We start from the raw sequence: 115343 nt of genomic DNA on the forward strand, positions 1-115343 counted from the left end.
TCTAAAAGCATCTTGCTACAGGAAGTAGCCAATGAAGATGCTTCCTTCATCAGTACTGATTGGGATGCCATTTACAACTTCCTGCGTTTACCTACTCGTAAAGCCACCATTCAGCGGAACACCAATGAAACGCAAATTAGTGTTGAAATCAACCTGGACGGCGAAGGTAAGTCAGACATGCAAACGGGGGTTGGCTTCTTTGACCACATGCTGGATCAATTGGCTCGTCATTCAGGGGTAGACATGCGCATTCACGTGAAAGGTGACCTGCACATTGACGAGCACCATACCATTGAAGATACTGCATTGGCTTTAGGTGAAGCCTTCGCGCAAGCCATTGGCGAAAAACGCGGCATTAACCGTTACGGCTTCCTTTTGCCCATGGATGATGCCTTGGTACACGCTGCCATTGACTTCTCAGGTCGCCCTTGGTTGGTGTGGGATGCTAAGTTTAACCGTGAGAAAGTAGGAGACATGCCCACTGAAATGTTCATGCACTTCTTTAAATCCTTCTCAGACACTTCTAAGTCTAATCTAAACATCAAGGCTGAAGGCGAGAACGAACACCACAAAATTGAGGCTATCTATAAAGCCGTTGCCAAAGCTATTAAGATGGCGTTAGTGCGTGACGTGAACAAGATGGAAATCCCTAGCACTAAAGGCGTTCTATAATGAAAATCGTCATAGTAGATTATAAAGCGGGTAACGTGCAGAGCGTGCTTTTCGCCTTGGAGCGATTGGGCGCACAAGCAACCGTTACCTCAAATGCCGAAGAGATTCAGTCAGCTGATAAGGTGATTTTCCCGGGTGTTGGCGAGGCTTCCTCGGCTATGCGGGCGCTGAAAGTTAATAACTTAGATCTGCTGTTGCCAACGCTTACGCAGCCCTTTTTAGGCGTTTGCCTGGGTATGCAGTTGTTGTGCCAGCACTCTGAAGAAGGTGATACCGAGATGCTCGGAATCATTCCGGTGCCGGTGAAAAAATTTGAAGCAGCTGTGAAAGTGCCGCACATGGGTTGGAATAATCTGCATCACCTCAAAAGTGATTTATTCACTGGTATTAAGGAAGATGAGTACGCTTACTTCGTGCATAGCTTCTATGCGCCGGTAACAGAGCACACCATTGCGCAGAGCTCTTACCCAGAGCCATTCAGTGCCGCCCTGCAGTACAAAAACTTCTACGCGGTTCAGTTTCATACCGAGAAAAGCGGCCCTGCGGGAGCGCACATTCTCCAGAACTTCTTAAATCTCTAAGCCATGGACATTATTCCGGCTATTGACCTTATTGGCGGCCAGTGCGTTCGCCTCACCGAAGGTGATTTTTCCCAGCAGACTACGTACCACACAGACCCGGTAGAAGTAGCGAAACAGTTTGAAGGCCTCGGTTTACGTCGGTTGCACCTGGTAGACTTAGATGGTGCCCGTGCCAAACAACCCGTGAACCTTCCGGTGTTGGAGCGTATCGCCAGCCAAACCAAACTGCACATTGATTACGGCGGAGGCCTGCAAAGCTCAGAAGCTGTTCGTCAGGCTTTTGATGCAGGTGCAAAGCAAATCACCGCCGGCAGCATTGCCGTACGGGAGCCGCAAACCGTTGAAGCCTGGCTGCAGGAGTACGGTGCCGACCGCATCATTGTAGGCGCTGACTTCAAAGACAACCGCATCGCCATCAATGCTTGGGCAGAACAAAGTGAATTAACGCTGGAATCGTTTTTAGCCTCTTTTGCTGAAAAAGGCGGAAAAACGTTCATCTGTACCGATGTGAGCAAAGACGGCAAACTGCAAGGTTCTTCTATTGAGGTTTACCAGCGTTTACTGGAGCAGTTTCCCACCTTGCAGTTCATCGCCAGCGGCGGCGTAACTACCATTGAAGAAGTACGCCAGCTCCGCGAAGCAGGCTTACACGGCGCTATCATCGGCAAAGCCATCTATGAAGGCACCATTTCTCTGGAGGAACTGGCGAAAGAGGTTATCTAGAAGACTGATTGCTGTCTCGAGCGTCCCGCTCGTGTCCACTCGCATTTCTGATTAGTGCTTTGCTAAGGTGCAAAAGAGAATCAGGTTTGCGTTCGTACACGAGCGGGACGCTCGAGACAGCGGAAAAAATGATTTAATTAAGAAGATGTTCAGACTTGACTCTGAAGTTCAGCATCTAACATCTAAATACTAGCATCTAAAAATGCTCACAAAACGAATAATCCCTTGCCTGGATATTAAGAATGGCCGCACCGTGAAGGGTGTGCGGTTTGAAGATATCAGAGATGCCGGTGACCCGGTGGAACTAGCGGCTTTGTACGCGAAACAGGGTGCCGATGAACTGGTGTTTCTGGACATCACCGCCACCAATGAAAAGCGGAAGACCCTGGTGGAACTGGTGCGCGAAGTGGCCCGCTACATTGATATTCCGTTCACCGTGGGTGGGGGCATCAGCGCTGTGGAAGACGTGGAAGTGCTACTACAGAACGGTGCCGACAAAGTTTCGGTAAACTCCTCGGCTATTCACCGTCCGGAACTGATTACTGAGCTGGCGAGCCGTTTCGGGAGCCAGTGCGTGACGGTAGCCATTGACACCAAAAGCACTCCGGAAGGCTGGAAAGTCTTCAGCAAAGCAGGGACGGTAGATACCGGACTTTGGGCGCTGGAATGGGCCAAAGAAGTGGTAGAGCGTGGCGCCGGTGAAATCCTGCTCACCTCCATGAGCAACGACGGTACTAAGAATGGTTTCGCGCTTGATATCACGGGTGAGATTTCTAACAATGTCATTGTTCCGGTCATCGCCTCAGGCGGCGCAGGAAATGAGCAGCACTTCTTAGATGTATTCGAAGCCGGGGCCGATGCCGCGTTGGCTGCCAGTATCTTTCACTTCCAGGAAGTACCGTTACCCGGCTTGAAGAAGTTCTTGGCGGAGAATAAGATTGATATAAGATGCTAGAGCCAAACCTCACAGGTATTCAAAACCTGTGAGGTTTTCCTTTACTGACACAAGCTGTTTTTGACTCCTTTCTTTAAACCCATGTCAAAACAGAAAAATTTCAAAAGCAGACATAGGTTAAAAACATGACCATAGATTTTAACAAAGGAGAGGGGCTGGTGCCCGCCATCATCCAGAATTCCACTACCGGTAAAGTATTGATGCTGGGCTACATGAATGAAGAGGCTTTTCAGCAAACTCAGGCAACAGGATTGGTGACCTTCTTCTCCCGTTCCAAGAACCGCCTCTGGACCAAAGGTGAAACGTCGGGTAATACCTTGAAGGTGGTAAAGATAGAACTGGACTGTGACCAGGACACACTTTTGATTTTAGTGGACCCAACCGGACCAGCCTGTCACCGCAACACCGAAACCTGCTTTGATGTGGAAGGTGACAACAATTCATATCACCTGAGAAGCTTCCAAAACTTCACACCAACGGAGCAAGCATTACAGTTCATCGCAAATCTGGAGCAAACCATCAAGGACCGTAGAAAGAACCCTATTGAAGGTTCTTACACCAATCACCTGTTCAACAAAGGCCTGAACAAAATGGCCCAGAAAGTAGGGGAAGAAGCCGTGGAGGTGGTCATTGATGCAGTAGCCGGGAACACAGAACCTATGAAAGGCGAAGCAGCTGATTTAATCTTCCACTTACTGGTGCTTTTGGAAGCAAGTGGGCTTTCATTGGCGGAAGTGGTGCAGGTGCTGGAAAGCCGCCATAAGCCTAGGGAGTAGGGTTATTTTTAATTAAAATGAAATGACTTTCAACGCTACCATTCTCATCGTCCCGGGATTAGGTGATTCAGGTGAGCAGCACTGGCAATCGCTATGGGAAAAGCAGTTTGCCTTCTCCAGAGTGCAGCAGCAGGATTGGGAAACACCGGATTGTGCTGATTGGGTAGAGACCTTGGAGGCCGCCGTTAACCAGCATGATCCTGAAAACCTCATTCTGGTGGCGCATAGCTTGGCCTGTATCACCATTGCGTTTTGGGCCGATAAATACCAAAAGAGGATCAAAGGAGCCCTTTTGGTTGCACCTAGTGACACAGAAGCTGCTTCGTTTCCGGAGGGAACCACTGGGTTCACGCCCCTTCCGTTGCAAAAACTGCCATTTCCCTCTGTGGTGGTGGCCAGCGACAACGATCCTTATATGAAACTAGGTCGGGCGGAATACCTGGCCAAGCAGTGGGGCAGTAGCTTCCTGAGCATTGGAGCCGCAGGCCACATCAACGTAGCCGCGGGTTTTGGGGAGTGGCCACAAGGCTTGGCGCTTCTTCAGCAACTTGACTCAAGTGTAGAATTCAAAAACTTAATTCTTTAGGATAATAGCTATTACTCAAATTACCAGATAGATCATGACACCGTTTGATGTTCTTCTTCAGCAAATCGCCTTCATCCACGAGATTGACAAGCTGAAATATATTACCCGCAAAACCCGTCTTTTCAACAGCAACCGCCACGAGAATGATGCGGAGCACAGCTGGCACCTAGCCATGATGGCAATGGTGTTGGCCGAGCATTCCAACGAACCGGTGGATGTGCTCAAAGTGGTGAAGATGCTGCTCATTCATGATCTGGTAGAGATTGACGCCGGCGATACTTTCCTGTTTGACACCGTCTTAAACCACTCCAACACCGAAGCGGAACGGAAAGCGGCCCTGCGCATCTTTGGTTTATTGCCCCAAAAACAAGCCGAGGAGTTTCTGCACATCTGGGATGAATTTGAGGCGGGTGAAACGGCCGAGGCAAAGTTTGCCCGCACCATGGACCGCTTAGAACCGCTTCTGCAGAATGTTTCCAACGAAGGCGGTACCTGGATGGAGTACAACGTACCTTTTAATAGAGTGTTGGAGAAAACAGTTGGAATCCAAAACGGCTCCCAAACCATCTGGGAATTTGCCAAAGCTCTTTTGGACAGCTCCGTCGAAAAGGGCATCCTCAAGAAAGGGGAGGCCGACGTTTAAAGCCTCAAATCTAAAGATCGGGAGTAAAGCTGGGGATTGATGATTATCTTGTCAGGATATGAAGGTCATGTTGTCTTTTCTAAGCCTTTGCCTTTTTGTGGGGCAAACCTCCTGCCGCTCCTTACCCCAGGATTTGGTCCTTGCAAAGTTTTCAGTGAATGGCAAATCCCAAAACAGGTTCATTGTCAATAGGGTACCCCACTACGGTGATGGAAATCCGGACGGTTGTAATATAGAACGCCAGATTTCCTTTTCTTTGAAAAGTTTAATGGAAGAGACTATGGAAGGAGAAATAAAGGATTCCAAAACTTTAGAAGCCTTATCAAAAGCCTCGGTTCAAATTAGGTTTGTTGACCAGGCTCAATCCTTAATGATAAACGCGGATTCTCTAGGGAAGGTCCAGATCCAGCGTTCCTCTTCCATTAGCCATATCGAGGTAAATTATATAGGATACAGGACCCTTTCTGTAGACCTAAAAGGAAAGAAAGGCTTACTCTAGCTGATCTTTGAGACTGTTATTGTAGCACTGGTTGCTCCAGAAAAGCCTGAATGGCTTTCGTGACTTCCTCAGGGGCTTCCTCCTGAAGAAAATGCCCGGTTTCTAATTCCATTACTGTAAGTCCCGGCAGTGTTTCTTGCCAGTTTTCCAGAAAGGAGGCTGGAATCAATTTGTCTTTGGTGCCCCACAGCACTAGGACCGGTTTCCCTTCCAGAACATGCCGTTTGTTATACAATCTGGTAAAGTAGGGTGTCTCGCCGGCTAAGGCTTTGGCAAAGTACCAGGTGCTTACACGGTCTTTCCTTTCCCTGAAGGGACTCAGGTACTGGTGATGCACCTCCCGGGTAAGTTTCTCTTTTTGGTAAAAGGCTTGCTGCAGCAAGAATTTAACGGAGAAGTTCAGGTTCACGTACAGGAACTTCCCGACTCGACTGCTGAACAATTTGCTTGCCTGCATCATGGGTTTAACCTCCGTAAGTGGCCACATCCAGGAGTTGAGCACCACCACCTTCGCCACTTTCTCGGGCTGCTGTACGGCCCAGCCCAGCCCAATGGGCCCACCGAAATCATGCACCACCAGCGTTACGTTCTCCAATCGTAGATGGTCTACCAGCCTTGCAAGGTTGTCTCGGTGATCCTCTAATGAATAAGAGAAGTTCTGCGGTTTCTCAGAAAGCCCGAAGCCCAAGTGATCTACCGCAATGCACCTATAATTTCTTGAGAGCGCCGTTATCTGGTTGCGCCAAAGGAAGGACCAAGTAGGCGTGCCGTGCACAAATAGAATAGGAGCGCCTTGGCCTTCATCCACATACTGGAGCTGTCCTCCGGGTACTGCCAAATAGTGCTGTTTAAAAGGATAGGCATTTCTGTCAAGCCAAGATTGATCTTGCATACCGGTAAAGATTAAGTGGCTAAATGATGCTTCAGTTGGACAAGGTACCTCTCCATTACCTCCTGTAAGGGATATTCCGGCAGGATGAGGTAATGCTGGGCGATTCCGTCAATGGTGGCAAACATGAGGACCGCATCGGCGGAAGGGTTAGTGGATCCGGCTTGGGCCAGGTTCTTGGAGAGCAATTGTAGCACCAACTGGTTTTCAGCTTGTACTTCCTGCTCCAAGGCCTTCAAAACTTCAGACTGCATCTTGAGGCTATGGTAGAGGCGCCAGAAGTTTTTGTTCTGCTCCAGCAGCCGGAAGGTAGTCTGGATATGGTGTTCCAGGTACTGAAAAGGGGTAAGCCCCTCAGGTTTCTCAAAAGATTGCAGAATGTCCTGCCTGCCCCTTACCAAAATCTCTTTGAGCAGGTCCTCTTTGCTTTGGTAATAGTTATAGAGTAACCCCAGGGAAATGCCTGCCTTCGTCGCGATCTGCCGGATGGAAGTGCGGTCAAATCCTTGCTCAGCAAACAGCTCCAGCGCGGTGTCTATGATTTTCTGGGTGCTGGTTTCCCGCTGGGCTACCCTTTTAGGCATAGCGGCTACATATTTATTGATTGAACGTCTGTTCAATTTAACTAATTGGAAAATGCTTTCAAAACAAAAACTCCTGTTTAAGGCTCCTTTTCAGAAAAGAAGCCTTAAACAGGAGTTCAGAAAAAAGAAGGTCAAAAACTAAAGCTTGTTCAGGCGGCCGTAGAACTTAGATTGGTAAGAACCGCCAATGGGAATGTATTTGTCCTGCATGAAAACAGAATCGTCTTCAATGAGCTCAATCTTCTTCAGGTTGATGATGAAGGACCGGTGGATGCGCAGGAACATATCCTGGGGCAGTTTTTGGTCAATTGCGCTCATGGTGGTATAGACAATGTGCTTTTTATTGTCTGTGTTGATGACCACATAATCACCACGGGCCTCTATAAAGGACACATTGTTCAGGTTCAGCTTCACGATCTTGTTGTCTACCTTCACAAAAAGCTCCTCTGAGTGTCCGTTGGTAGCCGGGGCAGCGTTGGTTCTGGAGGTGTCCAGCTTTTTAGAGGCATTAAGCACCGCCTGGGTAAAACGGGTAAAATCCACCGGTTTCAGAAGATAATCGGCTACCTGCAACTCAAAGGCCTGTAGGGCGAAGTCCTTGTGTGAGGTGATGAGGATGGTCTGCGGCTTATGGGGCAAGGTCTTGAGCAATTCCATGCCGGTCATCTCGGGCATCTCAACATCCAGGAAAAGCAGGTCAATGCCATCGTTCTTCAGTAACCAAGCCAAACCCTCTACGCTGGAACTAAAGGTTTGCACCAGTTCCAGGCTTGGCGTGGCTTTAATATGACGCTCCAGAATCATCCGGCTTAGTTCATCATCATCAATAATAATTGAGCGGAGGGGAGTATCCTTTTTCAAATGTTTGTCCGTTGATTTGTAATGGGTGAATCTTTCTTAACCCAAAGATATTAATCTAATTATAATTTCCGAGGGAACAAACCCTAAATTGTATGGGTGGCAATACGGAGCGTCATCTAAAAAAAGTGATGAATCAGAACCAGGGCCGCATCTAGCATCCGCACGGCAGGAAAGTTTGGACCATCAAAGCAAAGGTTAGGTAACTCAGCCGTAAAAACACGTATAAGGGGCACAAATAGACCTAAAGAAAAGTGCTTCCAGTTACCCTACTTAATTCCTTACGGATTCTCACTCAACCGGATGATTCCACCTGCGGACCTACCAGCCTGCACGCGGTCTACCAGTACTTCCAGGATTCGCTTCCTTTGGAGCAGGTGATCTCAGAGGTGTCTTTCCTGGAGGAAGGTGGTACCCTGGCGGTTTTGCTGGGTTGCCATGCGTTGCGCAGGGGCTACAAGGCCCGCATTTACACCTACAACCTGCATGTGTTTGACCCTACCTGGTTCAAGATGGGCAAAGAGCAATTAATTGCCAATCTGCGGGAGCAACTCATCTATAAATCAGATGCCAAGCTGCACGTCGCCACCCACGCCTACATTGAGTTCCTGGAGCTGGGCGGCGAGATCCTGCACAAAGACCTTACCCTTAGTTTATTAGACCATTACTTCTCCCGGGGAATTCCGCTATTGACCGGACTCAGCGCCACGTACCTCTACAACTGCGCCCGGGAAAGAACCAATGAACGCGGCGAGGCCATCTATGACGATGTACGGGGCGAACCGCTGGGGCATTTTGTGGTCTTGGCTGGCTTTGACAACGAACAGGAAAAAGAACACGTGATTGTGGCCGACCCTTACCAGGAGAACCCGCTTTTTGGCAATAATTACTATAACGTACCCATTTCGCGCCTCATTAACGCCATTATGTTGGGCATAGTCACCTATGATGCCAACCTGCTGGCCATTGAACCGCAACCTAAAACGAAACTTACTCCAGAACAGACCAACCTTCATGCGCAAACTAGTAGTGGTCAATAATCCCAAAGACTGGGACCTTGACATAGAGGATGTAGAGGTGGTAGATGCGCAGCGTTATCTCACCGATCCGGCTTACACAGAAATAAAAAGCGCCCGCATCTTCAACCTTTGCCGGTCTTACAAATACCAGAGCAGCGGTTATTATGTCTCACTTTTAGCCGAAGCCCGGGGTCACAGGGCCATCCCCAACGTGACCACCATTCAGGATCTGAAATCGCAGACCATTGTAAGGGCCATCACCGATGAGATCAATGAGACCATCCAGAAAAGTTTGTCCAAGCTCAAGTCCAAGAATTTTACGCTTAGTATTTACTTCGGGCAGAACGTGGCCAAGCAGTATGAAAAATTGAGCAAGCAACTGCACGACCTCTTTCAGGCACCGCTCCTCAGGGCGCAATTTGTGTTCAACAAAGAATGGACGCTGGAGAGCATAAATCCAATTCCGGTAAACGAAGTGCCCGAGCACCATTTGCGGGACCTGTACAATTTCGCGAAAGCCTACTTTGCCCGTAACCGGTTCTCCAATATCCGGACGAACAAGAAGATCTATGACCTGGCCATTCTGGTGAACCACGCGGACAGTGACCCGCCGTCAAACGACAAAGCGATCCAGAATTTCATTGATGCCGCCGAAAGCCTGGGCTTCTACACCGAGCTGATCACCAAAGAAGACTACCGCCGGCTGTCAGAGTTTGATGCCCTGTTCATCAGGGAAACCACCTCCGTAAACCACCATACCTACCGTTTTGCCAGAAGAGCCCACGCCGATGGATTGGTAGTGATTGATGATCCGGTGTCTATCCTGCGGTGCACGAACAAGGTGTACCTGGCCGAGCTGCTTTCCAAAGCCAAGGTGAACATCCCCAAAAGCATGATCATCCACCGCGATAATTGCTGCAAGGTGGTGGAAGAATTAGGGCTTCCATGCGTACTCAAAAAACCAGATTCTTCTTTCTCCCAAGGCGTGGTGAAAGTGAAAACCGAGGAAGAATTGGCTGATCAGCTGAAGGAGATGCTGTCTGAGTCTGACCTGATCATAGGGCAGGAGTTCACGCCCACGGAGTTTGACTGGCGCATTGGCGTGCTGGACAAACAGCCGCTCTATGCCTGCAAGTATTTTATGGCCAAAGACCACTGGCAGATTTATAATTGGGAGGGAAAAAAGAAGGACGTGACCGGCAACTTTGAGACCGTACCCTTTGAAGATGTGCCGTTCTTTGTGCTCCATACCGCATTGAAGGCCGCCAACCTTATTGGCGACGGTTTGTACGGCGTAGACGTAAAGGAAATTGACGGCAAGGCCTACGTGATTGAAGTCAATGACAACCCCAACATTGACCAAGGCGTGGAAGACCGCATTTTAAAAAAAGATCTGTACCTGACCATCCTTAAATCCATTAAACGGCGGATAGACAGCCAAAAAAATCTGAATGGCAATGAGCAGCGCCTCTCCTAAACTAGGTTTGTTCCAGGGCTACGGCGTAGAAATGGAATACATGATTGTAGACCGAGATACGCTCCAGGTGAAGCCCATCTCAGACGAAGTCCTCAAGGCTGAGGTCGGTGAACTAACCTCTGATGTGGAGCGCGGGTCCATGGCGTGGTCTAATGAATTGGTGCTGCACGTACTGGAATTGAAAACCAACGGACCGGCGCCTGAACTGCCTTCTTTAGCCGGTAAATTCCACGGAGAGGTGCAGCGGGTGAATGCATTGCTGGCACCTTTCAACGCCATGCTGTTACCCACAGGCGCACACCCGTTCATGGACCCGTACCAGGAGACCAAGCTATGGCCGCACGAGGCGAGTGAAATCTACGAGGCCTATAACCGGATCTTCAACTGCCAGGGCCACGGCTGGTCTAACCTGCAGAGCACACACCTGAACCTTCCTTTCAAAGATGATGAGGAGTTCGGGCGATTGCATGCAGCCATCAGGTTGATTTTACCGCTTATTCCGGCTATTAGCGCTGCCTCTCCTGTGTTGGACGGGCAGGTAAGTGGTTTACTGGACACGCGTCTGGAGGTGTACCGGAAAAACCAGGCGAAGATTCCGCTCATTGCCGGCGAGGTAGTGCCGGAGGCGGTTTTTTCGGAGGCCGAGTATGAAGCCCGGATTTTCCAGCCCATGTTCCAGGCCATTGCACCGTATGACCCGGAAGGGGATCTGCAGGACGAATTCCTGAACTCCAGGGGAGCCATTGCCCGGTTCAGCCGGGGGGCCATTGAGATCAGGATCATCGATAACCAGGAATGTCCGCTGGCGGATATTGCTGTTGTGACGTTGGTCTCTGAAGTACTTAAGAAACTGACTTCAGAGGAGTGGAGCAGCTACCAAGATCAGCAAAAAGCTGAGACGTCTTTCCTTTCCTCGGTTTTCCTATCTTCTTTAAAAAAAGGCTCCAAAACGGAAGTCCAGCATTCTGATTATCTCCGGCTCCTGGGTATGGCCGGAGAGCATGCCACCCTCCAGGAAATATGGGAACATCTATGGCAAGAAGTGCAGGGTGAAGCCGTCTTTACCGCGGAGTTAAGCCAAAGTATAAGGCTAATCCTTCAGGAAGGATGCCTTTCCCAGCGAATTTTGAAGATTCTGGGCTCTTCGCCTTCCATTGATTCCATCAAAGACGTATATAGAGAATTGGCTAACTGTTTAGCTCTTAATCAACTATATGCACCTTGAAAAACGAACGGTTGAAGGTTATCGTCACCTGTGAACACGGCGGCAATGTAATACCGCGTGAATTTGCAGCGTCCTTTGAAGGGGCAAAGCCGGTGCTGGCTACGCACCGGGGGTATGATATTGGCGCGCTGGAGATGTTCCAGAAGTTCTCCAAAATTGCCGATTTCTCCTTGCACAGTACCACCAGTAGGTTGGTGGTGGAGTTGAACCGGTCTTTGCACCATCCTAAGTTGTTCTCTGAGTTCATGCTGCCTTTGTCTACTGCTGAGGCAGAAAAAGTAGTGGCCGACTATTACCAGCCCTACCGGCAGCGGGTAGAAGACCAAATAGCCACTTGGGTGCGCGAGGGGTTCTCGGTGGTGCATGTATCTGTGCACAGCTTTACGCCAGAACTAAACGGAAAGGACAGGAAAGCAGATGTGGGACTGCTCTATGACCCCAAGCGCGAGAAAGAACAGTTGTTTGCCGCCCGTTGGCGCCAGCAGATGCAGATGGTGAATCCGGAGGTCAAGATCAGGTATAATTATCCCTACAAGGGCACCGCCGATGGCTTTATCACCTATCTGCGCAAAGACTATACAGATGACCAATATGCCGGCCTGGAGTTAGAAGTAAACCAGCGTTTTCCTGTGGCCCATAAGGACGAATGGAAGGTGCTACAGAACCAATTAGTGCAGACTTTCAGCATAGCCCTATAAACCCTTTCCAGATTTTACAGTATAGAAGCTAGGTCAGAAATAAAAATCTTGGCTAGCATGTACAATACTGTTCTACCTAAACTATGAAAAAAGTATGGATTTTTTAATTAACCTTCTCGTGAGCGCCGGGGTTCTGATGCTGTTGGCGTACCTAATGCCACAAGTGACCATCAAGAGTTTCTGGACCGCGCTTTGGGTAGCCTTTTTAGTGGGTATTCTTAACGCCACACTTGGTTTGCTGCTCAGGTTCCCGCTGAACCTGGTGACGTTGTTCTTCCTGCAGTTTGTGGTGAAACTGATTGTCACTGCCATCATCATCAAACTAGTGGACAAATTGGTGAGGAACTTTGAAGTGCGCGGCTTTTGGCCAGCCCTGGTGATTGCCATTGCCATGGCCGTAGCCAGTACCTTACTGGAGCGCAACGATGAAGAATACGATAGCGCTGAATACCAGCAAACTGCCTTGGGTCAAACCTACATGCCAACTATGATAAGCTAAGGTTTTCATTACCGCTTAAGAAAAGCGCCAGCCTCTTAAAAAGAAGCTGGCGCTTTTCTTTTATGTTATGATAAAGAATTAGGGCAGGTAGTGAGTTAGAGTTTTCTATTTATCAACTGTTTTATAAAAATCAGCCCAGAAACAAACCCTCAATTCTATTATATCTTCAATGATGAATGCGTATCAATAACCTTGAGTTAGGTTCACTTGGTTTAGTACTTTGTCTCCGGCTAAAAAGAGGTGAAGGTTAGAGATAAACCTGTCAATTTTGCCTTCCACCTCCCGCACCTGGCCGCCGCCGGTGTGCTGAGTCAACAAAACGTTTTCCATTTGCCACAGCGGGGAGTCCTGAGGTAAAGGTTCTTCCTCGGTGACGTCCAGCACGGCCCCAGCCAAATGCTCGGATTCTAATGCTTCAATTAAGGCTTGTTCATCTGTGGTGTTGCCGCGGCCCACGTTGGCGTAAAGGCTGCCTATTTTCATGGACTGGATGAATTCTTTGGAGACGTATTTGTCCAGGTTGCCCGGAAGGGTATTGATGATGATGTCTGTGTGAGGCAAGTGCTGGAAAAGCTCTTCCAAAGAATGGATTTGGGCAACGGGGTTCTGGCGGGCCGTCATCTTCACCTTCGTACCGAAACCTTCCAGGATTCTTTTCACCGCCTGACCTATGGTTCCGGCCCCCAGCACGATGGCTGTTTTCTGCCCCAATAAGTCTAGTTTCAGCCGCATCTTCTTACCCTGCCAGTTCTGTTCCTCTTGCAGCTGCACCAGATCTATGATTCCCCGGTAAAAGGACAGAATACCGGCTACCATGGTCTCTGCGCAAGCTTCGGCAAAAAAGTCGCCCATGTTGCACACCACGGCGTTGGTTTGCACCTGTTTGTACTGGTCAAATCCCGCTGATTCTAATTGCCAGAATTGAAGGCCAGGAGGGACTTGGGCAAGCCAGGAGGAGGGAGGGTTCCCGAAAAGTAGATCCGCCGAGCGGAAAGCCTTTTCACCCTCTGGGCTAGAGTAACCATTATAGAAGAAAGGAGTGATGTTAGTCGGAAGAAGATGCTCTAAATAGTTCTGCTGCTGCAAATCAAGTTCAGCGAAGATAAACAGGTTCATGCAAGAAGAGGGTAAGGCAGTAAGCCGGTTGGGAGGCCTTTTACAAAAAGTATATGGGTAAGACGCAGATAACAGGCTCTATGTTATAAGGAAGTACCAGAAAGGGGAGGTCCTCTGCCGTTTCAGCATTGGCTTTAGAAAAACAGGGCAAAAACGAGGTTATTCCTCATCCTCAAAATACAGTTTGTAGTACTTACGGCCGTCTTCGTCCACGCCTTTCTCAATCATGTCTTTGTTCCCGTGAATGTACACGTGGAAGTTCTTGTCCAGTTTGAGCACGCTCTTGAAAACCCGGGCTTGTTTCTTCACCGCCTGGGGCGAGATGTCAAAGCTGTCTTCCAGTTCAATGTCATAGTTTTGGCGGTACTCAGTGTCATAATTGTTGAAGGACTCAATGAGGTCCGGTTGGCCAAATACCTCTGTCACAAATTCTTCCTTGTCAAAGGTCTCGTGTTTGTTGAAGTACTCCACAGAACGATTCAGGAGCACGATTTGGTCGGTTTTCTCCACCTCAAATTCCTCGGTCATACGCTCAGAGATGAACTCCTTGGTGAGGTTGAGCAGGTGGTTCGTTTGGTGGAACTCGTTATTGATTTGGGTGAGGCCCAGAAAATTCTCGCTCCAGTATTTGGCTTCCTCGCCGCGGTTCTGGTTGTCCATGATGGCTACCAAGAAACCTTCCTCGGGTTTGGTGTTGAAGATGATGCAGCCTTTGTCAAACTTGTTGGAGTCAATGCCCTCCAGGTAAGCCATGGTAAAATCCCGGTTTTTTCTGCTCACGTCAAAATAGCCGCTTTTGACCTCGGTTTTGAAGATGCCTACGGCTTCCACCACGCGTTCTTCAATCTCGCAGTTGATGAAATGGGCCACGTACAACTCGCCGGGCTTTATTTTTGGATGCGTGGTGCTTTCAAATAAATGACGCGCAATGTTGCGGGTGTTCTCATGGAAAGCCTCTTTGTCCGCGAAGATGTTCTCGGCGTAGCTGTACACCTCATTGAACTGCAGTGAGGACGGGTGTGAGAATTTGAACCGCTCGTGCGCTTGCATAAACTTGCCCAGAAAGAACTTCTCCAACTTTTGGGTGAGGCCATCGCCAAAATCGAACTCATTCTCAGACAAGGTTACTTTTTGTTCCAGTCCTTTATTGCCCACGTGGTGGATGGAAAGGCGGGTAAGCGAGGCGGTATCGAATTTCATGAAAGAGGTTGCGCTTGGGAGTTGTGATTCAAACGAAGCCACAAAAGTAAGGATTCTCCGGCATCCGGTAAGGCTAACAGTAAAATACTCCGGTTTTTTCCAGTGGCTGTTTCGAGGGCTATTTAAGAAAACAGGCTCTAAACGGAAGCTAGGTTTCTTCTGGTAAAAAGAAGCGTATTTAGACTTCCTGAGGCTATATGGCCATCTGTAATAGGGTGCTTCTTGTGGTTCAACCGGAAACGCCTATCTTGCCAGCCTTCAAAATTGAAACCTCTTACCATTGAAATCTGCCCTAGTTACCTCAGGATACCTATTCCTAGTCTTATTGTCGTTGGTGCTGATCTATTTCCTGGTGGCGGTGGTGCTGTCCCGGATGAGCGTAGAACCAGAGCCCGAAAACAGAAAGGAGATTTCCATTTACATTCTGACCAATGGGGTACATACCGACTTAGTGGTGCCGGTGAAGAACGATGTCTATGATTGGCACGATTATGTTAAGTACGAACATACCGTAGGTAAAGACACCACTGCAAATTTCATCGCCTTCGGGTGGGGAGACAAAGGCTTTTACCTGGAAACGCCCACTTGGGCTGACCTGAAGGCGAGTGTGGCCTTTAAAGCCATGACCGGGTTAGGTGCCTCGGCGATTCATGCCACTTTTTATAAAACCATGCCCCAAAACGAGGCTTGCCGCTGTATAGACATTAGCCGGGAGCAATACGGCAGGTTGGTGACATACATCCAGAGCCAGTTTGACCTGGATGAGCATGGAAAAACAATCCATATAAAAACGAAAGCCAACTACGGCCAAGATGATGCTTTCTACGAAGCAAAGGGGAGCTATAATTTATTCTACACCTGTAACACTTGGGCGAACGAAGGACTGAAAGCCTGTGGTCAGAAAGCCGCCGTTTGGACACCGTTCTACAAAGGAATATTTTATCACTACTAAGGATATGTTTTCAAATAAAGATTGATGTATTAATTGATTGATGATCGTATTGTTTGACAAAAGATGCTGCTTTAGGAGTTCTTGACACTTTCTACCCTCTACTTAACATATAATAAGCTATAAGGCTTAGTAATAAGCCTTATATAAAATTGGCTTATAATTTATATTATGTTAAGTAATATTTGTAATAGTTCCTTTTCAGCTCGAGAATACAAATTATTCCCGTAGAACTCTCCCTTCATTAAGTGTCTCCAAATTAACCTGTTACCTAATTGGCTGAACTCATTTTAAAATAAAAAGAGAACCATTCTAAATTCTTTTTATTAGGAACTTACAGCCATAAAAAAAGCACGTAGGCTACGTGCTTTTTAGGTCTTTAAAACAATAAAATTTATTTCCGTTTTTTCTCCATAGCCAATATCTGCGGCTTTGGATTGGTAAGTTCGCTGAATAATACGTAACCTACTTTGTCTCCAACGGTTACCACTGCCCAACTGCTGTTTAATTTTCTATGGTATTCTATTTTATCAGTGGTTTGAAGGTTCATCAATACCTCTGAGGATGTTCCGGCTTGGCGATACATTTTAACATCATTGGCAGTAGCTTGGGCTGGAATTGTATTTGTGGTTGCACCAGTTTTAGATTTGGTACTCTGCGCTAGGCTAAGGGTTGATACTGATAAAAAAGCCGCTACTAAGATTAATTTTTTCATGACTTAAAAACTCTAAAAGAATCATTCTGCTTTTTCTTTACGGTAAAACGTCTTTGCTGTAATCTTCAATAATGAATGTATTTGCGTTACTAGAACTCTATTGTTCCTGGGTAAATGAACCTGTTTGTGTGAAGATAGTGGCTCGTTGTTTAGCCTCCATCAAACAATTCAAATTACATAACGCAGATCATCAGTAATATAAAAAAAATAAACAAAGCAACTCCTAGAGGTCGGGCTAGGCACCGGATGCCAGATGCTTTTATTAGATGATGGGAAATGAACTGCGGTAAATTAGTACCGCTAGAAAGTAGGTCTACGAATGTTTCTCAAACCAGCAATCCTGGAAAGAAAAAGAGGAACTTAGGATTTTGGCAACGGTCCTAATTATACACTTAGTTCTATATAGTATTCTAAAACAATCTTCTGGTTTAATAATCAGTTTCGGTCTGAACACGTTCTTAATTCTATCCGAATTTAAATGGCCATCATAGCATTTTTCTGCCTTTTTATTTACCTTAGTAAAGATATATGGGTAAGCAGTGGTTATCAATAGCCATTTGTAGCCATTTTCATTTGATAACTAACAATTGTATGGAACCAGACTATCCCAAGTGCATATGAAGAGTTTCTGAATAAGCCTCAGGAAATTGGAAATGGTAGACTTTCTGTACCTGAAACTTTATGGCAGAATTTTGGCATCAGTAGCATAGCTCTTCATGCCCAGTCTCCTATTTGCTATATTGTAGATTACTTTCAAAATAAATACCTTTATTTAGATCCTTCCTGTGAAGCGCTCCTGGGTTATCAGGTTAAAACATTCCTGGAAAAAGGTCCCTCCTACTTTGCCCGCCTATGTCATGAAAGTGATGTAAAAACCTATCATGAACAAATCCAGCCCAAGATTATGGGGTTTTTAAAGGGACATTCCTTAGCCGCTTTTCAGGAGTATGCCTTTACGTTCAATTACAGGGTAATTACCAAAGACAAAAAGGTTATTTCTGTTCTTCAGCGCTCCACTTTTTTCCAAGACTCATCACCTAACTCAGTATTAGCCTCCATAGGATTTTTGATGGACATTAGTAATTTAAAAGAAGATACTAAAATCATCTTTACAATAGAAAAGATTGACAAATCATACGAATCCCACTCCCTACCTCCTATCTACAAAAGCACCTTTTATCCAGACAAAACCTATGATGTCCTAAGTCGGCGCGAGGCCGAGGTCTTACAGTGCATTCATGAAGGTTTAAGCAGTAAGCAAATAGCGGATAAACTATTTGTCAGTTTAAATACGGTTAACAATCACCGAAAGAACATGTTGTTAAAAACGAAAACAAGTAATACTGCCGAACTATTAAATTATTCCATAAAGCACGGGGTTATTTAACCGAGTTTCCAGAATCTCCTAAAGATATTAGTATAAGTCAATTTAGGATAATTAAAGCAGCACCCTCCTTTTAGATATTTCACTTCTAAAAACGTAAAGAATCAAATTTATAGGTACACTTAAAGAGCTTTTGTGAAGCAGTTACATCGGTTTATTTTGCTCTAAATAAGGCCGACTTACAAAAGTAATACAAGGTAGAATAAGGATGGAATTTCTGTTTTAATGATTTAATAAAGATATTTCTTAAGCAGCTAAGACAATGAAAATACTTTTATTATATATCATATTATGCATGACGTTTTTGCACTCTTTTGCCCAAAGTACACCTAAAACAGATAGCTTGCAATTGCTTGGTGCGCCCATTATCAAAGTCACCCTTTTGGGTACGGGCACCCCGCTCCCACTTTTGGAGCGGTTTGGTCCAAGTATCCTGGTGCAGGCAGGAGGCGCTTCGTTTGTATTCGATACCGGCAGAGGCTGCTTACAGCGGATGAAGCAGTTGAACTTCCCTTATGATTCCCTTACAGCTGTGTTTTTCACCCATCTCCATTCAGACCACTTGGTGGGGCTTCCAGATCTTTGGCTCACGGGCTGGCTTACAACCAGGTGCGAAGCTCCTTTACGGGTGTTTGGTCCAAAAGGCACGAAAAACATGACTGATCATCTGCAGGCAGCTTATGTCTTTGACATTAAAATGAGAGTGCAAGATGACCATGCACCCAAGACAGGAGGCAAACTGGAGACGAAGGAGATTCAGGAAGGAGTTGTGTTTGAGCAAAATGGGGTGAAAGTCACTGGCTTTTTAGTGGACCACTACCCTATTGTCCCTGCCTTCGGGTATAAAATTGAGTATAGGGGCCATTCGGTGGTGGTTTCCGGCGACACGCGCTATTCAGATAACCTGATCAAATATGCCAAAGGAACAGACCTCCTGATTCATGAAGTGGCGGTTGCCCCTGATACTATGAGTAGCAAAGACAGCAAGTACCATATTCTCGCGCATCATATTACCCCCGAGCAGGCCAGTAAAGTCTTTAATGCGGTAAAACCTAAGCTGGCGGTGTATTCCCACATTGTGCGGCTTTATGACCGAACCAATGAGGAATTGCTTCAACGCACCAAAAATGCATATACAGGTCCCCTGGTATTAGGCGAAGACCTGATGAGTTTTTCGGTGAATGAAACCGTAGCAGTAAAAGCCTGGGTTAAGAAATAGAAGTTTGACCAAACAAAACCATTAGAGGGTGCTTCGCTTTTTCTAAAAGCCTTGCTGCTATTCCTATTTAGAAATGGTAGTTCACAACCTTCCCTGTTGTTTTGCTGTAGGCAAGAAGAAAATCAAATTGTTTAACCATGGCTACACAGAAATCCTTTGATGAACTCCTCAATACGAAACAGAAGAAGCTCGCATTTTTCCAGAACCTGGTCTTAGTGGCTGTCGCCGATAACTATTTAGACCAACAAGAAAGCGATTTCCTGGTAAGCATAGGGAAAAGGCTGGACTTGACAGAAGAAGATACCACCCCTATTGCCGATAACCTGCCCCTGCTTTCCTTTATCATCCCTGAGGAAGGGTTGCAGAAAACCATGGAGTTGCAAAGCCTGGTCATGATGGTACTGCAGGATGGAGTGATAGACAAGGCAGAATACAACTTGTGTCTGGAATATGCCCGCCGGATTGGGTACAGTAAAGACACCCTAGACGAGTTCATCCAAACCCTGCAGAACTCTTAAACTACTTAGTTCTTTTGTTTTTGCCCTGATTTAGAAAATCTAAGGTAAAACAGTCTGACCATCAATAGCAAAACGCCTCTTAAACTATTTAAGAGGCGTTTTGCTTATTTAACATAAAAATTTAATGGCAGAACAACTCTCCCACTTCTTTGTTGATTTACTGACCAGCAGTTGGCAATGATTCAAAGAGTTTCTCCACTCCTTCTGCTATTCTCTCCTGCACTTTACTGTTGTTAGACGGCACCACAGATTCTGCCTGGTTACTCCAAACCAATGAATTCTGGTCCCGATCTACCAGGTGCACAGAGATGGTCCCTTGTTTGTAACGGCCTACCTCTACTTCTTTGCTGCGCCAGGTATACCTTCTCTGCCCCATGTAGTAAGGAGCATCCGTCCGGAAATCTGTTTGCCGCGTCTGCTTTTTCTCCTGCACTACCACGCCTAGATTCACCAGAAGATCTGGATTTGCATTGGACATGGTAAGACCTCTCTTTTGCAGTTGGTTAGATACTTCCCTTTGCAGAGAGGCAATGTGTTCTGCTGGAATCTCCACCCTGGAAGAATCTGCATTCACCTCCATAAACCCAAAGGTTTTGTAATTGGTCAACCTGAAATCAGGAGAGGCTTCTGTACTGGTGACTCTTACCGGGCTACAGCTTACTGTCAGCAGTAAAAGGTATAAGGCTAAAGAATGGATTATTATTTTGTTCATGTCTCTAATCTAGTGGTACAAATAAGATGTACTTGATTAGAAAACTTAGGTTGTACCTCAGCAGAAGCAAACTTTTACCGCGTAGCTTTGGCACTCAGCATCTCAGCTTCCAGACCTTTCACCATTAATCGGGCCGCCGATGGGTTCGTGGCCAAGGGTACGTTGTGGAGGTCGCAGAGGCGCATGAGCATCTGAACGTCTGGTTCATGCGGGTGTTTCCCAAGCGGATCCCGGAAGAACAGGACAGCCAGGATCTTGCCTTCGGCTACCAGGCTGGCAATCTGTGCATCGCCTCCTTTGGGGCCAGATAAAAGCTTTTTCACCTTAAGACCGGTTTGCTCTACGTACTGCCCCGTGGTGCCGGTGGCTACCAATTGCGTGTTCTGGAACAATGTGGCGTGGTCTTTTACAAAAGCGACCATCTCGGCTTTTTTGCCATCGTGGGCAATGATGGCGATTCGTTTTTCTGTGGGCATATCTAAATAGTTTAACCTAAACTAGTGGATTTTACTTCACCAAGGTTACCTCAATTTCTATTTCTTTCCTGTTTTTACAAAACGGGCATAAAAAAAGGGGCTACCAGAGCCCCTTTCTTTTAGATGTATTTCTTACAAAGTCTGCAGCAAAGCATCCATGCGCTTAGCGTCAGCTGGTTTGTCTAAGGCAGTGTACACCTTCAACAGCGACTGCACAGTAGTACGGTCTTTTGGCTGGGCTTTCAAAGCATTCTCAAAGTAAGGCATAGATTGCGCGAAAAACTTCTTGGCTTCGGCCTGAACGGCTTTACCGCTTTTCTGGTACTCGGCCAGGCTCATTTTGTTGGCTTTGTTGTTCAGGTTCGCTCCTTTGTTGAAGTAGTAAACCCCCAGGTTATACTGGGCATCAAAGTTGGCTGGGTCAATTTCAGCGGCTTTTTTGTAAGAAGCCAAGGCCTCATCGGCTTTGTTCATTTTCTCCAAGATGTTACCCCGCACCGTGTACAGGTTGGCATTGTTTGGATCTGCAGCGATGGCAGCATTCAGTTTGTCCATGCTTTCTTTCTCACGACCGGTTTTCAGGTACAGGTCAAGTTCCTGCAGCATAAAGTTCTTGTCGTTCGGGTATTTCGCACGGGCTTTCTCCAACACAGCCAACGTCTCCTTCTCGTTTTTCTCCACGTTGTTGGCGATGTACAGCAACTGACCGAACACGGCTGGAGAAGCAAGGTTTTTGTCTACCAATTGGGTGTACAGTTGTTTCGCGGAAGCGTAGTCTTCTGCACCGGCAGCGGCATAAGCGGCATAGATGTAGGCAGTGGTATCTTCTGGTCTATAAGTGATAGCCTGCATATAAGCTTTCTGGGCTTCAGCGAACTTCTTGTTGTTGTAGTTTTCTACCCCGGCGTTCAAGGCGAAAGCATACATATTGTTTACCAATACCTCTTTGCGCTTATTAGCCTCCTCAGTGAATTCCTTCTTTTTGGTTTCAAGGGCAGGAACTTTAGAGAAAGCCTCATACGCTTGCTTAGAAGCCTCCGCCGGATCCATCAGTTTGCCATAGATAGGGTGGTTGGCCATGTCTGAGTAGATCACACCTTTGTAATACCAGGCTTTGGCGTTATTAGCGGTTTTCTCGTGCACAACGGCTTTGTCAATCTCTTCCTTCGCCTTATCTAAGGTACCTTTCTGTTGGTACATGATGGCACTTGTCACGGCAGAAGTCTGCGCAATTGCCACTTGCATGGACACCAACGCGGCTGCTGTTAAAAGAAACTTTTTCATTGCTTTCGTTAGATTAGATTTATAGGTTGTTTGTGTTTTCGCTCTAAAAACTAGAAGTTTTGAAATTTAGTTCTCACTAAGGGTATCTGGGTCCAGAAGATCATTGGAGGTATCTGGGTCAATGATGTCATCTTCCAGCAACTCCTCGTCTTCCTCTTCCGCCGGATCAATCATATCCTCAGGGTTCAAGGCCTCATCAATCGGTAATTCGGCAACCGGCAAGTCAGCTTCGCTCACCACGACTTCTGCTTTGTCTTCTACCTCAATTTTTGCTACAGATGAAATCTCGTCTCCTTCGTTCAGCCTGATCAGTCGCACCCCTTGCGATACCCGTCCAATGATTCTCAAATCTGCCACGCGTAACCTGATGGTAATGCCTGACCGGTTGATAATCATGATGTCATCTGAGTCAATCACGCCCATTATGGCCACTAGGTGACCCGTTTTATCGGTTACGTTCAGGGTTTTCACGCCTTTACCGCCCCGGTTGGTGATACGGTACTCCTCCAGAGAAGATCGCTTACCGAAACCTTTCTCAGAAACTACCAGCAGGTTGGTGTCTGGGTTATGTACACAAACCATACCAACAACTTTGTCGTCTTCTCCGGCCAGCGTTATACCTCTAACCCCAGCGGCGGTACGGCCCATGGTACGTACTTTCTCCTCGTTGAACCTCACGGCCCTACCAGAACGAAGCGCAATGATCACGTCATTAGATCCGTTGGTGAGCTGCACGTCCAGCAAGCGGTCACCTTCGTTAATGGTGATGGCCTGAATACCGGCTTGTCTTGGTCTTGAGTACGCCTCCAGCGGGGTTTTCTTGATTGTTCCCTGCTCGGTACAGAACACCAGGTAGTTGTTCAGAACATAATCTGGGTTCTTGAGGCCACTCACGTTGATGACCGCCCGGACCTTGTCTTCTTTCTCAATATTGATAAGGTTCTGGATGGCACGTCCTTTGGTGGTTTTTCCGCCTTCCGGCACCTCGTACACTTTCAACCAGAATACCTTGCCTGATTCTGTAAAGATAAGGAGGTAGTTGTGGGTACTGGCGATGAACAAGTGCTCAGTGAAGTCATCCTGTTTAGACGTGGCGGCACCTCTTGAACCAACCCCGCCCCTGCTTTGGCTGCGGTACTCGGTCAACGGTGTTCTCTTCACGTATCCTTCGTGGGAAATGGTGATCACCATGTTCTCATCCGGGATCATGTCTTCCAGGGAGATATCGCTGGATACCATCTCAATGGCCGTACGGCGCTCATCACCGTAACGGTCCCGGATATCTGTCAATTCCTGTTTGATGATGCTCATTCTCAAGCCTTCATCAGCCAAGACCTGGGTCAGGTAATCAATCAGTTCTTTGATTTCCTGGTACTCCTTCATGATCTTGTCACGCTCCAGGCCGGTAAGGCGCTGCAGACGCATCTCCAGAATGGCTCTGGCCTGGATGTCAGATAACTGAAATCTCTCGATCAAACCGGTTCTGGCAATCTCAGGGTCGCGGGAAGCTCTGATAAGGTTGATGACCTCGTCCAAGTTATCCAAGGCAATGAGTAAACCTTCCAGGATGTGGGCACGCTTGCGGGCTTCTTCCAGTTCAAACTCAGTTCTCCGGATCACCACTTCATGACGATGGTCTACGAAGTGTTTGATCAGGTCCTTCAGGTTCAGGGTCATCGGGCGACCACCTACCAGGGCCACGTTGTTCACCCCGAAAGAAGATTGCAGCTGGGTATACTTGAACAGGTTGTTCAGCACCACATTGGGCACCGCGTCTCTTTTCAAGTCATACACAATGCGGAGACCTTCGCGGTCAGACTCATCGCGTAAGTCAGAGATGCCTTCAATTTTCTTCTCGTTGATGAGGGCAGCGGTTTTCTCAATCATTGCCGCCTTGTTCACCATGTAAGGGATCTCCGTCACGATGATCTGGTCCTTGCCTGTTTTGGAGGTCTCAATCACAGCTTTAGCCCGCACGATTACGCGGCCACGGCCGGTCTCAAAGGCATTCTTCACCCCGTCATACCCGAAGATGATCCCTCCGGTTGGGAAGTCTGGCGCGGTGATGTACTTCATGAGGTCAGCCACGCTGATCTCAGGGTCTTCAATAAAGGCAATGGTGCCATCCACTACCTCGGTGAGGTTGTGAGGCGCCATGTTGGTGGCCATCCCTACCGCAATACCCGAGGTGCCGTTTACCAGCAAGTTTGGAAATTTCGCCGGGAAAACGCTGGGCTCCTTAAGGGAATCGTCAAAGTTAGGAACGAAGTCAACGGTGTTTTTCTCCAGGTCGGCCAGCAGTTCATCAGCGATGCGCTTCAGGCGGGCCTCGGTGTAACGCATGGCTGCCGGTGAGTCACCGTCAATGGACCCGAAGTTACCCTGGCCGTCTACCAAAGGATAGCGCAAAGACCACGGCTGCGCCATCCGCACCATGGTGTCATACACCGAGGAGTCACCGTGCGGATGGTATTTACCTAATACCTCCCCCACAATCCTGGCCGACTTCTTATATGCTTTGTTATAGGAAACTCCCAATTCAGACATCCCATACAACACGCGGCGGTGAACTGGTTTCAAGCCATCTCGCACATCCGGAAGGGCCCGGGATATGATAACGGACATTGAATAATCAATGTACGCCCCGCGCATTTCGTCTTCAATGTTTATGGGAATTATCCGCTCGTTTTCTGCCATTTTACTTCAATAGAGCTTAAAATTTGTACTATTTGTAAGCCTGCAATTTACGAAAAAAGATAGTGATTTGCTAATTTTTGCCCTTCTTCCGGCCACTCTTTCCGTCCAGTTCTTTCTGCATTTCTTTGGAGGGCTTTTGTAGCTTCTCGCCTATTCTTGGATTTTGTTTTTTATACCAGGGCATGCCTCTGTATTCTCCCTCGCCGTGCCGGTGCACCATGCGCGTTTGGCAGGATGTAATAGGACATGCAGGTCTGCAGGAAGAAGCCAAAGCGCTGCTGAAAATAAGCAGGAGGAATAAAGCACTTTTTCTCATAAGTGGGATCATAGGAAAAAATAGAAAGAAGTTCTGCCACAAAATAAGCTAATTCTACAGCGCGGCTCCCAAGTTTTTGGTTATTCCTAGAAAAATCATACATTGGTATATAGATAAAAACAGCTCTATCCCTTGACCCTCATGAAAATTAACGCCAAAAGTATCTTTCTATTCACCTTAGGATTAACGTATTCCGCTTTGGGGTTTTCCCAAACGAATGCCCCCCAAGGCCTTGATGCCCAAATGAACCTGAATAGGCTGGCCTCGGGAGCCACCTCCAACGTGCGGGTATTTGACAACCGGTATGAAGGCGTAAAAGGCAGCCCCTATTTTCTGGAGTCTTGGGCGCCGGGAGAGATTGAAATAAAAGCGAACAATACCGGTAAAACGGAGGTGATCAAAGACCTTAAATTGAAATACGATGTCTTCTCTAATTTATTAGTAGCGGTCATTCCTCAGTCCAAAGACACTTTGCAAATAGGTACGCAGCCGGTGATTTCTTTCCGTTTGGATGTTCCTACCGGAGACAACAAACTGGAATTCAGAAGAATCAAAGAAGCCCGCGAATTGGACCCTGCTTTGTCTGATGCCTTCTTCGCGGTGCTGTATGACAGCCAAAACGGGAAAGCGACGGTGTTGAAAAGAATTGCCAAAAAGAAAATAGAGGCTAACTTCAAGGGTCCTTACAGTGCCGGGCAAAACTATGATGAGATCGTGGATGAGACCAGCTATTACGTAGTGGCCAACGGCAAAATGAAGAAGGTAAAGCTGAACAGAAAGTCCCTTTTAGAGGCGTTTCCGGAAAAAGCGGATCAAATTAAATCTTTCATTTCAAGCCAGAAATTGGCCATGTCTTCAGAGGCAGATTTAATCAAAGCGGTTACTTATTACCAGTCTTTGTAAGCACCAATTGCTATATAAAACAGAAAGGGCGGCCAAGTTGGTCGCCCTTTCTGTTTTTAAGGAGTTTTCTTTACATCGGGCTCAAAACGCCGACTGACTACGCCGCCTTTTCGGCTGTCTACTTCCACCAAAAGGTTGGGCTTATTGGCATTGACAATCCAGCGGACTTTGATATAGCCCATGCCAGGGATGTTCGGGATCTCTAGGCGGGCCGGGTTCAGTTTCTGCTCTTTGCCCAGGTTCAAGTCTGCGTTCTCCAGGACCATGCCGGCTACCACAGTGGAGTCCCGCAAGGAGATATAATCCGGCCGCTCTATGTGGTATTTCAGGTCCTGGCTGGAGTGCGTGGGAATGATGCGGGTGTTGGCTACCGTGGCGGTAACCTCCGTCAGGCCGTGGGGCAGTTTGCGGGTCTGTACCTCCTGGATCACCAACTGAGGCAATTGAAACGCTTGATAGACGGTGAAAGCCATGTTGCGGTGCGCGTCTTCCTCCAACAAAAAGCCCGGGTGTGCCCGTGGGTAGTTCTTCTTGAAGCCGCCAATTTCCACTTGCCCGTAGGTGGGATGGTCAAACGGCGTCCACTCCACAAAGGCTTCGTTGAACAAAAGCATCTGGTTGAAGTCGTATTGTTCTGCCTCGCGTTCTACTGAGCTGGTGCCCTTGCGGTCAAACTGCAGGTACGGTGACATCAACTCGTTGGAGAACGTGAAAATGCCGCGCGCGCCATGGAACCAGTCCAACTCTCCCCCAAAGGCGGAGTACAGGTCTTTGTACACCACCATGTAGGTGTACCCGGGAATAATCTGCTCGGCGTATTTCCCCAGCAGGTCATAGACCTGGTTGTCATCGCGGTTATAGGTGTTCAAGTCTTCCTCAGCCCCGGGGCCACGCAAAATCATGCCGCCGTTATTGTGGTAACTCTGGGCCCCTGCAATGTTGGGGTGGCGCAACACAAAATCCTTTACCGCCCGGTTCTCAGGAATGGAAAAAGGGTATTTGTAGGCGCCCCGCTGGATGTAATCTGGTTGCCAGTTCCAGGCCCAGTCGCGGTTAGGGTCATAGTAGCCAGGCGGGTCCTCGTTCACTTTTCCGTCACCGTCATTGTCCAGGCCTTCGTAGCCCAGCAATTCATACTGGCCAGGTTGGTCTGGCTTGGTCGGTATCAACCGTAACGGGTTCTGCGGATCCTGAATGTACCGGCCGTTAGGTGATTTGCGGCGCATGAAGGTGATGTGCCCGTCCTTGTTCAAATCATCGGGTCGGTCTTCGTCCACCAGGCCATCACCGTCATCGTCCAGGGGAATCATGCCAGACCTTGGCGAGTGGGGCGAGTTGGCCTGGTGCATGTAGTGGTTCCGCGCATCCGGGTTGATGGTAGGCAGGATGTAGAACGTCTTCTGCTGCAGCAGTTCTTTAATGAACTTATTGTCCTGGAAGTTCTCTACCAGGTACCAGGCAGTGTACAGCGCGAACTCAGAGCCCTGGATTTCATTGGAGTGGATGTTCCCGTCAATGTACATGGCCGGTTTCCGGTCGGGGTCTCCGGTGCTGAAGTCGGAAATGGTGAGGGCCCAAAGGCGGCGGCCTTCGTAGGAATCGCCAATGGTTTCCATTTTCACTAAGTCCGGATGGGCCTTGGCCAATTTGGCGCAGATCTCGGTGAGGCCGTCATAGTCATAGTAACGGTTCCAGCTAACGGGCACTTTGGGGTCCTGGGGTGTACCCGCTGCCCTGAAAACCTGCTCTGCCGTTTGGGCCTTCGTTTCAGAAATCTGCCCTGAAAACAAGCAGGCTGACAGAAGCGCGATGGTTAATATTCTTTTCTTCATGGCAGGAAACTAGCGGAGGAAGACTTCTTTGGTTTGTTTGCCGGCGGTGGGGCTGCTGGCGATGATGGAGACGTAGCCTTTGCCGTTCACCAACCAGGAGACCTGAAACTTCTCGCCGCCGGCCAGCGCGTTGCTCAGCTGGATTTGATTGCCGGAGACTACTTCCTGTTTATCGCTCAGCTTCAGGGTCACCTTCACTTTCTGCACCCACCTGGTCCGGTCTCCTATCTCTGAATGCGTGGGCAAGGAGCCTTGGTTGTATACGTCAGCGGTGATACGAGTGAGCCCGCCTGCCACTTTCTCTGAACTGATGTTCACGATCTGCAGCGAGGGCATCCATTTGGCGTAGGCCGAGAAAAACTGGAAGTGTTTGGTAGCCAAAGGACCTAAGGTGCGCACTGGGGGCGTCTGTTTCACGTAAGGCGCTAATCCGCCAATCTCCACCTCCTGGTCAGGAAAGTCTGGGTGCTTGATGGGTTTCCAGTTCACAAAAACACCTGCCATGTCGTTGGCCTCGGCCCAGCGCAGGAAATTGACGTCATCATGCTCGGAAGGCGTCAGCGGTTTCTTGCCGCCCGTGGTATCCTGGGAGGCTTCCAGGGCAGGAGTCCACCAGCCGGGTGTGCTGTAGCTGAATCTTCCGTAATGAAAATAAGCCCACTGCAGCACATCGCCGGGTGAAGGCGCCACTTTAGGGCCGTTCTTGAGCCGGGTGGTTCTGTTGTAGAGCTTGGAAATCTGGCTGTTCACGGCGGCGTCTTTCTCCAGCAGACCGCTCACGATCCGTTTGGAGGCAGCCGCCTTGTCAAACCGCAAGGGTTCGGTGAGGGTGTTGGCCGGCCCGAAGACAAACACCGCGTACACGTTTCTGGCCTCGTACATGAAATCTGCGAAGGCTTTGGTTTCCCGCTCAGACATGGGGTGCTCGCCGGCGCCTTGCTGAAAATAAGGGTAGTCAAATGTAAAATTCCGGTTGAACATCACGCCGCCCTCGGGGTCCTCGTTCCACTTGCCGTCTTTGTCGTTGTCTATGCCCTCGGTGTACAGCAGGTAGCCGCCTTTCTCACCTTTAGAGACATCGGCTTTCACCATCACCCGCGGGTCTTCGTCTGCGGGGCGATACGGGCCGGTGGGGTTCTTGACGCGCATCATGGTAATAAGGCCGTCTTTGTTCAGGTCTTCGTAAGCGTCCTCAAACATGCGTCCGTCCCGGTCATCGTCAATGGGTTGGGCGTTGCCCGACCGTTCCCAGCGCAGCTTCTCGTGGTATTGCTCAGAGGCATCTGGATTGAGGTTGGGGAAGATGTAGAAGGTTTTGCTCAGCAGCAGATCACGGATGGAATCCTGCAGTACGGCGCCTTGTAGCATCTGCTCGGCCATCTGCACCGCCAACTCGGTGGTGGCCAATTGGGTGCCTTCCACGCCAGCCGCCACTACAATGGCGGGTTTGTTCGCGGCATTGTCCCGGCCCATGGTCAGAAGCCAGATCTCTTTTCCGGTGGCGGTTTTGCCCACGGTGGTAAGCGAGACCAGTTTACTGTAGCGGGTACTCAGTTTCTGCAGCCGGGCGGTGAGCTGTTCATAGCTCTGGTAATCGCGTTGCGCCACGGCCAGCGTACTGATGCCGGAGAACGCGATGCCCAAAAAGGCTGCCTTAAGATGCTTGTTCATGAAAGATACTTGATGCTTAATCTAATCGGCTTTAGCTGTGAGTTGAAAAGCGGCGGGCGGAGTTTCTTCTCCGTGCCATTCCTGGAGAAACTGTTCTACAAATTGCTCCATGTACGCGTGCCGCTGCTGGGCCAGCTGGCGCCCGGCGGCCGTGGAGAAACGATCTTTCAACAGGAAAAGCTTCTCGTAAAAATGGTTGAGCGTGGCTCCCTGGTTTTTCTTGTATTCCTCAAAAGAGGCGTGTAAACGCGGCTCCTCCCCCGGATGGTACATTTCTCGGCCTTTGTGCCCGCCGTAGGCGAAAGCCCGCCCAATCCCGATGGCCCCAATGGCATCCAGGCGGTCAGCGTCCTGCACCACTTTGCCCTCCAGGGTGGAAGGCGTGGTGTCTACGCCAGCGCCTTTGAACGTCACTTCCCGGATGATCTGGCAAACTTTCTCCATCAGTTCTTCCGGGGCGTCGTGCTCCTGCAGCCATTTCTTTGCGGCCCGCGGACCGGCTTCCTCGTCTCCTGCGTTGAATTTCCAATCGGCGATGTCATGCAGCAGCGCGCCCAACTGTACCACGGTAAGGTCGGCGTTCTCCAGTCTGGCGATGGATAAGGCATTCTGCCATACCCGTTTAATGTGCCACCAGTCATGGCCGGAGCCCTCGCCGGCGAATAGTTTCTCTACGTGTTGGGCGGTGATTGCCACCAGTTCTTCAGCCTTCATCGGGGAAAATTAGTCAAAAAAAAGCAGAGCATCGTTCCAGCCGGACTTTGTCACCTTACAATCCTGTTTTAGGTCTGTTTACGAATAAATAAGGTCAAAAAGCAGGCAGGTTTTGAACGATATAACTAAACCTTTAAGCTATTTTCTTGCTGACTGACCTCCATTAAAACATACCTGTTTAGAGCCTGTTTAGAGTAATATGGGCTAAAACCTGAAGGACATTTCAACTTATATAAAAGGCTGAAACTGGATTATTGCCCCTTTATGGCAGTTCACTGGGCTTAAATCTTCCATAAAAGCTTGGGCCAAAAGGGAATTGCTCCAAATTACTCCTGAGTTTACCATCACCTAGAGGAAAAATGTTGCTTTACAGGCGATTAAATGAATAATTCTGCCTGAATTCTATATATAAATTGTGGTAAACACGTATAGAAGCCGAGACAATAAACAAGAACGCCTTTGAAAACAAACATACTATTGCTGGCGCTGTTCGCCCTGCCACTGGCCTCCCTAGCCCAGGTTTCCTCGGAAGCTACTACTGACTCCCTTTCGCGGGACTCAGTGGCCCAAACCGCTGTTACCCAGGATACTGTGGCTCCTGCCTATCGTAAACTAAATGTATACCCTGTCGCCTATTACACTCCCGAGACTCAGTTTGGCTTTGGGGTGAAACTGGTTCACGTCCGGAAATCGAAAGGAGGATTGCCTAACGACCGGCCTGACCTTTACTCGCCCACCTTCGTGTATACCACCAGAAAGCAAATTTTAACGGCGCTCTCCGCGGATGTTTGGCGGCAGCACAATGGCCAGCACCTGTACGGACAGGCTGAATACAACAACTACCCTTACTTCTTTTTCGGAATCGGGAACCAGAGCCCTGAGGAAGCGGAGGAACCTTATACCAGCCGCACCATTAACTTCTTCGGACAGTTTGACCAGAAGATCTTTGCTAAAGTATTCCTGGGCGCCCGGTACGAGTTCAAGCACGAGACCTTACCTGACATCCAGGAAGGCGGCCAACTGGCACAGAAAAACATCATCGGAAGCGAAGGCGTGGTGTCTTCAGGAATTGGCCCGGTGCTCATGATTGACAGCCGCGACAACAACTACACTCCTAAAACCGGACATTACCACCAATTTTCGGCGTTGTTCTTTGGCAAGTATCTGGGCGGTGAAAACAACTTTACCCGCTACAAACTTGACCTGAGAAAGTATATGTCAGGCTTGGGACCAGGCGTGTTGGCCGTACAGGGAATCTTCACGTTTACGGTAGGCGATGCACCTTTCCAGCACTTGGCCACCCTAGGCGGCGTGAACGTGATGCGGGGATTTTTGGAAGGCCGGTTCCGGGATGAAGATGCCATTGTGGGCCAGGTAGATTACCGCTTCCCAATCAAGGGGCGCATTGGTGCAGCCGTATTCGGCGGAGCCGGGCAGGTCTCCAAAAGAATTCCAGATTTTGCCGCAGATCAGTTTCACTTTGCAGGTGGCGGCGGTCTCCGGTACAGGCTCAACGATGAAGGAATGGTAGTCCGTGGTGATGTGGCGTTCTCAAAAGAAGGCATGTACATCTACTTTTCTTTCGCAGAGGCGTTTTAAGGCAGTTAAGCGATAAGAAGCCCAAAAAATAGAAGCCGCTGCAAGGATATCTGCAGCGGCTTCTTGTTTTTAGGCGCGATCCTCCTCAATAAAACCGATGATCGTCTATATTGCTATGCGCTCTATTTAATTTGTTTTGTCTCCAGTGTACCAACCTTCGGTAAGATTTGGATCACAAAACGGCGGTCGCGCACGTCGCCGGTGCGGCCGGCACCTTCAAAGCCGCTGCCGGAGGCAATGAGCTCGATCCGTTCTTTGGGGAATTTGATGCCGGCGTTGCGCCAGAACTGCAGCAGCGCCAGCGCCCGTTTATAGCTCAGTTCCAAAGCGTATTCGCGTTGGGTGATGTTGCGGGCGTCACCTCGGGGGAAACTGGCGGCCCGGCCGTCAATCACAATCAGGTATTTTACATCGGCACCTTTCACGGAGTTCACCACCCTGCTCAATTCCTGCCCTGCCCGGCGCAAAGGAACCAGGGATCGCTGTGGAATGGTGGCGCTGCTTTGCTCAAACAGCACATCCACCAGCAACTCGTGGCGCTTGTATCTTTCGTTGTACTGGAAGTAGCGGCTGTCCAACCGGGAGAGCGCGGCTTTGATTTCGTCTAATTTGCGCTTCTCCTGCACTTCTACCTGCAGACGGGCGATGTTGCGGAGGTTCTCAGATGATTTGTCTGTGAACATCTTAAAACTCAGCACGAACAGCACCAGCATAATGAGGAAAAGCGCCGTCATGAGGTCTACATAACTGGGCCAGAAGAAGTCTTGGTTTTCTTTGTTCATGGTCTGTTACCCCTTTCTGCCGTTGCTCTGCCCCGTCCCGAAGATTTTACCCAAGGCGGCTTTGAACGCCCCGGGTTCCATGCTTTTCTCCACGTTCGCGTTCAAGACGGCTAGCTGTTGCAGAAGCTGCTGCTGGATCTCAGTATCGGTGTCTATTTTGCGGAGCAGGCGCTCGTTGGTTTGTTTGATCTCCTGGGCCAGGTCCTGCTGTTGCTTGTTGAGGTGGTCCTGCTGCGGATTCAGGTTCTCAAAAGGGCGCATGTAATCCAGGATGCGCTGGTACAGGTTGTCCTCGTTCAGCCTCCTGAAGTGCTCCTGCCATTTCTCATAGGCATTCTGGGCATCGCGCTCCTGGTGCTGCAAACGGGCTTGCATTAGGTCGGTGAGTTTTAGGGCCGCTTTGTCAAAATACTGCTCGGTGCGGTTGGCTATGGAATCCAGTTCCTCCTCATGACGGTTGAAGAAACTAATCTGCCGCTGGATGGATTCATCGTGTTGCTTCAAATACCCCGGCACCTGGTCAAAACCTTCCTGCAGTTTGGTCAGGCGGTTCAATACTTGGGTGATGTTATGGGTGAGTTCCCCGCCTTTCCGCACAGATTCATTCAAAGCCTCCTGGTACTGCAGGAAATTCATGAACAGGCGCTCGCTTTCTTTGATCTTGTCAAACACCTGCAGGTTGGCGTTGGCCATCTGGGTGAACCCAATCTGGTCCAACTTCTGGATGAATTCTTTCTGGGTGCTGATGTTGTCGGTGAGCGTCTCCACGATCGGGCGGAAGCCCAATATCTTGTCCAGGAAATCCTTGTTAAACGAGTCCAGCACCGACTTCAAGTTGCCCAGACTAGCCGACATGTCTGAGTTAAGCTTGGGCAACAAATGCGTCTGCAGGAACGTGTAGTAGTCGTTCTTGCGGTGATCACGGGTGCTGCGGGCGTTCTTCAGGGCGTGGTTCCCCATCATGGTGAATAGCAAGCCGCAGAGACTACCGGCCATGGCAATGAGCACGCCAAACAGGAACGAGGGAATATTCTGGTCGGTGATGAAGGAAGAACCTTCTTCTGAGGAACCCGTCATACCGGTCCACACCAGGCTGGAAAGCCCCAGGATCACCCCCGAGAAGGTACCCAGCAAGCCCACGTACAAAGGCGTGGCGATGGTAGACTGCACTTCCTGGTCCAGCGCATCTGAGTGGCGTTCAGCTACGTCTTTGAGGATGTTGAAATCGGCGGCCGCGCCTTTGTTCAGCCGGAGGTACTCATTGGTGCTTTTATTAATTTCCTGGAACGTAGCCGAGGGATTTCTTGCCTCAATGAGATCAGCATACGCACCATTGTCCATCGGCTCTGCCGTTGCTACCGGGGCAGGCGCCGTGTCTTTGGCCAGGTAGATGTTGCCGTCCCGGTGCAATTGGCGGAACTTCTCAATGTTGATGGTATAGAAAGGGATCTCGCCGTTCTGCGCCTCAATGTGGAGTTCTTCGGCATCTACCGCGATGACCCTTTTCACCACCGGGTTGGTAGGCGAAAATTCCCTGAAGTACTCTCCGTAGAGCAATTGGTCCCATTGTTTCTCTAAAGACGGGGCCGCCGCCGCAACTGGTTCTTTGGCCGTAAGCGAGCGGCGGGTCACAGATAGGTCTTCCTTCGCCGGGAAAAGCCCTTCTATGCTCTCCACCTTCTGGCGGTTAGCCAGATACACGCGCCATTGGTACCCTATGATGAGGATCACCAGCAGCGCCTCGAAAATAAATATTCCTTCCATGTAGGTTTATTGTCAATAATAGGCAGCCAGATTCAGGTTGGCTATAGGTTAGGTGTTCTGTGATAGACGGATTTATGAGGAGAATCTCAAGCCTTCCTTCAGGTTAAAGATAGGTATTCTGGGGCTCTTTGGCAGTGGCTTAAAGCAAGGAGAACCGTTTTAGAGCTGTTTATAGCAAAACAGGCCCAAAACGGTTCTTTACTCTGAAGGTAGTTTCTAAATAAAACTACCGGAAATCTATCCTTGCCTTGTCCTGGATTTTCCACCCGCTGCTAGTTCTCACCAGCAAGCCATCCCCCTGCTGAATAATTTGGCTAACCATGCGATTAGAGGGCTTTTCAAAAGAGAAGGCGTTCTCCAGCCGGTCCATGCCCTGGGAAATCACGAAGGCCTGGTTGCCGCCCAGGTTAAATCGGTAATTGGTGGTGGGAACTCCTTCCACAGGCGAGTCAATCTCCAGGTAAGAATCAGAGTCGGGGCGCTGCTGCAGCTGGTGCGTTTTGATGGTTCCGTCCTCTGGGATAATCGCGTAGCGGGTACGGCTCACCGGCTCTGGAGCAGGCGCCGGAGTTGGGGCCGATTGCTGGGTTAACTCGTTCAGAAGGTCGTCGCCCACAATTCCCTGACCTAACGTAGCTGCGGCCACTGGCTGATTGGCGGGGTTCAATTCCTCTCCTGGCATAACAGGCTCACGTCTTCTGTTTTCGTTTCTTCTTTGCTGTTGCTGGGGTTGCCGAGGCTCACGGGCAGGTTGGGCGCTCCCGGCCACGGGCTGTTGCTGCGGCTGCTGGGGTTGTCGCTGGCGCTGCTCCTGCGGCTGCCTAGGTTCCCTTGGTTCCTGGGGCTGGCGCGGCTCTCTAGGTTCACGCGGCGGTCTTTGCTGCTGGGGCTGTCCCTCCTGCTTTGGCCTGGGCTCTTGGGGCTGACGTCCCTGTTGCTGAGGCTGGCCTTGTTTCTCGCGTGGTTCCTGTTGGCCCCGGCCGGGCTGCTGGTTCTGGTTTCTTTGTTTTTGCTCCTGGGGCTGCTGGGCCTTGGGCTGCTGTGGCTGTAACTGCGGATTCTGTTGGTTTCCGCGGCCTTGCTGGCGGCCGTTTTCCTGGGGCTGGTTCTTGCCACTTCTTCTCAATTGGTTTTCCAGGGACTTTAGACCGGCTTCCAACTCACGGTTTTTCCTTTCCAGCGCCTTCGTTCTTGAAACGATCCCGCCCATTTTTAAAAAGGTGAAAACTGCGACAATGAGTGCCACAACCCCTAAGATGATAGGTACATATGCCATACCGTAGATGTTTTTGAATATGAATGAGGTAATAAAAAAGCCTCAGATGCTTCGCGTGAAAGCACCTGAGGCATCAAAGTTAAACAAATGCGCCTACCTGTTGCTGATATAATTCCTTAGACAACAAATACAACGATTGTTTCAGGGGCATGAAGAACATGGTCTCCGGAATCAACTCCCGGTCAGAGAGGCCTCTGAGGGTTTCTTCCAGCACCATGGTGTAGCTGTCCTGGATGTTGGAACGCATGAAGTTCAGGATCCAATTTGGATCCACTTCCACGCCCATGGAACGCATGAGGGGTGCAATGTCCGCGTCATCCAGTAGCATTTCCAGGCAGGCCATCACATTGTCCAGCACTTCCTGCCGGATGTTGGAAGAAATCTGGCTTTTGTTCACGGCTCTCAAGGCGTCTTCCCCGGTAGCGGCACCGGTAGGGCGCATGATCGGAATATCGGTCAGGTCAGACAGGTTGTTGCCTTCCAGGGCCATGGCGCCGCCGTTGGCGGTAACCTGTTTAGGGTTGTCTACCAGCACCAGTCTGAAGTTGCCCGGTGCCTCCTGGCCCGTTACTTTCCGGAAGATGGTTTTGGCGTAGCGCTCCACGTTGGATAGGTTGTTGCCGGCTGCCAGCAGTTTGATATACAAGCTACCCTGGCCGCTGAAACAAATGTAACGCGGTACCTGGGTGCCTAGCTGCTGGGTGAGCTGCGCCAGGTGGTACATCAAGGCCCCAAAGTGCAGGTAGAACATCAGGCGCAATTGGCGGGCCTGCAGCAGCTGCGAGCTGTAGTGCAGTTCCTTGTCGTAGCTGAAAAGCAAGCTGGTGATATCGGCAGAGCTGAAATCTAGGTTGTCCAGGGCTGTCTCCAGGAACTTCTTGTACTCCTTGCCTTCCTCGGTGAGCGGAATCTGCAACACGTGGGCTACTCCGTATTGCAGCAACCCATTATCCTTGCTCGTTTTCACAGAGGCAAAGCCATCGCCCCACAGGTCATTCCCCGCAAAACGGAACGAGGCACTGTGCGAGGGTTTGCGGTTCGTGAACAGAAGCACATCGGTGGTACCGCCGCCTATGTCTACGTTAATCAGGTTCTCGTCCTGGCTAGGCACCACCACCCCGGTTCTGGACAGGTAGTAGTACGGCGCCACCGACTCGGTGATGCAGGCCGTATTGCGGCCGTTTTTGAAAATGTTGTGGTAAACCCCGTCCCATACGTTCTGGAACATGTTGCGGGAGTAGTCATCAAAGCTCAATGGCGCAAACCACACCACTTTGGTATTGGCCACGTTGCCGTGGTTCAAAACCACCTTGTTCTTGATAAGCAGCATGATCTCGGTGAAAAAAGCCTCAATCCGGCGCTTACCGGTGTTGGACAAGGTCTCGCTCCACTTCAGGTCGGTGTGGTAGTTCTGCTTGTACTGGTCCTGATGCGTGCCCTCAGTATTGATGGAGAACCCGATGTTGATGTTCCCGAACAAGCTTGGGATCTGGTTCTCAAAGTCGATGGACTCGCAGGTGGCGGTTCTGGTTGGGAACGTGTACAAAGACCCGCCGGAGTTGATGATCAACGGCAGGAACTCGCGCTTCAACAACGTTTCCACCGCGAACATACGCCCGAAGCCCCGCTTATGGAACCGCTGGTAATCTGACAGGGAAGTATCATCAGAGGGCTTGTTCAGCATCACCAACTGCTGGTCACCGGCCGTGATGGAGAACTCCTTGGGTGGTTGGTTCGCTCCTGAGGTGTAGGCGATGTGCGTGTTGGAGGTCCCGAAGTCAATGGCGAAGGTAAAGGTCTGAATGCCTTGCTGCACTTCCTGGAACTTGGGAACGATCAACGCGCGGCCGGTGAAGTCCACGCCCGCATGCACCAGCTCGGCTACATCAAAGTGCGTCCCCCTGATCTCGTAGTAGGTACTGCCCGCGCTGCTGTTGCTTTTCTTTGTTCTGCGCTGCGAAGTTGCGGAGATAAGTCCTCCGGAGGCTTCCAGTTGCCGCCCGCCGGCGTAGAAGGTGAGCGAGTGGTTCCGGTTTACCAGAAGTGGATCAATGTCCTCGTCCACCAGCATCACCTTGTAGAAATCATTGTAGGTAGGCGCATCGGTGAACTTGTAGAACGGAAACACGCCAATGCCCACCCGTGATTTAAGAATGTGCCCTTTCTCCGGGATGATCTCACCGTGGGCGTCCTTGGAGTTCATCGGGTTGTCATAGTAGCTGCGCTCATAGACCACGTTGCCTTTCTCGGTAGGGATTGACAAAGTGACGCGCACGTGGTTCACATCCACGTAAAACGTGAGGTGTGTAGCCAAGTCCTGAGGCGTGAAATACTGGAAGTACAGGCTGGTTACCGGTAACAAGTAATTGAAAACCTTCTCGGTGACGCCCGGTTGGTACAACACGGTGCCGCTGTAGAACCGGTCGGTGTTCACCTCGTAAGGCACCTGCACAATGGTTTCCTGCAACAGGTCATTAACGGTGAGGTACGGATAATTGAACCCTACCCCGGGAAGAGAACGAGCCTCAATCTCTTTGCTGTCAGAGTACCCCACGTTGGTGTTGGCAGGCCAGGCCAGGTTGTTCACGTACTTCACATGCGGTGCCAAACGCAGGTCTGGCTTGAGCACGATAGGTCGGTCGCCGGAGAACATGGAGTTGGTAGGCCGCAAAAAAAGGTCGCTGCTGGTAACCGCGGTCTGGTCTTTCTTCACCAGGAAGTTCAGGTGCCCCACGTGCACCGGGTTCTGCTGCAGGTCTACTAGCGGCAGGTATTCCGCGGAAATGCCGGTCTGCCAGCTTACTCCGGACATGCTGATGCTTTTGAGCAGGTGTTCATCCAGGGAATTGTACACGGCCGGGAAGGCACGGATGTATTCTGGATTGGAGACAAACAGCTTGTGCACGTACTCTTTGAAGTCGCGCTCGCGGTCATTCAGAGAGATGTAGTTGTGGTCAAAATACACACCCACGTTCTGCGCCCGGTTTATGGACAGCGGCTGCACGTTGGGCGAAACAAACAGGAAAGTAAGCGGCGAGGTACCGCCCAGCAACTGCAGGCTGCGGTCACCGCGGGGCGAGGTGGACTCCAGGTAGAAAAGGAACAGGTCGTCTACTCCATGGAAGCGGCTGTCGTTCATGAACAGCTCCAGGGTTTTGCCCAGCAGGTGCGTGTTCTGGTTCGCCTGCATGGCCGCGAGCTGCTGGTGCTTGTTCCAGCGCCGGATCACAATTTTGTTTCCGCCCTGCGCGTAGCTCTGGTGGTTGTAGAGCAACTCCCACAAATCCCAGAAATGGGTCACAAACTTGTGGTAAATGCTGTTGTGGGTGCTGGTGACCCCTTGCTTCACAAAGTCGAACGCTGTCTCAAACAGGTGCATGCGGGCAAACGGCGTAGGAATGGAGGCGTTTATCTTCTGGGCCCGTCCGCCGGCCCCATCCACCATGTCCTTGATCTCGGTGCTGGTGATCTGGGCGGTTTTGGCCCACCCTTCTACGTTAGAGCCGGTTTTATGAAGACGAAGTACTTTCGGCATAAATCTGTCTGTTTTAATGTGTTTTTGAAAAAAGAGGCGCTAAACGACTTCTGTCTGTTCCTGACTCCCTCTCTTTTGTGGGCCTGCCTTTAAAAGCAAACCACCGCTGATGTTCTGTTTTGGCCTTGTTTTCAGGAAATCAATTTAAAAACAAGGGTCATTCCTCAGGAATATTTCAGCTTTTCTTCTACCAATCTGTTGGTGGCAATTTCAAAAGCCTTGATGGTGGCTTTAAAGGCTTCGCGGTCTGAGATGGATTCTGAGGCGCGATTCAGCTCTTTCACAAACGACCCTTGGTGAATGCCTTTGTTCAGGAAACCGGTTTCCACCTGTTTGTCTGAAACCATGCGGTTGAAGTCTGGTTCGTTGAGGTTGAACGCGGAGAAGGTTCTCTCCAGGCGGCCCAGCTCTCTCAACCACGACTCATAGCCGTACTCGGGGCTGGTGAGAAACTTGTTCAGTTCTTTGAACACTGGCTCATTGCGCATGGCGCCTGACAAATCCACGCCTTTGGCGTAGGCCGCCTGGGCATCCTCGGGCACGTGGGTGTTGTAATAGCGCGAGAAGTAATGGAATTTGATGAGCTGTTTGGCCAACCTATCCCGCGTTTCCTGATCGAAATTGGAAAACTGCACATTATCCACGTCCTCGCGCAGCCCAAACTCATGGTAATGCGAAGCGCCCGTGAGGTCGTTGTCGGTGTAGTCCATGAAGTCAATGATGGACAAGGCGCTGAGCATCTCTACTAAGTGAGCATCGTTTTTCTGGCTCGCGCGGCCCGGGTTGTTCTCCAGAGGCTTGTCCGGCGTGTCGCCGATGTAGTACGTGGCGTTTACCCCGGTGAGGTGGTTCTGGTAATACGAGAGCGCGTCTTTGGCTTTGGTAGTAAAGGTGTTGGAGTCAATGAAATCAGCCTCCACGCCGGGCGCGGGCTGCTCCAGGGAGAAATAGGGCAACACCACCATGGCGCCGGTCAGCGCCGAGTTCAGGCTGGAGGCATTAGGAAGCTTGGAATGCACATCCTTGAAGTTCTTCAGCAAAAGCGGGAAACCTGCCGCGCCGGTACCCCCGAAGATGGAGCTCACAAAGAAGATCCGGTCGCCGGCCTGGAAATTGGAAGCGAAAAAACGCATCTCCGGGGAATCAATGATCTCGTTGAGGACCACGCTGCCTACGTTGGGGCTGCCTCGGAACCCCACATCCAGGCTGTTGTTCAGGTTCTCGGGGGTGAAGAGCAAATCCACCAGTGCCTGGGAGTCTATGTCCAGTTGGTTGTAGCCCACGTGGTCTTTGAAGGGCTTGTTGATGCCCCCGAAGTCATACACGAAAGAGTCTCTGATTTTGGAGGAACCGTCGCCGGCGATGCTGGAGAGCGTGCTAATGTTGGTATGGAAGAAGCCTTCGTCGCGCTTGCCTAACTGGTCGTGGAGGTGCTTGTAGGTTTTAAGCAGTTCCACCGTGCGGTTCATGTCCCCGTTTTGGGTATCGGGGTCAATGATGATGGGTACTATCTTGTCACAGTTCTTGATTTTGACACCGGCGGCCATGAGCATGACCAGAGAACGGATGACCCTGGAGCCCGTGCCCCCAATTCCGAATACAAAAAGTTTTGCCATAGTTTATCTAGTGTGGGGCCATTTCATAGGAGTAGTCCAAGCCTGGACAGATCCTTTTTTGAGCAGCAATGAGAAAATGAAAAACAGAATAAGGCTGAGAATGGCATTCACCAGCGCAAAGGTGTAGGTGTAAGAATGGGTCTCAATGCCGTTGCCGTTCACCTGGGCAATGGGCACAATGAAGGCAATCACCGCGTTGATCACGAGCATGATGGTCCAGTGCACGGGCTTGTAGAACCCGGTGCTCATAACGCGGTTGAACACATAGTAATACAGGATGACCAGCGCCAGCGAGATCAATATCAGTTGCAATCCCGTGTTGGGGAACACCACCTCGCGGTAATCATTGGTGTAGTTGGCGGGCATGGGGCGGCCCAGGAATAATTCATACAGCCCGGAGAAGAAATTTTGGATCATCCTTACTTGGTTTCTTTGTTAAACTTCATGGTTACACTAAACACGTTTTCACTTTTATCTCGGTAAAGCGCCTGCACGCCTTCCATTATTGAATTCAACTGGTACGTCTTTCTGGGAGCCCCGGCCGGATTGTTGTCGTTGGCGGTGGACCACTGCCCTATCCAGGCGGGCGCCACCTGCGGCAAAGCTAGCGAGATAGAACCCGTGTTCGCGGTCAGTTGCGGCACCTTCACCCGCACATAATGGGTGTACTGGGCTAAATCCGGGGTGGCCTTCACGTCTTCCGAGGCTACAATTACTGTACCAATAGAGGCCTTTCCGCCGGTCACCGCCAGCCGCAAATGCTGCTTTAGGTAAGCTACGTCTTGCAAGGAAGCCGGGAAATTACTGAGGTTCAAACCAATGGTGAACTCCACCGGCTCGTCTTTTTCCGGCATTAAATTTAAGCTGGTGCATACCTCCGCGGTCCGGCTGGTACAATACACAACGCCCAGGGGTTTGAATGTATTGGATTTAAGCATAGCCGAAAATGGAACGCGTTGGTAGTCAAACCCAAAATATGCCTGCTGGGCCGGAAGATTACGGAGCACCTTGTTCGTGACGGTCTGTACCTCCTGCTGTTTGCCAATAACCCAGATGTAGAACGGAACCTCCTCCCCGTTGAGCGTGCGTTTTACGGCCGGTTTTTTCACCGCCGGGTAAAAACTCCCGAAGAACGGCGACGCATCTGCCAGCACCGCCACCACCAGGTTTTCATGCTCGGCCTTTTTGAGGCTGCTTCTAATGTCTGAGTCCAGGGAAAGGAACTGCCCCGGGTTGTTGGGGTCCGGGCCATGGATGAAGTCAGAGATCACCACACTCACGGCGCCGCGCTCCACTGAGTTGTTCAAAGCCGCTTGCAACATGTCTGGCAAGGGCGTACCGAGTACATTGGCTTTGATGCCGCTAGTGATGGTGTTTTTGAGGGTGCCATATGATACGCTGTCAAGCACCGGTTGGCCCTGGGCGTTCTGACCGGCCAGGTAGTAGCGCTTGTCTTCCACGTAAATGCCGTCCTGCACCTCAGAGATGAGTTTGTTGAGGCGTTTCTGGAAAACAGTGGGTTCTTTTTCGGCGGCTGGCGGGGGCATAAAGCCTTTCATACCGTTGGAGACTTCCAGGTACAGATCCACGTCTACTTTGGCTCTGGCGGCAGGCGGCGTTTCATTGACCGGTTCATCTGCAGGCTTCTGAGAAGGGGTTTGCGCCTGCGCCGATAGTTTTTCTGAGGGGGTTCCCTCCTGATTGGATTCCTTCTTATAGCAACCGGAAAACACCAGCGCCATGCAAAGCAGTAGCATTTCACCTTTACGAATACACCTTGTTTTGAACATGCCCTTGGGATGAGTATTATTGCGCACTTACTGTGAATATAGCAAAAAGGTTATTTTTCAAATAAAGCAAAATTCTGGATTGTTTTAACTATCCATCTCGATTGACTAGTAAACTCCTCCTTCCTATTAGCCTTTGGAATCGCTTCTAGAACGATGTAAAATTCCGGCTCGTACCCTGATCGTCATGTCGTTAATAAAGATTCAGGTGACCAGTTTACCTAAAGTTAGTTCTTTCAGCAAGAGTATTCTGTCTGCTTTCACCTCAATTTGGGTTTTTTGTAACAGAAACAACTTCTCTCTAGATGGGTATATATACAGACCTACCAGAAACCAACACGTATGATCAGAGCTTATAAACTGTACACTGGGGCAGATGGGCACTCCCATTTTACGCAAGGAACCATCAAAGAGAAACTATCTACGCAGGCGCTTTCCATCCATTTTAAGGAAACCCCGCCCCATTCAGAATATGACTGGCACCCCGCCCCCAATACCCAGTACGTCATGAGTCTGACCGGAACCCTGGAATTCACCACAAGCCTGGGCGAGACCTTCATCCTTAAACCCGGAGATGTGCTGCTGGCCACCGATACTACTGGCCATGGGCACAAATGGAAAATGCTTGGTGAGGATCCCTGGAAAAGAGTCTACGTGGTCTTTACCCAAGACATGGACGTCAACTTCATCCCAGATTAGCTTCACAGGGAAAAAGAACTGATTACCTTATTTATCGCCTCTTTTCCTCTTCTCATCCTTATACGTTTTGCGCTCGATTTGTTGAAAACAGCCTAAGAACAGGGAAGGAATTTTAATCCTTTAATTCAGAAATGCTTTCCATTTCACCTTCCATTCAGCTGTTGGTGAATTCTTCATTAAAAGGTAAATATGGGTTAGGATGATACCCATTAGGCACCGCTACGGTACCATAAACTCCTCTAAAAGGCAGATGATTGTATCTTCTGAGAGTTAGGCTCGTAAGAAATTACCTATAACCATTTGCAATAATCCAATCCCCTAAAAACAATAGCTATGAATTACTCTTTGAAACCGCTCAATGAGCAGGTAATTGTGATTACCGGTGCCTCTAGCGGCATTGGCTTAGCCACTGCCCAGGCAGCGGCCAAAAAAGGCGCCAAAGTAGTGTTGGCGGCCCGGAACCGCGAGGCATTAGCTCAGATAGAACAAGAAATAAGAAATGAAGGCGGCGAGGCCATCCACGTAGCGGCCGATGTTGGACGCTGGGAACAGGTGCAGTGGATAGCAGATGCCGCCCTGCGCCATTTCGGACGCATTGATACTTGGGTGAACGATGCCGGGGTTTCCATTTACGGCCGCCTGAGCCAGGTGAGCGATGAAGACAACAAACGTCTCTTTGATACCAACTTCTGGGGCGTGGTGTACGGCTCTTTGGCCGCTGCTTACCACATGCGTGGCAAAGGCGGAGCCATTATCAACGTAGGCAGCGAGTTGTCAGACGTGGCCATCCAGGTGCAGGGAATGTATTCGGCTAGCAAGCACGCCGTCAAAGGATTCACCGATGCGCTTCGCATTGAGTTGCTGGAGGACCAAGAGCCTATCTCCGTGACCCTCATCAAACCTGCCGGAATTGACACACCTTATCCTGAGCACGCCAAAAACTACACCGGCCAGGTGCAAACCCTTCCGGCCCCGGTTTACATGCCCGAGGAAGTAGCCAACGCCATTCTGCATGCGGCAGAGAACCCGCACCGTGATATTATGGTGGGCGGCGGAGCCAAGGTCATGAGCACCCTTAACAAAAGAATTCCGGGAGTTATGGATTGGGTCAGCGCTAAAATGATGACCAAAGGCCAGCTGAAGGAAGAGGCAGATACCACCCGCAAAGACTCGCTCCACAGACCCGGAAGCGATGGCAGAGTGCACGGCAACCACGATGGGTATGTGATGAAAACCAGCCTATACACCCGCGCGGTCATGCACCCCAAGGTAACTAGTGCGTTGGCCTTGGCTGCCGGAGCCGCCGTATATGCCCTGATTAACAATTCCAAAAGAAAAGGTCAGACCCGGTCAAATGGAACGCACCTCTCCACCGATGAGTACCAAGCCACCAGCTCTTATTCGGTGAATACCACCTACCCAGATAATACCAGCTTCGCGGAGGATGACCGGTTCCCGGACGTAAACAACGCCCCAGATACCTCCATCTATCCTGAGGGTGGCAGAATCTGATAAATGACCTTCTTTTAAGTCTCTAGAATGTAGAATTTAAAAAAAGCATAGTAAAAAAGGTGATCTAGAATACCGCAAGGGTTCTGGATCACCTTTTCTATTTAACCATATAATTCTAGCGGATAATTACTTGTGTGCGGATTTGTGCCTGTTTTCTTAAAAAGAGCCCCAAAACAACTTTAACCAAGGAGAAACCTACATCCCGAATGGGAACGTCTCTGGCATTTGGTGGCCCTTTGCTTCCTGGTGCAGCGGGTGAAGGGCTTTGGTTTTGTCAAGGTACAGGAAGGCATCGTACCGGGCTGACAATTTGGTGGGAACGTAGTTGCCCCGGTCCCGCTCAGGGTGATAAACTACCCCAATGGCCCGGTGCCCCATCCAGGCCCGGAAGTATTCTTTAAGCGCGGGTTGCTGGTCAAAAATCAGGAGCTTATTTTCCGGAGAAGCTTCATGCAGGATCTTCTCTACGCTTTTGTCCATGGCCGGAGGCACCGGCATTTCTCGCATTGGACTGTCCCACCCTCGGCCTGCTATCACGGTACCTTCGTAAGACCCGAAACCGACCAGCACCACTTCCTCTGGTTTGTGCTGCTCACGCACCAACTGCCCCACGTTGATTTCCCCGTCATCCACCATATCGGTGGCTCTTGCATCCCCGATGTGGGTGTTGTGCTCCCAGACAATAACCTTGGCCTCAGGACCATGGTAGTTCATGAGGGTGTTCAGCGCTTCCACCATGTGCCGGTCCCGCACGTTCCAGGAATTCCCCCCAAATGCCGACATCGCCCGGTAGTATTCCTCACCGTTGGCAGCTACTAAAGCGTTGATCTCCGCGTTGAGACCAGCCTCCGGGGCATGATTGTACTGGCTGGCTTTCTGCCGTACTTCTAGTAATAACTGCAGCACTGCCTCGCGGCAACTAGGTTTCATGGAGCCAAGAGCGGTGGCGTAAGACTCCTCCTCCCCGTATGGTTCAAAGCAGTCAATCGCCCGCCGGGCGTAAGCCGCCGCCTGTGGGTCTTCCTTTTCCAGGTACTCCACTATGATCTTCATGGAATCCCACATGCTGTAAACATCCAAGCCGTAGAAACCTATCTTTTGCTCCGGAGCAAGGTTATCATTGTATTTCCGTAGCCAGTGGGCCAGAGCAGCAATTTCCCAATTAGCCCACATCCAGGTAGGCCAGCGGTTGAATTGGCGCAGCACCTCTTCAATGTTCTCTGGAGTGTCTTGATAGCCTTTCACCCATTGGTTTATATCAAAGCAGTCGGGCCAATCTCCCTCCACCGCGATAAAGGAAAAGCCTTTCTCCTGGATAAGCCGCCGGGTAATCTCCGCGCGCCAAGTGTAATATTCATGGGTCCCATGCGTGGCCTCCCCCAATAACACATACCGGGCATCTCCAATCCTTTCCATCAAGGGGTCAAGATCCTGGGCAGTCTGTAGAGGAAGGCAATATTTCGCCAATCCTGTCTTATCTTTTGCAGTGGTTTCCGCCATAGCAAGATTCTTCTGTTAACCCTTTTTTCAACGGACCAAGAACTTGCAGGTTTTCTCCCTAACAAAGCTGAACCAAAATCAGGTATTAAAACCTGAGTTGCCAAAAAGTACTGATTCCATGGCATATCAAGACTTGAAAACTACTATGTAACTACGATTTAGGCTTGTTTAAGTAAGATCAAGCCTAAAATGGAAATACAACCGAACATCAGGGTTGATTTGATTTACAGATGCGGTACTACAAAACACAATCGATTTGATATACCTGCAGCCCTATTTTTAGAGATAATGTTTTAAGAGGCTTTTCTGAGAAATGGGTCGGAAATGAGGCAGCAAAAGTCCCACAGAAGGATGAGCCTATTAGGTGTTCCTGGAAAGACTGGGAGAAAACCAGAAGGAGAACCCCACTGCTTTAAAATGAGGCCCAAACAAAAATCGCTTGCATCGTTGAAAATGCAAGCGCTTTGAAAAGAGCCCCCAGCCGGAATCGAACCAGCGACCTACTGATTACAAGTCAGTTGCTCTACCAGCTGAGCTATGGAGGCTTTTGCTTTGGTGGCCCTAAGGCTTCTGAAAGCGGCAATAAAAAGGTTTTCAAAAAACAGCACTTACAGGTTAGTCCTATAAGTGCTGTTTGGGAGCCCCCAGCCGGGATCGAACCAGCGACCTACTGATTACAAGTCAGTTGCTCTACCAGCTGAGCTATGGAGGCTTTTGCTTCTAAAACCCTGGTGGTTTCTGAAAGCGATACAAAAGTAGAGGTCTTTTTGATATTTGCAAAAAGACCTCTCAACTTATTTGCCGCCTTTACAGAAAGGCGCTGAAAGTCAACACGAAAAAATTATGACCTGAGGGCTTTCAGCTGTCTTTTCAGGTGTTGGATGCGGTTTTGGGCATCGTCAATCTTGGATTGGTATTCCTGCCGCAGCTTCTCAGCGTTCTTGGAACGGGCAAAGAACTCAATGTTATTTTTCAGGTTGGAGATTTCGTTTTCCAACGAGGTGATATCCCGGCGCAGGTGCTGCTCTTTCTGGTACAGCTTCTGGTCTCCATCTGGGCTGGCCTTCAGGTGACTCAACTGCAACTGGAACAGGGTTTGCTCTTTCTGCTGCGGATTCATCTCCGGCACTTTTTCCAAGTACTTGGCCAATAGCTGTTGGAACCTATCCTCTACCTTGGGGTTTCTTTTGCCTTCGGTGGAGAACGTCTGCCAATCCTGGTAAATCTGGTTGAACTCCTCCATGGAACCCACCAAGGTTGGGTCTGCCACCTTGGTCGCCAGTTGCTCGCAGTAGTTTTGCTTCTGCGCCGAAAGCTGGCTTAAATGGGTTTCTTTGTTCTGCACTTCCTGGTGCAATCTGTCAAAGAAGGCGTTACAAGCCGTTCTGAAACGGTTCCAGATTTTATCAGAGTATTTGTCTGGTACGCGGCCAATAGTCTTCCATTTCTTCTGCAATTGAATGAGCTTTTCCTTTGTGGGGTCCCACTCTTCGCTGCCTTGCAGGCTTTCGGCCTCCTCGCAAAGGCCTACCTTCTGGCGGTAGTTCTGCATTTTCTCCTCGTCCAGGGCTTTGAAGAAGGTATTCTTGTGGTGGAAGAAGGCTTTGTAGCTGCTCCAGAAAGCCTTGTTGACTTCCTCGGCGTTTTCCTTAGGCACCAGGCCGGCGGCATCCCAGGCTTCCTTCAACTGCTGAATTTGGTCGGTTTTGTCGCGCCAGTCATTGATGCGGTCAGAAGTGAAATGCTGGAACTGCTCAATCTGGGCCAGTAGGGCTCTCTTTTTCTCCAGGTTGGCCAGTTCTTCGGTTTTTCGGGACTCAAAGAATGATTTCTTTCTTTCGTGGACCTGCTCAGAAGCCTGGATGAAACGGTTCCAAACTTGGTCGCGCATCTCGTTAGGCACCGGGCCAATATGTTTCCACTCATCGTGCAGATGGCGCAACTCTTGCAGCGCTTTGTTGATGTTCTCTTCGTTGGCCAGTCCTTCGGCACGCTCGCACAACTGGTTCTTGGCATCCAGGTTGCGTTTGCGGTCCAGCTCCTTCAGCTCAAAGAAGATGCTACGGTTGTTGTAGTACATGTCCAGCAAGGCGTGGTAGGAATTCCACAACTGCTGGGCCTCGGCGGTGGGTACTTGGCCAATGGCTTTCCACTCGTTCTGCAGATCTTTGATGGCGTTGCCGCTGGTCTGAGTCTCAGAGGTCTCAATGAATACCCGCAGGCGCTCCAAAAGGTCGCGCTTCTTCTGTAGGTTCTGGACTTTCTGTTCCTCTTCCTGGCGCTGCTCTCTGAACCGGGCCTCTCTGAAACGCTGCATGGCCTGCTCCACATCTTTGTGGGCGCGGGGGGCATTGTACTCGAAATCGTCTGGGGAACCCCCTTCGGCTATGAAACGGTTGAGGGCTGCCTGGCGCTCCTCCTGGAACTGCGGTTCATAGATTCTGTACAGGGTATTGAGGGCGCGGCCAGATTTCTTGGCATTTCCCTCCTGGGCCAGGGACAGGATCTTGGTCCTTACCTCATCAATAGACAAATGGGTATAATCTTCATCAAGGTGCAGGTCCTCTTCCTCATGAGTAGTCTCCTCATGGGCAACTGGCGCTACTGGAGCAACAGATGTTAAGGCCTCTGTGCTGGTAGAAGATGTTTCCATTGTCGGCTCTGCCGGAGAGGAAGGCTCTTCGTTTACGGCCTCTGGGGTCTCTCCCTGTGTAGAGGGCTCTGCTTCTGGAGAGGCCGCAGCCATCTCAGGAGTAGGCAGGTCGGTCTGCACGGCTACTGGAGTTTCCGTTTCGGAGGGAGAACCGTCCGTGAATGGCTCCGTGGCTAAAACGGAAGATTGCGTAAGCTCTGGCTCCACCTGGGGGGCGGCTACTTCCTCCATAGGGGCGGCATCAGTAACAGGGGGTTGCTCAACCGTTTCAACAGAAACAGCAGGGGCCTCATTACGGGCATTTATCTCAGCTAAACGCTCTTCAAGAATTCTACGTTGATCCAGCGCTTGGCCCTGGCTAGATTGTTCTTCGGTAGACTGCTCTTCCGTTTTTCCGTTTGGCTGATTTTCCGGATTTAGGTTCATCATACACGTGGGGCTTTGCGCCTTTGGATTAGTTTAAACTTGGGTCCGCGGGATAGTTGGCGTACATTTTGTACTTGCCTCCCATTTCCTTTAAAATATCGCGCCACAAGGTATCTATATTCAAAGTAAGCAATTTATTCGCAGCATTGTTATTAACAAACCAAACATTTTTATCAATTTCTTCATCCAACTGCCCCGGACTCCACCCGGAATAACCCACAAAAAACCTGATTTCGTCCTGTAGAACAATTCCCTCGTTCAGCCAACGGGTAAGTTCTTCAAAGTCTCCACCCCAGTAAAGGCCGGAGGCAATCGGTTGCGCATCGGGTAAATTAGGGAGGCGGTGGATGTAGTGCAAGGTGTTGGGCTGCATGGGTCCGCCCACTGCCAACGCCATGTCAAAGACCTCTGCGTTGATGTCTATCACATCGGACAGGTGCAGCGCCGAAACCCGGTTCAGTACCAGTCCCACCGTTCCGTCTTTGTCATGCTGGCAGATGACCACCACACTCCGCTCAAAGTTAGGGTCACCCAAAAATGGTTCTGAGATCAGGATGCTTCCCTTCTGGATTTCTTTCGCCATCTTTCTAGTCATCTTTTTCCGTGGATTTCGCTTTCTATACTTACTGAATTGGTAGTTGTTTGGTTTGCGGCTGATTTTATACCCGAATCCGGAAAACGCTTAAAAAACGCTCCTCGTATGAGGTTAAGGGCAAATGAAGCGGGTTTTTGCCTTAAAACCATCACAATTAAACAGAAACCCCTACTTTTGGAACCATCTAACATTTCAGTGTAAATACCATGGCTACGCCCTTGTCTCTTGCCGATATCAGGATCAATTATTCACTGAAGGAACTTACCCTGGAGGCGGTGTCCCAGGACCCGCTGCAACAGTTTGAGACCTGGATGCAGGAGGCTCTGGAAGCCAAAGCCGACGAGCCCACCGCCATGACCCTGAGCACCGCCGATGCCCATGGCCGGCCAACTGCCCGGGTGGTTCTCCTGAAGGCCTTGCAAAAAGAGGGGTTTGTCTTCTACACCAATTACGAGAGCCGCAAGGGACAGCAACTGCTGGAGAACCCCTTTGCCGCCCTTACCTTTTTCTGGCCGGCGCTGGAGCGGCAGGTGCGCGTGGAAGGCAAGGTGGAGCGCGTCGCCCCGGAGATGTCAGACACCTATTTCCATAGCCGGCCCCGCGGGAGCCAGATTGGTGCCTGGTCCTCTCCGCAGAGCACGGCCATTACGGACCGCAGCATCCTGGAAAGTCTGGAGAAAGAGTACTCGGCTCGCTTCCAGAACCTGGAGGTGATTCCTCGGCCTGAGCATTGGGGCGGTTACCTGGTGAAGCCGGAGCGGATTGAATTCTGGCAGGGGCGCCAGAACCGGCTCCATGACCGGCTGCTGTACGAGGTGGACGGCCATGCGCACTGGCACATCCAACGCCTGGCACCCTGATCGTTTACGGCCCCTTTTTCCCAAAACAGCTTAAAACCAGTCAATGGCTGAAATACTCCCCATCAAAGGCTTCAGGTACAACCCCAAGCTACCGTTTTCCATAGACGCGCTCACCTCTCCCCTGTTTGACGTGGTTTCTGTGAAGCAACGCCAGGCACTTTACCGGAATCCCTACAACAGCATCCATTTATCGGTGCCGCCCGGCCCAGACCCCGCCGACAGCGCCCGCCGAACTGCCGAGCATTGGAAACGTGCTGGCATTCTGCTGCAGGACCAGTTGCCGGGGATTTACGTTTACTACCAGTATTTCACCTTGCCGGGCTCCAGCCGCGAGTACTGCCGCAAAGGATTCATGTGCCACATTAAGGCCTACCAGTGGGAAGAACAGGTAATCCTTCGGCACGAGAACACCATCCCCGCCGCCGTGAATGATCGTATTGAACTCCTCGCGGAGACCCGCATGCACACCAGCGCCACCCACGGCCTTTTCCTGGATCATGGTTTCACCCTGGAGCAGTACATGGATGAGAGCATCACCTCGCCCCTGTATGAGTCTGAGGATTACCAGGGCGTGCGCGACGTGCTCTCTGTCATCCACGACGCGGAGGTCATCCAGAAGTTTGTGGACCTTTTGCGTGACCAGCAGATAATCCTGGCCGACGGGCACCACCGCTACGAAGGCTCTTTGCAGTACCGCAAAAAGATGCTGCAACAGTTCCCTGGCGCTTCCGGCGAGGAGCCGTTCAACTACCATCTCATGTACTTGACCAACGCCGCCTCAGATGACCTGCGCATTCTGCCAACCCACCGGTTATTAGAGCGGTTGCCCATCCCACCGGAAGTATTTCTTGAAAGGATGCAAGAGTTTTTTGTGGTCACCCCAATTGAGGAGGCGTATGAACTGAACGAGGTGATCGTAGGGAAGAAATGGGCATTTGGGGTTTACTTTGAAGGAGAAGCATACAAAGTGCGGCTCCGGCCTGAGGTACATGCCCAACTGGCCTGGGACATCCCGCAGGAAGTGAAAGACCTGGACCTTACCGTCATGCACTATTTCATCCTGGAACGCGTACTAGGAATCTCTCCGGAGGAGCAGCGCCAATACCCTGGTCTTTCCTATGTTCGGTCCTTTGCCGAGTGCCTTACCAAGGTGGACAGCGGGAAAGCCGCGGTTGCCCTCATCACCAACGAGGTGAAGATGGAAGAGGTACAGCGGGTTTGCCATTCGGGGGCCGTGATGCCGCAGAAATCAACGTTTTTCTACCCCAAGACCATTTGTGGGTTTTTATTCAGCTCAATAGACGAACATGAATTTTAATAAAAAATACTTCCTGGCCTCTAACTCGCCGCGGCGGAAAGAACTGCTCACCAACCTGAAACTTCCCTTTGAGTCACGCGTGAAGGAGATAGACGAGACCTACCCACCCGAGCTGGCCCGCGCTGAGGTGGCAGAATACCTGGCGGCCCACAAAGCCAGCGCCTACCGCGAGGAACTGCAACCCGAGGAGGTTATCATCACCGCCGATACCATCGTGTGCCTGGACGAGACCATCCTGAACAAACCGTATGACCACGCCCAGGCTACCCGCATGCTCACCATGCTCTCCGGCCGCAGCCATGAAGTCTACACCGGGGTTTGCCTTCTCAGCTTGGAGAAAAGCGTGGTCTTCCATGATGTGACCACCGTCCACTTCAGAGAACTCACCCGCGACGAGATCGACTTCTACATCAATAACTACAAACCCTTTGACAAAGCGGGAAGCTACGGTGCCCAGGACTGGTTGGGCCTCGTCGGCATAGAACGCATTGAAGGTTCCTATTTCAACGTGATGGGTTTGCCGGTGCACCGGTTGTACGAGGAACTGCTGGTGTTCTAGGGCTCTTTTACTTAAAACACCTCCTAAACAGAAAACCCGCTCCATTTGGTAGAGCGGGTTTTCTGTTTAGGAGGTGTTTTCCCAAAATCCGGCCGAAAACGGATATGACTTACTTAAACTTATCCTTTAAGATCTCAATCTCAACACCTGGAGAAATACGCTCATACAGGATGTTGTAAACGGCCGTTGTAATAGGCATATCTACTTTTAGGCGCTTGTTCAACTCATGAATGCTTTGGACTGCGTAGTACCCCTCGGCCACCATGTTCATCTCAAACTGAGCTGATTTCACGGTATAGCCGCGGCCAATCATATTCCCGAAGGTACGGTTACGGCTGAACTGCGAGTAGGCGGTCACCAGTAAATCACCTAGATAGGCGCTGCCTTTCAGGTCGCGGTGCAAGGGCATAAGGGCGTCCAGAAAACGCTCAATCTCTTCCATGGAGTTAGAGACCATTACCGCCTGAAAATTATCGCCATAGTTCAGGCCGTGGGCAATGCCGCAGGCCAGGGCAATGATGTTCTTCATGACCGCGCAGTACTCCACCCCGTCTATGTCGTCCAGCGGATTGGCCTTGACGTAACGGTTCCGAAGCAAAGCGCAGAACTGCTCGGCGCGGGCCAGGTCCACAGACCCAATGGTCAGGTAAGACTGCTTTTCCAAAGCAACTTCCTCGGCGTGGCAAGGCCCGGCAATGACGCATTGGCGCTCGGCTGGTACGCCGTAATGTTGCTCCAGGAAATCGGTGATCAGCAGGTTTTCCTTCGGAATCATCCCCTTCACCGCCGATACTACCGTTTTGTCGTGCAAAGCATCTGCCGCCAAGGGCGACAACGCTTCTTTCACAAACGCCGCAGGAACGGCCAGAATCACCCAATCTGCCTGGGCTACCGTCTCCCGGATATCACTGGAAGGATGAACGTAGGCCAGGTCAAATCTTACTCCGCTTAGGTACCGGGGATTGTGGGCATACTGTTGGAGATGATGCACATCGTCCTGGTTCCTGAGCCACCAGCTTACATCTGTTTTGTTTTCTGATAAAATCTTCACCAGGGCGGTTGCCCAACTTCCACCGCCTAAAACGGCAATTCTTTCTCTATCCTGCAAAGCTTAGTTATCTTCTTCTTCTGATTGATCTTCTTTCAATTCTTTGCTCAGTGACTTTTCATCCTTCACAGTTACCAGGTCACCTTCTTTGAGTTGCTTGGAAACCGCTCTGAAAGGACCTGACACCACCTCCTGCCCGGTCTTTAAACCAGAAAGAATCTCTATGTTATCAAAGTCGCTGATGCCGGTGGTCACCTTTACCATCTTCACTTTTCCGCCCTCGTGTACAAACACCACTTCATCCGGACGCTCCTCAGCCCGCACGGGTTTGTCATCGTTTTGCGCAAAATTGTTCTCCATGCCTTCCGATTTACCTTTGGGTTTGTCTTTGGCACGGGTGGTCACGGAAGCTAACGGAACAGAAAGAACATTGTTTTTACGGTCGGTGATGATGTCTACCGAAGCGGTCATACCCGGTCTGAAAGGGGTACGCCCATTCTTCTGGATCAGGTCTTGGTACGATTCGTTCAACAACCTGATTCTCACCTCAAACTCTGTCACGGCCTCCAGGGAAGCTGCGTCTTTGGCGGTGTTGGCGATGGAGGTCACCACGCCTCTGAACTTGCGGTTGGTATTGGTATAGGAATCCACCTCCACAATGACCGAGTCCTTCAGGCGCACGCGCACAATATCGTTTTCGTTCACATTCACCCTAATCTCCATGTTGTTGAGGTTAGCGATGCGCATGATCTCGGTACCAGCCATCTGGGAAGTACCCACCACGCGTTCGCCCCGTTCCACATTCAGCTTGGAAACGGTGCCGCTCACGGGCGCATAAATGGTGGTTTTGTCCAGGTTCCGGCGAGACTCGTCCAAAGAGGCGCTGGCGCTGCGTACCGTGGATTCAGCGGCCCGCACGCTTTGCCGAGCAGCATCCACTTCGGCGCGGTTGGCTTCAAACTGGGCACGCGAAGCGTCAATATCAGACTGGGAGATGACCTTCTGCTCAAACAGCTTCTGGTTACGCTCAAACGTCTGCCGGATGTTCTTGCTGTTGGCTACCGCCTGGTTTAAGCGGGCCCTAGCTTGGGCCAGGTTGGCGCGTTGCGTGTTCACAGAGGCAGACTGCATCTCTACCATGGCCTGGTAGTTGTCTGGGCGGATGCGGAGCAGCAGTTGGCCTGCTACCACAGAATCGCCTTCTTTCACGTACAATTCGGTAATCTCCCCGGAAACGTCTGGGCTGATCTTTACCTCAATTTCGGGCTGCACCTTACCTGAGGCGCTTACCTTCTCAATAATACTGGCGGCTTTGGCTTTGGCCACCGCAACTTCTATTCCTTCTTGCTTTCCTATCCACCCCTGCTTTTTGGCTACCAGCAACCCTGCCAGAAGTAAAACCAGTAAGCCACCCAGAATGTAAATCAGTTTGTTCGATTTGCGTTTTGCCATGAGTTAATTAGAGAGTGATCGTTTTTCCCTGGTAGAATTCAAGGAACTTGAGTCTGAAGATGTAATCGTATTTCGCCTGGATAATGTCTGATTGGGCTTTAACTAAGTTGTTGCGGGCCACATTGAAATCCACGTTGTTGATGAGGCCGTTGTTAAGGCGAATCTCTGAATTTTTATAAGCTTGCTCAAAGGCTTCCAGCTGCTTTTTTGCAGCCACAAATCTTTTTTGGGCGTTTACTGCATCTGTATAGGATTGGGCAATGGTTTGCCGCAATTCATTTCTTGCTATATCAGAATTGATCTGGGCATTTCTCAGGCCTAACCTGGACAATTGCACATTATTTCGTACTCTAAAGCCGTTGAAGATGGGAATATTCAAATTAACACCTATGTATTGGCCAATGTTATCCTGTAGTTGGTTGAAGTAAGGATAGTCTCTCGGGGTTTGTTCAACAGATGGGGTATAGATATAAATAGGTTGGTTCATCCCCTCATCTTGGTACCCCACTAAAGTTCTCTGACTAATTACATTCCCGAAATTGAACAAAGAAGAACCGCTAGAGTAACGGGTACTAACACTACCTACTAAGCTTATGGAAGGGTGATATCCTCCTCTGGCAATGGCAATGTTTTTTTCAGCACTCCTAATCCTTAGCCCTGCCCTTACTATCTCAGGCATTCTACTACTAGCCGAAGCAAATACTTCCTCTGCGTTGAAACCAATAATGGTTTGGTCTGGATCTGGAATCTGCGGAACCTCAATGGAGAAATTGGCCGGATTTGCATCCGGGAGGTTCAACATCTGGATCATCTGTAATTCAAACAGCTCAATATTATTTTGTGCCGTGATGATATTAAGCTCATCACTTGCTATTTGAGCATTGAGTTCTAAAACATTGCTTTCAGGAATACTTCCCGCCTTGAATAACTTTTGGGTCCGTTCTAACTGGCTTTTGGTAAGATTTAAGCGCTCTTGGTTGGTTTTGAGAATCTCTTGGTTGAGCAGCACATTCATGTAGACCGTTACCACATTGAGGGTGACATCATTCTGGACTTTCTGCTGGTCTAATTGAATGGCCTCGTACTCCAGTTTATTCCGTTTAACAGTATTCTGTGCCTGCAAACCGCTGTAGAGGTTAACCGAGCCATTAATGCCTACGTTACCGGCCCACACCTGCTGGTTTTGGATCTGGTTTCTTACAGGGTCCAGAAAGAAACCATTGTTAAAACTATGAGAACCACTTCCGTTCACCGAAGGCAGCTGATCAGCTCTTGATTGTTTTAAATCAATGGCTGCCTGTTCTACTGAAAGGCCAGCTTGCCTTAACTGTAGATTGTTTTTAACGGCATGATCAACGCATTGCTGCAGTGACCACACGGTTTCTGTTGCTGTGGTGGTCTGGGCCACGGAGAAGGTATGGCAGCCCATGACCAAGCCCAGCGAAGCGAGAAATTTGGAAGAAAAACGTCGCATTATAAGTCAATGTTAGGGATATAGATCACGTTCTTGACCCAACTTAATTGCCGGAGGTACTCCAGCGAGATGGGGCGCAGCCCCGAGTCCATTTCAATGAACTGGCGGGCGACATCATTGCGGCCTTTGCGGGACACGTTCATGGTGGCAATGTTACAGTCATCATGGGCAATAATGCTGCTGATGAAAGCGATGCTGCCGGTCACGTCATCGGCGTCAATGATCAGCGTATGCAGATTCGCCGAGAAGTTGGAGGGGAAGCCGTCTACTTCCACAATACTGATCACGCCGCCGCCCCTGCTCTGCCCTACCACTTCGCAGGTTCTGCCATCAGCAGCCGTTAGGTTAAGCTTGATGGTGTTGGGGTGCATGGTAGAGGCATTGCCAACTGATTTAAAAGTGTACTTCAGGCCGTTAGCTTCTGCGTGGGTAAAAGACTCCTTGATGCGGGTATCATCGGTTCTATAATCCAGGAGGCCGGCCAGAATGGCGCGGTCGCTGCCGTGCCCCTCATAGGTGCGGGCAAAGGAATTATAAAAGGTGATGGTAGCCTCTGTGGGTGCAGCCCCCAGAATCCTTATGGCGGCCCGCGCAATGCGTACTACACCAGCGGTGTGGGAACTGGAGGGTCCTATCATTACCGGCCCAATCATATCAAAAATGCTGCTTTTCTCTGCCATTGTCTTTGTGCTTTCTTCCGGCATCAAAGGTAAAGATATTGTTCACCCTTAGGCAGCCGCTGCCAAAAAAACAGGAAGGGTACCCTTCTCCTGGGAAGATGCATGAATTGGTTTGACGGTCGTCCCGGCATCCAGGATAATCCGTATAGAAAAGGTTCAAACCAATTTCTTTTACTTTCTTTGTCGCAAGTAAAGAAAGATAATTACAACATTCAGAAAATAATATATGCCAGACCGCACCTTCTCCCCCCAGGTACTGGAACTGCTGGAACGCCTCCAACAGAAATATAGCCCCATGGGCCAGGATCTGGCTTCTTACCTGGAAGGTCTCCTGTACTCTGATTTCCTAAACTACTGGGACTACATTCACCTGGACACCCTTTTAAGCCTGCAGACGCCCCGCACCAAGATCCCAGACGAGGAGATTTTCATCATGTACCACCAGGTGACGGAGCTTTACTTTAAGCTTTGCCTGCATGAGTACCGGCAGATTGGCGAAGACCCTGCCCCCTCGGCCCAGATGCTCATCAAACGCGTAGGTCGCATTAACCGCTACTTTGAGAACCTCATTGACTCCTTTGATGTGATGGTGGACGGCATGGACCCCAAACAATTCCTGAAGTTCCGGATGGCCTTGATGCCGGCCAGCGGGTTCCAAAGCGTGCAGTACCGTAAAATAGAAATTTGTTCCACCGACCTACGCAACCTGACTGACAAAGCCAAGCGAGAAGCTTTAGGCCAGCAGAGCACCCACGAGGAAATGTTCGGTTGCATTTACTGGAAGGAAGGCGCCACCGAGGCCGCCACGGGTGCCAAGACTTTGACCCTTCTGCAGTTTGAGGAGAAATACTCCACCGAACTCATGCAGCATGCCAAGGAATACCGGCACAAGAACATCTGGTCTGTTTTCAAGCTACTTTCCGAAGAAGAGCAGCAAAACCAAAAACTCCTCAATCACCTCAAAGAACTGGACAGCAACGTCAATGTGAACTGGCCTCTCATGCACTACAAATCGGCGGTGCGGTACCTGCAGCGCGACCCCGACGTGATTGCCGCTACCGGGGGCACCAACTGGCAAAAGTACCTGCCGCCCAAATTCCAGAAACGCATCTTCTACCCCGAGATCTGGACCCAGGAAGAGAAAGACAACTGGGGCAAAGGCTGGGTAAACGACATCATCGGCGAAGTGAACTAACTACTTGTCCATACATAATGGGAGCTTCGGCTCCCTTTTCTTTTGCCTTATAAACACCCGCTGCTCACTCTGGTTTTGATCGTGATTTTTGAAAAACAGGTCCTAAATGCAAGTGCTAATGATACACCTTTGGCACCTATGAATAGTATCAATGAAGCTTTAGGCTAAGGCTAATATCTGCCTATGCTTAAATAATTTATAAAAACCATTTTATGGATTGGTTTTTAGATTTTAATTAATTTCTTTATGACCTGAGCCTTGTCTATTTTGATGCTGATATAGTAATGTCCCTGCTGAAGGGAATGAATTTTCAGGTTAATATCGCCCTTGTCATCAGCGGTGTAAGTTTTCTCGTCCATGACAATGTAGCCGATGGCATTTTTGATGAGGATGGTGGCGGAGGTGTTCTTGGTAAAGCCTTTGATGTTTACCTCATCCGTAGAATTTGGATTGGGATACAGCTTCAACAACCTGCTCACCACTAGCTCCGGAGTTCCGGCAGCACCTTGATACTGCAAAGGTTCTTCAACTGCCCTCCGTGTATAGCTATTCTTTGCCACAAGGCTCTGGGTAAACAGCAACATAATTGCTATCATGATAAAAGTAGCCGCCATTCCGTTTTTGATAGAGGTCAATTTCATAGTTCGATTTCTTAAATTGTTATAGGGGAATTCTGGATTAGTTTATCTCTAACAAGCTCTTGTAATAGGTTCTAATCTCTTTATAGGGCTCCTTGATTTCACATATCTTCTTGTTCCTTAATTAAATGTACTTAGTATATATAGTAACCGGAACCAATATGTGACCAGGCCTATGATAATGTGTATGAACCTGGATATTCCCGTACTGAGACTATTAAAATTGATTGGTCCTTCCGCCTTATATAGAAGATGCCCCTTGCCTAAGCACCCCAAATCTGGCGAAAGTAATCTTGTGAATGGATAGAAAAATTTATTTGACATGCACTCTTTTTACAGCCAGTTTTGGCAAAACAGACCTAAAACAAAAAAGGCTGCCCTTTGCAGAGCAGCCTTTTCATGATTAAACCAAATCCTTATGGGTTTTGAGGCCCGAAGTTAGGGTTGTTGATGATTTCCAGTTGCGGGAACATGTAGATGAACAAGTCGCTGTTGGCTGGGGTAGTGCCCAACACCGCAGTGTGGTTACCTTCCCGTACCAAAGGCTTCTGCAGACGTTTGATGTCCATTAGTCCGAAACCTTCACCGTACAGCTCTTTTCTTCTTTCTACCCAGATTTCATCCACCAGTTCAGCGCCGGTAGTGGTAGGCTTTACAACAGCGGCAGGGTTAGTGAAACGCTGCTGACGTAATTGAAAAACTAATTGCTGCGCATCGACGTCTTGGCCCAAATGGGCTTTCGCTTCCGCTTCAATCAGGTACATCTCAGCGGAACGCATCAGTACGAAGTCACCACTCAGGTCGGGTAGGTCCTTAAACTTGGTTACTGTGTAACGGTTAGAGTTGGTCACACCAGCTGCTTCCTGGAACTCTCTCCGGACATCGGCTGGGTCAAACAACGCCACAAACAAGTCGTTAGCCCGAATGTTGTTGTAGCCTCTGCGCACGTAGGTTCTGTTCCCCTTTTCATCTAAGGTGTAACGACCGTCCATGGTAGAGAAGAAGGAAGCAAACGCTACCTGCTGATCGGCAGATTGGGCTAAGCCCCAGATCCATTCGCCATTGGCATAGTTGTTAAATCCTTCTTTCCATTGATTCGCAGACATAAGTGGATACCCCTCACGAGCTTTGACTGCAAAGTCAGCGGCTTGTTGCCATTGGCCCATCTCCAGGTACACACGAGCCAACAAGCCTTGGGCTACGTTTTTGTTCACGCGGCTTTTAGCAACCCTAGAAACAGGAAGATCCCGCTCAGCAATGGAAAGGTCTTCCAGAACTTGGGTGTACACCTCTTGCAAGGTTGCTCTTGGTTTGCCTTCGGTATCAATGGTGGTTTGCTCCAACACCAAAGGAACTGCCAACGCATTTGGGTCCTTCAGGTAAGTATGCTGATACGTTCTTGCCAGGTTGAAGTACCCGAAAGCTCGCAGAGCTCTAGCCTCAGCCTCAAAGGCGATGCGCTGTTCCTCGGTGATGTTCGGAACCTTAGCCGCATTGGCAATGATGTTGTTGGCGTTGGTGATCATGTTGTAGTTAGTGGCCCACAACATATAGGTACCTCGGTATGTTGGCAATTTATTGTCCAACTCATATTGGAACACAAACCAACTGGTGTTGGCCATCAGGTCCTGGCCCATCACATCCCAAGTTTCATTGAAGTGAGGAATGCCATAGCTGTCATGGTTGGCTGTGGAACCAGAGTTCACGGGAGCATCCCGCATTAACCGGTAGATCCCGGTCAATGCAGCCTCAACGGCAGCAGGAGAACTGAAAGCCTGCTCATAAGACGCCGCGTTTGAAGGAACCGTCTCCAGAAAGTCATCCTGGCATGCTCCCAAGCCTAAGGAAGCTCCCAGAAGGACGGTATATATTTTTACTTTATTGAGTTTCATCTAATGATATTATGTTCAAAGATTAGAAAGAAGCCCGTACTCCAACAGAGTAGGTTTTCATGGTTGGGAAGCTGTTAGAGGTGATTCCGTCAAGTGATTGCTCAGGATCCATTCCCTCCAGGCCTTTAGACCAAGTCCAAAGGTTATCGCCTTGTACAAACACTCTCAGACCTTTCATTCTCAAGCGCTCTTGCACGTTAGCTGGCAAGGTGTAACCCAAGGTTACGTTGCGCATGCGTACATAAGAAGCATCGGTGAGGAAGCGGGAAGACCGAGCGTTTGCGTTCAAAGACTGACCGGTACCTAAACGAGGAACATTTCCGTTTCCTGGGTTCTCCTCAGATTGCCATCTGTCCAAAATATCGGTGCTCCAGTTGTAACCGGCAGAAGAACCGCCGCCCATCAGGCCGCTATAGTCAGTGTTCAGGATTTTACCGCCAAAGCTATAAGAGAATAATAGCCCCAAGTCAAAGCCTTTGTAGCGAAGGTTGTTTGACAGACCTCCGGTTACCTTTGGCAAAGCATTCCCTACATAGTAGCGGGTTGCCAGGGCGTAGTTAGTGGTAGTTTGTCTTTCCACTACTCCTTCAGCGTTGGTAACATCGCGGTACCACATGCTCAACCCAGTTTTTGGATCAACCCCTGCGAAATCTTCAATAAAGAAGTCATAGATAGACTGACCAACTTTGTACTGCTTGGTTCCTGCCAAGATAGTAGGCTGGGGAAGCTCTGTGAACTCGTTGGTGTTATGAGCTGCATTCAGGTTCATATCCCAACCGAATTTATCAGTGTCCACGATGTGGGCAGTGATGTTGGCCTCGAACCCTCTGTTGCGCATAGCACCCAGGTTAGCCGATACTCCCACAAAACCGGTAGACGGTGCCATTGGCTTGTTCAAAAGTAAGTCTTTAGAGGCTCTGTCATAGAAATCTAAAGACACATCAAATCTTTTGAACACGGTAGCGTCCAAACCAACGTTGAAGATGGCTTGCTTTTCCCAGGTCAGGTACGGGTTCTCCAGAGTAATAACAACCATACCAGGCTCAGATAAGTCTGGATATACCGTGTTATAAAGACCTCTGTAAGCATAGTAAGAACCAAGGTTCTCGTTACCGGATGTTCCATAAGAAGCTCTCAGTTTGGCGTTGTTCACCCATCCCAGTTCCTTCATAAAGTTTTCCTCAGACAATCTCCAAGAGGCACCCACAGAGTAGAAGTTACCCCAGCGTTGATCTTCTTTGAAACGGGAAGAACCATCACGGCGGAACGAGGCAGACAGGTAATACTTATCAGCCAACCCGTAGTTCACCTGGCCCAGAAAGCTTTGCAATGCACGTCTGTCTCTTTGTGAGTTGGAGCTCACAATGGTAGCGGCGTTGTCAAGCTCAGTCATGCCTTCAATTGGAATGAAACCGGTCTTCTGGGTAGACACAGAGTTGGAAGAAAGGTTGTATACCTCAAAACCACCCAAAGCGTCAATGGTATGCTGGCCAAAAGTTTTGTTCCAGCTCAAGATGTGGTTGAAAGTGTACTCCGTAAAAGACGATCTGCTTTGGGTTCCACGTCCACCGATTGAACCGGAGGCATCACCATACTCAGGGTTGTAGAAGGTCACGCCACGGTAGTTGTCCCCGTTCAGGGCCAAAGAGGTTCTGTATTTGAAATCCTTCAAGAAAGAAATTTCAGCAAAACCGTTCCAGCCCCAGGTAAGGTTACTTCCTGTGATTTCATCCAAGGCAGTGGTACCTACCGGGTTACTGTTACCGCCATACGGACGAGCCGTGTTGAAGTCAAACTCCTGGGGTCCTGTGAAAGGAGAACCATCGGCGTTCTTTCTCCGGTAGATTGGGTAAATGCTGGAGATGTTTCTTCCCCATGAAACCACGTTACGGAACGAGGTACCGCTGGAGGTAGGTGCATTCTGGTCTGTGTAAGAAAGGTTGGCGCTCAAACCAACTTTAATGTTGTCACGCACTTGTGAGCTAAGGCGCAGACGGGTAGAATAACGCTTAAAGCCTGAGGTGATGAAAGCACCCTGCTGGTCCAGGTAGTTCCCAGAGAAATAGTAGTTGCTCTTGTCATTACCGCCCTGTACGCTCAGGTCATATTCCTGACGAACTGCTTTTCTGTACAACGCATCTCTCCAGTCTTCATCCCACGCCGGGGTTAAACCTGGTTTGATTTTGCCGTCCAGTCCAACTGGTTCTACTTCAGTGGTTCCGTTAGCGTTGTTGAAAGGGTTGTATTGCTGTCCGTTGCCGGCACCTGCTAATCTGGATACTACCAACTTAGAGGCATACTCCTCTGGTGAGGCGTATTTGCCTTCCCAAAGGGTTTTGTTGGCTCTGGCATCATTGCGCAAGGCTTCCCAAGTCAGTTCATACATTTGGGAGGCGTTCACCGTTTTGTAGTCCGCTACGGCAAAGTCAGAGACCCCAACGGTAGCCCCAAAGCTAATGGTGGGTTCTTTAGGCGCAGTTCCGCCTTTGGTAGTAATCACAATCACCCCATTGGCTGCCCGAGATCCGTAAAGGGAAGCCGCGGTAGCGTCTTTCAGTACGGTCATGGACTCAATGTCATGCGGGTTTATGGCGTTGATGTCACCGGAATAAGGTGCACCATCCACAACGTACAGCGGAGAACTGCTGGCATTCACAGAACCTACTCCCCTGATTCGAACAGCACTGGTAGTACCCGGCTGTCCGCTGGAAGAGGTTACCTGAACCCCTGGCGACAAGCCAGAAAGTGCTTTGGTTACGTCGTTAGCCTGCATCTTTTCAATGGCCTCAGCCTTTACAGAAGTCACAGAACCGGTGTAGGACTTCTCCTCTGCCGTACCGTAAGCTACTACCAAAACTTCGCCCAGTTGGGTGTTATCCTCCACTAAAGCCACGTTCACAGTGCTTTGGCCCGCAATAGCCACTTCTTTATTGGTGTACCCAATAAAAGTAAACACCAATGTGCCATCTCCTGAGGGAACGTAGATCTCATAATCACCGGTTACTCCGGTAGGGGCAGCAGTTGTGCTGCCTTTAAGTTGAACAGTAACCCCTGGCATTCCTTCGCCAGTCTTTGCATCGGTTACTTTTCCTTTAATAGTCCGACTTTGCGCCCACGCATGGCTAACCAGCGACAGCAACAAAACGAAGCTGAAAAATATAACTTTCTTCATTTAGGATTTTAATTGTAATGGGCTTTAAACTTTGCTTAATTCCCCAGAGCGGTAAGGCTCAATACAGAAAGTACAAGTTGTCTAGTCTCCTGCCCTTAAAAGTTTAGCTCCTATCTTTCAACGCTTTCTTAGGAACTCTGAGTGTTTGTCTGTGCCAGAATAGATGTAAACTGGTTTAAGCGATTTTTATGATGGGTGTTGCAGCAGCTGCTTGTTCGTATTCTTTCTTTTCCTTCCCTCCTTTCCTTCTAGTTATCTTTCAAAATCAGATTTCTCTGATTCACAAAAATAACGGGCTAAAAAGGTATTTTAGTTTATGTACTTTTCTTTTTTATAAATATCTTTAAAAAGTTAAACAGTTCTTCAAAACATTATATTCAAAAATCAATTTAAGGTTTTGCTTTCATCTGAAAAACAAGCTTTTATGGTGAGATTGATTTTATTGCTGTTAAATCAAAGAAGGTCAATGGAGATGATCAATCTTTGTTTTTGTACTGGTTCAGCTAAAACAGCTTAAAAACGAATTTATCTGCCCTGTTTTTGGTTAGGTTAGAGTAGTATCTTTGCGGCATTTCCGCTAGGAAAACTATCTTAAAAATTTAAGGTTAACTACCTTACATCTGCTTTATGAAAAAAGAACTTGACTTGGTCTTGGCGCCTGAGATAGCCTATGACCCTGCCCTTCTGGAGCGCGAGCTTTTGCAGCAAGCCGGAATCACCCGCTCTAAGGACGCGGCTTTCATCCATAAAATAAAACGTTCCATTGATGCCCGTGGCCGCAAGGTACAAGTAAAGGTGCGTGCCGATGTATACACCCAGGCTCCGGACCTTTCTACCCTGCTGCCCACTTATCACTATCCAGAACTGAAACCAGACGCCAAGCGGGTCCTTATTGTGGGCGCTGGACCGGCCGGGCTATTCGCGGCCTTGCGGTGTATTGAACTAGGCTTAAAACCGGTGGTGGTGGAACGCGGCAAAGATGTGCGCAACCGTCGTCGCGATTTGGCGGCTATCAACAAGGAGCATATTGTGAATCCCGATTCCAACTACTGTTTTGGGGAAGGCGGGGCAGGAACCTACTCAGACGGGAAACTCTACACCCGTTCCAAAAAACGCGGAGATGTGCAGCGTATTCTGCAGATCATGGTGCAGCACGGCGCCACTACTGATATTTTATTCGATGCCCACCCCCACATCGGGACAAACAAACTGCCGGTTCTGATTGCCGAGATGCGGGAAACGGTGTTGGCGGCGGGCGGCGAAATTCACTTCAACACGCGGGTGACGGATTTCATCTTGGAGAGAAACCAGATGAAAGGCGTGATTACCGCCGATGGCACTTCTCTGGAGGGCGAAGCCGTGATCCTGGCCACTGGTCACTCGGCCCGGGATATTTATGAGTTGCTGCACGCCAAGAATATACTTATTGAGGCCAAACCTTTTGCCATGGGTGTGCGGGTGGAGCACCAACAAAGCCTTATTGACGGAATCCAGTACCACTGTGACGGCGACCGGGGCATGCACTTGCCGGCGGCTTCTTACGCGTTGGTACAACAGGTGGCTTACAAAGGCCAAGAGCGCGGCGTGTTCTCGTTCTGCATGTGCCCAGGTGGCTTTATAGTACCGGCGGCCACTGCGCCCGGTGAGGTAGTGGTGAATGGCATGTCGCCTAGCCGTCGGGATTCCAAGTACGCCAACTCCGGCATTGTGGTAGCGGTAAACCTGGAGGACATGGACCTGAAACAACACGGCGCTTTGGCCGGATTGCGTATGCAACAGGCTCTGGAGCAGAAAGCGTGGGCAGCCGCGGGTGGTACCCAGGTGGCCCCTGCCCAGCGCCTCCATGATTTCGTGAAGGGGAAGGTTTCCTCTTCGCTGCTGGATACTTCCTATCAGCCGGGCTTGGCCTCCGTGGACATGCTGGAAGTATTGCCGCCTATGATCGGGCAACGGTTACGCGGTGGTTTCCAGGAATTCGGCTATAAAATGCGGGGCTATCTTACCAACGATGCCCAGATTGTAGGAGTGGAAAGCAGAACCTCTTCACCGGTACGCATACCTCGGGACAAAGAAACGCTGCAGCATCCGCAGATTCAGAACCTGTTCCCTTGCGCCGAAGGTGCCGGGTACGCCGGAGGTATCGTATCGGCGGCTATGGATGGGGAACGTTGCGCGGAGCAGGTAGCTGTTTTGATCCGCGGTTAACCCGCTTCGTTTTTGTGAGTATAACTACTATGGCGTTTCGCGCCTGATTTTTTAATCTAAAGGGAGAAGTGATGAAAAAGACCGTGGTAATAGGCGCCTCTGATAACCCAGGACGCTACAGTTATAAAGCTGTCCATCAGCTGAAAAGATCAGGACATGAGGTGGTGCCGGTGGGCATTAAGCGCGGAGAGGTGGCAGGTTTACCTATTGAGACAGAGAAACCCTCCATTGACGAGGTGGATACGATTACCCTGTACGTGGGTCCGCAGAACCAACCCAGCTGGTATGACTATATTCTTTCACTGAAGCCTAAGCGCATCATCTTCAATCCGGGTACCGAGAACTACGAACTGGAGAAGAAAGCGAAGGAGCAGAACATCAAAACCCTGCACGCCTGCACCCTAGTCATGCTTTCCGTAGGGAATTACTAGGCTTTAGGAGCCGAATTGTATAAAAGGGTTTAGGGGCTGTTTTCAAGGAAAACCCCTAAACCCTTTTTTTATTTCCGAAGGTATAAGAAAGCTGCTAAGGTGTAAGCTTTCACCCAAAGCTGCTTTGTTTTATGCCGATTTCTGAAGAACAAGTCAGAAACAAAATTACTTTTTCTTCTCTTCTTTGGTTTTCAGGCCTGCCGCTTTCAGGTCTTTGTAGCCACCAATGTTATAGACGTTGGTGAATCCTGCCTCCTGCATCAGTTTCAGGGCCTGTCCGCTGCGGTTTCCGCTGGCGCAGTAGAGATAGTAGGTTTTGTCTTTGTCCCATCCGGCAAATTCCTGGGCGAACTTTCCGCCCCTGAAATCTGAGTTGCGGGCTTTCTTCAGGTGCCCGGCCTCGAACTCCTCGGGGGTACGCACATCCACCAGAACGCCTTTCTCCTTTTTGCTAACCTCTTTATATTCTGTGGCCGCAAGTACGGCTTTCGGCTTTTCCTGGGCCCACAAGGGCTGAGCGCAAAACAGCGCTAAAACGAACATGATTATTTTCATTCTATAAAGATGCAGGGATTGCCCTGTTAAACCAAACCACCCCAATCTTCAAGTCTCAGAAGTTTAAAATGGGGATTTTGTTTTGACCCTGCTTTTCTAAAATCAGACTTAAAACAAAGTTTATAAACTTATTTCAGTGGAACGACAAGTTTGTTCTAATTCACTTTTAGTTGTATAACAGAGCTTTATCTTATTAAAGTATACTTTTATCCTATTTACATGCAGAGAATCTTATATTTACTTGAAAATTTTTCCGGACCTCAGGCAACCGATTTCTGAGGGGGTGCATCTATCATACAAACAGGCAGAAATTATAGCTTAAAATCTCTACAACCCGTGAATGAGTCAGAACTGGTACTAGCACTGCAACAAGGCGATGCCAAAGCCCAGCGAATCTTGTACGATCGCTACGCCGGCCCCATGATGGGCGTGTGCCTGCGGTACCTCAAGAATGAGATGGATGCCGAGGAGGTCCTGATCAACGGGTTCATGAAGGTGTACCAACATGTGGGCCGGTTTGAGCAGAAAGGAAGCTTTGAAGGATGGGTTCGCCGTATCATGGTGAACGAGGCGCTGCAGCACTTGCGCAAGCAGGAACCCATGCACCTGGCCATTGAAAAGGAACACAACTACCTGGCTTCAGAAGACGCCTCGGCAGACAGTGAAATGACCGCCGAGGAAATGATGGAGTTATTGCTGGAACTTCCGGCCGGCTACCGGGCAGTCTTCAACTTATATGCCATTGAAGGTTACTCGCACAAAGAGATTGCGGAAATGCTCAACATCAGTGAAGGCACTTCCAAGTCACAGTTAAGTAAAGCGCGGGCTATGCTGCAACGCATGCTGGCCCAGCAAGGAGTAGTGATCGCCCTCTAAACAGACAAAGACATGAGCGCAGAAGATTTAGATAAATTATTCAAAGACAAACTGCAGAACAGACCTGTTGCCCCCGGCAACGATGTTTGGGAGCGCATGCAAGCCCGCATGCAGCAGAATGCCCAGCAGGAAACCCCCAACCCGTTCCTGGTGCCAGCTGCAGTTGAGGAGAAGGAAGAACGCGGTACCGTACGGATGTGGTATTACTCTGCCGCTGCCGCGGTGACCATGCTGCTGAGCGTGGGGCTCTGGGTAAACCGTGACAACATAGATCCGCTGCAACCAACGGGCACGGTTGCCACGGTGCAGGAGCACCAGCAAACGCCTTCAGAAAGAGTATCTCCTGCTCAAGAGACGGAGTCAGATAAGGTAAACGCCAACGGGCAACCAGAGCAGAAATCAGTAGCTGACCAGGATAACACTACCCTCTACCCTGCTGCTGCACCCAAAGCTACGGAACGTAACCAAGTCTTGGCTTCTGTGAACACGAAAGCTGCGCCAACCACCTCTAAAAGAATAGAGGCTGCCGCAGAGAGAACCAGAAAAGAAGGTGTAAAAGAAGAAACCACCAGAGCTTTCCAGCAAGCCCAGGAACCGGTGATGATGGCCGCTGCCATCCCAGTGAAAGCACAAGAAGCCGCCAAATCCAACGCTGAGGTAGGTGGTTTAGAAATAATTGTAAAATTAGACAACGCCCAGGCAACCACCTCCCTCGCCCAGGCATCTACTAAAGAAACGGACACACCGCACACTGAGGACCAACCTGGATCTGGACGCGTTCTGAAAGGCATCCTGAAACAAGTGAAGAACCTCAAAGACGGTGAGAAAGTGAATCTTTCAGAAATAGGTATCACCAAACACACCTATGCTTTGGAAACCCGCATAGGAAACAAAAAAATTACAAAGACTATAGAACTCTAAAATCCCATTTCAATGAAACGTTTGTATGCCCTGCTTTCGGCCATCATGATGGCTGCAGCTATCGCCTTGCCTTCTCACGCCAGTTCAAAAGCCTTTAAACCAGCTGCGATCCAAGATACGCTCATTCTGAAGCTCAAAAATGAGGCCCGCTTGCTGGTGGTGGTGAAAGATGTGAAGGATTTGAAAAATCTAAAAAGCCAGAGCATTGACTCCATTCTGCTGCTGGTAGAGAAATACGCTGACCAGATTGAGGCCGCCGGTAAAAAAGGCGAAGAAGTGACCGTTACCATTGACAAGTCCACAGCCAATACCTCTGAGGACGTGAACATCACCATCACCCAGAACGGCCCGGATGGTACCGAGGTCACCATCAAAGAAAAGAACCGCATCCGGATCACCGACAAAGTGGGCATTGACATTGATCACGATGAGGATTCCAACTCTACCAAGGTGAAGCTGAACGTGGGCGACGCAGACTCTGTTGAAGTTGCCGAAAGAAACGAGGAGCGGTACAAGAACCGTCACCCCAGAAAATCCCTCGATTTCCAGATAGACGCGGGTATTTCCACCTGGTTGAACAAAAAAGAGATGCCCGGAAGCGCTGTTTCAGACATCAACTTCAGAACCGCCGCTTCCCGCTACATCAGCCTGAACACCAAATGGTACAACCGCATTGGCGGAGAAGAAAGCCCCGTGCGCCTGATCACTGGTTTCACCGTGGACTTCCACAACTACATGTTTGATGACAACATCATGATCCAGAACACCGGCGAGAAAACAGAGTTTGTGATTCCCACCGGCCTGGACCTGGAGAAAAGCAAACTTGCCACCACTTCCCTCACCGTGCCGTTGGAACTGGGCTTCGATTTCAAGAACAGAAAAGGCAAAACAGCTTTCAAATTAGGCGGCGGCGGCTTTGTAGGGTACATGCTCAGCAGCCACTCCAAAGTGAAATACTCCCAAGACGGAGACAACGTGAAGAACAAAGCGAAAGACGATTTCTACCTGAATGATTTCCAGTACGGCCTCTCCGGATTCATCGGGATTAGAAGCCTGGAGTTCTTCGCCAAGTATAACCTCAACGACCTGTTCCAAGAAAACAAAGGACCTCAGGCCAACGCCTTCGCTGCCGGAATAAGAATCGTAAAATTCTAAACTGAAGCTGGTATGTAGATAAAACAAAAGAGGAGCTATTACGCTCCTCTTTTGTTTTATGGCTGGTGATTGTTTTGAGGTTGTTTTCACAAAAACACCTTGTAAACAGTTTATCGGTTTTAAGTAATCCTTAATGTTTGGCCAAAGGCCTATTGAATGTTCCGGAAGAAGTTATCCAGGAGAATGGCGGTGGCGGTGCCTACGTTCAAAGACTCCGCGCCACCGCGGCCGGGGATGTGCAACGGTTGAGAAACCAGGTTCATGATCTCGGGCCGGATGCCGTGCGACTCGTTGCCCATCACCAGCACGCCTTGGGGCTGCAGATCCTGTCGGTGTACGTTCTCTCCTTCCAACGCCGCTCCATAGACAGGTACGTTTTGGGGCCGTTTTTCCAGAAACGAGGCTAAATCAACGTAGTGTGGGGTGATGCGCGTGAAGGAGCCCATGGTGGCGGCAATGACTTTCTGGTTGTAGAAATCGGCGGAAGATTCTGAGAGCACAATGGAGGTGAGCCCGTACCAGTCGGCAATCCGGATGATGGTGCCCAGGTTCCCAGGGTCCCGCACTTCGTCCAACGCCAAAATAAATGGGTGTTGGCTCCAGGCGAACTCCGGCACCGGGCGCATCTTGGCAATGGCCAGCGCGGCGTTGTTGGTTTCCATGGATCCGGCCTTGCCCAGTTCTTCCTCGCCTACCGTGATCACCTCAAAACCTTTCCGGAGGAGATGGGTATGTTTGAGTAAAAATTTTTCGGTGGCCAGAACCGTTTCCAGTTCAAAGTCTGATTGCAGCAATTCTGCCACACTCTTTTCACCTTCCACCGTGAAAGCTTGGTGAAGCAACCGATATTTCTTTATTTGCAGTGACCTAATGTACTTCAAAAGCCCCTTTGAGATCATAATCCTTCTTCGTTTGAAGCTACGATGTTACGTATTCGGCGCGGTATTCACAATGCTGGGCTTTTTTATGGGCTGCACGCCTACCCACCACTTAGCCGAAAACGAGCGGCTGCTCTGGAAGATAAAACTGGAAGGGGTTGAACAAGCCGACAAAGGCGCCATTACCCCGCTTTACCAGCAGAAACCCAACCGTCGGGTGCTGGGCTCCCCTATTTACCTCAATCTCTATTACTTAGGCAAGAACTTCTACAACCCCGAGCGCATTCAGGCCAATATTGTAGAGGAAACCGAGGACTATGCCCGCCGCATTAAAAGGGCCGGCAGCGACTCGGTGAAGGTGGACAAACTCATCGAGAAAAAGGAAAATAAACTTAACCGGCTCCAGAACAAAAAGGAGAACGGCAACTGGCTCATGCGCACTGTGGGCGAGCCGCCGGCCATCTTTGACTCGCTTAAACTGGTGCAAACGCAGGAGCAGGTAGGGATTTACCTCAGCTCTAAAGGCTTTTTCAGAAACAAGGTCACGGCCACCATTGAGGTTAAAAACAAGAAGGTGTACGCCACGCTGCTGGTCCATGAAGACAAGCCGTACGTGGTTTCGCAGCACACCTATCAGGTACCTGATACGGCCATCCTAAGGATCCTGAACGCGAACCAGAAGGAAAGCCTGATCAAGGTAAAGCAGAACTTTGATGAGGCGCTGCTCACCCAGGAACGCACCCGCATTGAACAGCTCCTCAAAAACAACGGCTTTTTTGATTTCCGGCAGCAGTTCATCACCGTGGAGGCAGACACCAGCTACGAGGAATACACCGTCAGGCTGAGCACGATCATCGCGAACCCCACCGACACCACGGTGCACAAGATCTACACGATCCAGGATGTCTTCTTCACCACCGATGCCGGGCTCAACCGTTTTGGCCGCTCCCGCGATACCGTGGAGCTGAACAACATCCATTTCCTGGCCTATGACCAGCGCATCAAACCGCGCATCCTCCAACGGAAAGTCATCATCCGGAAAGGCCAGACGTACTCGGCTAACCGCACGCTCAACAACCAGCGCATCATCAGTAACCTGGATGTGTTCAAGTACACCACCATCAGCTACACCAAGTCTGATTCGCTCTCCGGTGAGCCGAACCGGGGCTTCCTCAATACCCAGATCAACACCTCGCTGCTGCCGCGCTTCCAGGAAACCACCGAGATTGGCGGTACTTTCACCGAACAGGTACCGGGGCCTTATGCCAGTATGCGTTTCCGGATCAGGAATATCTTTGGCGGGGCCGAGATCTTTGACATCGGGGTAAGGGCCGGGATTGAAGGGCAACTGCAGCGTAACGTGAACACGGTAGGCCGCAGAACGGAAATTGGCGCCGACATGGGCGTGACTTTCCCGCAGATTCTGGTGCCGTTCCGGACGAATGATTTGCTTGTGCGCTTTAACCCGCGTACGCGTTTCAGTACCGGTTACACCTATGTTGACCGGAATGAATACACCAGAACCAACCTGGATTTCTCCTTTGACTACATTTGGCAACGCCTGAACATCCACCAGTTCAGTTTCTCTCCGCTGGACATTAACGTGATCAGCACACCGCGCATTGACCCTACCTTCAATGAATACCTGCTTACCTTAGAGCAGTCTGGTAACCCTTTGAACGAAAGTTTCAAGAACGCCTTTGTCTCGTCCATCAACTTCACCAGCCTTTACAACACCGCCAACTACAACCAATCCAACGACGCCAAACTGTTCCGGATTTTTGCCGAGACGGGCGGTCTGCTCTGGAATTACGTGGCCGAGCAGTTCAAGGACTTCAACACCTACCGGTTTGCCAAACTGAACCTGGATTACCGCCGGTACCATTCCTTAGGCAACAACATGACGTTTGTGTACCGTGCCAACGGCGGGGTGGCCAAACCACTGGGAACCTCAAGGGCCCTTCCTTATGACAAATACTTTTTTGCCGGTGGGTCTTCCAGTGTTAGAGCATGGTTACCGCGCCGCTTGGGACCGGGTTCCAGCGCACTCATCAACAAAACCACCGGCGAGACCGATTACTTATTTGAGCAGACCGGCGAGATCTTGCTGGAGTTGAATTCAGAATACCGGTTCAGGATGTTTCGGTTTGGCAGTACCAACGTGAACGGGGCTTTGTTCCTGGATGCGGGTAACATCTGGCTTTTCAAGGAACGAAACACCAACCCCAACCCCGAGTTGTACGAAGCCCAGCCGGGCGCTCAGTTTCAGTTTAACCGCTTCTACAAAGAGTTGGCGGTGGGTACGGGTTTCGGGGTACGGTTTGATTTCACGTTCGCCATCCTGCGCTTTGATATCGCCACAAAGGTCTATGATCCTGCACAGCCGCAGGGCAGTCGGTTCGTCATCAATGAATTCCGGTCTAATAGGATCTTCGGGAACAACACCCAAACCACTTTCAACCTTGGCATTGGCTATCCATTTTAAACCGTTGGTTTAAACTCTTAAGTTGAGATGCTAGCGGGGGGCTGGATGATAAATATAGAATAAGCCTGCAAAAGAAGAGCTCCTGTTTTAGCATTGTTTTCTGAGAAACAGCACTAAAACAGGAGCTCTTCTACTTTTATATATTACTTGAGCTAAGCTTTTAATCGAAATTAGTAGCCGAGTAGTTCTTCCAGAGCTGCAAACACCTTCTCAGCATTGGGGAGCATCATTTTTTCCAACTCCACATTAAGGGGCACGGCAGGTAAGTTCTCGGCGCCCAAGGTGAAGACTGGTGCATCCAAATACTTGAAGCAGGTCTTGCTGATGCGGCCGGCCAATGACTCCGCGAAGGAATTCTGGAGGGGTTCTTCGGTTAAGACCAAGACTTTGCCGTGGCGTTTCACCGATGCTTCCACTGATTCATAGTCCAGCGGATTCAAGGTGCGTAGGTCCACGATCTCAACTGAACCAGGTAACCGCTTGCTGGCGGCTTTGGCCCAGTATACGCCCATGCCGTAGGTGATTACGGTAAGGCTGTTGCCTTGGTTTAGTTGTTCCTCAGAGGCTTGCTGCACCACGTTGGCTTTCCCCAATGGCAGGATGTAGTCTTCTGCGGGCTCAATAGTTTTGGCGTCCTCGGTGCCGGGTACTTTGGACCAGTACAGGCCTTTGTGTTCCAGCATGACTACTGGGTTGGGGTCCAGGAAAGCCGCTTTCATGAGACCTTTCATATCAGCGGCGTTGCTGGGGTACACCACTTTAATGCCCCGGATATTCAGCAAGGTAGACTCAATGCTGCCGGAGTGGTAAGGACCTCCCCCGCCGTACGCTCCAATAGGTACTCTGATGAGCGACTGCACCGGGAATTTGCCCATGCTCAGGTAACAGCTTTTGGAAAGTTCCTCCACCAACTGGTTGATACCCGGCCAGATGTAATCCGCGAACTGGATCTCCACAATGGGTTTTGCACCTACGGATGACATTCCGGCCGTTGATCCAACAATGTAGGCTTCCTGGATGGGCGTATTGAACACCCGGGCATCGCCGTACTTTTTGGCCAGCAAGGCCGCCTCCCGGAAAACCCCTCCCAGTTCACCACCTACGTCCTGGCCGTAGAAGAGCGCGGTGGGGTACTGTTTCAGTAGATCATCCACGGCATGGAGGGCTGCGTCTACCATGGTGGTTTTCTCAGCATTCTGGGGAGCACGCTCGCCACTTTCCCGGGTGATGGGGGTTGGCGCAAATTCATGCTGGTGAAAGGTGGCCGGATCTGGGTCTGGTGCTGCCAAAGCCTTTACGTACTGAGCCTGCACTTCCTCTTTCACTTCCTGGGCAATGGAGATGAGTTCATCAGCGGTGAGGCCCTGTTCCAGCAGGTAAGTGCCCAATTTGGGCAAAGGGTCCAATAAACCATGCTCTGCTAGGTTATCGCCGCGGTACCATTCTCTTCTTACTCCGGAGGTATGATGGCCCAGCAAAGGGCACTTGGCATGCACCAGCACCGGCCGACGTTCCTGCCGGGCAATCCGGAAGGCCTCGGCCATGCCGGTATAGGAATCTATGAAATCAGCGCCGTCGACCCGCATTCTTTCCAGGCCTTTGAAGCCGGCTGCGTACTCATAGGCATCCATGGCGCGCATTTCGGAACCCGTGGCTGAAATACCCCAGTCGTTGTCCTGCACCAGGTAAATGATGGGCAATTTCTTAAGCACCGCCATCTGGAAGGCCTCCGCAACCTCGCCCTCGGTTACGGAGCCATCGCCCAGGGAACAGACCACTACGCGCCCCTCCGCCGCATCCACCAGGTTCTGCGACTCCAGATACGCCAGCGCGTGGGCCATACCCGTGGCCGGAATGGCCTGCATGCCTGTGGCCGAACTTTGGTGCGGGATCACGGGAAAGCCTGGCCTGCGCAGGGACGGGTGCCCGTAGTACGTGCGGCCGCCGCTGAAAGGATCGTCGCGCTTGGCCATGAGCTGGAGCATGAGCTCGTAGGGTGTCAGGCCCAGGCCCAATAAAACGGATTCATCGCGGTAGTAAACCGATAAATAATCTTTCTCGGTCAGGTGAAAAGCCGTGGCCAGTTGGATGGCTTCGTGGCCGCGAGAGGTACTGTGGACGTATTTGCTGCAAATGGCTTTGTTTTCTTCGTAGGTGTCGGCCATGGCTTTGGCGGTGAGCATCAGCCGATAGGCTTTTAAGAGAAGCTCAACCTGCACCGGGGCGGGAGCTTCAACAGACGTCTGGTTCATAAGCTAACATTTGTTCGGTTTCCTAAAGTACGGCTAATCCAGAAGAAAGCAAAATGGAGAAATGCAGGACCTCTCCCATTTATCGCCTATTTTTGCCAAATCGCCTGTAAAACGGAAAAGCAACCATAATGAGAGATACGATACAAAAATGGTTTAAGTCATTCCAGGAGCGCCTCTGCGCCGATCTGGAGAACTGTGACGGAGTAGCCCGCTTCCGGGAAGACCACTGGGACAGACCCGGCGGCGGCGGCGGGGCGGCCCGCGTAATTCAGGACGGAGCCGTTTTTGAAAAAGGAGGCGTAAATTTCTCAGCGGTGGAAGGCGTACTGCCCGAAAAAGCCGCTGCGGCACTGCACCTGCCAGACCCGCATTTCTTCGCTACTGGAGTCTCGGTGGTGATTCATCCGGCCAATCCGCATGTGCCCATCACGCACATGAACGTGCGTTATTTCGAGGCGGGCAACGGCGAGGCTTGGTTCGGCGGCGGCATTGACCTCACGCCCATCTACGTGAACAAAGACCAGGTACGGTTCTTCCACCAGCAGCTGAAGAACACTTGCGACCGCTTTCACCCGGAATATTACGCACAGTTCAAGCGCTGGGCCGATGACTACTTCTACATTCCGCACCGTGATGAAACCCGGGGCGTGGGAGGCATCTTCTTTGACCGATTGACGCCCACCGAGGAGATTTCCCTGGAAGAGCGGTTCGCTTTTGTGCAGGCGGTTGCCGATACCTTTTCTCCTACGTATACCACCATTGTAAACCAGAACAAGGACCTGGAGTTCAGCGGGCACGAAAAGGAATGGCAACTGATCCGGCGCGGCCGATATGTAGAATTCAATTTGGTGAACGACCGCGGCACCAAGTTTGGGTTAGAGACCAATGGCCGCACCGAGTCTATCCTCATGAGCCTTCCGCCTCTGGCCTCCTGGCACTACAGCCATGCGCCTGCCCCAGATTCTCCCGAAGGGGAAGCCTTGGCCTGTTTCAGAAAAGGAATTGACTGGGTTAGTCCCGCATAAAGATGGATGAACTGATAGCCTTTGACCACAACCTATTCCTGGAGTTGAACAGCCACCACTCCCCTTTCTGGGATGCGGCGATGATCCTGATCTCCAATAAATATGTGTGGTTTCCTTTCTATGGTGTGCTGGTAGGGCTGTTTATCTATTTCTACAAGCGCAAAGGCTGGCTCATGGTACTCTCCCTAGGCACCAGCGTAGGCCTGGCAGATTTTATCTCCTCCGGCATCTTGAAGCCCACCGTAGCCCGTTTGCGGCCCTGTCATGATTTGACGCTAGGCCAGGTGGTCAATGCGGTGGATGGCTGCGGCGGTCAGTATGGGTTTGTGTCTTCGCACGCGGCCAATGCCTTTGCCGTGGCTATTTTCGTGATCATGCTCTTGCCTAAAAAGCAGTGGGGTTTTAAGCTCCTGCTGTTGGTTTGGGCCATGGCCATCTCATATAGCCGTGTTTACCTGGGCGTGCATTACCCCGGAGACATCACCGGCGGTGCCCTCATAGGGATTGCCACCGCCTGGTTGAGCATGTATTTTTACAAACAAGCCTCAGAACGCTTTTCCTTCTGGCAAAGCTAAGTTTCCCAAACCATCACTCTTAAAACCTAATTGGTCCTGTTTTTGGGAAAACAGGACCAATTAGGTTTTTACTTTTGCAGCAAACGAGCCACATACTTCCCGATGATGTCAAACTCCAAGTTGACCTGGTCGCCGGGCTTGACGGCATGCAGGTTGGTGAACTCGTAAGTATACGGGATAATGGCCACCGAGAAGAAATCCGCCCCAGATTCTACCACCGTCAGGCTGATGCCATTCACGCAGATGGACCCTTTCTCCACGGTCACGTTACCGGCGGCTTGCGGCTGATACCGGAACCGGAAAAGCCAACTGCCCTGCTGGTCTTTCACCTCCTCACAGATGCCCACCTGGTCCACGTGCCCCTGCACAATGTGTCCATCATAGCGGCTGTTGGCTAAAAGACAGCGTTCCAGGTTCACCGTGTCGCCTGCTTTCAGTTGACCCAAGTTGGTTCTGGACAAGGTCTCGGCAATGGCCGTTACGGTATAGGTATCCTCCTCAAGCGCTACCACGGTGAGGCAAACCCCGTTATGCGCCACGCTTTGGTCTATCTTCAACTCAGACGTAAGCGGACACCGTAAGGTGAAATGCCGGTTCGCCTGTTCATCTCTAATGGCTACCACCTCGGCCTGCGCTTCTATAATTCCAGTGAACATTTTTTTAATGTGCTAATTGGTTAATATGCTATTTTCTAATGTGTAATTTGTCAATGTGCTAGTTTTCTTACGCTAAAAAAATAGCTCATCAGCACATTAAACAATTAGCACATTATTTCCCTCTGCCCTGTATAATGATCTTAATTGTATAAAGCATGACCCTGAAATCCATGACCAGGGACATATTTTCTATGTAGAGGATGTCGTATTTAAGACGTCTTACCATTTCCTGTACGTTTTGCGCATATCCGAATTTTACCTGGCCCAGGGACGTGATACCGGGTCTAACGCGGTGCAGGTGTTTGTAGTGGGGCGCTTGCTGTGTGATGAGGTCAATGAAATGTTGACGCTCAGGGCGTGGACCCACCAGGCTCATCTCTCCTATTAACACGTTATAGAACTGGGGTAGTTCATCCAATCTTACCTTACGCATGAAGCGGCCCAGTTTAGTTACCCGGGGGTCGTCATCAGAGGAAAGGGCCGGACCCATTTTCTCGGCATCTAGGTACATGCTTCGGAATTTGAGGATGTTGAAGGGCCGTCCGTGCAAGCCAATGCGCTCCTGCCGAAAAAAAACTGGCCCAGATGAGGAGGCCTTCACCAGGATGGCCAGCAATGCATAGACCGGTGACAGCAGGATTAACACCAAGATGGCCGCGGCCAGGTCAATAACTCTTTTGAGGAGTTGCTGCCATACTGGCATCAGGTCGCGTTTTACCTCAATCAAAGGAGTTCCGAAGAGGTGGGCAACTTTCACCGAGCCGAGCAATATCTGGTACACATCCGGGAGGATACTGATCCTGACGTCCTCGCCTTCCAGGGAGCTGAGGATTTGCTCAATCAGGCGGTGCTCAGAGGGTTCTATGGCGATGATGACTTCCTGCACATCAAACTCTTTGATCACATCCGGCAACCGGTGGAAAGAACCCAAGGAGGGAATCTCCTCCTGGAAAGCGTGCGGCTGCGAGGGCTGGCTCTGCACAAACCCCACCATCCTGAAGCCCAGGTGCCGGTTGTTGCTTTCCAGTTCATCGTAGACCTCGCGCGCGTTGCTGCTGGAGCCTACTACCACCGTGTGGAAATACACTTTACCGTGGTACACCAGCCTCTTGAGGTGGCTTAAAACGGCAAGCTTAAAGAACAGCGAGAAGCTGAAATGTAGGAGAAAATAACTTACAATAGGTTTAGAATAGACCTGGAACCGGTTCAAGCCAGGGTCCTCAAACAGGAAGGCCAGGTAAATGGCAATGGCGCCACCCAGTGACATACCAGCCAGCACCGTCATTTCCTTGAACCTAGATATCCGGAAAATATCGCGGTACCGGCCAAGCAGCCCGTACAGTATTACCCAGAAAGAAGCGATGATGAAGGACCTGGTTAAGAAACTTAGGGTAAGAGTTTCAGAGAAATCTACAAATACATTGTTGTTTGATACATAGAAGACAGACCAAGCCAGGAAAGCTGCCAGGAAGTCGGCTAAAATCAGTTTATATAGATGTTGGTTTCGGTTTAGAGGCATGAATCACATCAAAAACAACGCGGCACAGGATAGCTCCATTCTATCGCAAAGCTACACGCAAATTCTAAAATCGGGTCTAAAAATTAAATTTCATGGCAATGAGCCCCTATTTGCTAATTTCGCGACGGACGCGCTACAGATTTGACCTGTAAACGTATAGTAAGTTTATACCTGATCCTCTTATGCTCATAGACAGTTACCGACACAAAGGCATGCGCAAAAGCTTGGTGCGCGTTGTTCAGGAAAAAGGAATCAAAGACCCACAGGTGTTACAGGCGCTGGAACAGGTGCCCCGCCACTTCTTCTTTGAGAAGGCCTTTCTGGAGCAGGCGTATCAAGACAAAGCCTTTCCCATTGGCGAGGGGCAGACCATTTCGCAGCCTTACACGGTAGCTTACCAGACAGAATTACTGGACATTCACCCACACGACAAGGTACTGGAAATTGGCACGGGGTCTGGTTACCAATGCAGCGTTCTCCTGCAGCTTACCCCCAACGTATTTACCATTGAGTACAACGAGGTGCTGTTCCATAAAGCCAACCGCCAGTTCCATTTGATGGGACTCTCTCCTTTCACGTTCCTGGGCGATGGTTCTGAGGGACTTCCGCAGCACGCTCCTTTTGACAAAATCTTGGTAACGGCGGGGGCTCCCATCATTCCTAAAACGTTACTCCGGCAATTGACCCTAGGCGGTAAATTGGTCATCCCCGTGGGCGATACCGGGCACCAGAAAATGCTGCGCATCACCCGGCTGGGTGAAGAGGAATTCACCCGGGAGGAATTCGGAAATTTCAAGTTTGTGCCACTTTTAGGAAAACAAGGCTGGAAATAGACCTTGTGGTAGGCATCTTCTTCAATTGCCTGAAACCTTAACCAGTTAATTTATCAGACTTCCACCGGATAAAAATGTGGTAGGCTTTACCCATTCTGCCGTATCTTTACCGTTCAATTACACTCCTTTTTATGCGTAAGCAAAAATCTGTTAAGGATTCTTATGTGCGGATGACCGAACTGGTCCTGCCCAATGATACCAACACGCTCAACAACCTCATGGGAGGCCGCATGATGCACTGGATGGACATTGTTTCTGCCATTGCCGCCCAAAAACACTCCAACCGCATTGTAGTAACCGCCTCGGTAGACAACGTTTCCTTTAGAGAAAGCATCAAGCTGGGCAACGTCATCACCCTGGAGGCACAGGTGACCCGGGCCTTCAGCACTTCCATGGAAGTCCATATCACCGTGTGGGCCGAGGACATCCCGTCAGGCACCAAAGTGAAGTCCAACGAAGCGTATTTCACCTTTGTGGCCCTGGACGAAAACGGCAACTCGGTTCCCGTACCGGAAGCAATCCCGGAATCCGCCGAGGAACAGGAGAAATTTGCCGGAGCCCTGCGTAGACGCCAGCTCCGTCTTATTCTGGCGGGCCGCATGAAACCCAACGATGCCAATGAACTGAAGGCCATCTTTGAACTGGAAGATTAATCCCTAAGACTGATAACGAAACCGATGTCTTCTTCACCCGCAGACTTTTTATTCTTACAGCAGTTGTATGGCCAGGACACCCTGTACGTGATCCCTGAACCTACCAGCGAAGAAGCCATAACCATTCCGGTAAACACTGAGGCAGTTCACGCGCCAGTTCCTGAACCTGAACCAACCCCGCAGCAGGTGGAAACGCCGGCCATGGCTCCTGTAATTGCTGAGACTAGAGAGGAACCGGTTGCTGCACCCGCTGTACCGGCAGAAGAAATTAAGTGGCTGGGCGAGGCCGTACACGGAACATATTTATTGTTTGAAGTACCAGACGGCGTGTTCGGTCAACTACCGCACCATGCGTTCCTGCAGAAGGTGATGGCGGCGGTAGGTCTAAATACGGGTCAGATCAAATTCGGGAATATGTCTCCGGCGCTGGTGCATGACGTGAAAAAGATAGCCGCAGAAAACAAAGCCCGGCACATCATCCTGTTCGGGCAGGGCTTGCCGGTGGCCAACCTCTCCCGGATGGAGTTCTACCGTATGTACCGGTTTGAGGAGTCGCGCTTCGTTTTGGTGGATTCGTTAGAAGACATTGAGAAAAGCGTTGAGCTCAAGAAAAAACTATGGGATGTGCTGCAGAAGATCTTTTTACAGCAGAATTAAAAAAATGCCCCTAAAACAGAAAGCGGCTGCCATTCTCCAATGGCAGCCGCTTTCTGTTTATGATGATTGGTTTGCTTATTGCAGCAAAGAAGCCAGTTTCTCCTCAAGGGCCGGGCCCCGCAGGTTTTTGGCGATAATCTTTCCTTCTTTGTCCAGCAATACCGTTTGCGGAATTGCCGTGATGCCGTACAGGGCGGCAGCAGAGCTTTCCCAACCTTTCAGGTCAGAAACGTGCGGCCAGGTTAGTTTATCATTCTCAATCGCTTTTAACCATTTAGCGCGGTCCTGGTCAAGGCTCACCCCGAAGATCTCAAAGCCTTTGTCTTTGTACTTGTTGTACATGCGGACCACGTTAGGGTTTTCCTGGCGGCAAGGCCCGCACCAGCTGGCCCAGAAATCGATCAACACATATTTCCCTTTCAAAGAAGATAAGGCAACCTCAGGACCGTTTGGCGTAGGAAGTTTAATGTCTGGGGCTACACTGCCCATGGCCGTAGAACGCATCTTGGTTAAGCGCTCCTCCAAAGACTTAGTGTACTTTGAATTAGGCAGGGACCCTTTGAAAGCGGTAGCCATGCTGTCCACGAACGTATAGTGCTCATCTAGGTTCAGGATGTTGCCCGCGGTGTACACCGAAACCACCGAGGTAGGGTTCGCTTTCACGAAGGACTTCAACTTGCTTTGGTTTTCCTGCTGCAAGGCCATGAACTGCTCCTGAATCCTTTTCACCTCGGCCTGGTTGCCCGAGTTGGCGGCTTCCTGGAACTGCTGGTTTAGGGTAGTGGCGCTTTGCTGCATGCCCTGCATAATGCCGTTCAGTTCTTTGATCAGCTCAGAGTCTTTTGACCCGGTCACCGTGTAGGACTGGGCTACTTTGCCAGAGTCAGCGGTCACTTGGATGCTCTTGTTGTCTACCACCAGCATGATGCCTTCCTGGTTCTCAAACCCAAGTTTGTAGATTGCCGGCTCTTTCACGGTGCCCTCTAAAAGGAAGGTTCCGTCTTTGTTGATGCTGGCGGTGTCAAAGGGAACAAAGGCCTGTTCGCCCAGTTCATCCAGGAACACTTTACCAGTGGTCATGTTGTTGATCTTGCCAGAGATGCGGTAGCTTTTATCTGTATCTACCGTAGCAACTCCTTTCTTTTGGCAGGCGCCTATCACCAGTAGGGAGGCAGCGGCCAATATGATTTGTTTCTTCATCTTTTTATGGAAATGAGCTTATCTATCCAGGCTCTCTTTCAACAGTTTATTGGCCACTTTGGGATCTGCCTTACCTTTGGTTTGTTTCATGAGATCACCCATGAACATGCCCAGCAAAGAGGCTTTCCCGGCTTTGTACTCGGCCACCTTCTGCGGATTGGCCGCCAGTACCTGATCAATGATTCCCTGTAAAGCCCCTTCGTCAGATTCCTGCACCAGGTTCTGCTCCGTGGCTACCTGCTGCGCCGTTTTACCCGGATTCTCTAGCAAATACGGGAAGATCTGCTTGGCGGCTACGCTGTGGCTTACTTTGTTGCTGTCTACCAGTTCAATAAGGCCGGCTATCTGCTCCGGCTTCAACGGGAAGGCCGACATGTCCAGTGCCAGTTCATTCAGGTAAGATTTCACCGGTCCGCTCACCCAGTTAGCCGCACCTTTGTAGTTTTTGGTGTGCTGGCAAAGCGCATGATAAAACAAGGCAACCTCTTTGTCATCGGTCAACACACCGGCGTCATAGTCAGAAAGGCCGTACTCTTGCGTGAAGCGGTTATAGAGTTCCTGCGGCAACGCGGGCATGCTTTCCTTTACCGTATGCAGCCACTCTTCTGAGATGATGACCGGCGGAAGGTCCGGCTCTGGGAAGTACCGGTAGTCGTTCATGGTTTCCTTGGAGCGCATGCCGGTGGTAGTGCCAGTGTTGGCATCAAAATTCCGGGTCTCAGAATCGATGGTACCGCCGTTCTCCAGAATCTCAATCTGCCGGTCAATCTCGTGTTCAATGGCACGCTGCACGTTCCGGAAGGAGTTCATGTTCTTCACCTCCACCTTAGTGCCCCACTTGCTGGCGCCTTTTTTCATCACTGAGATGTTGGCATCGCAGCGCAAAGAACCTTCTTCCATGTTGCCGTCGCAAATCTCCAGGTACTGCACCAATTTCTTGATATGGGTCAGGTACGCGTAGGCTTCCTCTGAGTCCCGGATGTCTGGCTCAGACACGATCTCGATCAGCGGCGTGCCGGCGCGGTTCAGGTCCACCAGGGTTTCGGTCTCCCCGGCCAAGTGCATGGATTTCCCGGCGTCCTCTTCCATGTGGATGCGGGTAATGCCAATGCGTTTCTCCTGGCCATCCTTGGTTTTGACGTCCAGGTGCCCTTTGGTGCAGATAGGCGTTTTGTCCTGCGTGATCTGGTAGCCTTTGGGAAGATCTGGATAGAAATAGTTCTTCCGGGCGTAATAGTTGTTCCGGGTGATTTCGCAGTTGGTGGCCAAGCCCATTTTCATGGCCATCTCTACCACTTTCTTGTTCACCCGCGGCAATGTACCTGGGTGCCCCAAGGTGATCACACTCAGGTTGGTGTTCGGCAGCATGCCGTACTCCGTGGAATCTGAGGAATACGCCTTGCTCTCGGTTAGCAACTGCGCGTGCACCTCCAGACCGATGATGGCTTGGTATTGGGAACGGATCTCTTCGTTCATGTTTCTCTTTTAGCACGTCTTGCGCGGGGCGCAACACGATTTCTGTTTTGGGTCTATTTTCTAAAAAATAGCCGGTAAACGGCTATCTTAATTAATTCGGTGGGGCTTTCATAGCCTCACCGGATTGTCTCTATTTAAGGGTTCTTTTGCTGTAAACAGGTCAGAAACTCCAGATGTTTAAGACAGAAGCGATTCGGCTTTGGCCAGGGCTGCTGAGAGACCGGCTACTTCCTTGCCGCCAGCAGTAGCGTAGAATGGCTGTCCGCCGCCGCCGCCTTTGATTTCTTTGGCTAGTTCCTTCACCATCTGCACGGCGTTCAGACCTTTGCCTGCTACCACTTCGTCAGATAACATAACGGCCAGTTGCGGTTTTCCGTCTACATCGGCGGCTAGCACTAGCACCAGGTTGTCTACCACGCTGCGTAGGTCAAACGCCAGTTTTTTCAGGTAATCAGCGGAGCTCACGTCTACGCGGGCGGCCAGGAAGTTGATTCCGTTCAGGTTGCGCACCTCAGAGGCGAGTTTCTCTTTCTGGGCGGTCACCTGCTTCAGTTCAAAAGCTTCCAATTGTTTGCGGAGAGCGCTGTTCTCGTCCTGCAGTTTCTCAATGGCCTTGCCGAACTCTTTCTGCACGCCCAGTAACTGCTTCACTTCCTCAAACTGGGTGATTTGCTCGTCTACGTACTGCTCGGCTACATCGGCGGTAACAGCTTCAATGCGGCGCACGCCGGCGGCAACCGAGCTTTCGCTCACGATTTTAAAGAACCCGATGTTACCGGTATTGGCTACGTGCGTTCCGCCGCAAAGCTCAATGGAAAACGTCGGATTGAACGTGATCATCCGCACGAACTCGCCGTATTTCTCCCCGAACAAAGCGGTGGCCCCGAAAGCCTTAGCCTCTTCAATAGGCACGTTGCGGCGCTCGTCTTTCTCGATGGATTCGCGGATGCGCTCGTTTACAATCTGCTCCACTTCGCGCAACTGCTCCTCGGTTACTTTGGTGAAGTGCGAGAAGTCAAAGCGAAGAAGTTTATCGCTCACCAAAGAGCCTTTCTGGTTTACGTGGTCGCCCAACACCTGCTTCAAGGCGGCGTGCAGCAAGTGCGTGGCCGAGTGGTTCTTCTTGATCAATTCACGGCGCTTGGCGTCTACGCTGGCCATCACCGGAGCATCCAAGTCTTTGGGGAGCTCCGCCGTGATATGAATGATCAGGTCGTTCTCTTTGGTGGTGTTCAGGACTTTCACCTTGCCGGAAGCTGCTTCCAGTACGCCGGTATCGCCTACCTGTCCGCCGCTCTCGGCGTAGAAAGGCGTGCGGTCCAGCACCACATGGAATTCCTTCTTGTTTTTGGCCGTCACCTGGCGGTAGCGCACAATGCGGGCTTCCACCGATTCAGCGTCATAGGCTACCCACTCGGTTTCCACGTCTGGTTGCAGCACGATCCAGTCGCCCTGCTCAGTTTGGGCCGCATTGCGGGAACGGTTTTTCTGCTGCTCCATCTCGACGGTGAAGCCGGCTTCGTCAATAGTGAGACAGTTTTCTTTCGCAATCAGGGCCGTCAGGTCCAGCGGGAACCCGAAGGTATCGTATAGTTCAAAGGCGGTTTTCCCGTCAATGGTATTGCCGTTGCTTTTGAAAGTCTCCTGCAAAGAATCCAAGCGCTTCAGGCCGTTCTCCAGTGTGCGCAGGAAAGCGTTCTCTTCTTCCTCAATCACGCGCTGCACAAATGCCTGTTGGGCCTTCAGTTCAGGAAACACAGACGCCAATTGATCTGCCAACACTGGTACGATGGTGTTTAGGAACGGCTTCTTGAAGTTCAGATACGTGAAGGAGTAACGTACCGCGCGGCGCAGAATCCGGCGGATCACGTAACCGGCCTTGTTGTTACTCGGCAACTGACCATCGGCGATGGTGAAGGAGATGGCCCGGATGTGGTCCGCAATCACGCGGATGGCGATATCGGTTTTCTCGTTCTCGCCGTAAGTTACGCCGGCTTCTTTGGCAATGAACTGGATGATGGGCTGGAAAACGTCCGTATCATAGTTGGACTGTTTGCCCTGAATGGCCATGCACAAACGCTCGAAGCCCATGCCCGTATCTACGTGTTGTGCAGGGAGTTTCACCAAAGAGCCATCGGCTAAGCGGTTGAACTCCATGAACACGTTGTTCCAGATTTCCACCACCTGCGGATGGTCGTTGTTCACCAGGTCTTTCCCGGAAATCTTGGCTACTTCCTCCTCAGAGCGCAGGTCCACGTGGATTTCAGAGCAAGGACCGCACGGACCGGTATCGCCCATTTCCCAGAAGTTGTCTTTCTTGTTGCCCATCAAGATGCGGTCCTCCGAGATCATGGTCTTCCAGATATCATAGGCCTCCTGGTCCATGGGCAGGTTCTCTGAACCGTCACCCTGGAAAACAGAAACGTACAATCTGTCTTTAGGCAGTTGGTATACTTCCGTCAGCAATTCCCAGGACCATTTCAGCGCGTCTTGCTTAAAGTAATCGCCAAAGGACCAGTTGCCCAGCATCTCAAACATGGTGTGGTGGTAGGTATCATAGCCTACTTCCTCCAGGTCATTGTGCTTGCCAGACACGCGAAGGCACTTCTGGGTATCGGCCACGCGCGGCGAGGGCGCAGGTTTGTTGCCCAGGAAATAATCCTTGAACGGCGCCATGCCCGAATTGATGAACATAAGCGTAGGATCGTCTTTTACCACAATAGGGGCAGACGGAACAATCTGGTGGCCTTTGGAGGCGAAGAAATCCAGGAACTTCTGACGAATCTCAGCGGAGGTCATGTATCTAAATAATTGCTTTCTTAAACTAGGCGCAAGGGCTTGTAAATGCGAAAGAAAAAGCCAATTTTTGCCGTTCCAGCGCGCACTACGCCGCCTGCAAAAGTAAGCTTTTTTAGCAAACTGCGGTGGTAACCGGCGCGTTTTAGCGCTGTTTTTCAGAAAACAAGCTTAAAAGAAGGTAGTTCTGAGTTCTGAGTCTTTAGTCCGGAGTCGGCTTGGGATGAGAATGGCTCAGAACTCAGAACTCAAGACTCAGAACTAACAAAAAAGTGCCTTACAAAGAACGAGACATAGAGAAGCAGTATTACAGCATTGGGGAAGTGGCGGCCATGTTTGAGGTGGCTCCCTCTTTGATCCGGTTTTGGGAGACCGAGTTTGACATCCTCAAGCCGAAGAAAAACAAGAAGGGAAACCGTCTTTTTTCGCCAAAAGACATTGAGAACCTGCGCTTTGTGTACCACCTGGTAAAGGAACGCGGCTACACCATCCAAGGCGCCCGCGAAATGCTCAAAACCCGCGGCGTACAGGCCAAAGAAAAGTTTGAGATGATTCAATCCCTGGAAAAGGTGAAAGAATTCTTGATCAGCATAAAATCACAGTTACCATAAATTAGTCTTGAGTTCTGAGTTTTGAGTCCTGAGTTTAAAAACCAGACTCAGAACTCAGAACTCAAGACTCAGAACTGACGCCCCGTGTCCCGAGACCTTTTTTACCAGGTGGCCCTTCCTTTGATCCCCGGCGTGGCTGGGGTAATGTCACGTGCTTTATTGGGGTACTGCGGATCGGCGGAAGCGGTGTTCTCCGCCTCCAAAGAAAGGCTGACCAAGGTTCCGGGTGTGGGTTCTTTGCTAGCCGATAAAATCCTGGCTCACCGTACTTCAGCGTTGCGCGAGGCGGAAACCATTCTCAAGCGGGTAGAAAAAGAAGACGTCAAACTCCTGTTCTACACCTCGCCTGATTACCCGCAGCGGCTCAAAAATGTTCCAGATGCGCCGCTCCTGCTCTACTACAAAGGCAACGCCGATCTGAATGCCGCCAAGGTGATCAGCATTGTGGGTACCCGCAAAAGCACAGAGTACGGCCGAGCCGTGACCGAGCAACTGGTGCAGGCCTTGGTGAAACATGAGGTGCTGGTAGTAAGCGGGCTGGCTTACGGCATTGATATCGCGGCGCACAGGGCAGCCTTGAAAGCGGGATTGCCTACGATAGGTGTCATGGGCACCGGCATTGACCTGATCTACCCCAGTGTTCATAAATCAGAGGCCCAGAAGATGCTTTCTCAGGGCGGGCTTTTAACGGAGTTCACCTTCGGAACGGCGCCGGACGCCCCTCGTTTCCCAGCCCGGAACCGCATCATCGCGGGTTTGGCAGATTGCACCATCGTGGTAGAGTCTACCTCCAAGGGCGGTTCCCTTATCTCCGCGGACATTGCGCATGGCTATGACCGCGAAGTAATGGCTGTTCCCGGGCCAATCACCTCACCTACTTCGCAGGGGTGCAACCACCTCATCAAATCCCTGAAAGCGGTGCCGTATACCCAACCCAAAGACCTAGAAGAACTCCTGAACTGGGACAAAGCCTTGGCCTCTCCCAAGGTAAATTCTGCGCCGCAGGAAGATTACCATGGGTTTTCTGACGAAGAACGCAAGGTTTTGAGAACATTGAAGGAAGCCGGTCCCTTGCATATCGACGTACTCAGCAGGCATACGCAGCTTTCCATGAACCAGCTTTCCACGGTATTGCTCACGCTGGAGTTCAGTAGCCGCATCAAGAGCTTACCGGGTAAGCAGTTCGCTTTGGTTTAATCGGTTCTTCACTCCTGCCCAATCTTTCACCAACCACTCCAGACAACGGTGTATCTACTTTATAACGGCCAAACCATTTTAGAAGAAGAATTGCTCTTGCCTATCTCTAACCGGGCCTTCCAGTACAACGATGGTTTTTTTGAGACGATTATCCTAAAAGAAGGCAAAATCAGGTTCTGGCCCCAGCACTTGGAACGAATCAGAGAGGCTGCCGATGCATTGGGGATTGAAATGCCCGCAGAACTGTTTTCTGATCAATTTTCAAAAACGTTGCTCCAACTTGCAGAACAGAATAAGTACGGGTCTTTGGCAAGAGTGAAACTGAAAGTTTGGCGGGCGGGTGCCGGGCTCTACACGCCCCAAACAGACAAGGCCGAATGGCTTGTCACTGTGCAGGAAGCCCAAAAGCCTCTAACAAACCCCATTCAAGTGGGAATTTGTCAAACGAGTAGAACCATCCCCTCGCCTTTCTCCTCCTTTAAAGGAGTCAACTCACCAGTGTACGTGTTGGCCAGCCGCGAGAAAGCATCCCGCGGGTTAGACGACCTTATCTTATTAGATCCGGCTGGTAACTTAGCCGAACTCACCTTCTCCAACCTTTTCTGGATCAAGGACCAGATGCTTTTCACGCCAGCCTTGGCAACTGGATGCTTAAACGGGATTCTCCGTCGGAAGCTCCTGCAATTGGTGAGCCAAAACAATTGGGATGTACAAGAAGGCTTGTTCAAGCCTGATGCATTGAAAGAGGCGCAGGTAGTTTTTGGCGGAAACGTGACGGGCCTCAGGATGATTGAGACATTGGACGGAGAAATAATCGGCACCCAGCCACTGGTGCTGGAAAGTATCATGAACGAGCTAGGCTTTTAACAGAGGCAAATCTCATTTTAGCCTGATTTTGCCTAAAGATGCGGAAAACAGAACGGGCCTGTTCTAGTTTTTAGCCACGCTTTTGGGTTCGTTCGCTTCCCAAACCCTGATAAAGTTGCCCCCCAGGATTTTCCCGATGTCCTGCTTGCTGTAGCCGCGTTCCAGCAGCCCTTTGGTGATCAAGGGATAAGTACTGACATCATGCAAGCCGATGGGCGCTGATGAGATACCGTCATAGTCTGAGCCCAGGCCTACGTGGTCAATTCCCGCTAGTTTCACGATGTGGTCTATGTGGTCCAGCAGCGCACCGATGGGTGGTTCAATGGTACTGGACTCCTCGGGGTAGCGCTGGAAAATGGTTTTACGAAGGTCCATATCCTTGACGCCTGAATCGTGGAGCTGCTTAATCTCGGGTTCGTGTTTTGCAATAAAAGCCTTGATGCGGGTGGTGTAGGCACTGTCCAGGAACTCTGAGAAGAAGTTCACATGGATGACGCCCCCGTTTTTGCCGATGGCTTTGATCTGGTCGTCTGTAAGGTTGCGGGGATGCGGACAAAGAGCAGCGGCACAACTGTGGGACACCAGCACTGGTTTGGTGGAGGTGGCCAAGGCATCGTAAAAGGATACCTCGCCCACGTGCGAAAGGTCCACCAGCATGCCCAGATCGTTCATGCGCTTGACCACCTGCTTCCCGAAGTCGTTCAGGCCTTTTTTCCCGTTGAAGCCGGATCCTTTGGTTTCATCGGCGGCCGAGGACGCCCAGGAGGTGCTGTTGTTCCAGGTAAGGGTAAGATACCGCACGCCCCGGCGGTAGAGAAGGTCCAGGTTCTCCAGTTTATCTTCCATCATGTGGCCGCCTTCTACCCCGGTCAGGGCCGCAATCTTTTTGGCTTTCACTGCCTCGCGCATCTGAGCCGGCGAAGTCACCAAGGCTAGCTTATCGGGATTGCGGTGAACAATGGCTTCCAGGGTGTCTATCTGCTGGTTAGCAAACTTGAAAGCGCGGCCGGGACCATATGTCTCGTCACAAAAAACGGCAAACACCTGCACATCCATCCCTCCTTTCTTCATCCTAGCTAAATCTGTGTGGGCCTTTCCGGTCAAATCCTGCTCCATGGACTGCCCTTCCATGACCACCTGAGACAAGACATCGTTGTGGGTATCCACTAAGATGGCTTTCTGGTGGATGGCCTGGTAAGAACTGCTACAAGACGCCAGAAAACTCAAAGACAATACAGCAAGAGGAAGAAGAGAAGGTTTCATGGAGGTGACGAGGACAGACCATTGGTTTAGGCATCTATTTTACACAAAAACAACGGAACCCCCAAGGTGGAAGTCCTGAGTTCTGAGCCTGTAGTTCTGAGTTGAATTTTAAAAAGCAGACTCTAAACCCCATATCCTGTTCAATAGCCTAAAATCGAAAAACTAAACTCAGGACTCTAGACTCAGAACTCAGAACTACCTTTTAGTACCTTCCTTCAATGTTCTCTATGTATTTCTGGCCGGAGCCGGTATTGAGGAGCAGTACCTTTTCTTCGGGTTTGAGCCAGCCTTGTTTCAGGAGTTTGCGGGCGGCCATCCAGACGGCGGCGCCTTCGGGGGCCACAAACAAGCCTTCCTTCCGGGCGATCTCCCGTACCCCTTCCACCATCTCTTCCTCGGTGATGGAGATAGCCGTGCCGCTAGATTGCGCCAGCACCTGCAACATGAGCGGCTCGCCCAAGGGACGCGGCACGGCCAGGCCGTTGGCAAGAGTAGGCTGGCCATTATAGTTCTGACAATGTTCCTGCAGCCCTAAAAAGGTGTCTACAATCGGGCGGCAGTTCTCTGCCTGTACCGCTACCATGCGGGGCAATTGCACATCTTCCTTAAGCCAACCTATGGCAATCATCTCCTGGAAGGCCTTCCAAATCCCGATGAGGCCTGTACCGCCACCGGCAGGATAGAGAATCACATCCGGGAGGGTCCAGTTCAACTGCTCGGCAATCTCGTAGCCCATGGTTTTCTTGCCTTCTATCCGGTAGGGTTCTTTGAGCGTGGAGACATCCAGCAGTTGGATGTCCTGGTTCAGGCGCCGCACCTCGGCTGCGCAGTCGTTGATGAGGCCATCTATCAAATGGATCTGGGCACCGTACCAGTAACACTCTTCTTTGAAGGCTTTGGGCGTATGCCGGGGCATGACCACCACGGCAGGCAGATGGGCTTTGGCGCAGTAAGCGGCCATGGCAACCCCAGCATTTCCGGCGGTGGGAATAATGCAGCCCTCAGTGCCTAATTCCAAAGCTTTGGAGATGGCCATACTCAGCCCCCGTGCCTTAAACGATCCGGTAGGGTTTTTTCCTTCGTCTTTCAGCAGCAAATCACGGAAGCCATAGGCACTGCCCAGGTTTTTGAAATCCAGAATGGGCGTGAATCCTTCCCCTAAAGAGACTTTGTATTTGTTGTCCAATACGGGGAGAACCTCCTGGTAGCGCCACATGGTGCCTTCTCTATTTTGGAGGGCTTTTTTAGAAAACGTGCCTGAAAGGTCATACTGCGCCAGCAGCGGTAGGGCACAACAGGAAGAGACACGCTGTTGCTCTTCATGGTCATGGGACTGACCACACTTGGAACAGGTAAGCGCGGTGATGGTGCTGAGACTGGTTTCTACTTGCGTGGCCATAGGTATAAATTTGCTACGGCAAGTAGTACAACTACTATGAGGAGAACAAATAGCTATTTGCTATAGACTATTCCGTTTTGGAATACTGGCGTTTCATGAACTGTATGAAGTTCTTATAAGGGGCATTGTTCTCGGTGCCTTTGCGCTGAATGAAATTAAAGGTCCTGTGCACCTGCAGGTCTTTGATCTTCACCTGCACCAACTCGCCAGACTCAAGTTCCTTCACCACAGCTTGCCGGGGCAGAAAAGCCAAGCAGGTATCTACCCGCACGAAGTTCTTCAGGGCCTCGGTGCCGCCTAAGCGTACGCGCACTGGTAACTGGGCCAGCTTGACGCCTTTCTGCACCAGCGCCTCCTCCAATACCGCCAAGGTGCCGGAACCAGACTCGCGCAGCGCCAATGGGATTTGGTATAAGTCCTTCAACTCCAGGTCATGCTTGATGAGCGGATTACGGGGCGAGCACACAGCGATGACTTCATCGGTAAGGAAAGGCGTATAAGTAACCTGGCTTACTTTGTTGATGCCTTCAATTATGCCCAGGTCTATGTCATGGTCCAGCAAGGCTTTCAAAATGTTCTCGCTGTTCCGGTTTCGGAGGCTCAGTTCTACCTTCGGATATTGGGTCAGGTAAGCCGAGAGCACCGGCGGCAGGATGTACAGGGAAATAGTGGTGCTGGCGCCCAACACCAGCGAAATCTGCGGCTGAAATTCCTGGCTGAGAAGCGGAAGCTCCTGGTGCAAATCGTTCTGGATCTGTTGCACCGCCTCTAATTTCTGGAACAAGAGCTGTCCTGCCGGGGTAAGGCTGATGGTGTTGCCGTGCCGTTCAAACAACCCGGTTTTATAGTAATCTTCCAGGGCCTTAATCTGCTTACTTATGGCCGATTGGCTGATGTACAGAATCTGGCTCGCCTTGGTGAAACTGAGTTGGCGGGCCACTTCAAAAAAAACAACGTGTTTGTGCGAGATCACGGCAAGGGTTCATGAGGAAATGTGAATTTGATCTACAAATGATCAAGGGTGAGACGGGTGCGTTCGTTGTCCTGGCGGTTGCCGGTGTTCACGGTAGAAGCGGGTTCAAACAACAGCACACTTACTTCTTTATCGGCTACGGGCCTATGCTCTACCCCGCGGGGCACGATCAGGAATTCGCCTTCGCGCAGCTCCACGGTTTTATCCCTGAACTCCATCCTGAACTGGCCCTGCACTACCAGAAACAGCTCATCTTCCTCCTCGTGGTGGTGCCACACAAAAGGACCGCTGAATTTGGCAAGTTTTACGTGCTGGCCGTTGAGCTCGCCTACAATTCTGGGGTTCCAGTGGTCAGAGAAAAGCGCCAGCTTCTCCGCAAGGTTTACTTTGTCCATGGGTTTAGGTGTTTGGCTTGTTGGGTGAAGATAGCACATTGGCGGTGATATTCTTTTCTAAAGCTTCGCCAAGGCACCCTGGTCTGCCTTCAAACAAAAAAGCTTCTCCTAAAAAGAGAAGCTTTTTCAGATTGTGTGCCTATCTGGCCTAAAGCCAGACAAAGAAGAAAGGAAGCTACAACTTAAGCCGTAGTTCCATTGAATGCTTCGCCTTTGTTGATTTTACGCTGTTTTTTCAATCTATCGGCCAGCACGTAAACGTCGCCATATTCTTCAGAGAATTTCTCTGCGTCGTATAAAACTGTGTCAATTTTGGAATGGTGCTCTTTCGTGTCAGCGGCCATGAGTTTATCCCAAAAGATGGTAATAATTGATAAGAAACAACCTATGGCCAAGTACGCCAGTACGCGCATGGCCGCAATATCAGAGTCGTTGGAGGAGAAAGCTATCACAAAGGTTCCGGCAAAGAATCCTATGGCAATCAGGGTAGATAATTGGTCTTTTTTCATGATTTCTATATTTAAAAGCCCTACTGAATTCCAAGGAAAAGTCACATCAATTGTGATATGCTTAGGTTTTTATACGTTCTGGTTTTTAGATAGTTACATTTAGTTCTTCTATTTTTACAATTATGGTGAAAAATCTTTCATTTTCACCCCCTAAAAAATCATTTTGTCAATTCTTTGTTTTAAGGCCATTTTCCAGAAATAACACGCAAAACAAAGCAGAGGGAAGGTTTACTTGTCATGTAAACTAAAAGGTAATCTTCAAAAGGAATCTTGTTTTTCTTAGGTTGAACAGGGTGCTTAAAATAAATCAGCGTTGAAGGCAGTGGAATTTTGCCATATTCGTAGTTTCTTACATTGAAGAATCAACTTTACGATTATGAACATCAGCCAACGCTACCAGCTCTCCCTTGCCCTGCTCACCGACATGTACCAACTAACCATGGCCCAGGGATACTGGAAAAAAGAGATGCAAGAGCAGGAAGCCGTTTTTCATCTGTATTTCCGCTCTAACCCCTTCAAAGGAGGCTACACCGTGTGCGCCGGCCTGGAAGATGCCCTAGACCTGCTGCGTAATTTCAAGTTCACCGAAGAAGATCTGGCCTACCTCAAAGGCCTGAAAGGAAGCCAGAACCAGCAGTTGTTTGAGGACGGTTTTCTGGATCACCTGCGCCACCTGGAGTTCACCTGCGATGTAGACGCCATCCCCGAGGGCACGGTGGTGTTCCCCAATGAGCCGCTGTTGCGCATCAAAGGCCCTATTCTGCAGTGCCAGTTGCTGGAAACCCCTTTGTTGACGATCCTGAACTTCCAAACCTTGATTGCCACTAAGGCCGCCCGCGTAGTGGATGCCGCCCAGGGCGACAATGTCTTGGAGTTTGGCATGCGGCGCGCCCAAGGTCCGGACGGCGCCATCTCGGCCGCCCGGGCTGCGTTCATAGGCGGAGTTGGGGCCACCTCCAACATGATGGCGGGGCAGTTGTTCAACATTCCGGTGAAGGGCACCCACGCGCATAGCTGGGTGATGTCCTTTGACGAGGAGCAGGACGCTTTCTCATCCTACGCCGATGTGTTCCCCCATGACTCTGTGTTCCTGGTAGACACCTACAAAACCCTGGATGGCATCAAAAAGGCGATTGAAGTGGCCCGGCAAATGCGGGCGAACGGAAGTGAACTGAGGGGAATCAGGCTGGATTCCGGGGATTTGGCTTACCTGAGCATTGAAGGCCGCAGGATGCTGGACGAGGCAAGTTTCCCTAAAGTATCCATTCTGGCCAGCAATGATCTGGATGAGCACCTGATCCAAAGTTTGAAACTACAGGGCGCGCGCATTGATACCTGGGGTATTGGTACCAAACTGGTAACGGCTTATGACCAACCAGCCTTGGGTGGGGTTTATAAACTAGCCGCTTTCCGGCAAGCCGATGGTGAGTGGGACTATAAACTCAAACTCTCTGAGCAATTGATCAAAATCTCCACACCGGGCATACTGCAGGTACGCCGGTTCTACCAAGGCAATACCATTGTAGGTGACATGATTTACTCTGAGCCCTTGGAGGTCAACACCTCCGGAACCATGGTGCACCCCAATGACCCCACGCAGCGCAAGAGTTTCTCTAAAGAGTGCCACTATGAAGACTTGTTGGTGCCAGTTTTTAGATCCGGGAAACAGGTCTATGACTCCCCTGCTTTGGGGGCCATCCAGCAACGGACCAAGCAGCAACTAAGCCTATTGCATGAGACCTACCGCCGTTTCCTTAATCCGCACATCTATAAAGTAGGCTTGGAAGAACGCCTGCATGACCAAAAAATGAACCTGATCATTCAGCTCAGAAAAAAGGAGCAGAACCAGGAAGCGTAAACCAGCTTTTCTGTTTTACCCCTTTTTTTCAGAAAGTAGGGGTAAAACAGAAAGCCATTAATTTAGTCCAAAATGTCAATGCTCTGCAAAAAGCGTCCGCCTTTCGCCTGCATATCAGCTTTGGCCTTGGCAAACCCATCGGCGTTGATGGCCCGGGTGGCGTCTTCTATAAAATAGGTGGTAAACCCTTCCTTGATTGCGTCCAGAGCCGTGAAATACACGCAATAATCCGCGGCTAAACCCACCAGGTACACCTCTGTGACTTGTTTGCCCTTGAGGTAGTCTGCCAAGGCTGTGGACTTCAGGTGGCCGTTGTCAAAGAATCCGCTGTAGGAATCAATCTCCGGATCGGTGCCTTTACGGAAAATAGCTTCTACCCTGTTCATCTCTAGTGCTGGAGAAAATTCCGCTCCGGGTGTGCCCTGCACGCAGTGATCGGGCCAGAGAACTTGCTCCAGGCCCTGCAGCTGGGTAGTCTCAAAAACCTGCTTCACGGCATGCTGCGAGGCGAAGCTTTTATGGTCAGCAGGGTGCCAGTCCTGCGTGGCCACCACCAAATCAAAGTGCGGCTGCAAAGCATTGACAATGGGCAGGATGGCATCGCCTTCTGGAACAGCAAGCGCGCCGCCCGGAATAAAGTCATTTTGGATATCAATCAGCAGAAGTGCTTTCATGTGCGTGGGTCTTCGTGCAAAAATAGTCTTTTACGCCAAATCTGGTAAAAGCTTAATTAAAGAAGGGGTTTTGGTAAGTCCAAGGGTCATCTCCGTACCTGTCCCTCTCCTTTTATGATCCATTTATAGCTGGTCAACTCCTCCAATCCCATAGGACCGCGGGCATGCAGTTTCTGGGTACTAATGCCAATTTCCGCCCCCAAGCCAAACTGGGCTCCGTCGGTGAAGGCCGTGGAGGTATTGGCATACACCGCGGCTGCATCTACCGTGGTCAGGAACGTATCTATGGTTTTGGGGTCTTCCGCCAGAATGGCCTCGCTGTGTTTGGAGCTGTACCGGGCAATGTGCTCCAGCGCCTCTGACAAATCCGGGACTGTTTTCACGGCTAGTTTCAAGGAAAGAAATTCCATTCCAAAGTGTTCTTCCTCGGCCAATTGCAGCAATTCAGTTGGGTATTCTTGTTTCAGCGCCGCGAAAGCTAGTTCATCGGCGTAGATCATCACCTTTTCTGAGGCCAAGGGAGACACCAATAAAGCCAAATCTGCCAAGCGGCCTTGGTGTACCAAAAGACAGTCCAGGGCATTGCAGACGCTTACCCGGCGGGTTTTGGCGTTGTGAATGATGCTGCGGCTTTTCTCCAGATCCCCAGAGGCATCGAAATAGGTGTGTACAATGCCGGCGCCGGTTTCAATCACGGGTACTTTAGCGTTCTGCCGCACGTAATCAATCAGCGCTTGGCTGCCTCTGGGAATAAGCACCTCTACGTACCCGATGGCTTCTAACAGAGCCTTGGTAGCGTCTCTACCCGGCGGCAACAGCGTAGCGATGCTTGGGTCAAGCCCATGTTTGTCAAGTACTTGGTGGATGACCGAAATAATGGATTGGTTAGAGAATTCTGCATCACTGCCTCCTTTTAGCAGGCAAGCGTTTCCCGTTTTAAAACAGAGCGCAAAGACATCAAACGTCACGTTGGGCCGGGCTTCATAGATTACCCCCACCACACCCAAGGGCACCCGGACTTTGCTCATTTTTAACCCGTTAGGAAGTTCCTTTTGCAGCAGGACTTCGCCTAAAGGCGAGTGGAGGCTGGCCACGTTCTCAAGGTCTTTAGCGATGTCTTGCAGGCGGGCTGGGGTAAGTTCCAGTCGGTCATATTTGGGGTCATCAGGAGACATGCGGGCCAGGTCTTTTTGGTTCTCGGCCAGAATAAAATCAGTCTGCGCCAAAGCGGCTGCAGCCACCTCCCGCAAGATGGTATTTACCTGGTCTGGTTTCAACATTCCCAAAGACCTGCTGGCCTGTTGGGTTTGCCTGAATATTTCTTCGTACTCCATGCTCCTGTTTACAAGGGTGATTCTTTATTTAACCTCTAATCTTAAAGGAATTTAGACCTGTTTTCTTAATTTCTGGCTTAAAATAAAAAGCGGGTTTACACCAGCTCCGGATTGAGGAAGAGGTAATCATAGTGCACCAGCGGTTTTTGCTTTTGCAGCCCCAGTTTCTCCAGTGCCTTCTCTGAGCCATACTCGGCAATCCCGAAGCCAACCTGCCGGTGCTGTTCATCCACCAGTTTCACAATGTCCCCTTTCTGGAAGTCGCCCTGGATCTGCACCACGCCAACCAGCAGCAGACTAATGGCAGCCTGAGAGCTGCATAGGGCGGCTTTGGCGCCTTCGTTGATTTGCACCACCCCCTTGGCGAAGGTCCCGGAATGAGCGATCCATTTCTTTCGCCCGGAGGCAGATTTATCGGGCAGGAAGCGGGTGTTCTCCAGTTCTCCCTTCAGCAGCCGGGGCAGTACGTTTTCCGTTTTGCCGTTGGCAATGTGCACCGGAATACCCAGTTGGGCCACTTTGCGAGCCATATGGCATTTGGTGATCATGCCGCCCCGGCCAAACTGAGATCGCTGTGTGGTCACGAAGGAGGAAAAACCTGTGGTGGAAGCATCAATGTCCTTGATCACCGTGCTGGCTGGGTCTTTGGGATCACCGTTATAGATGCCGTTCACGTTGCTCAAAATTAAAAGGGCGTCGGCGTTGAGCATGGACGCGATCAGGCCGGCCAGTTCGTCGTTATCAGTGAACATAAGCTCAGTGACAGAGATCACATCGTTCTCATTCACAATGGGAATGACGTTATTCTGCAGCAGCACCTGAAAACAGTTCTTCATGTTCAGGTAATGGCCCCGGTCCCGAAAATCTTCTTTGGTAACCAGGACCTGCGCGCAGACTAGCCCGTGCTGGCTGAAAAGCTGCGAATAAGTATTGATGAGTTTCACCTGTCCCACAGAAGCCAGCAACTGACGCGCACTCACGGCATCCGTTTTCTCGGGAATGGAAAGGAGACTTCGGCCGGAGGCCACTGCCCCCGAGGAGACCACAATGACTTCCTTCCCCTCCTTTTTCAAAGTCGAGATCTGCTCTACCAGGTGCTGCATGCGGGCTTCATCTGGCATCCCATCTTCCTGAGTGAGTACGTTTGAGCCAATCTTGACAATGATCCTCTTATAAATAAATGACATAAGTGACTTCCACTTTGAGAATAGGAAATTTTAAGAATCAGAGCAGATTACTCTATTCTTTTTAAAGAATATGAACAGGTAGAAAGAAATTTAAAGAGAATATAGGCATTTCTTTCAGAGAAGCATAATATTAGATTTCTACAGTAATATAAATTATAGTTTCCAAATGCAATTCTAGCATATAAATCAAAAAAGCCCTTGAATATCTCAAGGGCTTTTTCGCACTATACTAAATCAAGTATATTTTACTTGGTACTGGAGGTTTTAATAGGATGTCCTTCATGGTCCAGTTCTACCACTTCATAGCCCAAGGTAACAAGTTTAGGCAGAACAGTCTTTTTGTCGCCCACTACCAGAATGTGCATTTTATCAGCGGGTAGGTTCTTAGCGGCAAGTGCGTTTACCTCTGTTTTAGAAATACAATCTAAAATAGCCGATTGCTTTTTCATGAAATCCTTTTGTAAATCAAATTCTACTATCTGGTCCAGGAAGTCTGCTTTCTGCCACGGGGTTTCGTAATTGCGGGCGTCTGATTGGCCAATAGAGTTCTTCAAAAATTGAAGTTCTTTTTCATCTAAGCCACTTTTTTGAAAGGCCTTGATCTCTTTCATGAACTCAGCCACCGACTCAGCCGTCACATCGGCCCGCACACCGGCATAGGCCGTAAAGTTTCCCCCATTTTTGTTTCCGCTGAACCCCGAAAAAGCACCGTAGGTATAACCTTTGTCTTCGCGCAGGTTCAGGTTCAAGCGGCTGTTGAACCCACCACCCAACACAAAGTTCATCAGGTTAGACTTGAAGTACTCCCCCGTAGCATCATAAGGCAGAGCCAGGTACCCAATCCTTATCTCTGATTGAGCAGCTTCCTTTTTGTCTACTAAGTAAATCCGGGTTTGATTATTAGTTGGGGCAGCAGTTAAGGTTGGAATAGAGACCTTCTTTTTCTCCCACCTATTCAAAAAGGAAAGTTTCTGTAGTATTTCCTTTTCGCTAAGGTCACTTACAATCACCATCCGTGCCACGGAAGGAGAAAAATTGGTCTTGTAGAATTGCTTTACATCGTCTAAAGTAAGACTGCTCACACTCTCCGTTGTGCCGGAGGTTGGAATCGCTTGGTAATGATCAGGGCCATAGAGAAGGGTTTGATACACATTGTGGGCTATGGAGGTAGGCTGCGTGGCTTGGTTGGCGATGCCTTCCAGTTGCTGCTTCTTCAACCGGTCAAAATCTTCCTGGCCAAATTTGGGGTGCAATAGGCGTTCCTCCACTAATTGCAGGGTTTTGTCCAGGTGTTTGGTAAGTGAGTTTACATAGATGGTCACCTCATGGGAACCGCTGTTGATGGACACACTGCTGCCCATTTGGCTGAGCTGCCGGGCAATCTCCTCGGAGGTGAACTTCTCGGTGTCTTCGTTCATCATGGAGGCGGTGAGGGCACTGATGCCAGCTTTCCCCGGAGTAGCCGCCGATAACTGATGGCCGCCTTCCACCGTGATTTTGATCGTCACTGTAGGGATTTCATCAGACTTGGTGCCTATGATTTTTAGCCCGTTTTTCAATTTGGCCGTGTAAAACTCCGGAACTACGGCGGTCTTGGCGGCGCCCACTACGGGTCGCTTGCTCCGGTCAAAAGAATCAACCGCTTTGGTGTATTTTAATTGGCTGAAATCCTGCGGAGGGCTCGTGGGCAGTTTGGTGTTCAGAAGGAAATTATCTGCCCTTGCAATAAGCTTTTCTTCTCCTTTGGGCACCACGCTCAGAATCACGCTGGGCTTGCTTTTTAAATATTGATTGTACACCCTCACTACGTCTTCTTTGGTGACTGCCTGAATGTTTCGCAGCGTTTCCTGCAGGTAGTTGGGAGTATTCTGAAATGTCTCAAAGAGCGCCAACTGGAAAACCTTGCCATTTACGCTGGCCAGACGGTTGATCAGGCTAGCCTCCGCCGATGCCTTGTACCGGATCAGATCATCGTCTGTAATCCCTCTTTCTTCAAAAGAAGCGATGTATTTTCGTAAAAGCGCTTCTGTTTGGGAAAGCGGAGTATTGGGAAGGGCCGTAATGGATATTTGGAACTCTCCGGCAAGTTCACCGCCTGAATTATACGCGTTAGCTGATATTGCTTTCTGGTCTTTTACGAACGTTTTATGGAAAATAGAGCTATTCCCCTGGCCCAGCACCTGCGCTAACACAGAGAGTGCGTTCTCATCTTTGTGCCCACCTGGCACCGTAGGAAAAGACATGCGCAGCATCGGGAACCCCACATTGTCCTGGTAAGAGACGTACCGGTCTTTGTTTAAGGAAGGAAGGATGGGTGGCACATCTTCTACGGCAGGACCCGAAGGAATGGACCCAAAGTATTTTTCCACCAATTTGATTACCTCGGCAGTCGTCACGTCCCCACCCACCGATAAAGTGGCGTTGTTAGGACCGTACCAGCGCAAGAAGAAGTTCTTGAGGTCCTGGACGTTCACGCGGTTGAGGTCCTCCACGTAGCCAATCACTGGCCAGGAATACGGATGCCCGGGTGGGTACATGGTCTGGTCTATGATCTCAGAGGCGCGCCCGTACGGTTGGTTGTCTACCCGCTGCCCCCTTTCATTTTTCACGGTTTCGCGTTGCACCTCAAATTTCTGTTGGGTAACGGCGTCAAGTAAGAAGCCCATGCGGTCCGCCTCCAGCCAGAGAGCCGTCTCCAGATGGTTGCTGGGCATGGTTTCATAGTAATTGGTAATGTCACGGTAAGTTCCTCCGTTCATGGTGCCGCCCGCCTCAGACACAATCTTGACGTGCTCCTCATCCGCCAAATGGTCGGTGCCCTGGAACATCATGTGCTCAAAGAAATGGGCGAAGCCAGATTTCCCTACCTCCTCGCGGGCTGAGCCCACGTGGTACGTCACATCTACATGTACCACCGGGTCAGAATGGTCCTCGTGCACAATCAAGGTAAGGCCGTTGGCCAGTTTATACTTCTCGAAAGGAATAGTAAACTCATTCCCTTTTTTGGAGACCTTCTCAATGAGCTTCGTTTGGGCCCCAGCGGTAACCAAAGTCCCGACCACGAGCAGAACGCTTATTCCAATTCTGTGTAACATAAGGTTGATATCTAGATTTTAACTTCAATGAAATGCCAGGCCATCTCCTACTTTTAGGTAAGAATGGCTAAAACAGGCTGAAAACAGTGCTTTGTTGCTTGGCTGCTTAGATGTGTTTTCTTAGTAACCTGGGTTGGGAGCAAGACCGGCATCTATGCTGCTTCTAGGGAAAGGCAACACATACTTCTCGGTGCCGCCCGAGGCTGAACTTTCCAGCAGGGTGGATTTCTTAGCCGAAATCATGAAAGTAGGATCAACGGTTTCGTACCGGATCAAGTCAAACCAATCTTCCCCATTTTCAGTGGCTAACTCCATCACCTTCTCTACCCTGATGGCTTCCAGTATCTCTGCCTTGGTGGTAGTGGCTGGGTAAGGATCTGCGCCTGCCCGGACTCTCACTTGGTTCAAGGCTTCCAAGGCATTATTGATTGATCCGCTTCTGGCTTCTGCCTCGGCGTAGATCAGGTAAACTTCAGCCATGCGCATGTGGAAGTACGTGCTCTTGGTGGGGCCACCCGGAAAGGGAAATTTTCCATTCATGGGGAAGCACACATTTGGGGCAAAGCAGTGCACACTATCCGTCAATGTTATTCTTCCTTTGTCCAGTTTCACGGAGGTGCCGCCAATCATCACGCTTTGTTCTTTAAGGCTTTTCACATAAGGCGATATGGCGTATTGGGCAAAGAAAAAGTACAGGTTGTCCATGCCCACGGAAGAAGTTTCGTTCGTGGCCACGGAGAAAAGCGCTTCTTTGGAGTTGAAGGAGGCCGGAATAGGCGCAAACACTTCATTGAAGGTAGGCACCAGTTCATACGCATCTGCCCTATCGTCTATGATCTGCTTGGCTGTGGCGGCGGCACCGGCAAAGTCTTGGTGGAACAATTGCACTTTCGCCTTCAAAGCTTTGGCAGCCACGCTGCTGGCAAAATAATGCTGTCTGAAGGCCGGAGCCTCGGCAATGGCTTCCTCCAGGTCTTTCAGAATATAGGTGTACACGTCTTCTACCCGGTCGCGGGGGAAAATCTCGGCGGAACGGGAAGGTTCCTTTTTCAGGGTGATGCCCAAGGGCGAGTTCTTGTCCCAGAACTGCCCGAAACAGCGTAACAGATAGAAATGGCCCAAGGCTCTGTTGTATTTGGCTTCCCCAATGATCTCCGTTCTGCGGTTGCCGGCAAAACCCGTGTTAGGCAAAGCACTCACCCGGTCAATCACCCAATTGGCCCGGTTGATCATGTTATACAGACCCGAATGGATGTTGGAGGAGAAGTTGTCATTGGCTTTGATGTCATTCCGCTGGTAATCCGTAACCGGATTGGTGGGCGTTGCCACCGACGACACGCCTAATTGGGAGGTGATGGTGGCCATATACGGCATGAAATCTCCTTGGTAATAGCTGTTGTATACCCCGTTCAGGGCCAACTCCGCCGAGGGGGCATCGGTGATTACGGTACCTGAATCCAGAACGTAAAGAGGGTCAATGTCTTCTACATCCTGCATGAGGCCACAAGCTCCCAGGAACGTAGCCCCTAAAAGGAAAATATAGGTATAGGTTTTCATGGTCTGAGGTTTAAAAGCCGATGTTGATTCCGAAGGAGATGACGCGCGAGAAAGGATAGCCTTCCAGGTCCCGGCCATTGTCAATGGTGGAGTTGCCCACCGGACGCTCTGAGGTAACCGCTTCCGCATCTAAGCCCGGATAGTTGGTGATGCTGAAAATATTGGAGGCCGCCACAAAAACCTGTGCCCGGGTGATGTACGCCTTGCTGAACATTTTCTCAGGGAAGGTATAAGCCAACTGCACGTTCTTCAGCTTCAGATAATCGGCTTTCAGCACATTGGCGGTGGAGGTGCGGCGGTTGTCATTGGGGTCGTCCAGAATGACTCTTGGGAATTCAGCGTCTGGGTTTTCAGGGGTCCAGGCGTCATAAACCTGGTCTCTCAATACATTGCTGGAACCAGAATGGAAGGTTTCGCCTGTAAGCCATTCCTTAGAGTTACCCGCGGCGTACGTGAAGAGGAACGAGAAGTCAAAACCTTTGTAATTGATGTTATTGTACCAGCCACCGTAGTAATCAGGTTGGATGTACCCAATGATGGTGCGGTCATCGCTGGTGATGCGGCCGTCGGGCACGCCGTTGGGGCCACTTATGTCTTTGTATTTATAGTCGCCGGGCGAGGTTTTCTCTACTTGGTAAAAAGCGCCTCCGCCAGCCTGCGCCTGGGTGTTGAGGGCAGTAATCTCATCAGCCGTCTGAAAGATGCCTTCTACCACGTAGCCCATGATGAAACCAAGGGGCTCCCCTTCCCGGATGTTGCCGTTTCCACCGCCGGAAAAAATATACCCCCCGTTCAGGCTGGTGACTTCATTTTTGATGCGGGAATAGTTGAACGTGGAAGACCACCTAACCTTGGGCGTTCTGATGATGTCGCCTCCAATCTGGACTTCGTAGCCCAGGTTCTGGAGATCGGCGCGGTTCTGGATTTGCTGCCCAAAACCCAATTGCCCGGGTATAGGCGCATACGTCAACAAGCCATTGGTCTTTTTGGAGAAGAACCCTATTTCCCCGAAAATCCGGTCCTGGAACAAACCAAACTCCAACGCTACGTCTACCTGCTTGGTAGTCTCCCATTGTATGTTGCGGTTGGGCACGCCCAGAGGCGCTAACCCATTTTCCCCGTTGTACCGGAAACCGGCCCCGAAAAAGGTCTCGTAAAGAAATCCGGCGAAATTGGCGTTTCCTGTTTTACCCACGCTGGCCCGTAGCTTCAGGTTGTTCACTACCGGGAAGTCAGCCATGAACGGTTCGTTGTGTACTTTCCAGCCCACGGCAACTGACGGGAAGAACCCCCATTTGTTTCCGGGCCCAAATTTGGAAGAACCGTCATATCTAGCTGTGAGCGTTAAAAGATAGCGGTCCCGTAAACCATAGTCCACCCGCCCGAAATAGGAGTTCAGCCCCCCTTCTACTTTGGTGTTGGATACGGGCATGGCTTTGTTCGCCGATCCTGGGTTCGTCAACACTTCATCATCGGGGAAATCCAGGTACTCCCGGCCGGTCACCTCGTCAATACTGTTAAACCAGGAGGCTCCCACCACCGCATTTACCGAATGGATTTCCTTGAAGGTTCTCAGGTAATTCAAGGTGTTGTCAAAGGTGAGGCTGGTAGAAGTAAAGTCATTCTGGAAGAGTTGTGCCTGCCCCAAAGGCATTCTCAGCCGCTTGGGCATGAAGTTGTTTTGGGCACTGGCCAACTCCCCCACGTTCACGGAGGTCCTGAACTTTAGGCCCTCCACGAGCTTCACTTCCATGAACCCGTTGGCCAGTATGTTGCGGGCTATGCCTTCGTTTTTTCGGGTGTTCTGCATCACCGGGTTGATGAGGTTCAGCCCCGGGGTGTTGCCAGTATAGTAGTCCCCGTTTTCATTGTAAATGGGGAAATCAGGCCTAAAACTGATGACATTGGAGATTCTGTCAATCCCGGCATTGAAGGTCTTGGAATGGGAGTAATTGGCCGTAGCCCCAAAGGACAGCCGTTCATTTACCTTGTTGTCTACCGTTAACCGGATGCTGTATCTTTTCAGCCCCGATTTCTTTACCAAACCATCCTGGTCCGCAGACGAGACCGATAAGGCATAGGCGGCATTGTCAGAGCCGCCCCTGATGGAAATGTTGGCTTCCTTGATGCTGGCATTCTCCTCCAAAAGTTCGTCCATCCAATTGGTATTTCCAGGACCGGGCTTTTGAGGGCCATTAAGTTGGGTCAGGTAGCTTGCGAACTCGGTCGCGTTCAGCATGTCATAGGTGTTGGCTACCCTCTGAAAGGAATGCGTGTAGTTGAAGTTGAGCGTTGGTTTCTGCCCGAACTTCCCTCTTTTGGTAGTGACAATGATGACGCCGTTCGCTGCCCTGGCCCCGTAGATACCTGCCGCCGATGCATCTTTGAGGATGTCTATACTGGCAATATCGTTGGGGTTTAAAGCCAGCAAGGGGTTCTCGCGCGGGGTGAAAGAAGCCGCAGAGTTCTCACCGAACTGCTGCACCTTGAGGATGGGCACTCCGTCAATCACGTACAAGGGTTCATTGTCCCCCGTCAACGTTTGGGCTCCTCTGATGTTGATGGTAGCCCCAGAACCCGGGGCACCGGAATTCTGCATGACCATTACGCCCGTTGCCCGTCCTGTCAATAGTTGGTCAAAACTTTGTATTCCTGAGATTTGTAGATCCTCGGCCTTAATGGTTGCGATGGAACCTGTTAAATCCTTCTTCTCCACCGTGCTATACCCTAGGACCACCACTTCATTGAGGTTGGTCTGATCGGGGGTTAGCTGCACGTCTAAGGTGGTTCTCCCGTTCAGGGCAACTTCAGTTTTCTGAAAGCCCAAATAAGAAAAGGTCAACGTAGCCCCTTCTGGAACGCTGAGCCGGAAGGATCCATCGCCTTCGGTCATGGTGCCTCTGGTGGTACCGTTGATGCTGATGCTCACTCCAGGCAAAGGCCCGCCTTTCGCATCTAACACACGACCTGTAACGGGAATGTCTTTTTGCTGCCCAACAGAGGTTGCCACCTCACCCTTGGGGGAGGTTTTGGCAGCAGGCACCTCGGTTGGAACAGCTTCTGCATCACCAGACTTAAAGCTGGTTTTATTTTTTTTTGGGGAAATGGCATAAAATCCCTCTCTTACTTTTCTATAGGTAAGCCCGGTTTTAGAAAGTACCTCGTCCAAGGCTTCTTCTACCGTTTTGTGGTTGGCTGAGGGAAGTGTTGTTTTCCCTGCCACTAATTTGCTCTGGTAGAAAAAAGATACCCGGTAGGTTTTTTCCAGCTGTTTTAAGCTCGTTTCTAGTTTTTGGGGCTGAGAACCCCGATCTCCTTTAGAAGGACCCCACCGGACGGCAGGTCTGGAGGAAAATTGGGGCGCCTCCTGCGCGAACGCCAGAGGGTTGGTACTTGCCCAGACAAAAAGCAGCGGTAAAAAGTAGATTTTCTGCATAGCTTAAAACTCAAAGGGTTGAGAAAGTATAGGCAATAGAAATCCAGGTGCGCTTTTGGCGCACTAATCAAAAGGGGATTTTTTTATTATTTTTTAGAAAAAAGTAAGCGTTTGTTCTCCTGCTTGATGTCCACTCCCAACGTTTCACCTAAAGCCGCTAGCAACACCTGCACATTGTCATTCGGCACCAACCCGGTCACCAACGTGGTTAAGATTTCTTCATCCTGCACTACTACCTCGTACCCGTAGGTTTCCTGAAGCATCGCCACAATGTCACTAACAGGTGTGTTCTCAAATACCATCTGGGGTGCCTGCCAGGAGGTGTATTTCTCAGGTTTAACCGCCTGTTTGCTAATCTTTCGGGTGGCCGTGTTTACCTCAATTAAGTCCCCAGGTTTTAATAACAGGCTTTGAAGCTTGTTTTCTGACGTGCTTTCCACCTGCAATCGGATGCTTCCTTCCCGCAACACCACTTGGGTGCCGCTTTGCCGTTTCTTCACGTTGAACTCAGTGCCCAGCACTTCCACCGTTACCCCATCAGAGGTATGAACCAGAAACTTCTGATGGCTTTTCGTGTGCTGCACAGAGAAGAAGGCCTCCCCGGTCAACCAAACTTCCCTTTCTGTATCTGAGGACCATTCCTTCGCGGAGCGCATGGAGGATTTTCCGTTCAGCACTACTTTGGAGCCATCCGGGAGCATGATGATGTGGCGCTCGCCGTAGGCAGTTTCATATACTTTGTCTTTTTTGATAGAGTACTGGTATATTCCTAAAACACTAGCTGTAAGAAGTAAGAAAACAGCCGCCACTTTTAGCCATAGTGATTTAGGAGAAGGATTAGTCACAGGTTTGAAAGGCAAACTTTTCATTCCTTCATCGGAAACCTTTTGATGGATTCCAGCCAGCAGTTTGTTTTCGAGGCTTACCTGCTCCTCTTCTGAGTAGCTATCCAGAATGTCTCCATTCATATCGAAAGATGCGTACCAACGCTCCACTTCTAACTTTTCCTCAGGGGTGCAGTTATTGGCCAGGTACTTGTCTATTAAATGGGGAGAGATTCTATTGCTCATTCTGGCTTCCCAGCTTTTGTATAAATGACTGGTATACTTCTATGACACCTGCGCGCATCCCAAACCGCCACCTGGTCTAAAAAATAATTTTTTTAATTCAGACGGCCCTTTCAACGAAGTAGTAGTTAAAAATACTTTTGATGACAAAAGCCTAACTTAGAACTTGCTTGCAGTACAGATTTCTAGGAAGGGAAAGGAAGATAAATACCTGTTTAAGGGCTAATTTTCAGGAAAGTGGCTAAAAGGCGCTCCTGGACATTTACCATTAAATGCCACAGAGTTTCACCCTATAGTCTGGAAAAAAAGAACCAAGGCGAAATAGTCTTGTAGGTGCAGCCGCAAATAGGAGATGGCTTTTTTTAGTTGTTTCTCTACCGTGGAGACTGGCCTTTGAAGGTGCTGCGCCACTTCCGATACGGATAGGTGTTGCTCTCGGTTCAAAAGATAAACCTCTCTGTTCCGATCCGGCATTTGCTCTACATGGAATTGAAGGGCGTGCGCCAGTTCATTGTATTCAACGGACAGCTCCACATGGTGATAGGCTTCTTCTTTGGTAGAAGCAGCTTGGTGAACATGCTTTTGTTCAGTGGCTTTTTGACGAAGGCAATTAAGAACCTTGTTTCTAACCGCTGAATGCAAATAACCTATTAGAGATTGGTTAATTTCCAACTGATGCCGTGAACCGTACAAATAGACAAATAGGTCCTGCACTAGTTCTTCACAGGCTTCTTTGTCCTGCAGGCGTTTGTACGCGGCGTTGTACAGTTGTTTCCAGTGCTTGCGGTAAAGGGTGTTAAACGCTTCTATGTCATCCTGCCGGACCAACTCCCAAAGCTGCTCATCTGGCAAAGAAGACATATAAAGCACACGTGCTGACATGGTTACCGTAGAAATTTATAATCTAATATGATCTTTTATCTTATGTAAATCAAATAATTATTAAAATTTAAAAAAGGGCTTATTAATTTTTCATCTCTACTAGTATTGTTTTGTTAAAATTGTAAATGATTGTTTTACATGTTCAGCATATGAGGATTTCAGCTGTTGAATAAATAGAAATCATCCACCTGCAAAGTTGCTGATTCACAAGCTAGTTAGGTAGGGTGTAGTGGTTTAAGGGTAATCATCGCTTCACGTAAGTTGGCTTGTACCTCATAAAAAAACCTCCTCGTTTAAGGCTGCTTTTATAGAAGTAGCCTTAAACGAGGAGGTTAATTATCCCTTATTTACTTAATCCTTACTTCAACTTAAAATCCTGAATGAAATTTCTGGTGAAGTCAGATAATACAAGGGTGCCGCTAATGCCTGCCCTGTCCACTAAAAGTTTATTCCAGTGCTCTGTTCCTTGCCAGAATACTTGTTTAAGAGCAGCTAAAGCATCTGGGCTGTAAGTAGCAAGTTTAGCCGCAAAAGCCTGAACTGCCGCATCCATTGCCTCCGTAGTTTCGAACACTTGGGCGTATAATCCTTTCTCTTGGGCCCAAGCCGCGGACCTGAACTCAGTGGCATCCAGCGCCAGTTGCGAAAACGCAGACAGACCTATTTTCCGCTCTACGGCCGGACCTACTACAAAGGGCCCGATGCCCAAAGCAATTTCACTTAGCTTCACCGAGGCTTGCTGCGTGGCAAAACAGTAATCGGTGGCGGCGGCTACCCCCACGCCGCCCCCAATGGCTTTGCCCTGTACCCGTCCAATGATGATTTTACCACAGGTCCGGCACGCGTTGATAACCTTGGCAAACCCCGAGAAGAATTCCATGCCCTGTACTTTGTTTTGGATGGAAATCAACTCATCAAAGCTGGCGCCGGCGCAGAAAGTCCGTTCCCCCTCGCTCCTGAGCACGATCACTTTTACCCGCTCCTCTTTTCCAGCCTGCAGGATGGTCTGTGCCAGCTCGTTCAACAGCGCCCCAGGCAAAGAATTGTGCGAAGGGTGGAAAAAGGAGATGACGGCAATGCCAGCCTCGTCAAGGGTGATGTCAACTTTACCTGTAAGGGTCATATGATTTGTTTCTGTTTGTTGGTTGTTTTTGTAAATAGAGCCTTGAAGCTTTAAATCAAGTTTTAAAAGAGATAATTGGCCTGTTTGCTGAATTCTTTTGGGTAGGAAATACAACAGTGAGCTTATGCTCCACTTGTGAAAAGAACTCACGCAAGTTGCAAACTTGCGTCAATGAGGCTCCAAGTTGAAAATTTGAAGCAGGGTTGGTAGCCATTGTTTTGAGGCTGATTTCTAAAAATCAGCCCCAAAACAACGGGCCTAAAAGATTATAATTTGGTCACACTCAAAAGTCCTCATCTGAAAATCAAGACACCTTCAAATTTCCAAATCCTCAAATCTCCAAATCTCCAAATCTACTACTCCTGATTCATCTTTCTAACCATGGTCATGATGGTAGCGATGGCCACGGTTTCGCCAATTTCATCGGTGACATCCACGAGCCATTTCACGATGCCTTTGGCTACATCTTCCTCGCTGCGTTTTTCCTGGGCCACTTTTTCTTTCACGGTCAGTTTCACCCCGATGGTCATGCCTGGGTAAACAGGTTTGGTGAAGCGGCAGCTTTCTAGGCCGTAGTTCAGCAGTACAGGGCCTTTTTTGGGGTCCACGAACATACCGGCTGCTTTGGAGAGGATGTAGTAGCCGTGAGCCACACGGCCAGTGAACAGGGTGCCTTCCAAAGAAGTGGCGTCCACGTGGGCGTAGAAATGGTCACCAGAAACGTTGGCGAAGTTGGTGATATCGGATTCGGTGACGGTGTGGCGGTGGGTGACCCAAGTCTCGGAGATCTCCAATTCCTCAAAATGCTTCCGAAACGGGTGCACGTCTTTCTCTATCTGCTTCGCGCCTTGTTGGTACACGCCGGTAATAGCAGTGATCATGGAGGGTGAACCTTGGATGGCCGTGCGTTGCATGAAGTGCTTCACGCCGCGTACGCCGCCCATCTCCTCGCCTCCGCCGGCGCGGCCCGGACCACCGTGCGTGAGCATAGGCATGGGTGAGCCGTGGCCGGTGCTTTCCTTCGCGCAGGCATTGTCCAGGACCAGAATACGTCCGTGGTGGGTAGCAGCGCCTATGGCAAACTGTTGGGCGATTTCTGGATCTGCGGTGGCAATGGAAGACACCAGCGAGCCTTTACCCATTTTAGTCAGTTCAATGGCCTCGTTCAGGTGTTTGTAGGGCATGATGGTGGCAACCGGCCCGAATGCCTCCACCTCATGGGTATCGGTGTACCGGAAAGGCTCCGGATTCAGCATCACGATGGGTGAGATAAAGGCACCTTTCTCCTGGTCTGCTCCTACCAAATTTACTTTGTCCAAGTCGCCGTACACAATGGGTGTCTGCTTGGCCAGTTCTTTCACCTGCTCGCGCAATTTCTTCAATTGTTCTCTGCCCACCAGCGCCCCCATACGCACACCCTCCGCCTGCGGATCCCCGATGGCAGTTTTGGAAAGCTCTTTGCCCAGGGCAATCTGCACGTCTTCTACTAACTTCTCAGGCACAATGGCGCGGCGGATGGCGGTACATTTTTGCCCAGCCTTGGCCGTAATCTCCTTCCGGATTTCCTTGATAAATAAATCAAACTCAAATGTGCCAGGTACCGCGTCTTCCCCCAGCACAGAGCTGTTCAAGGAGTCTGCTTCCATGGTAAACGGAACGGCTTCCTGGATAAGTCGCGGGTGCGCCTTCAGCAAACGCCCGGTATGTGCCGATCCCGTGAAGGTCACCACATCCTGGTAGGTTACATGGTCCAGAATGCCTTCGCCGGTGCCGGTCACCAGTTGCAGTGCTCCTTCGGGTAATATGTTGGAGGCGATGATTTCCCGCACCACGGCCTCGGTGAGGAAAGCGGTGATGGGCGCCGGTTTCACAATGGCCGGCATGCCTGCCAGCAGGTTCACGGCTATTTTCTCCAGCATGCCCCAAACCGGAAAATTGTACGCGTTGATGTGCACGGCCACGCCTTCTTTCGGCACCAGGATGTGGTGCCCCATGAACGTGCCACCCTTTGACAGCCCCACCGGTTCATCCTCCACAAAGTAAGGTTTGTCGGGGAATTGCTTACGCAGGGAAGCATAGGCAAACAGGTTCCCGATGCCGCCTTCAATGTCCACCCAGCTATCGGCGCGGGTGGCCCCGGTGCGGTAGCTCAGCTTATAGAAATCTTCTTTTCTGGCTTGCAGGTGCAGCGCCAGGGCCTTAAGCATGCGGCCTCGTTCCTGGAACGTCATTTTCCGGAGGGCTTTGTTTCCCTTGGCTCGGGCAAACTCCATCATGGCGTTGAAATCCAGCCCGCCGCTGTACGCGAGACAGATCAGATCACCCGTGACGGCATCCACAATCTCGCTTTCCTTTCCGGATCCGGGCGTCCACTGGCCCATGGCGTAATTCTGCAATACTGCGGTCATATTTTTGGTTGTTAGTTTCTGATGGTTAATTTTTTGATCTGCAAATGGTGAACTATAGAAAGGCGTTTAAAGCCGATCTTTGGGAAAACGGGCCTAAAACAGATGCTTAACCGCTTTTCCGTTCGGTCCAGGTTTGGTAGCCAGTTTCCTGCACCTTTCGGTCAGTGGGCACTTCGCGGAGGGGTTCGCAGGGCTTCAGGGTGGCGTGGCAATCGGCGGGAAGCTGCATGTAGATTTGGGTGCCTTCGGTTTTCCAGTGGATCATCTCATCGCTCACCTCTTTCACAATCTTATGCGGATTGCCCACCACCACACTGCGCGGGGGGATCTTTTCATCGGCCCGCACGAAACAAAGGGCACCTACAATGCTCTCGTCGCCAATCTCTACCCGGTCCATGACCACTGCGTTCATGCCCACCATCACATTGCGCCCAATAGTAGCCCCGTGGATGATAGCGCCGTGGCCAATGTGGGCCATTTCCTTCAACAGCACCGTAGTGCCCGGAAACATATGAATGGTACAGTTCTCCTGCACGTTGCAGTTGTCTTCAATGATGATCTGACCCCAGTCACCCCTGATAGCGGCTCCCGGTCCCACGTACACGTTTCTCCCGATGACCACATTTCCCGTCACCGTGGCCTGCGGATGCACAAAGGCGCTTTCATGCACCACCGGGATATAGCCGTTGAACTCGTAAATCATACGCGTTCAATGATGGCGGCGTACCCCTGGCCCACGCCCACGCACATGGTCACCAGCGCATACCGCTTGTTTTGTCTTTGCAGTTCCAGAGCAGCCGAGTTCAGGATTCTGGCCCCACTCATGCCCAAGGGGTGTCCTAAGGCAATTGCCCCACCGTTAGGGTTGATGCGCGGATCACGGTCATCGATGCCCAAGGCCCGGGTACAAGTCAGCACCTGGGAGGCAAAAGCTTCATTAATCTCAATTAGGTCCATGTCATCCAGGGTGAGGCCGGCTCTCTGAAGGGCCATATGAGTCGCGGGCACCGGCCCCATGCCCATGTACCGGGGCTCTACCCCAGCGGCGCCCATGGATACGTAGCGCGCCTTGGGCGTGAGGTTGTACTTCTTCAGCCCATCCTCTGAGGCAAACAGGAGCGCAGCCGCCCCATCGTTCAACCCCGAGGCATTTCCTGCCGTTACGGTTCCTTCTTTATGGAAGGCGGGCCTAAGCTTGGCCAATACTTCTGAAGTGGTGGTGGGCTTGATAAACTCGTCCTGGACAAACATTTTAGGCTCACCTTTCTTCTGCGGAATCTGCACTGGCACAATCTCCTGGGCTAGAATTCCAGCTTCCTGGGCTTTGGTGGCTTTTTGCTGAGACCATAGCGCAAACGCATCCTGGTCTTCACGGGTGATACCCTCCCGGCGCGCCAGGTTCTCGGCGGTCTCGCCCATACCATCAGTACCGAACACCTCGTGGATTTTAGGGTTTACAAACCGCCATCCGAAGCTGGAGTCAAACATTTGGGCATCACGACCAAAAGGGGTACTTGTCTTAGAGATAACCCAAGGTCCGCGTGTCATGTTCTCCAACCCTCCGGCGACAAATAGGTCACCGTCGCCGGCCTGAATGGCGCGCGCGGCAGCTACCGAGGCAGAAAGCCCAGAGGCACACAGCCGGTTCACAGTTTCGCCGGGTACAGAGAAGGGCAAGCCTGCTAATAGTAAAGACATGCGGGCAACGTTCCGGTTATCCTCCCCGGCCTGGTTGGCGCAGCCCATGATCACATCGGCTATGGCGGCTAGATCTACACTGGGGTTCCGTTTCAACAACTCCTCTATCACAAGGGCGCCCAAATCATCAGGCCGCACCGTGGCCAATGCCCCTCCAAAATTCCCGATGGGCGTGCGCACGCCGTCAACTAAGTATGCTTGCTTCATGGTGGTTCTGTTGTATGTTAAAACTGAACCTTC

Annotated in this window: 96 protein-coding genes and 2 tRNA genes (1 of these 98 running past the window's edge); 40 read left to right on the top strand and 58 right to left on the bottom strand. The window is 50.3% G+C overall.

Annotated features, from left to right (window positions below):
* From hisB to FOA19_RS23375, 8 genes are all read left to right on the top strand, one after another.
* Positions 1 to 672, top strand: the 3' portion of a protein-coding gene (hisB, locus tag FOA19_RS12655) for a bifunctional histidinol-phosphatase/imidazoleglycerol-phosphate dehydratase HisB (protein ID WP_149091173.1). The gene continues 423 nt to the left of window position 1, outside the view; only the last 672 of its 1095 coding nucleotides appear in the window; the start codon falls outside the window, past its left edge; it ends in the stop codon at positions 670 to 672.
* A complete protein-coding gene (hisH, locus tag FOA19_RS12660) occupies positions 672 to 1253 on the top strand; it encodes an imidazole glycerol phosphate synthase subunit HisH (RefSeq protein WP_149091174.1) in 582 nt (193 codons plus the stop codon). Before hisB ends, hisH begins: the two co-directional genes overlap by 1 nt.
* Before the next feature lie 3 nt (positions 1254 to 1256).
* Positions 1257 to 1976: a 1-(5-phosphoribosyl)-5-[(5-phosphoribosylamino)methylideneamino]imidazole-4-carboxamide isomerase gene (gene hisA, locus FOA19_RS12665; protein ID WP_149091175.1), complete on the top strand. Its 720-nt coding sequence runs from the start codon at positions 1257 to 1259 to the stop codon at positions 1974 to 1976.
* 202 nt (positions 1977 to 2178) lie between these two features.
* On the top strand, positions 2179 to 2931 hold the full coding sequence (hisF, locus tag FOA19_RS12670) for an imidazole glycerol phosphate synthase subunit HisF (RefSeq protein ID WP_149091176.1): 753 nt from the start codon (positions 2179 to 2181) through the stop codon (positions 2929 to 2931).
* Positions 2932 to 3056: 125 nt separating this feature from the next.
* Complete coding sequence (hisIE, locus tag FOA19_RS12675; protein ID WP_149091177.1) at positions 3057 to 3707, top strand: bifunctional phosphoribosyl-AMP cyclohydrolase/phosphoribosyl-ATP diphosphatase HisIE; 651 nt, start codon at positions 3057 to 3059, stop codon at positions 3705 to 3707.
* Positions 3708 to 3729: 22 nt separating this feature from the next.
* Entirely contained in the window at positions 3730 to 4293 is a 564-nt protein-coding gene (locus FOA19_RS12680) for an RBBP9/YdeN family alpha/beta hydrolase (protein WP_149091178.1), read from the top strand.
* A 34-nt stretch (positions 4294 to 4327) separates the two neighbouring features.
* On the top strand, positions 4328 to 4936 hold the full coding sequence (locus tag FOA19_RS12685; RefSeq protein WP_149091179.1) for an HD domain-containing protein: 609 nt from the start codon (positions 4328 to 4330) through the stop codon (positions 4934 to 4936).
* 58 nt (positions 4937 to 4994) lie between these two features.
* Positions 4995 to 5435, top strand: a complete 441-nt coding sequence (locus FOA19_RS23375; RefSeq protein WP_223808877.1) for a hypothetical protein — start codon at positions 4995 to 4997, stop codon at positions 5433 to 5435.
* Positions 5436 to 5451: 16 nt separating this feature from the next.
* On the opposite strand, the gene FOA19_RS12695 is transcribed toward FOA19_RS23375, so the two are convergent.
* From FOA19_RS12695 to FOA19_RS12705, 3 genes are all read right to left on the bottom strand, one after another.
* Complete coding sequence (locus tag FOA19_RS12695; protein WP_223808878.1) at positions 5452 to 6273, bottom strand: alpha/beta fold hydrolase; 822 nt, start codon at positions 6271 to 6273, stop codon at positions 5452 to 5454.
* Positions 6274 to 6338: 65 nt separating this feature from the next.
* A complete protein-coding gene (locus FOA19_RS12700; protein WP_149091182.1) occupies positions 6339 to 6908 on the bottom strand; it encodes a TetR/AcrR family transcriptional regulator in 570 nt (189 codons plus the stop codon).
* A 138-nt stretch (positions 6909 to 7046) separates the two neighbouring features.
* Positions 7047 to 7769 carry a LytR/AlgR family response regulator transcription factor gene (locus tag FOA19_RS12705; RefSeq protein WP_149091183.1) on the bottom strand — a complete coding sequence of 241 codons (723 nt, stop codon included), beginning with the start codon at positions 7767 to 7769 and terminating at the stop codon, positions 7047 to 7049.
* Positions 7770 to 8020: 251 nt separating this feature from the next.
* Here FOA19_RS12705 and FOA19_RS12710 point away from each other — a divergent pair, with 251 nt between their 5' ends.
* The 5 genes from FOA19_RS12710 (at position 8021) to FOA19_RS12730 (ending at position 12684) form a co-directional block, all read left to right on the top strand.
* Positions 8021 to 8806 carry a peptidase-C39 like family protein gene (locus FOA19_RS12710; protein ID WP_223808879.1) on the top strand — a complete coding sequence of 262 codons (786 nt, stop codon included), beginning with the start codon at positions 8021 to 8023 and terminating at the stop codon, positions 8804 to 8806.
* On the top strand, positions 8781 to 10262 hold the full coding sequence (locus FOA19_RS12715; protein WP_149091184.1) for a RimK family protein: 1482 nt from the start codon (positions 8781 to 8783) through the stop codon (positions 10260 to 10262). Before FOA19_RS12710 ends, FOA19_RS12715 begins: the two co-directional genes overlap by 26 nt.
* On the top strand, positions 10237 to 11487 hold the full coding sequence (locus FOA19_RS12720) for a carboxylate-amine ligase (RefSeq protein ID WP_223808880.1): 1251 nt from the start codon (positions 10237 to 10239) through the stop codon (positions 11485 to 11487). Before FOA19_RS12715 ends, FOA19_RS12720 begins: the two co-directional genes overlap by 26 nt.
* Positions 11484 to 12185, top strand: a complete 702-nt coding sequence (locus FOA19_RS12725; protein ID WP_223808881.1) for an N-formylglutamate amidohydrolase — start codon at positions 11484 to 11486, stop codon at positions 12183 to 12185. Before FOA19_RS12720 ends, FOA19_RS12725 begins: the two co-directional genes overlap by 4 nt.
* Before the next feature lie 94 nt (positions 12186 to 12279).
* Positions 12280 to 12684, top strand: coding sequence for a phage holin family protein (locus tag FOA19_RS12730; protein ID WP_149091185.1), 405 nt, complete (start codon positions 12280 to 12282; stop codon positions 12682 to 12684).
* Between the two features lie 183 nt (positions 12685 to 12867).
* Here the strand turns inward: FOA19_RS12730 and FOA19_RS12735 are convergent, their stop codons facing one another.
* Together FOA19_RS12735 and FOA19_RS12740 are read right to left on the bottom strand one after the other, a co-directional pair.
* A complete protein-coding gene (locus FOA19_RS12735) occupies positions 12868 to 13800 on the bottom strand; it encodes a D-2-hydroxyacid dehydrogenase (protein WP_149091186.1) in 933 nt (310 codons plus the stop codon).
* Between the two features lie 159 nt (positions 13801 to 13959).
* Positions 13960 to 15000, bottom strand: a complete 1041-nt coding sequence (locus FOA19_RS12740) for a nucleoid-associated protein (RefSeq protein WP_149091187.1) — start codon at positions 14998 to 15000, stop codon at positions 13960 to 13962.
* A gap of 280 nt (positions 15001 to 15280) precedes the next feature.
* Here FOA19_RS12740 and FOA19_RS12745 point away from each other — a divergent pair, with 280 nt between their 5' ends.
* Positions 15281 to 15952, top strand: coding sequence for a TIGR02117 family protein (locus FOA19_RS12745; protein ID WP_223808882.1), 672 nt, complete (start codon positions 15281 to 15283; stop codon positions 15950 to 15952).
* A gap of 391 nt (positions 15953 to 16343) precedes the next feature.
* On the opposite strand, the gene FOA19_RS12750 is transcribed toward FOA19_RS12745, so the two are convergent.
* The gene (locus FOA19_RS12750) at positions 16344 to 16664 is read right to left on the bottom strand and encodes an SH3 domain-containing protein (protein WP_149091188.1); all 321 of its coding nucleotides are present in this window, start codon (positions 16662 to 16664) and stop codon (positions 16344 to 16346) included.
* Between the two features lie 739 nt (positions 16665 to 17403).
* On the opposite strand from FOA19_RS12750, the gene FOA19_RS23760 reads away from it, so the two are divergent.
* The 3 genes from FOA19_RS23760 to FOA19_RS12765 all read left to right on the top strand — a co-directional run bounded on the left by FOA19_RS23760 (position 17404) and on the right by FOA19_RS12765 (position 19785).
* Positions 17404 to 18051 carry a LuxR C-terminal-related transcriptional regulator gene (locus FOA19_RS23760; protein WP_223808947.1) on the top strand — a complete coding sequence of 216 codons (648 nt, stop codon included), beginning with the start codon at positions 17404 to 17406 and terminating at the stop codon, positions 18049 to 18051.
* A gap of 340 nt (positions 18052 to 18391) precedes the next feature.
* The gene (locus FOA19_RS12760; RefSeq protein ID WP_223808883.1) at positions 18392 to 19267 is read left to right on the top strand and encodes an MBL fold metallo-hydrolase; all 876 of its coding nucleotides are present in this window, start codon (positions 18392 to 18394) and stop codon (positions 19265 to 19267) included.
* 137 nt (positions 19268 to 19404) lie between these two features.
* Positions 19405 to 19785: a hypothetical protein gene (locus FOA19_RS12765; protein WP_149091190.1), complete on the top strand. Its 381-nt coding sequence runs from the start codon at positions 19405 to 19407 to the stop codon at positions 19783 to 19785.
* Positions 19786 to 19942: 157 nt separating this feature from the next.
* Here the strand turns inward: FOA19_RS12765 and FOA19_RS12770 are convergent, their stop codons facing one another.
* From FOA19_RS12770 to FOA19_RS12790, 5 genes are all read right to left on the bottom strand, one after another.
* Positions 19943 to 20497 (bottom strand): DUF4136 domain-containing protein, encoded by a 555-nt coding sequence (locus FOA19_RS12770; protein WP_149091191.1) that lies wholly within the window; start codon positions 20495 to 20497, stop codon positions 19943 to 19945.
* Between the two features lie 74 nt (positions 20498 to 20571).
* On the bottom strand, positions 20572 to 20973 hold the full coding sequence (locus FOA19_RS12775; protein WP_149091192.1) for a methylglyoxal synthase: 402 nt from the start codon (positions 20971 to 20973) through the stop codon (positions 20572 to 20574).
* A 132-nt stretch (positions 20974 to 21105) separates the two neighbouring features.
* Entirely contained in the window at positions 21106 to 22257 is a 1152-nt protein-coding gene (locus FOA19_RS12780; protein WP_149091193.1) for a tetratricopeptide repeat protein, read from the bottom strand.
* 66 nt (positions 22258 to 22323) lie between these two features.
* Positions 22324 to 24954, bottom strand: coding sequence for a DNA gyrase subunit A (gyrA, locus tag FOA19_RS12785; RefSeq protein WP_149091194.1), 2631 nt, complete (start codon positions 24952 to 24954; stop codon positions 22324 to 22326).
* A 170-nt stretch (positions 24955 to 25124) separates the two neighbouring features.
* Positions 25125 to 25373: a hypothetical protein gene (locus tag FOA19_RS12790; RefSeq protein WP_149091195.1), complete on the bottom strand. Its 249-nt coding sequence runs from the start codon at positions 25371 to 25373 to the stop codon at positions 25125 to 25127.
* A 38-nt stretch (positions 25374 to 25411) separates the two neighbouring features.
* Here FOA19_RS12790 and FOA19_RS12795 point away from each other — a divergent pair, with 38 nt between their 5' ends.
* The gene (locus FOA19_RS12795) at positions 25412 to 26173 is read left to right on the top strand and encodes a hypothetical protein (protein WP_149091196.1); all 762 of its coding nucleotides are present in this window, start codon (positions 25412 to 25414) and stop codon (positions 26171 to 26173) included.
* Between the two features lie 56 nt (positions 26174 to 26229).
* On the opposite strand, the gene FOA19_RS12800 is transcribed toward FOA19_RS12795, so the two are convergent.
* The 3 genes from FOA19_RS12800 to FOA19_RS12810 are packed head-to-tail and all read right to left on the bottom strand — an operon-like array spanning position 26230 to position 30390.
* Positions 26230 to 28005, bottom strand: a complete 1776-nt coding sequence (locus tag FOA19_RS12800; RefSeq protein WP_149091197.1) for a M14 family metallopeptidase — start codon at positions 28003 to 28005, stop codon at positions 26230 to 26232.
* 9 nt (positions 28006 to 28014) lie between these two features.
* A complete protein-coding gene (locus FOA19_RS12805) occupies positions 28015 to 29676 on the bottom strand; it encodes a M14 family metallopeptidase (RefSeq protein ID WP_149091198.1) in 1662 nt (553 codons plus the stop codon).
* Positions 29677 to 29697: 21 nt separating this feature from the next.
* Positions 29698 to 30390: an HD domain-containing protein gene (locus FOA19_RS12810; RefSeq protein ID WP_149091199.1), complete on the bottom strand. Its 693-nt coding sequence runs from the start codon at positions 30388 to 30390 to the stop codon at positions 29698 to 29700.
* 459 nt (positions 30391 to 30849) lie between these two features.
* Between FOA19_RS12810 and FOA19_RS12815 the strand changes: the two genes are divergently transcribed.
* Entirely contained in the window at positions 30850 to 31989 is a 1140-nt protein-coding gene (locus tag FOA19_RS12815; protein WP_149091200.1) for a BamA/TamA family outer membrane protein, read from the top strand.
* 122 nt (positions 31990 to 32111) lie between these two features.
* On the opposite strand, the gene FOA19_RS12820 is transcribed toward FOA19_RS12815, so the two are convergent.
* The 7 genes from FOA19_RS12820 to FOA19_RS12850 all read right to left on the bottom strand — a co-directional run bounded on the left by FOA19_RS12820 (position 32112) and on the right by FOA19_RS12850 (position 42719).
* On the bottom strand, positions 32112 to 32771 hold the full coding sequence (locus tag FOA19_RS12820; RefSeq protein ID WP_149091201.1) for an OmpA family protein: 660 nt from the start codon (positions 32769 to 32771) through the stop codon (positions 32112 to 32114).
* Positions 32772 to 32777: 6 nt separating this feature from the next.
* Positions 32778 to 34535 carry a hypothetical protein gene (locus FOA19_RS12825; protein ID WP_149091202.1) on the bottom strand — a complete coding sequence of 586 codons (1758 nt, stop codon included), beginning with the start codon at positions 34533 to 34535 and terminating at the stop codon, positions 32778 to 32780.
* Between the two features lie 226 nt (positions 34536 to 34761).
* Entirely contained in the window at positions 34762 to 35811 is a 1050-nt protein-coding gene (locus FOA19_RS12830) for a hypothetical protein (RefSeq protein WP_149091203.1), read from the bottom strand.
* 79 nt (positions 35812 to 35890) lie between these two features.
* On the bottom strand, positions 35891 to 39346 hold the full coding sequence (locus FOA19_RS12835) for a cell division protein FtsA (RefSeq protein ID WP_149091204.1): 3456 nt from the start codon (positions 39344 to 39346) through the stop codon (positions 35891 to 35893).
* Positions 39347 to 39510: 164 nt separating this feature from the next.
* Positions 39511 to 40962: a hypothetical protein gene (locus FOA19_RS12840; protein WP_149091205.1), complete on the bottom strand. Its 1452-nt coding sequence runs from the start codon at positions 40960 to 40962 to the stop codon at positions 39511 to 39513.
* 3 nt (positions 40963 to 40965) lie between these two features.
* Positions 40966 to 41379 (bottom strand): hypothetical protein, encoded by a 414-nt coding sequence (locus tag FOA19_RS12845; protein ID WP_149091206.1) that lies wholly within the window; start codon positions 41377 to 41379, stop codon positions 40966 to 40968.
* 2 nt (positions 41380 to 41381) lie between these two features.
* Positions 41382 to 42719, bottom strand: coding sequence for a hypothetical protein (locus FOA19_RS12850; protein WP_149091207.1), 1338 nt, complete (start codon positions 42717 to 42719; stop codon positions 41382 to 41384).
* A gap of 372 nt (positions 42720 to 43091) precedes the next feature.
* Here FOA19_RS12850 and FOA19_RS12855 point away from each other — a divergent pair, with 372 nt between their 5' ends.
* Together FOA19_RS12855 and FOA19_RS12860 are read left to right on the top strand one after the other, a co-directional pair.
* Complete coding sequence (locus FOA19_RS12855) at positions 43092 to 43448, top strand: cupin domain-containing protein (RefSeq protein ID WP_149091208.1); 357 nt, start codon at positions 43092 to 43094, stop codon at positions 43446 to 43448.
* A gap of 333 nt (positions 43449 to 43781) precedes the next feature.
* Positions 43782 to 44960, top strand: a complete 1179-nt coding sequence (locus FOA19_RS12860) for an SDR family oxidoreductase (RefSeq protein WP_149091209.1) — start codon at positions 43782 to 43784, stop codon at positions 44958 to 44960.
* 195 nt (positions 44961 to 45155) lie between these two features.
* Here FOA19_RS12860 and FOA19_RS12865 read toward each other — a convergent pair whose 3' ends face one another.
* The 5 genes from FOA19_RS12865 to FOA19_RS12885 form a co-directional block, all read right to left on the bottom strand.
* Positions 45156 to 46376: an erythromycin esterase family protein gene (locus tag FOA19_RS12865; protein WP_223808884.1), complete on the bottom strand. Its 1221-nt coding sequence runs from the start codon at positions 46374 to 46376 to the stop codon at positions 45156 to 45158.
* A 556-nt stretch (positions 46377 to 46932) separates the two neighbouring features.
* Positions 46933 to 47005 (bottom strand) — tRNA-Thr (locus tag FOA19_RS12870).
* 94 nt (positions 47006 to 47099) lie between these two features.
* A tRNA-Thr gene (locus tag FOA19_RS12875) sits at positions 47100 to 47172 on the bottom strand.
* 129 nt (positions 47173 to 47301) lie between these two features.
* On the bottom strand, positions 47302 to 49542 hold the full coding sequence (locus FOA19_RS12880; protein WP_149091211.1) for a DUF349 domain-containing protein: 2241 nt from the start codon (positions 49540 to 49542) through the stop codon (positions 47302 to 47304).
* 25 nt (positions 49543 to 49567) lie between these two features.
* Positions 49568 to 50134 (bottom strand): YqgE/AlgH family protein, encoded by a 567-nt coding sequence (locus tag FOA19_RS12885; protein WP_223808885.1) that lies wholly within the window; start codon positions 50132 to 50134, stop codon positions 49568 to 49570.
* Between the two features lie 206 nt (positions 50135 to 50340).
* On the opposite strand from FOA19_RS12885, the gene pdxH reads away from it, so the two are divergent.
* The 3 genes from pdxH to FOA19_RS12900 are packed head-to-tail and all read left to right on the top strand — an operon-like array spanning position 50341 to position 52871.
* Positions 50341 to 50994, top strand: coding sequence for a pyridoxamine 5'-phosphate oxidase (gene pdxH, locus FOA19_RS12890; RefSeq protein WP_149091212.1), 654 nt, complete (start codon positions 50341 to 50343; stop codon positions 50992 to 50994).
* A gap of 43 nt (positions 50995 to 51037) precedes the next feature.
* The gene (locus tag FOA19_RS12895; protein ID WP_149091213.1) at positions 51038 to 52312 is read left to right on the top strand and encodes a DUF1015 domain-containing protein; all 1275 of its coding nucleotides are present in this window, start codon (positions 51038 to 51040) and stop codon (positions 52310 to 52312) included.
* The gene (locus tag FOA19_RS12900) at positions 52302 to 52871 is read left to right on the top strand and encodes a Maf family nucleotide pyrophosphatase (RefSeq protein ID WP_149091214.1); all 570 of its coding nucleotides are present in this window, start codon (positions 52302 to 52304) and stop codon (positions 52869 to 52871) included. The genes FOA19_RS12895 and FOA19_RS12900 overlap by 11 nt, the downstream gene beginning before the upstream one ends.
* Before the next feature lie 109 nt (positions 52872 to 52980).
* On the opposite strand, the gene FOA19_RS12905 is transcribed toward FOA19_RS12900, so the two are convergent.
* The 4 genes from FOA19_RS12905 to sdaAB are packed head-to-tail and all read right to left on the bottom strand — an operon-like array spanning position 52981 to position 57525.
* Positions 52981 to 53979 (bottom strand): NAD(P)H-dependent glycerol-3-phosphate dehydrogenase, encoded by a 999-nt coding sequence (locus tag FOA19_RS12905; protein ID WP_149091215.1) that lies wholly within the window; start codon positions 53977 to 53979, stop codon positions 52981 to 52983.
* A 3-nt stretch (positions 53980 to 53982) separates the two neighbouring features.
* Positions 53983 to 55371 (bottom strand): efflux RND transporter periplasmic adaptor subunit, encoded by a 1389-nt coding sequence (locus FOA19_RS12910; protein WP_149091216.1) that lies wholly within the window; start codon positions 55369 to 55371, stop codon positions 53983 to 53985.
* 7 nt (positions 55372 to 55378) lie between these two features.
* Positions 55379 to 56845 carry a TolC family protein gene (locus FOA19_RS12915; RefSeq protein ID WP_149091217.1) on the bottom strand — a complete coding sequence of 489 codons (1467 nt, stop codon included), beginning with the start codon at positions 56843 to 56845 and terminating at the stop codon, positions 55379 to 55381.
* The gene (gene sdaAB / locus FOA19_RS12920; protein WP_149091218.1) at positions 56845 to 57525 is read right to left on the bottom strand and encodes an L-serine ammonia-lyase, iron-sulfur-dependent subunit beta; all 681 of its coding nucleotides are present in this window, start codon (positions 57523 to 57525) and stop codon (positions 56845 to 56847) included. Before sdaAB ends, FOA19_RS12915 begins: the two co-directional genes overlap by 1 nt.
* A 226-nt stretch (positions 57526 to 57751) precedes the next feature.
* Between sdaAB and FOA19_RS12925 the strand changes: the two genes are divergently transcribed.
* Entirely contained in the window at positions 57752 to 58720 is a 969-nt protein-coding gene (locus tag FOA19_RS12925; protein ID WP_149091219.1) for a tryptophan 2,3-dioxygenase family protein, read from the top strand.
* 224 nt (positions 58721 to 58944) lie between these two features.
* Here the strand turns inward: FOA19_RS12925 and FOA19_RS12930 are convergent, their stop codons facing one another.
* The 3 genes from FOA19_RS12930 to FOA19_RS12940 all read right to left on the bottom strand — a co-directional run bounded on the left by FOA19_RS12930 (position 58945) and on the right by FOA19_RS12940 (position 64422).
* Positions 58945 to 59361, bottom strand: a complete 417-nt coding sequence (locus tag FOA19_RS12930; RefSeq protein WP_149091220.1) for a T9SS type A sorting domain-containing protein — start codon at positions 59359 to 59361, stop codon at positions 58945 to 58947.
* 413 nt (positions 59362 to 59774) lie between these two features.
* The gene (locus tag FOA19_RS12935) at positions 59775 to 61250 is read right to left on the bottom strand and encodes a RagB/SusD family nutrient uptake outer membrane protein (protein ID WP_149091221.1); all 1476 of its coding nucleotides are present in this window, start codon (positions 61248 to 61250) and stop codon (positions 59775 to 59777) included.
* A 22-nt stretch (positions 61251 to 61272) separates the two neighbouring features.
* Positions 61273 to 64422 (bottom strand): SusC/RagA family TonB-linked outer membrane protein, encoded by a 3150-nt coding sequence (locus tag FOA19_RS12940; RefSeq protein WP_149091222.1) that lies wholly within the window; start codon positions 64420 to 64422, stop codon positions 61273 to 61275.
* A 627-nt stretch (positions 64423 to 65049) separates the two neighbouring features.
* On the opposite strand from FOA19_RS12940, the gene FOA19_RS12945 reads away from it, so the two are divergent.
* Together FOA19_RS12945 and FOA19_RS12950 are read left to right on the top strand one after the other, a co-directional pair.
* A complete protein-coding gene (locus FOA19_RS12945; protein WP_149091223.1) occupies positions 65050 to 66627 on the top strand; it encodes an NAD(P)/FAD-dependent oxidoreductase in 1578 nt (525 codons plus the stop codon).
* 71 nt (positions 66628 to 66698) lie between these two features.
* The gene (locus FOA19_RS12950; protein WP_149091224.1) at positions 66699 to 67058 is read left to right on the top strand and encodes a CoA-binding protein; all 360 of its coding nucleotides are present in this window, start codon (positions 66699 to 66701) and stop codon (positions 67056 to 67058) included.
* A 165-nt stretch (positions 67059 to 67223) separates the two neighbouring features.
* On the opposite strand, the gene FOA19_RS12955 is transcribed toward FOA19_RS12950, so the two are convergent.
* Positions 67224 to 67613 carry a rhodanese-like domain-containing protein gene (locus FOA19_RS12955; RefSeq protein ID WP_223808886.1) on the bottom strand — a complete coding sequence of 130 codons (390 nt, stop codon included), beginning with the start codon at positions 67611 to 67613 and terminating at the stop codon, positions 67224 to 67226.
* A gap of 336 nt (positions 67614 to 67949) precedes the next feature.
* On the opposite strand from FOA19_RS12955, the gene FOA19_RS12960 reads away from it, so the two are divergent.
* Genes FOA19_RS12960 through FOA19_RS12970 form a run of 3 tightly spaced genes read left to right on the top strand, consistent with a single transcriptional unit; the run spans position 67950 to position 70565 of the window.
* Positions 67950 to 68489, top strand: coding sequence for an RNA polymerase sigma factor (locus FOA19_RS12960; RefSeq protein WP_149091225.1), 540 nt, complete (start codon positions 67950 to 67952; stop codon positions 68487 to 68489).
* Between the two features lie 12 nt (positions 68490 to 68501).
* The gene (locus FOA19_RS12965; RefSeq protein WP_149091226.1) at positions 68502 to 69410 is read left to right on the top strand and encodes a hypothetical protein; all 909 of its coding nucleotides are present in this window, start codon (positions 68502 to 68504) and stop codon (positions 69408 to 69410) included.
* 12 nt (positions 69411 to 69422) lie between these two features.
* Positions 69423 to 70565, top strand: coding sequence for an outer membrane beta-barrel protein (locus FOA19_RS12970; RefSeq protein ID WP_149091227.1), 1143 nt, complete (start codon positions 69423 to 69425; stop codon positions 70563 to 70565).
* 149 nt (positions 70566 to 70714) lie between these two features.
* Here the strand turns inward: FOA19_RS12970 and FOA19_RS12975 are convergent, their stop codons facing one another.
* Positions 70715 to 71464, bottom strand: a complete 750-nt coding sequence (locus FOA19_RS12975) for a TrmH family RNA methyltransferase (protein WP_149091228.1) — start codon at positions 71462 to 71464, stop codon at positions 70715 to 70717.
* A gap of 52 nt (positions 71465 to 71516) precedes the next feature.
* On the opposite strand from FOA19_RS12975, the gene tamL reads away from it, so the two are divergent.
* Positions 71517 to 73928 (top strand): translocation and assembly module lipoprotein TamL, encoded by a 2412-nt coding sequence (gene tamL / locus FOA19_RS12980; RefSeq protein WP_190300394.1) that lies wholly within the window; start codon positions 71517 to 71519, stop codon positions 73926 to 73928.
* Between the two features lie 170 nt (positions 73929 to 74098).
* Here tamL and FOA19_RS12985 read toward each other — a convergent pair whose 3' ends face one another.
* Entirely contained in the window at positions 74099 to 76180 is a 2082-nt protein-coding gene (locus FOA19_RS12985; RefSeq protein WP_149091230.1) for an alpha-ketoacid dehydrogenase subunit alpha/beta, read from the bottom strand.
* Positions 76181 to 76308: 128 nt separating this feature from the next.
* Between FOA19_RS12985 and hemF the strand changes: the two genes are divergently transcribed.
* Both hemF and FOA19_RS12995 read left to right on the top strand, forming a co-directional pair.
* Entirely contained in the window at positions 76309 to 77205 is an 897-nt protein-coding gene (hemF, locus tag FOA19_RS12990) for an oxygen-dependent coproporphyrinogen oxidase (protein ID WP_149091231.1), read from the top strand.
* A gap of 2 nt (positions 77206 to 77207) precedes the next feature.
* Positions 77208 to 77780 carry a phosphatase PAP2 family protein gene (locus tag FOA19_RS12995; protein ID WP_149091232.1) on the top strand — a complete coding sequence of 191 codons (573 nt, stop codon included), beginning with the start codon at positions 77208 to 77210 and terminating at the stop codon, positions 77778 to 77780.
* 68 nt (positions 77781 to 77848) lie between these two features.
* Here the strand turns inward: FOA19_RS12995 and FOA19_RS13000 are convergent, their stop codons facing one another.
* Positions 77849 to 78436, bottom strand: coding sequence for a riboflavin synthase (locus FOA19_RS13000; protein ID WP_149091233.1), 588 nt, complete (start codon positions 78434 to 78436; stop codon positions 77849 to 77851).
* 112 nt (positions 78437 to 78548) lie between these two features.
* Positions 78549 to 79955: a sugar transferase gene (locus tag FOA19_RS13005; protein ID WP_149091234.1), complete on the bottom strand. Its 1407-nt coding sequence runs from the start codon at positions 79953 to 79955 to the stop codon at positions 78549 to 78551.
* A 182-nt stretch (positions 79956 to 80137) separates the two neighbouring features.
* Between FOA19_RS13005 and FOA19_RS13010 the strand changes: the two genes are divergently transcribed.
* From FOA19_RS13010 to FOA19_RS13020, 3 genes are all read left to right on the top strand, one after another.
* Positions 80138 to 80788, top strand: a complete 651-nt coding sequence (locus FOA19_RS13010) for a protein-L-isoaspartate(D-aspartate) O-methyltransferase (RefSeq protein ID WP_149091235.1) — start codon at positions 80138 to 80140, stop codon at positions 80786 to 80788.
* Between the two features lie 131 nt (positions 80789 to 80919).
* Complete coding sequence (locus FOA19_RS13015) at positions 80920 to 81441, top strand: acyl-CoA thioesterase (protein WP_149091236.1); 522 nt, start codon at positions 80920 to 80922, stop codon at positions 81439 to 81441.
* 24 nt (positions 81442 to 81465) lie between these two features.
* Entirely contained in the window at positions 81466 to 82098 is a 633-nt protein-coding gene (locus FOA19_RS13020; protein ID WP_149091237.1) for a hypothetical protein, read from the top strand.
* Between the two features lie 75 nt (positions 82099 to 82173).
* On the opposite strand, the gene FOA19_RS13025 is transcribed toward FOA19_RS13020, so the two are convergent.
* The 3 genes from FOA19_RS13025 to alaS form a co-directional block, all read right to left on the bottom strand.
* The gene (locus FOA19_RS13025) at positions 82174 to 83298 is read right to left on the bottom strand and encodes a TlpA disulfide reductase family protein (protein WP_149091238.1); all 1125 of its coding nucleotides are present in this window, start codon (positions 83296 to 83298) and stop codon (positions 82174 to 82176) included.
* An 18-nt stretch (positions 83299 to 83316) separates the two neighbouring features.
* A complete protein-coding gene (gatB, locus tag FOA19_RS13030; protein WP_149091239.1) occupies positions 83317 to 84774 on the bottom strand; it encodes an Asp-tRNA(Asn)/Glu-tRNA(Gln) amidotransferase subunit GatB in 1458 nt (485 codons plus the stop codon).
* Positions 84775 to 84951: 177 nt separating this feature from the next.
* Positions 84952 to 87573 (bottom strand): alanine--tRNA ligase, encoded by a 2622-nt coding sequence (gene alaS, locus FOA19_RS13035; RefSeq protein ID WP_149091240.1) that lies wholly within the window; start codon positions 87571 to 87573, stop codon positions 84952 to 84954.
* A 269-nt stretch (positions 87574 to 87842) separates the two neighbouring features.
* Here alaS and FOA19_RS13040 point away from each other — a divergent pair, with 269 nt between their 5' ends.
* From FOA19_RS13040 to FOA19_RS13050, 3 genes are all read left to right on the top strand, one after another.
* Complete coding sequence (locus tag FOA19_RS13040; RefSeq protein WP_149091241.1) at positions 87843 to 88181, top strand: MerR family transcriptional regulator; 339 nt, start codon at positions 87843 to 87845, stop codon at positions 88179 to 88181.
* 84 nt (positions 88182 to 88265) lie between these two features.
* Positions 88266 to 89378 carry a DNA-processing protein DprA gene (dprA, locus tag FOA19_RS13045; RefSeq protein ID WP_149091242.1) on the top strand — a complete coding sequence of 371 codons (1113 nt, stop codon included), beginning with the start codon at positions 88266 to 88268 and terminating at the stop codon, positions 89376 to 89378.
* 48 nt (positions 89379 to 89426) lie between these two features.
* Entirely contained in the window at positions 89427 to 90245 is an 819-nt protein-coding gene (locus FOA19_RS13050; protein ID WP_190300395.1) for an aminotransferase class IV, read from the top strand.
* A 63-nt stretch (positions 90246 to 90308) separates the two neighbouring features.
* Here FOA19_RS13050 and FOA19_RS13055 read toward each other — a convergent pair whose 3' ends face one another.
* The 5 genes from FOA19_RS13055 to FOA19_RS13075 all read right to left on the bottom strand — a co-directional run bounded on the left by FOA19_RS13055 (position 90309) and on the right by FOA19_RS13075 (position 94784).
* Complete coding sequence (locus tag FOA19_RS13055) at positions 90309 to 91508, bottom strand: dipeptidase (protein ID WP_149091244.1); 1200 nt, start codon at positions 91506 to 91508, stop codon at positions 90309 to 90311.
* Between the two features lie 202 nt (positions 91509 to 91710).
* On the bottom strand, positions 91711 to 92907 hold the full coding sequence (locus tag FOA19_RS13060; protein WP_149091245.1) for a threonine synthase: 1197 nt from the start codon (positions 92905 to 92907) through the stop codon (positions 91711 to 91713).
* Between the two features lie 67 nt (positions 92908 to 92974).
* Positions 92975 to 93880 (bottom strand): LysR family transcriptional regulator, encoded by a 906-nt coding sequence (locus FOA19_RS13065; protein ID WP_149091246.1) that lies wholly within the window; start codon positions 93878 to 93880, stop codon positions 92975 to 92977.
* 32 nt (positions 93881 to 93912) lie between these two features.
* Positions 93913 to 94275, bottom strand: a complete 363-nt coding sequence (locus FOA19_RS13070) for a cupin domain-containing protein (protein ID WP_149091247.1) — start codon at positions 94273 to 94275, stop codon at positions 93913 to 93915.
* 182 nt (positions 94276 to 94457) lie between these two features.
* Complete coding sequence (locus FOA19_RS13075) at positions 94458 to 94784, bottom strand: hypothetical protein (protein WP_149091248.1); 327 nt, start codon at positions 94782 to 94784, stop codon at positions 94458 to 94460.
* A 376-nt stretch (positions 94785 to 95160) separates the two neighbouring features.
* Between FOA19_RS13075 and FOA19_RS13080 the strand changes: the two genes are divergently transcribed.
* Positions 95161 to 96642, top strand: coding sequence for a nicotinate phosphoribosyltransferase (locus tag FOA19_RS13080; protein ID WP_149091249.1), 1482 nt, complete (start codon positions 95161 to 95163; stop codon positions 96640 to 96642).
* A 62-nt stretch (positions 96643 to 96704) separates the two neighbouring features.
* Here FOA19_RS13080 and pncA read toward each other — a convergent pair whose 3' ends face one another.
* The 12 genes from pncA to pcaF form a co-directional block, all read right to left on the bottom strand.
* Positions 96705 to 97316: a bifunctional nicotinamidase/pyrazinamidase gene (pncA, locus tag FOA19_RS13085; RefSeq protein ID WP_149091250.1), complete on the bottom strand. Its 612-nt coding sequence runs from the start codon at positions 97314 to 97316 to the stop codon at positions 96705 to 96707.
* An 86-nt stretch (positions 97317 to 97402) separates the two neighbouring features.
* A complete protein-coding gene (locus tag FOA19_RS13090) occupies positions 97403 to 98650 on the bottom strand; it encodes a glutamate-5-semialdehyde dehydrogenase (protein ID WP_149091251.1) in 1248 nt (415 codons plus the stop codon).
* A gap of 95 nt (positions 98651 to 98745) precedes the next feature.
* A complete protein-coding gene (gene proB / locus FOA19_RS13095) occupies positions 98746 to 99837 on the bottom strand; it encodes a glutamate 5-kinase (protein ID WP_149091252.1) in 1092 nt (363 codons plus the stop codon).
* Between the two features lie 245 nt (positions 99838 to 100082).
* The gene (locus tag FOA19_RS13100) at positions 100083 to 102932 is read right to left on the bottom strand and encodes a M16 family metallopeptidase (RefSeq protein ID WP_149091253.1); all 2850 of its coding nucleotides are present in this window, start codon (positions 102930 to 102932) and stop codon (positions 100083 to 100085) included.
* 120 nt (positions 102933 to 103052) lie between these two features.
* On the bottom strand, positions 103053 to 104489 hold the full coding sequence (locus FOA19_RS13105) for a RagB/SusD family nutrient uptake outer membrane protein (RefSeq protein WP_190300396.1): 1437 nt from the start codon (positions 104487 to 104489) through the stop codon (positions 103053 to 103055).
* 10 nt (positions 104490 to 104499) lie between these two features.
* Complete coding sequence (locus FOA19_RS13110; RefSeq protein WP_149091255.1) at positions 104500 to 107925, bottom strand: SusC/RagA family TonB-linked outer membrane protein; 3426 nt, start codon at positions 107923 to 107925, stop codon at positions 104500 to 104502.
* Positions 107926 to 108011: 86 nt separating this feature from the next.
* A complete protein-coding gene (locus FOA19_RS13115; protein WP_149091256.1) occupies positions 108012 to 108995 on the bottom strand; it encodes a FecR family protein in 984 nt (327 codons plus the stop codon).
* Between the two features lie 282 nt (positions 108996 to 109277).
* Positions 109278 to 109874 carry an RNA polymerase sigma factor gene (locus FOA19_RS13120; RefSeq protein ID WP_149091257.1) on the bottom strand — a complete coding sequence of 199 codons (597 nt, stop codon included), beginning with the start codon at positions 109872 to 109874 and terminating at the stop codon, positions 109278 to 109280.
* A 358-nt stretch (positions 109875 to 110232) separates the two neighbouring features.
* A complete protein-coding gene (locus FOA19_RS13125) occupies positions 110233 to 110997 on the bottom strand; it encodes an enoyl-CoA hydratase/isomerase family protein (RefSeq protein WP_149091258.1) in 765 nt (254 codons plus the stop codon).
* A 356-nt stretch (positions 110998 to 111353) separates the two neighbouring features.
* The gene (paaZ, locus tag FOA19_RS13130; RefSeq protein WP_149091259.1) at positions 111354 to 113405 is read right to left on the bottom strand and encodes a phenylacetic acid degradation bifunctional protein PaaZ; all 2052 of its coding nucleotides are present in this window, start codon (positions 113403 to 113405) and stop codon (positions 111354 to 111356) included.
* Between the two features lie 106 nt (positions 113406 to 113511).
* The gene (locus tag FOA19_RS13135) at positions 113512 to 114108 is read right to left on the bottom strand and encodes an acyltransferase (RefSeq protein ID WP_149091260.1); all 597 of its coding nucleotides are present in this window, start codon (positions 114106 to 114108) and stop codon (positions 113512 to 113514) included.
* Positions 114105 to 115310 carry a 3-oxoadipyl-CoA thiolase gene (gene pcaF / locus FOA19_RS13140; RefSeq protein WP_149091261.1) on the bottom strand — a complete coding sequence of 402 codons (1206 nt, stop codon included), beginning with the start codon at positions 115308 to 115310 and terminating at the stop codon, positions 114105 to 114107. The genes FOA19_RS13135 and pcaF overlap by 4 nt, the downstream gene beginning before the upstream one ends.
* Positions 115311 to 115343 lie beyond the last annotated feature (33 nt).

The organism is Rufibacter hautae (assembly GCF_008271695.1).
Classification (GTDB): Bacteria; Bacteroidota; Bacteroidia; order Cytophagales; family Hymenobacteraceae; genus Nibribacter; species Nibribacter hautae.

Coding starts and splice junctions, on each gene's coding strand:
- FOA19_RS12750 (WP_149091188.1), bottom strand. CDS start 16,664: ATGAAAAAATTAATCTTAGTAGCGGCTTTTTTATCAGTATCAACCCTT.
- hisIE (WP_149091177.1), top strand. CDS start 3,057: ATGACCATAGATTTTAACAAAGGAGAGGGGCTGGTGCCCGCCATCATC.
- FOA19_RS12685 (WP_149091179.1), top strand. CDS start 4,328: ATGACACCGTTTGATGTTCTTCTTCAGCAAATCGCCTTCATCCACGAG.
- FOA19_RS12790 (WP_149091195.1), bottom strand. CDS start 25,373: ATGTATGATTTTTCTAGGAATAACCAAAAACTTGGGAGCCGCGCTGTA.
- FOA19_RS12855 (WP_149091208.1), top strand. CDS start 43,092: ATGATCAGAGCTTATAAACTGTACACTGGGGCAGATGGGCACTCCCAT.
- FOA19_RS12915 (WP_149091217.1), bottom strand. CDS start 56,845: ATGCGACGTTTTTCTTCCAAATTTCTCGCTTCGCTGGGCTTGGTCATG.
- FOA19_RS12900 (WP_149091214.1), top strand. CDS start 52,302: ATGAATTTTAATAAAAAATACTTCCTGGCCTCTAACTCGCCGCGGCGG.
- FOA19_RS12700 (WP_149091182.1), bottom strand. CDS start 6,908: ATGCCTAAAAGGGTAGCCCAGCGGGAAACCAGCACCCAGAAAATCATA.
- sdaAB (WP_149091218.1), bottom strand. CDS start 57,525: ATGGCAGAGAAAAGCAGCATTTTTGATATGATTGGGCCGGTAATGATA.
- FOA19_RS12680 (WP_149091178.1), top strand. CDS start 3,730: ATGACTTTCAACGCTACCATTCTCATCGTCCCGGGATTAGGTGATTCA.
- FOA19_RS12930 (WP_149091220.1), bottom strand. CDS start 59,361: ATGAAATTGACCTCTATCAAAAACGGAATGGCGGCTACTTTTATCATG.
- FOA19_RS13055 (WP_149091244.1), bottom strand. CDS start 91,508: ATGAAACCTTCTCTTCTTCCTCTTGCTGTATTGTCTTTGAGTTTTCTG.
- FOA19_RS12925 (WP_149091219.1), top strand. CDS start 57,752: ATGCCAGACCGCACCTTCTCCCCCCAGGTACTGGAACTGCTGGAACGC.
- FOA19_RS13015 (WP_149091236.1), top strand. CDS start 80,920: ATGCGTAAGCAAAAATCTGTTAAGGATTCTTATGTGCGGATGACCGAA.
- FOA19_RS12955 (WP_223808886.1), bottom strand. CDS start 67,613: ATGAAAATAATCATGTTCGTTTTAGCGCTGTTTTGCGCTCAGCCCTTG.
- FOA19_RS12885 (WP_223808885.1), bottom strand. CDS start 50,134: ATGACTAGAAAGATGGCGAAAGAAATCCAGAAGGGAAGCATCCTGATC.
- proB (WP_149091252.1), bottom strand. CDS start 99,837: ATGTCATTTATTTATAAGAGGATCATTGTCAAGATTGGCTCAAACGTA.
- pncA (WP_149091250.1), bottom strand. CDS start 97,316: ATGAAAGCACTTCTGCTGATTGATATCCAAAATGACTTTATTCCGGGC.
- FOA19_RS12770 (WP_149091191.1), bottom strand. CDS start 20,497: ATGAACAAAATAATAATCCATTCTTTAGCCTTATACCTTTTACTGCTG.
- FOA19_RS12860 (WP_149091209.1), top strand. CDS start 43,782: ATGAATTACTCTTTGAAACCGCTCAATGAGCAGGTAATTGTGATTACC.
- FOA19_RS12830 (WP_149091203.1), bottom strand. CDS start 35,811: ATGGCATATGTACCTATCATCTTAGGGGTTGTGGCACTCATTGTCGCA.
- pdxH (WP_149091212.1), top strand. CDS start 50,341: ATGGCTACGCCCTTGTCTCTTGCCGATATCAGGATCAATTATTCACTG.
- FOA19_RS12825 (WP_149091202.1), bottom strand. CDS start 34,535: ATGGAAGGAATATTTATTTTCGAGGCGCTGCTGGTGATCCTCATCATA.
- FOA19_RS12740 (WP_149091187.1), bottom strand. CDS start 15,000: ATGAAATTCGATACCGCCTCGCTTACCCGCCTTTCCATCCACCACGTG.
- FOA19_RS13000 (WP_149091233.1), bottom strand. CDS start 78,436: ATGTTCACTGGAATTATAGAAGCGCAGGCCGAGGTGGTAGCCATTAGA.
- paaZ (WP_149091259.1), bottom strand. CDS start 113,405: ATGACCGCAGTATTGCAGAATTACGCCATGGGCCAGTGGACGCCCGGA.
- FOA19_RS12805 (WP_149091198.1), bottom strand. CDS start 29,676: ATGAACAAGCATCTTAAGGCAGCCTTTTTGGGCATCGCGTTCTCCGGC.
- FOA19_RS13075 (WP_149091248.1), bottom strand. CDS start 94,784: ATGAAAAAAGACCAATTATCTACCCTGATTGCCATAGGATTCTTTGCC.
- FOA19_RS13070 (WP_149091247.1), bottom strand. CDS start 94,275: ATGGACAAAGTAAACCTTGCGGAGAAGCTGGCGCTTTTCTCTGACCAC.
- FOA19_RS13060 (WP_149091245.1), bottom strand. CDS start 92,907: ATGGCCACGCAAGTAGAAACCAGTCTCAGCACCATCACCGCGCTTACC.
- FOA19_RS12965 (WP_149091226.1), top strand. CDS start 68,502: ATGAGCGCAGAAGATTTAGATAAATTATTCAAAGACAAACTGCAGAAC.
- FOA19_RS13010 (WP_149091235.1), top strand. CDS start 80,138: ATGCTCATAGACAGTTACCGACACAAAGGCATGCGCAAAAGCTTGGTG.
- gatB (WP_149091239.1), bottom strand. CDS start 84,774: ATGAACGAAGAGATCCGTTCCCAATACCAAGCCATCATCGGTCTGGAG.
- FOA19_RS12950 (WP_149091224.1), top strand. CDS start 66,699: ATGAAAAAGACCGTGGTAATAGGCGCCTCTGATAACCCAGGACGCTAC.
- FOA19_RS12775 (WP_149091192.1), bottom strand. CDS start 20,973: ATGCCCACAGAAAAACGAATCGCCATCATTGCCCACGATGGCAAAAAA.
- FOA19_RS12810 (WP_149091199.1), bottom strand. CDS start 30,390: ATGAAGGCTGAAGAACTGGTGGCAATCACCGCCCAACACGTAGAGAAA.
- FOA19_RS12765 (WP_149091190.1), top strand. CDS start 19,405: ATGGCTACACAGAAATCCTTTGATGAACTCCTCAATACGAAACAGAAG.
- FOA19_RS12865 (WP_223808884.1), bottom strand. CDS start 46,376: ATGGAAAGGATTGGAGATGCCCGGTATGTGTTATTGGGGGAGGCCACG.
- FOA19_RS13110 (WP_149091255.1), bottom strand. CDS start 107,925: ATGCAGAAAATCTACTTTTTACCGCTGCTTTTTGTCTGGGCAAGTACC.
- FOA19_RS13115 (WP_149091256.1), bottom strand. CDS start 108,995: ATGAGCAATAGAATCTCTCCCCATTTAATAGACAAGTACCTGGCCAAT.
- tamL (WP_190300394.1), top strand. CDS start 71,517: ATGCTGGGCTTTTTTATGGGCTGCACGCCTACCCACCACTTAGCCGAA.
- FOA19_RS12975 (WP_149091228.1), bottom strand. CDS start 71,464: ATGATCTCAAAGGGGCTTTTGAAGTACATTAGGTCACTGCAAATAAAG.
- FOA19_RS12735 (WP_149091186.1), bottom strand. CDS start 13,800: ATGAACCTGTTTATCTTCGCTGAACTTGATTTGCAGCAGCAGAACTAT.
- hisA (WP_149091175.1), top strand. CDS start 1,257: ATGGACATTATTCCGGCTATTGACCTTATTGGCGGCCAGTGCGTTCGC.
- FOA19_RS13005 (WP_149091234.1), bottom strand. CDS start 79,955: ATGCCTCTAAACCGAAACCAACATCTATATAAACTGATTTTAGCCGAC.
- FOA19_RS12880 (WP_149091211.1), bottom strand. CDS start 49,542: ATGATGAACCTAAATCCGGAAAATCAGCCAAACGGAAAAACGGAAGAG.
- FOA19_RS12845 (WP_149091206.1), bottom strand. CDS start 41,379: ATGATCCAAAATTTCTTCTCCGGGCTGTATGAATTATTCCTGGGCCGC.
- FOA19_RS12895 (WP_149091213.1), top strand. CDS start 51,038: ATGGCTGAAATACTCCCCATCAAAGGCTTCAGGTACAACCCCAAGCTA.
- FOA19_RS13025 (WP_149091238.1), bottom strand. CDS start 83,298: ATGAAGAAACAAATCATATTGGCCGCTGCCTCCCTACTGGTGATAGGC.
- FOA19_RS12945 (WP_149091223.1), top strand. CDS start 65,050: ATGAAAAAAGAACTTGACTTGGTCTTGGCGCCTGAGATAGCCTATGAC.
- FOA19_RS13100 (WP_149091253.1), bottom strand. CDS start 102,932: ATGTTACACAGAATTGGAATAAGCGTTCTGCTCGTGGTCGGGACTTTG.
- FOA19_RS12720 (WP_223808880.1), top strand. CDS start 10,237: ATGGCAATGAGCAGCGCCTCTCCTAAACTAGGTTTGTTCCAGGGCTAC.
- alaS (WP_149091240.1), bottom strand. CDS start 87,573: ATGACCTCCGCTGAGATTCGTCAGAAGTTCCTGGATTTCTTCGCCTCC.
- FOA19_RS12800 (WP_149091197.1), bottom strand. CDS start 28,005: ATGAAGAAAAGAATATTAACCATCGCGCTTCTGTCAGCCTGCTTGTTT.
- FOA19_RS12820 (WP_149091201.1), bottom strand. CDS start 32,771: ATGAACAAAGAAAACCAAGACTTCTTCTGGCCCAGTTATGTAGACCTC.
- FOA19_RS12850 (WP_149091207.1), bottom strand. CDS start 42,719: ATGCTACTGCTTTGCATGGCGCTGGTGTTTTCCGGTTGCTATAAGAAG.
- hemF (WP_149091231.1), top strand. CDS start 76,309: ATGAGAGATACGATACAAAAATGGTTTAAGTCATTCCAGGAGCGCCTC.
- FOA19_RS12780 (WP_149091193.1), bottom strand. CDS start 22,257: ATGAAAAAGTTTCTTTTAACAGCAGCCGCGTTGGTGTCCATGCAAGTG.
- gyrA (WP_149091194.1), bottom strand. CDS start 24,954: ATGGCAGAAAACGAGCGGATAATTCCCATAAACATTGAAGACGAAATG.
- FOA19_RS13080 (WP_149091249.1), top strand. CDS start 95,161: ATGAACATCAGCCAACGCTACCAGCTCTCCCTTGCCCTGCTCACCGAC.
- FOA19_RS23375 (WP_223808877.1), top strand. CDS start 4,995: ATGAAGGTCATGTTGTCTTTTCTAAGCCTTTGCCTTTTTGTGGGGCAA.
- FOA19_RS12795 (WP_149091196.1), top strand. CDS start 25,412: ATGAAAATTAACGCCAAAAGTATCTTTCTATTCACCTTAGGATTAACG.
- FOA19_RS13120 (WP_149091257.1), bottom strand. CDS start 109,874: ATGTCAGCACGTGTGCTTTATATGTCTTCTTTGCCAGATGAGCAGCTT.
- FOA19_RS12840 (WP_149091205.1), bottom strand. CDS start 40,962: ATGGCAAAACTTTTTGTATTCGGAATTGGGGGCACGGGCTCCAGGGTC.
- hisF (WP_149091176.1), top strand. CDS start 2,179: ATGCTCACAAAACGAATAATCCCTTGCCTGGATATTAAGAATGGCCGC.
- FOA19_RS12995 (WP_149091232.1), top strand. CDS start 77,208: ATGGATGAACTGATAGCCTTTGACCACAACCTATTCCTGGAGTTGAAC.
- hisH (WP_149091174.1), top strand. CDS start 672: ATGAAAATCGTCATAGTAGATTATAAAGCGGGTAACGTGCAGAGCGTG.
- FOA19_RS12835 (WP_149091204.1), bottom strand. CDS start 39,346: ATGCCGAAAGTACTTCGTCTTCATAAAACCGGCTCTAACGTAGAAGGG.
- FOA19_RS12935 (WP_149091221.1), bottom strand. CDS start 61,250: ATGAAACTCAATAAAGTAAAAATATATACCGTCCTTCTGGGAGCTTCC.
- FOA19_RS12985 (WP_149091230.1), bottom strand. CDS start 76,180: ATGAACCAGACGTCTGTTGAAGCTCCCGCCCCGGTGCAGGTTGAGCTT.
- pcaF (WP_149091261.1), bottom strand. CDS start 115,310: ATGAAGCAAGCATACTTAGTTGACGGCGTGCGCACGCCCATCGGGAAT.
- FOA19_RS13135 (WP_149091260.1), bottom strand. CDS start 114,108: ATGATTTACGAGTTCAACGGCTATATCCCGGTGGTGCATGAAAGCGCC.
- FOA19_RS13125 (WP_149091258.1), bottom strand. CDS start 110,997: ATGACCCTTACAGGTAAAGTTGACATCACCCTTGACGAGGCTGGCATT.
- FOA19_RS13105 (WP_190300396.1), bottom strand. CDS start 104,489: ATGAAAACCTATACCTATATTTTCCTTTTAGGGGCTACGTTCCTGGGA.
- FOA19_RS12910 (WP_149091216.1), bottom strand. CDS start 55,371: ATGGCAAAACGCAAATCGAACAAACTGATTTACATTCTGGGTGGCTTA.
- FOA19_RS12970 (WP_149091227.1), top strand. CDS start 69,423: ATGAAACGTTTGTATGCCCTGCTTTCGGCCATCATGATGGCTGCAGCT.
- FOA19_RS13020 (WP_149091237.1), top strand. CDS start 81,466: ATGTCTTCTTCACCCGCAGACTTTTTATTCTTACAGCAGTTGTATGGC.
- FOA19_RS12715 (WP_149091184.1), top strand. CDS start 8,781: ATGCGCAAACTAGTAGTGGTCAATAATCCCAAAGACTGGGACCTTGAC.
- FOA19_RS12730 (WP_149091185.1), top strand. CDS start 12,280: ATGGATTTTTTAATTAACCTTCTCGTGAGCGCCGGGGTTCTGATGCTG.
- FOA19_RS13090 (WP_149091251.1), bottom strand. CDS start 98,650: ATGGAGTACGAAGAAATATTCAGGCAAACCCAACAGGCCAGCAGGTCT.
- FOA19_RS12940 (WP_149091222.1), bottom strand. CDS start 64,422: ATGAAGAAAGTTATATTTTTCAGCTTCGTTTTGTTGCTGTCGCTGGTT.